This is a genomic window from Burkholderia sp. PU8-34 (genome assembly GCF_053427725.1).
Genome location: NZ_JBSAXC010000019.1, coordinates 1 through 109,504, shown reverse-complemented (window position 1 = coordinate 109,504; position 109,504 = coordinate 1). Strand labels below are relative to the sequence as shown.

96 protein-coding genes and 10 pseudogenes are annotated in these 109,504 nt (G+C 65.2%); 33 read left to right on the top strand and 73 right to left on the bottom strand.

The features are described from left to right. Nucleotides 1–184: 184 nt before the first annotated feature. From ACV22Z_RS30920 to ACV22Z_RS30910, 3 genes are all read right to left on the bottom strand, one after another. Nucleotides 185–4,030 carry a hydantoinase B/oxoprolinase family protein gene (locus ACV22Z_RS30920; RefSeq protein WP_448080041.1) on the bottom strand — a complete coding sequence of 1,282 codons (3,846 nt, stop codon included), beginning with the start codon at nt 4,028–4,030 and terminating at the stop codon, nt 185–187. Nucleotides 4,031–4,309: 279 nt separating this feature from the next. Further along, entirely contained in the window at nt 4,310–5,608 is a 1,299-nt protein-coding gene (locus ACV22Z_RS30915; RefSeq protein WP_448080040.1) for an MFS transporter, read from the bottom strand. A 213-nt stretch (nt 5,609–5,821) separates the two neighbouring features. Beyond that, nucleotides 5,822–6,595 (bottom strand): putative hydro-lyase, encoded by a 774-nt coding sequence (locus ACV22Z_RS30910; protein ID WP_448080039.1) that lies wholly within the window; start codon nt 6,593–6,595, stop codon nt 5,822–5,824. Nucleotides 6,596–6,813: 218 nt separating this feature from the next. Here ACV22Z_RS30910 and ACV22Z_RS30905 point away from each other — a divergent pair, with 218 nt between their 5' ends. After that, nucleotides 6,814–7,746 carry a LysR family transcriptional regulator gene (locus ACV22Z_RS30905; RefSeq protein ID WP_448080038.1) on the top strand — a complete coding sequence of 311 codons (933 nt, stop codon included), beginning with the start codon at nt 6,814–6,816 and terminating at the stop codon, nt 7,744–7,746. 59 nt (nt 7,747–7,805) lie between these two features. On the opposite strand, the pseudogene ACV22Z_RS30900 reads toward ACV22Z_RS30905, so the two are convergent. The 4 genes and pseudogenes from ACV22Z_RS30900 to ACV22Z_RS30885 form a co-directional block, all read right to left on the bottom strand. Continuing rightward, nucleotides 7,806–8,456: pseudogene (locus tag ACV22Z_RS30900) on the bottom strand (LysR substrate-binding domain-containing protein); the annotation flags it as partial. A gap of 7 nt (nt 8,457–8,463) precedes the next feature. After that, entirely contained in the window at nt 8,464–9,654 is a 1,191-nt protein-coding gene (locus tag ACV22Z_RS30895) for a porin (RefSeq protein ID WP_448080037.1), read from the bottom strand. A 163-nt stretch (nt 9,655–9,817) separates the two neighbouring features. Next, on the bottom strand, nt 9,818–10,600 hold the full coding sequence (locus ACV22Z_RS30890) for an ABC transporter substrate-binding protein (RefSeq protein ID WP_448080036.1): 783 nt from the start codon (nt 10,598–10,600) through the stop codon (nt 9,818–9,820). Nucleotides 10,601–10,693: 93 nt separating this feature from the next. Then, nucleotides 10,694–11,863 (bottom strand): M20 aminoacylase family protein, encoded by a 1,170-nt coding sequence (locus ACV22Z_RS30885; protein WP_448080035.1) that lies wholly within the window; start codon nt 11,861–11,863, stop codon nt 10,694–10,696. 136 nt (nt 11,864–11,999) lie between these two features. Here ACV22Z_RS30885 and ACV22Z_RS30880 point away from each other — a divergent pair, with 136 nt between their 5' ends. Then, nucleotides 12,000–12,953 (top strand): LysR substrate-binding domain-containing protein, encoded by a 954-nt coding sequence (locus tag ACV22Z_RS30880; RefSeq protein WP_448080034.1) that lies wholly within the window; start codon nt 12,000–12,002, stop codon nt 12,951–12,953. Nucleotides 12,954–12,975: 22 nt separating this feature from the next. On the opposite strand, the gene ACV22Z_RS30875 is transcribed toward ACV22Z_RS30880, so the two are convergent. From ACV22Z_RS30875 to ACV22Z_RS30855, 5 genes and pseudogenes are all read right to left on the bottom strand, one after another. Further along, complete coding sequence (locus ACV22Z_RS30875; RefSeq protein ID WP_448080033.1) at nt 12,976–13,755, bottom strand: alpha/beta fold hydrolase; 780 nt, start codon at nt 13,753–13,755, stop codon at nt 12,976–12,978. Nucleotides 13,756–13,836: 81 nt separating this feature from the next. Beyond that, nucleotides 13,837–14,163, bottom strand: coding sequence for a DUF4148 domain-containing protein (locus tag ACV22Z_RS30870; RefSeq protein WP_448080032.1), 327 nt, complete (start codon nt 14,161–14,163; stop codon nt 13,837–13,839). A 261-nt stretch (nt 14,164–14,424) separates the two neighbouring features. Further along, nucleotides 14,425–14,508, bottom strand: a pseudogene (locus ACV22Z_RS30865) (cytochrome P460 family protein); the annotation flags it as partial. Next, nucleotides 14,508–15,551: an alpha/beta fold hydrolase gene (locus tag ACV22Z_RS30860; protein ID WP_448080031.1), complete on the bottom strand. Its 1,044-nt coding sequence runs from the start codon at nt 15,549–15,551 to the stop codon at nt 14,508–14,510. The gene ACV22Z_RS30860 and the pseudogene ACV22Z_RS30865, both read right to left, overlap by 1 nt. A 397-nt stretch (nt 15,552–15,948) precedes the next feature. After that, a complete protein-coding gene (locus ACV22Z_RS30855) occupies nt 15,949–16,653 on the bottom strand; it encodes an SDR family oxidoreductase (protein ID WP_448080030.1) in 705 nt (234 codons plus the stop codon). A gap of 134 nt (nt 16,654–16,787) precedes the next feature. On the opposite strand from ACV22Z_RS30855, the gene gcvA reads away from it, so the two are divergent. Continuing rightward, entirely contained in the window at nt 16,788–17,681 is an 894-nt protein-coding gene (gene gcvA / locus ACV22Z_RS30850; RefSeq protein WP_448080029.1) for a transcriptional regulator GcvA, read from the top strand. A 16-nt stretch (nt 17,682–17,697) separates the two neighbouring features. Here the strand turns inward: gcvA and ACV22Z_RS30845 are convergent, their stop codons facing one another. The 5 genes from ACV22Z_RS30845 to ACV22Z_RS30825 all read right to left on the bottom strand — a co-directional run bounded on the left by ACV22Z_RS30845 (nt 17,698) and on the right by ACV22Z_RS30825 (nt 23,207). Beyond that, the gene (locus ACV22Z_RS30845; RefSeq protein ID WP_448080028.1) at nt 17,698–18,294 is read right to left on the bottom strand and encodes a pyridoxamine 5'-phosphate oxidase family protein; all 597 of its coding nucleotides are present in this window, start codon (nt 18,292–18,294) and stop codon (nt 17,698–17,700) included. A 97-nt stretch (nt 18,295–18,391) separates the two neighbouring features. After that, nucleotides 18,392–18,583 (bottom strand): hypothetical protein, encoded by a 192-nt coding sequence (locus ACV22Z_RS30840; RefSeq protein WP_448080027.1) that lies wholly within the window; start codon nt 18,581–18,583, stop codon nt 18,392–18,394. A gap of 11 nt (nt 18,584–18,594) precedes the next feature. Then, the gene (locus tag ACV22Z_RS30835; RefSeq protein ID WP_448080026.1) at nt 18,595–19,794 is read right to left on the bottom strand and encodes an aminotransferase-like domain-containing protein; all 1,200 of its coding nucleotides are present in this window, start codon (nt 19,792–19,794) and stop codon (nt 18,595–18,597) included. A gap of 256 nt (nt 19,795–20,050) precedes the next feature. After that, entirely contained in the window at nt 20,051–20,677 is a 627-nt protein-coding gene (locus ACV22Z_RS30830) for a type VI immunity family protein (RefSeq protein ID WP_448080025.1), read from the bottom strand. A gap of 229 nt (nt 20,678–20,906) precedes the next feature. Then, nucleotides 20,907–23,207: an NADP-dependent malic enzyme gene (locus ACV22Z_RS30825; protein WP_448080024.1), complete on the bottom strand. Its 2,301-nt coding sequence runs from the start codon at nt 23,205–23,207 to the stop codon at nt 20,907–20,909. 134 nt (nt 23,208–23,341) lie between these two features. Between ACV22Z_RS30825 and ACV22Z_RS30820 the strand changes: the two genes are divergently transcribed. Then, on the top strand, nt 23,342–24,313 hold the full coding sequence (locus ACV22Z_RS30820) for a LysR substrate-binding domain-containing protein (protein ID WP_448080023.1): 972 nt from the start codon (nt 23,342–23,344) through the stop codon (nt 24,311–24,313). Between the two features lie 49 nt (nt 24,314–24,362). Here the strand turns inward: ACV22Z_RS30820 and ACV22Z_RS30815 are convergent, their stop codons facing one another. Both ACV22Z_RS30815 and ACV22Z_RS30810 read right to left on the bottom strand, forming a co-directional pair. After that, a complete protein-coding gene (locus ACV22Z_RS30815) occupies nt 24,363–25,013 on the bottom strand; it encodes a hypothetical protein (RefSeq protein WP_448080046.1) in 651 nt (216 codons plus the stop codon). A 90-nt stretch (nt 25,014–25,103) separates the two neighbouring features. Further along, complete coding sequence (locus tag ACV22Z_RS30810) at nt 25,104–25,484, bottom strand: VOC family protein (protein WP_448080022.1); 381 nt, start codon at nt 25,482–25,484, stop codon at nt 25,104–25,106. 347 nt (nt 25,485–25,831) lie between these two features. Between ACV22Z_RS30810 and ACV22Z_RS30805 the strand changes: the two genes are divergently transcribed. Beyond that, nucleotides 25,832–27,013 carry a serine hydrolase domain-containing protein gene (locus tag ACV22Z_RS30805; protein ID WP_448080045.1) on the top strand — a complete coding sequence of 394 codons (1,182 nt, stop codon included), beginning with the start codon at nt 25,832–25,834 and terminating at the stop codon, nt 27,011–27,013. 94 nt (nt 27,014–27,107) lie between these two features. Here the strand turns inward: ACV22Z_RS30805 and ACV22Z_RS30800 are convergent, their stop codons facing one another. The 4 genes from ACV22Z_RS30800 to ACV22Z_RS30785 form a co-directional block, all read right to left on the bottom strand. Next, nucleotides 27,108–28,280 carry an NAD(P)/FAD-dependent oxidoreductase gene (locus ACV22Z_RS30800; protein WP_448080021.1) on the bottom strand — a complete coding sequence of 391 codons (1,173 nt, stop codon included), beginning with the start codon at nt 28,278–28,280 and terminating at the stop codon, nt 27,108–27,110. Nucleotides 28,281–28,472: 192 nt separating this feature from the next. Beyond that, nucleotides 28,473–29,624 (bottom strand): branched-chain amino acid ABC transporter substrate-binding protein, encoded by a 1,152-nt coding sequence (locus ACV22Z_RS30795; protein ID WP_448080020.1) that lies wholly within the window; start codon nt 29,622–29,624, stop codon nt 28,473–28,475. Between the two features lie 278 nt (nt 29,625–29,902). After that, nucleotides 29,903–32,821 carry an FAD-binding and (Fe-S)-binding domain-containing protein gene (locus ACV22Z_RS30790; protein WP_448080019.1) on the bottom strand — a complete coding sequence of 973 codons (2,919 nt, stop codon included), beginning with the start codon at nt 32,819–32,821 and terminating at the stop codon, nt 29,903–29,905. A gap of 2 nt (nt 32,822–32,823) precedes the next feature. Next, a complete protein-coding gene (locus tag ACV22Z_RS30785) occupies nt 32,824–33,852 on the bottom strand; it encodes a 2-oxoadipate dioxygenase/decarboxylase family protein (RefSeq protein WP_448080044.1) in 1,029 nt (342 codons plus the stop codon). A 226-nt stretch (nt 33,853–34,078) separates the two neighbouring features. On the opposite strand from ACV22Z_RS30785, the gene ACV22Z_RS30780 reads away from it, so the two are divergent. Next, nucleotides 34,079–35,020: a LysR family transcriptional regulator gene (locus ACV22Z_RS30780; protein WP_448080018.1), complete on the top strand. Its 942-nt coding sequence runs from the start codon at nt 34,079–34,081 to the stop codon at nt 35,018–35,020. A 577-nt stretch (nt 35,021–35,597) separates the two neighbouring features. On the opposite strand, the gene ACV22Z_RS30775 is transcribed toward ACV22Z_RS30780, so the two are convergent. Next, on the bottom strand, nt 35,598–35,990 hold the full coding sequence (locus ACV22Z_RS30775) for a cytidine deaminase (protein ID WP_448080017.1): 393 nt from the start codon (nt 35,988–35,990) through the stop codon (nt 35,598–35,600). A gap of 392 nt (nt 35,991–36,382) precedes the next feature. Here ACV22Z_RS30775 and ACV22Z_RS30770 point away from each other — a divergent pair, with 392 nt between their 5' ends. After that, nucleotides 36,383–38,011 (top strand): NADP-dependent glyceraldehyde-3-phosphate dehydrogenase, encoded by a 1,629-nt coding sequence (locus tag ACV22Z_RS30770; RefSeq protein WP_448080016.1) that lies wholly within the window; start codon nt 36,383–36,385, stop codon nt 38,009–38,011. 124 nt (nt 38,012–38,135) lie between these two features. On the opposite strand, the gene ACV22Z_RS30765 is transcribed toward ACV22Z_RS30770, so the two are convergent. Continuing rightward, on the bottom strand, nt 38,136–39,026 hold the full coding sequence (locus tag ACV22Z_RS30765) for an endo alpha-1,4 polygalactosaminidase (RefSeq protein WP_448080015.1): 891 nt from the start codon (nt 39,024–39,026) through the stop codon (nt 38,136–38,138). Between the two features lie 707 nt (nt 39,027–39,733). On the opposite strand from ACV22Z_RS30765, the gene ACV22Z_RS30760 reads away from it, so the two are divergent. Beyond that, on the top strand, nt 39,734–41,044 hold the full coding sequence (locus tag ACV22Z_RS30760) for a glycosyltransferase family 87 protein (RefSeq protein WP_448080014.1): 1,311 nt from the start codon (nt 39,734–39,736) through the stop codon (nt 41,042–41,044). 99 nt (nt 41,045–41,143) lie between these two features. Here ACV22Z_RS30760 and ACV22Z_RS30755 read toward each other — a convergent pair whose 3' ends face one another. Continuing rightward, nucleotides 41,144–41,977, bottom strand: coding sequence for an NAD-dependent epimerase/dehydratase family protein (locus ACV22Z_RS30755; RefSeq protein WP_448080013.1), 834 nt, complete (start codon nt 41,975–41,977; stop codon nt 41,144–41,146). Nucleotides 41,978–42,102: 125 nt separating this feature from the next. Between ACV22Z_RS30755 and ACV22Z_RS30750 the strand changes: the two genes are divergently transcribed. After that, nucleotides 42,103–43,152 carry a LacI family DNA-binding transcriptional regulator gene (locus ACV22Z_RS30750; RefSeq protein WP_448080012.1) on the top strand — a complete coding sequence of 350 codons (1,050 nt, stop codon included), beginning with the start codon at nt 42,103–42,105 and terminating at the stop codon, nt 43,150–43,152. A gap of 175 nt (nt 43,153–43,327) precedes the next feature. Here ACV22Z_RS30750 and ACV22Z_RS30745 read toward each other — a convergent pair whose 3' ends face one another. Then, on the bottom strand, nt 43,328–44,617 hold the full coding sequence (locus tag ACV22Z_RS30745) for an MFS transporter (RefSeq protein ID WP_448080011.1): 1,290 nt from the start codon (nt 44,615–44,617) through the stop codon (nt 43,328–43,330). A gap of 402 nt (nt 44,618–45,019) precedes the next feature. On the opposite strand from ACV22Z_RS30745, the gene ACV22Z_RS30740 reads away from it, so the two are divergent. Continuing rightward, nucleotides 45,020–45,547, top strand: coding sequence for a methylated-DNA--[protein]-cysteine S-methyltransferase (locus tag ACV22Z_RS30740; protein WP_448080010.1), 528 nt, complete (start codon nt 45,020–45,022; stop codon nt 45,545–45,547). 60 nt (nt 45,548–45,607) lie between these two features. On the opposite strand, the gene ACV22Z_RS30735 is transcribed toward ACV22Z_RS30740, so the two are convergent. Continuing rightward, entirely contained in the window at nt 45,608–46,099 is a 492-nt protein-coding gene (locus tag ACV22Z_RS30735; RefSeq protein WP_448080009.1) for an Lrp/AsnC family transcriptional regulator, read from the bottom strand. A 155-nt stretch (nt 46,100–46,254) separates the two neighbouring features. On the opposite strand from ACV22Z_RS30735, the gene glmS reads away from it, so the two are divergent. Then, the gene (glmS, locus tag ACV22Z_RS30730) at nt 46,255–48,084 is read left to right on the top strand and encodes a glutamine--fructose-6-phosphate transaminase (isomerizing) (RefSeq protein ID WP_448080008.1); all 1,830 of its coding nucleotides are present in this window, start codon (nt 46,255–46,257) and stop codon (nt 48,082–48,084) included. Between the two features lie 255 nt (nt 48,085–48,339). Here the strand turns inward: glmS and ACV22Z_RS30725 are convergent, their stop codons facing one another. Beyond that, nucleotides 48,340–48,633: a hypothetical protein gene (locus ACV22Z_RS30725; RefSeq protein ID WP_448080007.1), complete on the bottom strand. Its 294-nt coding sequence runs from the start codon at nt 48,631–48,633 to the stop codon at nt 48,340–48,342. 696 nt (nt 48,634–49,329) lie between these two features. Here ACV22Z_RS30725 and ACV22Z_RS30720 point away from each other — a divergent pair. Beyond that, nucleotides 49,330–49,584, top strand: coding sequence for a hypothetical protein (locus ACV22Z_RS30720; protein ID WP_448080006.1), 255 nt, complete (start codon nt 49,330–49,332; stop codon nt 49,582–49,584). A gap of 150 nt (nt 49,585–49,734) precedes the next feature. Here ACV22Z_RS30720 and ACV22Z_RS30715 read toward each other — a convergent pair. The 3 genes and pseudogenes from ACV22Z_RS30715 to ACV22Z_RS30705 all read right to left on the bottom strand — a co-directional run. Beyond that, nucleotides 49,735–50,022, bottom strand: a pseudogene (locus tag ACV22Z_RS30715) (H-NS histone family protein); the annotation flags it as partial. Between the two features lie 182 nt (nt 50,023–50,204). Beyond that, nucleotides 50,205–50,354, bottom strand: a pseudogene (locus ACV22Z_RS30710) (PAAR domain-containing protein); the annotation flags it as partial. Between the two features lie 236 nt (nt 50,355–50,590). Continuing rightward, the gene (locus ACV22Z_RS30705; protein WP_448080005.1) at nt 50,591–51,259 is read right to left on the bottom strand and encodes a hypothetical protein; all 669 of its coding nucleotides are present in this window, start codon (nt 51,257–51,259) and stop codon (nt 50,591–50,593) included. 957 nt (nt 51,260–52,216) lie between these two features. Between ACV22Z_RS30705 and ACV22Z_RS30700 the strand changes: the two genes are divergently transcribed. Next, nucleotides 52,217–52,432 carry a hypothetical protein gene (locus tag ACV22Z_RS30700; RefSeq protein ID WP_448080004.1) on the top strand — a complete coding sequence of 72 codons (216 nt, stop codon included), beginning with the start codon at nt 52,217–52,219 and terminating at the stop codon, nt 52,430–52,432. Nucleotides 52,433–53,146: 714 nt separating this feature from the next. On the opposite strand, the gene ACV22Z_RS30695 is transcribed toward ACV22Z_RS30700, so the two are convergent. Continuing rightward, complete coding sequence (locus ACV22Z_RS30695; RefSeq protein ID WP_448080003.1) at nt 53,147–53,416, bottom strand: hypothetical protein; 270 nt, start codon at nt 53,414–53,416, stop codon at nt 53,147–53,149. A gap of 289 nt (nt 53,417–53,705) precedes the next feature. Between ACV22Z_RS30695 and ACV22Z_RS30690 the strand changes: the two genes are divergently transcribed. After that, nucleotides 53,706–53,960: a hypothetical protein gene (locus ACV22Z_RS30690; RefSeq protein ID WP_448080002.1), complete on the top strand. Its 255-nt coding sequence runs from the start codon at nt 53,706–53,708 to the stop codon at nt 53,958–53,960. Nucleotides 53,961–54,484: 524 nt separating this feature from the next. Here ACV22Z_RS30690 and ACV22Z_RS30685 read toward each other — a convergent pair. Continuing rightward, a complete protein-coding gene (locus ACV22Z_RS30685; RefSeq protein ID WP_448080001.1) occupies nt 54,485–54,910 on the bottom strand; it encodes a hypothetical protein in 426 nt (141 codons plus the stop codon). A 225-nt stretch (nt 54,911–55,135) separates the two neighbouring features. Between ACV22Z_RS30685 and ACV22Z_RS30680 the strand changes: the two genes are divergently transcribed. Then, complete coding sequence (locus ACV22Z_RS30680) at nt 55,136–55,489, top strand: hypothetical protein (RefSeq protein WP_448080000.1); 354 nt, start codon at nt 55,136–55,138, stop codon at nt 55,487–55,489. Nucleotides 55,490–55,786: 297 nt separating this feature from the next. On the opposite strand, the gene ACV22Z_RS30675 is transcribed toward ACV22Z_RS30680, so the two are convergent. The 3 genes and pseudogenes from ACV22Z_RS30675 to ACV22Z_RS30665 all read right to left on the bottom strand — a co-directional run. Further along, on the bottom strand, nt 55,787–56,281 hold the full coding sequence (locus ACV22Z_RS30675; RefSeq protein WP_448079999.1) for a hypothetical protein: 495 nt from the start codon (nt 56,279–56,281) through the stop codon (nt 55,787–55,789). A 213-nt stretch (nt 56,282–56,494) separates the two neighbouring features. After that, entirely contained in the window at nt 56,495–57,124 is a 630-nt protein-coding gene (locus ACV22Z_RS30670; RefSeq protein ID WP_448079998.1) for an MBL fold metallo-hydrolase, read from the bottom strand. 104 nt (nt 57,125–57,228) lie between these two features. Continuing rightward, nucleotides 57,229–57,447, bottom strand: a pseudogene (locus ACV22Z_RS30665) (MBL fold metallo-hydrolase); the annotation flags it as partial. A 284-nt stretch (nt 57,448–57,731) separates the two neighbouring features. Between ACV22Z_RS30665 and ACV22Z_RS30660 the strand changes: the two are divergent. Continuing rightward, nucleotides 57,732–58,886, top strand: a complete 1,155-nt coding sequence (locus tag ACV22Z_RS30660; protein ID WP_448079997.1) for an AraC family transcriptional regulator — start codon at nt 57,732–57,734, stop codon at nt 58,884–58,886. Between the two features lie 376 nt (nt 58,887–59,262). Here the strand turns inward: ACV22Z_RS30660 and ACV22Z_RS30655 are convergent, their stop codons facing one another. From ACV22Z_RS30655 to ACV22Z_RS30615, 9 genes are all read right to left on the bottom strand, one after another. Beyond that, on the bottom strand, nt 59,263–59,535 hold the full coding sequence (locus ACV22Z_RS30655; protein WP_448079996.1) for a DUF4148 domain-containing protein: 273 nt from the start codon (nt 59,533–59,535) through the stop codon (nt 59,263–59,265). 155 nt (nt 59,536–59,690) lie between these two features. After that, entirely contained in the window at nt 59,691–60,815 is a 1,125-nt protein-coding gene (locus tag ACV22Z_RS30650) for a porin (protein WP_448079995.1), read from the bottom strand. A gap of 121 nt (nt 60,816–60,936) precedes the next feature. Next, on the bottom strand, nt 60,937–61,134 hold the full coding sequence (locus tag ACV22Z_RS30645) for a hypothetical protein (RefSeq protein ID WP_448079994.1): 198 nt from the start codon (nt 61,132–61,134) through the stop codon (nt 60,937–60,939). Nucleotides 61,135–61,328: 194 nt separating this feature from the next. Beyond that, a complete protein-coding gene (locus ACV22Z_RS30640; RefSeq protein ID WP_448079993.1) occupies nt 61,329–61,712 on the bottom strand; it encodes a BON domain-containing protein in 384 nt (127 codons plus the stop codon). Nucleotides 61,713–61,839: 127 nt separating this feature from the next. Next, nucleotides 61,840–63,426 carry a class I adenylate-forming enzyme family protein gene (locus ACV22Z_RS30635; protein WP_448080043.1) on the bottom strand — a complete coding sequence of 529 codons (1,587 nt, stop codon included), beginning with the start codon at nt 63,424–63,426 and terminating at the stop codon, nt 61,840–61,842. A gap of 80 nt (nt 63,427–63,506) precedes the next feature. Then, nucleotides 63,507–64,283 (bottom strand): SDR family NAD(P)-dependent oxidoreductase, encoded by a 777-nt coding sequence (locus tag ACV22Z_RS30630; protein ID WP_448079992.1) that lies wholly within the window; start codon nt 64,281–64,283, stop codon nt 63,507–63,509. A gap of 126 nt (nt 64,284–64,409) precedes the next feature. Next, on the bottom strand, nt 64,410–65,567 hold the full coding sequence (locus ACV22Z_RS30625) for an acyl-CoA dehydrogenase family protein (protein ID WP_448079991.1): 1,158 nt from the start codon (nt 65,565–65,567) through the stop codon (nt 64,410–64,412). A 10-nt stretch (nt 65,568–65,577) separates the two neighbouring features. Then, nucleotides 65,578–66,819 (bottom strand): thiolase family protein, encoded by a 1,242-nt coding sequence (locus ACV22Z_RS30620; RefSeq protein ID WP_448079990.1) that lies wholly within the window; start codon nt 66,817–66,819, stop codon nt 65,578–65,580. A gap of 51 nt (nt 66,820–66,870) precedes the next feature. After that, complete coding sequence (locus tag ACV22Z_RS30615) at nt 66,871–67,656, bottom strand: enoyl-CoA hydratase/isomerase family protein (RefSeq protein ID WP_448079989.1); 786 nt, start codon at nt 67,654–67,656, stop codon at nt 66,871–66,873. A 290-nt stretch (nt 67,657–67,946) separates the two neighbouring features. Between ACV22Z_RS30615 and ACV22Z_RS30610 the strand changes: the two genes are divergently transcribed. From ACV22Z_RS30610 to ACV22Z_RS30585, 6 genes are all read left to right on the top strand, one after another. After that, the gene (locus ACV22Z_RS30610) at nt 67,947–69,002 is read left to right on the top strand and encodes an AraC family transcriptional regulator (RefSeq protein ID WP_448079988.1); all 1,056 of its coding nucleotides are present in this window, start codon (nt 67,947–67,949) and stop codon (nt 69,000–69,002) included. Nucleotides 69,003–69,180: 178 nt separating this feature from the next. Further along, complete coding sequence (locus tag ACV22Z_RS30605) at nt 69,181–69,480, top strand: H-NS histone family protein (protein WP_448079987.1); 300 nt, start codon at nt 69,181–69,183, stop codon at nt 69,478–69,480. Between the two features lie 202 nt (nt 69,481–69,682). Then, the gene (locus ACV22Z_RS30600; RefSeq protein WP_448079986.1) at nt 69,683–70,084 is read left to right on the top strand and encodes an FKBP-type peptidyl-prolyl cis-trans isomerase; all 402 of its coding nucleotides are present in this window, start codon (nt 69,683–69,685) and stop codon (nt 70,082–70,084) included. A gap of 388 nt (nt 70,085–70,472) precedes the next feature. Continuing rightward, nucleotides 70,473–70,730, top strand: a complete 258-nt coding sequence (locus ACV22Z_RS30595; RefSeq protein ID WP_448079985.1) for a hypothetical protein — start codon at nt 70,473–70,475, stop codon at nt 70,728–70,730. 326 nt (nt 70,731–71,056) lie between these two features. Beyond that, a complete protein-coding gene (locus ACV22Z_RS30590; protein ID WP_448079984.1) occupies nt 71,057–72,142 on the top strand; it encodes a Vgb family protein in 1,086 nt (361 codons plus the stop codon). A gap of 91 nt (nt 72,143–72,233) precedes the next feature. Continuing rightward, nucleotides 72,234–72,770, top strand: coding sequence for a lipocalin-like domain-containing protein (locus ACV22Z_RS30585; RefSeq protein ID WP_448079983.1), 537 nt, complete (start codon nt 72,234–72,236; stop codon nt 72,768–72,770). Nucleotides 72,771–72,915: 145 nt separating this feature from the next. On the opposite strand, the gene ACV22Z_RS30580 is transcribed toward ACV22Z_RS30585, so the two are convergent. From ACV22Z_RS30580 to ACV22Z_RS30560, 5 genes are all read right to left on the bottom strand, one after another. Next, nucleotides 72,916–73,278, bottom strand: a complete 363-nt coding sequence (locus ACV22Z_RS30580) for a copper-binding protein (RefSeq protein ID WP_448079982.1) — start codon at nt 73,276–73,278, stop codon at nt 72,916–72,918. After that, on the bottom strand, nt 73,275–76,481 hold the full coding sequence (locus tag ACV22Z_RS30575) for an efflux RND transporter permease subunit (RefSeq protein WP_448079981.1): 3,207 nt from the start codon (nt 76,479–76,481) through the stop codon (nt 73,275–73,277). Before ACV22Z_RS30575 ends, ACV22Z_RS30580 begins: the two co-directional genes overlap by 4 nt. Further along, entirely contained in the window at nt 76,478–78,007 is a 1,530-nt protein-coding gene (locus ACV22Z_RS30570; RefSeq protein ID WP_448079980.1) for an efflux RND transporter periplasmic adaptor subunit, read from the bottom strand. Before ACV22Z_RS30570 ends, ACV22Z_RS30575 begins: the two co-directional genes overlap by 4 nt. Nucleotides 78,008–78,018: 11 nt before the next feature. Next, complete coding sequence (locus ACV22Z_RS30565; protein WP_448079979.1) at nt 78,019–79,311, bottom strand: TolC family protein; 1,293 nt, start codon at nt 79,309–79,311, stop codon at nt 78,019–78,021. A 93-nt stretch (nt 79,312–79,404) separates the two neighbouring features. Further along, nucleotides 79,405–79,779, bottom strand: a complete 375-nt coding sequence (locus ACV22Z_RS30560) for a hypothetical protein (protein WP_448079978.1) — start codon at nt 79,777–79,779, stop codon at nt 79,405–79,407. Nucleotides 79,780–79,977: 198 nt separating this feature from the next. Here ACV22Z_RS30560 and ACV22Z_RS30555 point away from each other — a divergent pair, with 198 nt between their 5' ends. The 3 genes and pseudogenes from ACV22Z_RS30555 to ACV22Z_RS30545 all read left to right on the top strand — a co-directional run. Further along, a complete protein-coding gene (locus tag ACV22Z_RS30555; protein ID WP_448079977.1) occupies nt 79,978–80,097 on the top strand; it encodes a helix-turn-helix domain-containing protein in 120 nt (39 codons plus the stop codon). Nucleotides 80,098–80,197: 100 nt separating this feature from the next. Further along, nucleotides 80,198–80,614, top strand: coding sequence for a RidA family protein (locus ACV22Z_RS30550; RefSeq protein WP_448079976.1), 417 nt, complete (start codon nt 80,198–80,200; stop codon nt 80,612–80,614). A 140-nt stretch (nt 80,615–80,754) separates the two neighbouring features. Then, a pseudogene (locus tag ACV22Z_RS30545) lies at nt 80,755–80,874 on the top strand (4-hydroxyphenylpyruvate dioxygenase); the annotation flags it as partial. Nucleotides 80,875–81,029: 155 nt separating this feature from the next. Here ACV22Z_RS30545 and ACV22Z_RS30540 read toward each other — a convergent pair. The 7 genes and pseudogenes from ACV22Z_RS30540 to badH all read right to left on the bottom strand — a co-directional run. Further along, nucleotides 81,030–81,257: pseudogene (locus ACV22Z_RS30540) on the bottom strand (glutathione S-transferase C-terminal domain-containing protein); the annotation flags it as partial. A gap of 30 nt (nt 81,258–81,287) precedes the next feature. Next, a pseudogene (locus ACV22Z_RS30535) lies at nt 81,288–81,386 on the bottom strand (electron transfer flavoprotein subunit alpha/FixB family protein); the annotation flags it as partial. Between the two features lie 2 nt (nt 81,387–81,388). Then, nucleotides 81,389–81,472: pseudogene (locus ACV22Z_RS30530) on the bottom strand (enoyl-CoA hydratase-related protein); the annotation flags it as partial. Further along, nucleotides 81,451–83,121, bottom strand: a complete 1,671-nt coding sequence (gene aliA / locus ACV22Z_RS30525) for a cyclohexanecarboxylate-CoA ligase (protein ID WP_448079975.1) — start codon at nt 83,119–83,121, stop codon at nt 81,451–81,453. The gene aliA and the pseudogene ACV22Z_RS30530, both read right to left, overlap by 22 nt. Nucleotides 83,122–83,164: 43 nt before the next feature. Beyond that, nucleotides 83,165–84,316, bottom strand: a complete 1,152-nt coding sequence (aliB, locus tag ACV22Z_RS30520; protein WP_448079974.1) for a cyclohexanecarboxyl-CoA dehydrogenase — start codon at nt 84,314–84,316, stop codon at nt 83,165–83,167. Between the two features lie 139 nt (nt 84,317–84,455). Then, nucleotides 84,456–85,238: a 2-ketocyclohexanecarboxyl-CoA hydrolase gene (gene badI, locus ACV22Z_RS30515; protein WP_448079973.1), complete on the bottom strand. Its 783-nt coding sequence runs from the start codon at nt 85,236–85,238 to the stop codon at nt 84,456–84,458. A gap of 25 nt (nt 85,239–85,263) precedes the next feature. Next, the gene (gene badH / locus ACV22Z_RS30510; protein ID WP_448079972.1) at nt 85,264–86,031 is read right to left on the bottom strand and encodes a 2-hydroxycyclohexanecarboxyl-CoA dehydrogenase; all 768 of its coding nucleotides are present in this window, start codon (nt 86,029–86,031) and stop codon (nt 85,264–85,266) included. 221 nt (nt 86,032–86,252) lie between these two features. Here badH and ACV22Z_RS30505 point away from each other — a divergent pair, with 221 nt between their 5' ends. Continuing rightward, complete coding sequence (locus ACV22Z_RS30505) at nt 86,253–86,687, top strand: MarR family transcriptional regulator (protein WP_448079971.1); 435 nt, start codon at nt 86,253–86,255, stop codon at nt 86,685–86,687. A 273-nt stretch (nt 86,688–86,960) separates the two neighbouring features. Here ACV22Z_RS30505 and ACV22Z_RS30500 read toward each other — a convergent pair whose 3' ends face one another. The 4 genes from ACV22Z_RS30500 to ACV22Z_RS30485 form a co-directional block, all read right to left on the bottom strand. Beyond that, entirely contained in the window at nt 86,961–88,037 is a 1,077-nt protein-coding gene (locus ACV22Z_RS30500) for a C45 family autoproteolytic acyltransferase/hydolase (protein WP_448079970.1), read from the bottom strand. 184 nt (nt 88,038–88,221) lie between these two features. Beyond that, nucleotides 88,222–89,811: a DUF3138 family protein gene (locus tag ACV22Z_RS30495; RefSeq protein WP_448079969.1), complete on the bottom strand. Its 1,590-nt coding sequence runs from the start codon at nt 89,809–89,811 to the stop codon at nt 88,222–88,224. Nucleotides 89,812–89,898: 87 nt separating this feature from the next. Then, the gene (locus tag ACV22Z_RS30490) at nt 89,899–91,017 is read right to left on the bottom strand and encodes a polyamine ABC transporter substrate-binding protein (RefSeq protein WP_448079968.1); all 1,119 of its coding nucleotides are present in this window, start codon (nt 91,015–91,017) and stop codon (nt 89,899–89,901) included. Between the two features lie 213 nt (nt 91,018–91,230). Next, nucleotides 91,231–92,988: an amidohydrolase gene (locus ACV22Z_RS30485; RefSeq protein ID WP_448079967.1), complete on the bottom strand. Its 1,758-nt coding sequence runs from the start codon at nt 92,986–92,988 to the stop codon at nt 91,231–91,233. A gap of 330 nt (nt 92,989–93,318) precedes the next feature. On the opposite strand from ACV22Z_RS30485, the gene ACV22Z_RS30480 reads away from it, so the two are divergent. Continuing rightward, on the top strand, nt 93,319–94,155 hold the full coding sequence (locus tag ACV22Z_RS30480) for a helix-turn-helix transcriptional regulator (protein WP_448079966.1): 837 nt from the start codon (nt 93,319–93,321) through the stop codon (nt 94,153–94,155). 37 nt (nt 94,156–94,192) lie between these two features. Here ACV22Z_RS30480 and ACV22Z_RS30475 read toward each other — a convergent pair whose 3' ends face one another. The 4 genes from ACV22Z_RS30475 to ACV22Z_RS30460 all read right to left on the bottom strand — a co-directional run bounded on the left by ACV22Z_RS30475 (nt 94,193) and on the right by ACV22Z_RS30460 (nt 97,563). Beyond that, nucleotides 94,193–95,113: a LysR family transcriptional regulator gene (locus ACV22Z_RS30475; protein ID WP_448079965.1), complete on the bottom strand. Its 921-nt coding sequence runs from the start codon at nt 95,111–95,113 to the stop codon at nt 94,193–94,195. A 127-nt stretch (nt 95,114–95,240) separates the two neighbouring features. Beyond that, nucleotides 95,241–95,483 carry a hypothetical protein gene (locus tag ACV22Z_RS30470; RefSeq protein ID WP_448079964.1) on the bottom strand — a complete coding sequence of 81 codons (243 nt, stop codon included), beginning with the start codon at nt 95,481–95,483 and terminating at the stop codon, nt 95,241–95,243. Between the two features lie 79 nt (nt 95,484–95,562). Then, nucleotides 95,563–97,011: an NAD(P)/FAD-dependent oxidoreductase gene (locus ACV22Z_RS30465; RefSeq protein ID WP_448080042.1), complete on the bottom strand. Its 1,449-nt coding sequence runs from the start codon at nt 97,009–97,011 to the stop codon at nt 95,563–95,565. 207 nt (nt 97,012–97,218) lie between these two features. After that, nucleotides 97,219–97,563 carry a cupin domain-containing protein gene (locus ACV22Z_RS30460; protein ID WP_448079963.1) on the bottom strand — a complete coding sequence of 115 codons (345 nt, stop codon included), beginning with the start codon at nt 97,561–97,563 and terminating at the stop codon, nt 97,219–97,221. Between the two features lie 189 nt (nt 97,564–97,752). On the opposite strand from ACV22Z_RS30460, the gene ACV22Z_RS30455 reads away from it, so the two are divergent. The 5 genes from ACV22Z_RS30455 to infA all read left to right on the top strand — a co-directional run bounded on the left by ACV22Z_RS30455 (nt 97,753) and on the right by infA (nt 102,534). Continuing rightward, complete coding sequence (locus tag ACV22Z_RS30455; protein WP_448079962.1) at nt 97,753–98,628, top strand: helix-turn-helix transcriptional regulator; 876 nt, start codon at nt 97,753–97,755, stop codon at nt 98,626–98,628. A 136-nt stretch (nt 98,629–98,764) separates the two neighbouring features. Then, nucleotides 98,765–99,715, top strand: a complete 951-nt coding sequence (gene speB, locus ACV22Z_RS30450) for an agmatinase (protein ID WP_448079961.1) — start codon at nt 98,765–98,767, stop codon at nt 99,713–99,715. A gap of 23 nt (nt 99,716–99,738) precedes the next feature. Then, the gene (locus ACV22Z_RS30445; RefSeq protein ID WP_448079960.1) at nt 99,739–101,223 is read left to right on the top strand and encodes an aldehyde dehydrogenase family protein; all 1,485 of its coding nucleotides are present in this window, start codon (nt 99,739–99,741) and stop codon (nt 101,221–101,223) included. Nucleotides 101,224–101,607: 384 nt separating this feature from the next. After that, complete coding sequence (locus ACV22Z_RS30440; RefSeq protein ID WP_448079959.1) at nt 101,608–101,811, top strand: cold-shock protein; 204 nt, start codon at nt 101,608–101,610, stop codon at nt 101,809–101,811. Nucleotides 101,812–102,267: 456 nt separating this feature from the next. Further along, nucleotides 102,268–102,534, top strand: a complete 267-nt coding sequence (infA, locus tag ACV22Z_RS30435; protein WP_448079958.1) for a translation initiation factor IF-1 — start codon at nt 102,268–102,270, stop codon at nt 102,532–102,534. A 212-nt stretch (nt 102,535–102,746) separates the two neighbouring features. Here infA and ACV22Z_RS30430 read toward each other — a convergent pair whose 3' ends face one another. From ACV22Z_RS30430 to ACV22Z_RS30405, 6 genes are all read right to left on the bottom strand, one after another. Beyond that, a complete protein-coding gene (locus ACV22Z_RS30430) occupies nt 102,747–103,214 on the bottom strand; it encodes a YaiI/YqxD family protein (RefSeq protein WP_448079957.1) in 468 nt (155 codons plus the stop codon). A gap of 145 nt (nt 103,215–103,359) precedes the next feature. Next, nucleotides 103,360–103,794, bottom strand: a complete 435-nt coding sequence (locus ACV22Z_RS30425; protein ID WP_448079956.1) for a GNAT family N-acetyltransferase — start codon at nt 103,792–103,794, stop codon at nt 103,360–103,362. A gap of 82 nt (nt 103,795–103,876) precedes the next feature. Next, a complete protein-coding gene (locus tag ACV22Z_RS30420) occupies nt 103,877–104,908 on the bottom strand; it encodes a porin (RefSeq protein WP_448079955.1) in 1,032 nt (343 codons plus the stop codon). Between the two features lie 210 nt (nt 104,909–105,118). Next, nucleotides 105,119–106,510: a sodium:solute symporter family protein gene (locus tag ACV22Z_RS30415; RefSeq protein WP_448079954.1), complete on the bottom strand. Its 1,392-nt coding sequence runs from the start codon at nt 106,508–106,510 to the stop codon at nt 105,119–105,121. 16 nt (nt 106,511–106,526) lie between these two features. Further along, entirely contained in the window at nt 106,527–106,736 is a 210-nt protein-coding gene (locus tag ACV22Z_RS30410; protein ID WP_448079953.1) for a DUF3311 domain-containing protein, read from the bottom strand. Between the two features lie 4 nt (nt 106,737–106,740). Continuing rightward, on the bottom strand, nt 106,741–108,180 hold the full coding sequence (locus ACV22Z_RS30405) for an amidase family protein (RefSeq protein ID WP_448079952.1): 1,440 nt from the start codon (nt 108,178–108,180) through the stop codon (nt 106,741–106,743). Between the two features lie 245 nt (nt 108,181–108,425). Between ACV22Z_RS30405 and ACV22Z_RS30400 the strand changes: the two genes are divergently transcribed. Beyond that, nucleotides 108,426–109,316: a LysR substrate-binding domain-containing protein gene (locus ACV22Z_RS30400; protein ID WP_448079951.1), complete on the top strand. Its 891-nt coding sequence runs from the start codon at nt 108,426–108,428 to the stop codon at nt 109,314–109,316. 76 nt (nt 109,317–109,392) lie between these two features. Here ACV22Z_RS30400 and ACV22Z_RS30395 read toward each other — a convergent pair. Continuing rightward, nucleotides 109,393–109,504 (bottom strand): annotated as a pseudogene (locus tag ACV22Z_RS30395) (putrescine ABC transporter permease PotI); the annotation flags it as partial.

The following is a 109,504-nucleotide window of genomic DNA, read 5'->3' as shown; positions in this document are numbered from 1 at the left end:
GGTCCGGGTCCGGGTCCGGGTCCGGGTCCGGGTCCGGGTCCGGGTCCGGGTCCGGGTCCGGGTTCGGGTCCAGGGCCGGCGCCGGCGCCGGCGCCCAAGCAGGCGCCGCATCGAAACGCAAACGCGCCCGGCCGCGTCGTTCGCGAGCCGGGCGCGTTCAGCACGCGTGGCGGGCGTCGTCCGTTCAGCCGGCGACTTTCCCGTACCCGCCGCCGCCCGGCGTCTCGACGACGAACACGTCGCCCGGCGCCATCTGCGCGCGGCCGATGTGGTCAAGCGTCACGACGGTGCCGTCCGCGCGCTCGATCGTGTTGCGGCCGAGCGCGCCCGCGTCGCCGCCCGCCGCGCCGAACGGCGCATGGATGCGGTTGTTCGACAGGATCGACGCCGTCATCGGCTCGAGGAAGCGGATCCGGCGGATCGCACCGTTGCCGCCGCGCCACCGCCCGCCGCCGCCCGAGCCCGCGCGGATGCGGTGCGAGTCGAGCCGCACCGGATAGCGCCATTCGAGCACCTCGGGATCGGTCAGCCGCGAGTTCGTCATGTGGGTCTGCACCGCGTCGACGCCGGCGAAGCCTTCGCCGGCGCCGCTGCCGCCCGCGATCGTCTCGTAGTACTGGTATTGCGCGTTGCCGAACGTGAAGTTGTTCATCGTCCCCTGGCTCGACGCGACGCGGCCGAGCGCGCCGTACAGCGCATTGGTGATCGCCGACGACGTCTCGACGTTGCCCGACACGACCGCCGCCGGATACACGGGATTCAGCATCGAGCGCTCGGGCACGATCACCGTCAGCGGCTTCAGGCAGCCTGCGTTCAGCGGGATGTCGTCGCCGACGAGCGTGCGGAACACGTACAGCACCGCCGCCATGCACACGGCCTTCGGCGCATTGAAGTTGTTGTCGAGCTGCGCGGACGTGCCCGTGAAATCGATCGTCGCGCCGCGGGCGGCGCGATCGACGCGGATCGCGACGCGAATCTCGGCGCCGTTGTCGAGCGGATAGCGGTAGTCGCCGTCCTGCAGCGCGCCGATCACGCGACGCACCGCTTCTTCCGCGTTGTCCTGCACGTGCCGCATGAACGCGAGCACGACGTCGCGGCCGAACTGCGCGACCATCCGGCGCAGCTCGTCGACGCCCTTCTGGTTCGCGGCGATCTGCGCGCGCAGGTCGGCCATGTTCTGCTCGACATTGCGCGCCGGATGGCGGCCCGACGCGAGCAACGCGCGCGTGTCGGCATCGCGCAGCACGCCGGCCGACACGAGCTGCCAGTTGTCGATCAGCACGCCCTCCTCGTCGATGTGCGTCGAATCGGGCGGCATCGAGCCCGGCGTGGTGCCGCCGATGTCCGCATGGTGGCCGCGCGAGCCGACGTAGAACAGCGGTTCGTCCGAGCCGTCCGCGAACACCGGCGTGATGACCGTCACGTCCGGCAGGTGCGTGCCGCCGTGGTACGGATCGTTCAGCATGTATACGTCGCCGTCGCGCATCTGCCCGCGGTTGCGTTCGAGCACCGTGCGGATGCTCTCGCCCATCGACCCGAGGTGCACGGGCATGTGCGGCGCGTTCGCGATCAGGTTGCCGTCGCCGTCGAAGATCGCGCACGAGAAGTCGAGCCGCTCCTTGATGTTTACCGAGTACGCGGTGTTCTGCAGCCGCAGGCCCATCTGCTCGGCGATCGACATGAACAGGTTGTTGAAGATCTCGAGCCGCACGGGGTCCGCTTCGGTGCCGAGCGAGCGGCGCGTCGGCAGCGGCGTCGTGCGCGTCATCACGAGGTTGCCCTGCACGGTCATTTCCGCACGCCAGCCGGGCTCGACGACGGTCGTGCCGTTCCTTTCGGCGACGATCGCCGGGCCGTCGATCGTGTCGCCGGCCAGCAGCGCGTCGCGCACGTACAGGGCCGCGTCGTGCCACTTGCCGCCCGAATGGAACCTCACCGTGGTGTCGGCTTGCGGCGTGCCCGTTTTGTCTGTCGCGCTCGTTGCGCTCGTTGCGCTCGTAGCGCTCGTAGCGCTCGTTGCGTCCGTTGCGTCCGTTGCGCCCGTTGCGTCCTTTGCGTCCTTTGCGTCCTTTGCGTCCTTTGCGTCCTTTGCGTCCTTTGCGTCCTTTGCGTCCTTTGCGTCCTTTGCGTCCTTTGCGTCCTTTGCGTCCTTTGCGTCCTTTGCGTCCGTTCCGCGCGGCGCGAGCGGCGCGACGTCGACCGGCGCGTCGGACCGGCCGATCGCCTCGACGGACGCAAGCTCCGCAACGAGCGGCGTGCCGGGCATCAGGAATGCATAGCGCTGGCGGTAGGCGGCCTCGAACGCCTGCTGCATCGCTTCGACGCTGCCGGCCGGCACCGCGAGCGCCGAATCGGTGCCCTGGTAACGCAGGTGCACGCGGCGCTCGGTCGCGATCCGCTCCGGCGGCACCCCCTGTTCGAGCAGCGCGCCGACCGCTTCGTCCGCCAGGCGGTCGAGCGCCGCGTTCAGCGTCGCTAGCGACGCATCGCACAGTACGGCCTCGACCGCGCGCTCGCGCATCGCGGTCTGGTCGGCCAGCCCCATCCCGTACGCGGACAGCACGCCCGCGAGCGGATGCGCGAACACCTGCGTCATCCCCAGCGCGTCCGCAACGCCGCACGCATGCTGGCCGCCCGCGCCGCCGAACGTCGTCAGCACGTACCGCGACACGTCGTGGCCGCGCTGCACCGAAATCTTCTTGATCGCGTTCGCCATGCTGCCGATCGCGATCTCGAGGAAGCCTTCGGCCAGCGCCTCGGGCGTTTCGCGCCGCCCGGTCGCCGCATGGATCTCGTCGGCGAGCGCCTCGAACTTCGCGACGACGCAGTCGCGGTCGAGCGGTTCATCCGCATGCGGGCCGAACACGCGCGGGAAGTAATCGGGCTGGATCTTGCCGAGCATCACGTTGCAGTCGGTCACCGTCAGCGGCCCGCCGCGCCGGTACGCGGCCGGCCCCGGGTTCGCGCCCGCCGACTCCGGCCCGACGCGCAGCCGCGCGCCGTCGAAACTCAGCACCGAGCCGCCTCCCGCGGCGACGGTGTGGATGCTCATCATCGGCGCACGCATCCGCACGCCGGCCACCTGCGTCTCGAACACGCGCTCGAATTCGCCGTTGAAATGGGACACGTCGGTCGACGTGCCGCCCATGTCGAAGCCGATCACGTGATCGAAGCCCGCGGCGCGCGCCGCGCGCACCATCCCGACGATGCCGCCCGCCGGGCCCGACAGGATCGCGTCCTTGCCCTGGAACGTATCGGCGCGCGTCAGCCCGCCGTTGCTCTGCATGAACTGCAGGTTCACGCCCGGCATTTCGCGCGCGACCTGCTCGACGTAGCGGCGCAGGATCGGCGACAGGTATGCGTCGACGACGGTCGTGTCGCCGCGCGACACCATCTTCATCAACGGCGACACCTCGTGCGACACCGATACCTGCGTGAAGCCGATGCGGCGCGCGAGATCGGCGAGCGCGCGTTCGTGCGCGGTGTAGCGGTAGCCATGGATCAGCACGATCGCGAGCGCGCGGATGCCCGCGTCGAACACCTGCCGCAGCGCCGTTTCCGCAGACGAAAGATCGAGCGGCGCGACCACGTCGCCATGCGCGCCGACGCGTTCGTCGATCTCCACGACCGTCTCGTACAGCGCCTCGGGCAGCGCGATGTCGAGATCGAACAGGCGCGGCCGGTTCTGGTATGCGATTCGCAGCACGTCGCGAAAGCCGCGCGTCGTCGCGAGCGCGGTGCGTTCGCCCTTGCGCTCGAGCAGCGCGTTGGTCGCGACTGTCGTGCCCATCTTCACCATCTCGACACGCTCGGGCGTGATCGGCTCGCCGGCCGCGAGGCCGAGCAGGTGGCGGATGCCGGCGACCGCCGCGTCGCGATACTGCTCGGGGTTCTCGGACAGCAGCTTGTGCGTGGTCAGCGAGCCGTCGGGCCGGCGCGCGACGATGTCGGTGAACGTGCCGCCGCGGTCGATCCAGAACTGCCAGCGCTGCGCGTCGGAGGAAACGGAAGGGGTGTGTCGGGTCGTCATGGCGATGGAATCTCTGCGTCGTTGAATCGGAAAGGCGAACGCCGGCCGCGCAGCGCGACCGCCGCGCGGCATCATGCGTATCGAATCGGAAACCGGATTTCGCTCGCGCGGCGCTCGGGCCGCGTTGGATCGCTGCGCCTGGTTGCTGCGCTTGGCTGCTGCGCTTCGCTGCTGCGCCTGGTTGCTGCGCTTCGCTGCTGCGTTCAATCGCTGCGCTTGGCAGCCGCATTCAACCGCCGCGTCGCCGAAGCGGAAATCCGTGAAGGGATCGGCCGGCGCTTACGCCGCGTCGAGTTCTCGGCCGCGCGTCTCGGGCAGCGTCAGCGCCGCGACGATCAACACGCCGTACGCGGCGACCGCGAAGATCCCGATGCTCGCGCCAAGGCCGTAGTGCTTCGACAGCGCGCCGATCAGGAACGGGAACAGCGCACCGACCGCGCGGCCGACGTTGTAGCAAAAGCCCTGGCCGGAGCCGCGCACTCGCGTCGGGAACAGCTCGGTCAGGAACGCGCCCATCCCGGAGAAAATGCCCGACGCGAAGAACCCGAGCGGGAAGCCGAGCCACAGCATCGACGCATTGGTCAGGTTCAGCGACGTGTACGCGAACGCGATCACCATCGAGCCGAGCGCGAACAGGATGAAGTTCGGTTTGCGGCCGAGGCGGTCGGTCAGGTACGCGCTCGTCAGGTAACCGACCCACGAGCCGACGATGATCGTCGCAAGATAGCCGCCGGTGCCCATCACCGTCAGGTGCCGCTCGGTCTTCAGGAAGGTCGGCAGCCACGTCGTGATCGCGTAGTAGCCGCCCTGCGCGCCGGTCGTCAGCAGCGCCGCGCGCAGCGTCGTGGTCAGCAGCTTCGGCGCGAAGATCTCGGTGAGGCGCGGCGTGTCGCTGACATCCGCCTGCACGGCCTTCTCCTTCTCGTAGACGTCCGGCTCCTTCACGTAGCGGCGGATCACGACGACGAGCAGCGCGGGCAGCAGGCCGACGAGGAACAGCCCGCGCCACGCATATTCAGCGGACAGCACCGAGAACAGCAGCGCGTAGAGCAGCGCCGACAGCCCCCAGCCGATCGCCCAGCCCGACTGCACGAGGCCGACCGCCTTGCCTCGGTCGCGCGCGCGGATCACCTCGCCGATCAGCACCGCGCCGGCCGTCCATTCGCCGCCGAAGCCGAAGCCCATCAGCGCGCGGGCGGCGAGCAGCTGGTGATAGTTCTGCGCGAGCCCGCATAGGCCCGTGAACACCGCGAACCACAGCACGGTGAGCTGCAGCGTGCGCACGCGGCCGATCCGGTCCGACAGGATCCCGGCGATCCAGCCGCCGAGCGCGGAAGCGAGCAGCGTCAGCGTGCCGATGAAGCCCGCGTCCGCGAGCGAGATGCCCCACGTCGCGACGAGCGTCGGGATCACGAACGACAGCATCTGCGTGTCCATCCCGTCGAGCATGTAGCCGACCTTGCAGCTCCAGAATGCGCGGCGCTCGCGCGGGCCGGCAACCGCATACCACGAGAAGAGTCCGCCGCGCCCGCCGTCTGCGGGGTCGGCGGCGGATGCCGTCAGGGTCTTGCTGTCCATCATGTCGCTCCTGTCGAAGTGCGCCGGAAGAACCGTCGTGTCGTCATGTGCCGCCGGATGCCGGGACGCGGATGTGCGTCGCCCTCCGGGCGGGCGGATGGTGTACGGTCACGGCGGTCGCGCCGCCGTGACGGAATCGGGATCGCGGCGGCCGCTGCTGTGCGAAGCTGGCCGCCCCGTGGACGGCCACCCTGCCTAGGGCCGCCCCGCCGGTCAAAACACGGCGAGCGATGCGTTCGTGATGTCGGTCATCAGCATGTGGCCCGGCGTATGCGCGATCGCGAGCGGCAGCTTCGCGTCCATCAGCGCGGTTTGCGGCGTGACGCCGCACGCCCAGAACACCGGCAGCTCGCCGTCGCGGATCGTCACCGCGTCGCCGAAATCGGGCGCACCGAGATCGCCGATCCCCAGTTCCTGCGGATGGCCGAGATGGATCGGCGCGCCGTGCACGCCAGGAAAGCGGCTCGTGATCTGCACTGCGCGGATCGCGTCGGCGCCGCGCATCGGTCGCATCGACACGACGAGGTTGCCGCCGAAGATGCCGGCGCGGCGGTTCGGAATCGACGTCCGGTACATCGGCACGTTGCGCCCTTCTTCGACGTGGCGCAGCCCGATGCCCTCGCGCGCCAGCATGTCCTCGAACGAGAACGAACAGCCGATCGCGAATACGACGAAATCGTCCTGCCACAGCGCGTCGAGCGCATCGACGCGCTCGGCGAGCCGGCCGTCGCGATATACGTTGTAGCTCGGCACGTCGGTGCGGATGTCGATGTCGCGGCCGAGCGCGTCGACGCGGAAGTCGCCCGGTTCGCCGACCGCGAGCAGCGGGCACGCCTTCGGATTCGCCTGACAAAAGCGCAGGAAATCGTGCGCGTACGCATCGGGCAGGATCGCGAGGTTCGCTTGCGCGTACGGGCCGCAATGGCCGGCGGTCGGGGCGCGGAATGCGCCGCGGCGCACGGATTGGCGGAATTCGGAAGGCGTCATGGTGGTCGGCGGCGAGTCGGGGTGTCGGGTGCGGGGGTCGTTACGAAGGCGCTGTCGCGTCATCAGATACGCCGAAGGATAGGAAAGAAAAAAAATGACCGCCAACGAGTTTTTTTGCGCTACGTGTATAGAATTCCTTAACAAGAAGCCGGGTTTCCCCCAGTCCCGTTCATTTTTTCAGCGGGGCAAGCTGCGCGCCCATCGCCTTGCCGACCGCCATGAACACGCGCTTTCTCGAGACCTTCGTCACGCTCGCCAAGCTTCGCAACTTCCGCACGACGGCGGCCGCGCTGCACGCGACGCCGGCCGCCATCTCGCAGCGCGTGAAGGCGCTCGAGGACGAATTGCAGACCGTGCTCGTCGATCGTGACAGCCGTGAATTCCGCCTGACGCCGAACGGCGAATACCTGCTCGGCTACGCGAAGGCCGTCGTCGAGGCGACGCAGCAGCTGCAGGCCGCCGCGTCCGGCGAAAGCGCACTGCGCGGCAAGCTGCGGCTCGGGGTGATCGAGACCGTCGTGCATAGCTGGCTGCCGCACTACATGCGGCGCCTCGCGGCCGATTGTCCGCAACTCGAAATCGACCTGACCGTCGATGTCAGCGTCGTGCTGCAGCGGCGGCTGATGGCGGGCGAGCTCGATCTGATCATCCGCGTCGAGGGCAGCGACGAGGCGTCGGTCGTCTGCGATGCGCTCGCGAACTATCCGGTGCGCTGGATCGCGCGCGCGGGCCTGCTGCCGAACACGCGCACGGGGCTCGCGCGGCAGGTGCTGCGGCAGCCGATCCTGACGTTCGGGCGCGGCACCGCACCGCATCGCGCGCTCGAGGACATCGTCCGCACGCTCGCGCACGCGCATGGGGTGCCGCTGTCGGATACGCGCATCACGGGCTCGCCGTCGATCTCGGTGATCGTGCAGCTCGTGCGCGACGGGTTCGGCGTCGCCGCTATTCCACGGCTGTTCGTCGATGCGCTGATCGAAAGCGGCGAAGTCGTCGAACTGCCGCTGCAGCCGTCGCCGCCGTCGATCGTCGTGTCGATGTCGCGGCGGGCCGACGCGCCGCGTTTCGTGCACGGCGCGTCGATCGCGGCGCGCGCCGCGTGTCATGAGTATTGCGAGAAGAGCAACCGGCGGCTCGTCGAGGCGCTGTGAGGGAAGGCAGTTCCTTCCGGCTGCAATTCGTGCGGGATGATCGACGCGCCACCCGGTGTCGCGCACGCCGCGGCGGCGTCTGCGATCGCCTGCAGATCGTCGAAGCGCAGGCGTGCGTTCACGCGAAACTCGCACGTGCGGCCGTCCTCGCCCACGATCGGCCACGGGAACACCTGCCCGCCGCGCGCGTACGCGATGCCGACGTGCGACGCGAGATCCGCGAGCCCCGACGGACGGCCGTGTCGCGCCAGATACGCAGGTGACGCGCAGATCCCCATCCGCTGCACGCCGAGCTGGCGGCCGACCAGCGCGGTCGTGTCGGCGAGCGAACCGATGCACACCGCGATGTCGAAGCCGTCGTTGACGAGATCCGCGACGCGGTCGCTGAATGACATCTCGACTTCGAGCCGCGGATGACGCTCGACCAGCCGCTGCATGACCGGCGCGATGCACTGCCGGCCGAACAGCACCGGTGCGCTGATGCGCAGGCGCCCGGACGGCTCGCGGCTGCCCGCGTCGAGCGCGGCTTCCGTCTCGCCGAGCTCGGCCAGCAGGCGGCGGCATTGCTCGTAGTACACGTGCCCTTCGTCGGTCAGGCTCAGATGGCGCGTCGTGCGCTGCAGCAGCCGCACGCCACTCAATGCGCCGACGGCATCGGCCCCACGCGACACGCAACGCATCACGCGGGGCCGCGCCGCATCGAGCGGCATCGTTCGCTCAGAACTTGTGCCGGATCCCCGCGTGGACCATCAGCTGCTTCGACGTCGACGACAGGTCCGCCGCGCCCGGAATGAGCGCCTGGTCGAGCGACGAGCCGGTCGCGTCTCCCGCGACCTTCTGGTACGCGCCCATCAGGTAGACGTCGGTGCGCTTCGACAGGTTGTAGTCGGCCATCAGCCCGATCGAATGGATCTTCGGCTTCACGTTGCCCGTCGTCGCGTCGTAGTGCGCGAGCGTGTACACGTACTGCGCGCCGACGAAGAACGCGGGCGTGAACTGGTATTTGCCGTTCACCTCGAAGTTCTGGTACTTCAGCGCGGTCACCGTGCCGCCTGCGAGCGGCCCCGTCACCGGCTGGATCGTCTCGTCGCCGAACAGGTAGCCGACGTTCGCGCTCGGGCGGCTGATGTTGCTGTTGGTGTACGCGAACCCGACCGTTGCAGGCCCGGCCGTGTAGTTGACGCCTGCACCGAAGATTCGCAGCCGCGACGACACGAAGTTCGCGTCGGCCCCGACCGAACCCGAGCCCGCGATCGCGCCGCCCGACGTCGCGCCGGGGTTGTTCGCGTTCAGGAACGCGGCGCCGACGAGCAGCCCGCCGTTCTCGTACTGCGCACCGACGCTCCACTGGCGGTTGTTCGCGAAGTTCGTGTCGTTGCTGAAGCTGTACGTGCCGCCGAACGAGAACCCGGAGAAATCCGGGCTCGCATACTTGACCGTGTTGTTTACGCGGAACGTATTGCCGGTGTTGTCGTTGTCGAGCGGATGCGAGAACGGATAGACGCCCCAGCTGCCGTTCGCGGTGGTCGGCGCGAGGTAGTCGACCACCGCATCGTATTGCCGGCCGAGCGTGAGCGTGCCGAAGCGCGTGCTGGCAACGCCCACGTAGGCCTGCCGGCCGAACTCGCGGCCGCCCTGCGCGAGCGTGCCGCTGTTGACGTTGAAGCCGTTCTCGAGCTGGAACACCGCGCTGTAGCCGCCGCCCAGATCCTCGGTGCCCTTCAGCCCCCAGCGGCTGCCCTGCGCGAATCCGCTCGCCATCTGCCACGCGCTGTGGCCGCCGACGTTGTTCGTATAGTCGATGCCCGCGTCGATGAGGCCGTACAGCGTGACGTTGCTCTGCGCGAACGCGAACACGGGCACGGCGCACAGCGCCGGCACGACGAGTCGAATCGATCTCCACTTCATTGTGTAATCCTTATTGATGATGTTGCGCGCCGAACCTTCCCGGCGCGCCGGCCGCCGTTTTCGCGACCGCTGTTCCCCTTGCCGCTTGCGGCGCGCCAGCTGTCACGCGCCTTGTTGCTCCGCGCGCGCCGCAATGGTGCGGCGGCGCCCCGGAACATTCCGCTTACTTCGCGCCGTAGATGTCGAAGTCGAAATACTTGTTGTTGATGCGCGCATACGTGCCGTTCGCGAGGATCGTCGCAAGCGCACGGTTGAACGCTTCGCGCAGGTCGGTATCCTGCTTGCGCAGCCCGAGGCCGTCGCCCTGGCCGAAGTACTTCACGTCGTCGATCGGCGCGCCGGCGAACGTATAGTCCTTGCCCTGCGGCTTCTTCAGGAACCCGTCGCTGGCCGCGATCGACGCCTGGAACGCCGCATCGAGCCGGCCCGTCACGAGATCGGCGTACACCTGGTCCTGGTTCTGGTACGACACGATCTGCACGCCGGCGCGCTGCCAGTTCGCGACCGCGTAGTCGGCCTGCGCGGAGCCCTGCTCGACGCCGACGCGCTTGCCCTTCAGCGATTCGGCGGTCGGCAGCAGCGGCGAGCCCTTGCGCACGACGAGCCGTGCCGGTGCATTCGAGATCCGGTTCGTGAACGCGATCTGCTGCATCCGCTTCGGCGTGATCGTCATCGACGACGCGATCACGTCGAACTTGCGCGCGAGCAGGCCGGGAATCATCCCGTCGAAGCTCGACTCCACCCACACGCAGCGCGCATGCAGCGCCTCGCACAGCGCATTCGTGATGTCGATGCCGAAGCCGGTCAGCGTGCCGTCCGGCAGCTTGTATTCGAGCGGCGGATAGGTCGGGTCGACCGCGAGACGAATCTCCTTGCCCGTCCAGTCACCGGCATGCGCCGCCCCTGCCGCCAGCGCCACCGCGAGCGCAGCCATCCACTGTTTCATCATGTGTCTCCTTGTGTGAACCGAATTGAACCCGTGTAAACCGAAACCGTCGCGGCATCCGGCGCCGCCTCCGTCCGCTGCGCGCGCCGCGCGTCAGCGGAGAAACCGTTCCGCCAGCGCGACCCAATAGCTCGCGCCGATCGGCAGGCACGCGTCGTTGAAGTCGTAGCCGGGGTTGTGCAGCGCGCATCCGGCGGCGCCGTCGCCATTGCCGATCGACAGATAGCTGCCCGGGCACGCATTCAGCATGAACGCGAAGTCCTCGCTCGCGGCGATCGGCTGCAGATGGTCGATGACGGCGTCGCTGCCGCCCCAGTCATGCGCGACCTGCCGCGCGAACGCCGTCTCGGCCGCATGATTGACGAGCACCGGATAGTCGTGGCGATAGTCGATCTCGGCTGTCGCGCCATAGCTCGCCGCCTGCCCCGCGACCGTCTCGCGGATGCGCCGCTCGAGCAGCGCGCGCACGTCGGCCGACAACGCGCGCACGCTGAGTTCGAGGTCCGCGTGCGGCGGAATCACGTTCGACGCGGTGCCCGCATGGATCGACCCGGCCGTGATGATCGCGAGATCCTGCGGGTTCACGTTGCGCGACACGATCGTCTGCAGCGCCATCACGATCGATGCGCAGACGACCACCGGATCGACCGTCGCGTGCGGCACCGCGCCATGCCCGCCACGGCCCGTCACGCGCACGCGCACCTCGTCGGCCGACGCCATGAACGCGCCGTCGCAGAAACCGATCTTGCCGGCCGGCAGGCCCGGCACGTTGTGCATCGCGAACACCGCGTCGCACGGGAATTGCGTGAACAGGCCGTCGTCGATCATCCGCTTCGCGCCGCCGAGCCCTTCCTCGGCCGGCTGGAAGATCAGGTTCAGCGTGCCGCTGAAGCGCGCCCGTTCGGCGATGCAGCGCGCGGCGGCCAGCAGCATCGCCGTATGGCCGTCATGGCCGCAAGCATGCATCACGCCGTCGATCCGGCTCGCGTACGGCAGTCCGGTCGTCTCGCGGATCGGCAGCGCGTCCATGTCCGCGCGCAGGCCGAGCCGGCGCCCGGCGCCGCGCGTCAGCGTGCCGACCACGCCCGTGCCGCCGAGGCCGCGCGTCACCCGATAACCCCATGTTGTCAGGCATTCGACAACGAGCTCGCTCGTCGCATGCTCGTCGAAACCGAGCTCCGGATGCGCGTGCAGCCGGTGGCGCAGCGCGGTCATTTCCGCTGCGATTGCCGCCATTTCAGGATAAATACGTTCCGGACCCAACGCCGCCACTCCTCGCTTCCGTTGCTCTGCCGATCGCCGGGACGGCGAATCGTGGAAGGATCGTATGCGGCGAAAATCCGCTGGAACAGTCCCGGTTTCGTTATGATGACAACCTTTCGTTGTCGGGCTTGTCACCATGAAGCTGCATCAGCTGCAGGCGCTCGTTGCGAGCGCGGAAGCGGGGAGCATTCGCGGCGCGGCGCGCGCGCTCGGGCTGTCGCAGGCGGCCGTCACGCGTGCGCTGCGCGAGCTGGAGGCCAGCGAGCGCCTGCCGCTGCTCGTGCGCGCGCCGGAAGGGATCGGCTTCACCGACTACGGCCGGGCATTGCTCACGCACGCGAAGCTCGTGCTCAAGCAGCTCGAACACGCGCAGAGCGATCTCGCGAAAATGCGCGGCCGCGTCGAGGGGCGCCTGAGCGTCGGCGTCACGCCGTGGCTCACGCTGACGTTTCTTGCCGAGACGGTGCTGCTGTTCCGCGAGCGGATGCCCGACGTGCGCCTCGAACTGTATGAAGGATTGATGGCCGTCACGCAGCCGCTGTTGCGCGACGGCAGCATGGATTTCGCGCTCGGGCAGGTGCAGCCGGGCGCCGCCGCGCAGGAGTTCGCGTGCGAGCCGGTGCTGACCTACGAGACGTCGGTGATGGTGCGCGCCGGCCACCCGCGCGAGCGCGCCCGCTCGGTCCACGACCTGCTCGACCAGGACTGGGTGCTGAACTTCACGGCCGACGGCCAGGCCGCGCTCGTCGATTACCTGTTCACGCAGCACGGCGCGCAGATCGACGAGCGGCGCATCGTCCGCGCGCAGTCGGTCGCGATGCTGCAGACGATGCTCGAACAAGCCGACATGTGTACGTGGTGCCCGTCGATCCTCGCCGCCGTGCCGCCGTTCGGCGAGCGGATGCGCGCGCTCGCGCTGAAGGAAACCTTCGAGCCGCGCGACCTCGGCATCGTCACGCGCCGCAGCAGCACGCTGAGCGACGCGGCGCGCTGCTTCATCGACTGCCTGCTGCTGGTGATCCGGCGGCATGCGCGCTCGGCGCGCAAGGAGGACCTTGCGCTGTTCCGCACGCTGACGCTGCTGATCTGACGCGGCTCACTCACTGCGCGTCCTACTTCGCGCGCTCCGCGGCCGCGATGATCGCGTCGGCCACCGCCTTCGGCTGGCTCAGCATCGCGACGTGGCTGCCGTTCACGCGCGCGACCGTCGCGCCGATGCGCGTCGCCATCGCCTGCTGCAGCTTCGGATCGATCATCCGGTCCTGCGTCGTGACGACAAAGGTGGACGGCTTCGCGTGCCACGCGGCCTGCGCGACCTTGTCCGCGACGCAGCCGCCATACCATGGCCCCTGCGTCGCCGCGACGATGCGCTGCTGCGCAACCGGCAGATCGGGCGCGAAGTCCTCCGCGATGGCCTTGTCCGACAGCCGCGTGAAGCCGCCCGCATCCTTCCGCAGTTCACCCGCCCATGCGGGCGGCGGCAGCCCCTGCGTGACGTCGGCGATCGACTGGCCGTTGTCGGGCGCGAACGCCGCGACATAGACGAGCGACTTCACCTTGTCGTCGTTGCCGGCTTCGCTGATCACGACGCCGGCCCATGAGTGGCCGACCAGCACGACGGGCCCCTGTTGCTGGTCGATCGTGCGCCGCGTGGCGGCCACGTCATCCGCGAGCGAGCTGAGCGGGTTCTGCACGGACACGACGTGCAGCCCGCGCGCCTCGAGCAGCGGAATCACGCGGTTCCAGCTCGAGCCGTCGGCGAACGCGCCATGCACGAGGACGACATTGGTGCCTTTCAGGTCGTCCTTCGGCGCCGCATGCGCAGCGACCGCGCCCATCAGCCCGCCCAGTACCGCCGCGGATACCAGAACCCGTTTCATCAAACGAATCATCTCGATGCTCCTTGGTGTCGTGTTGTTCGAAGCGTGTACCGCGCGGTCGCCGTCCCTACGCGGCGACCGCTCGGCAAAGGATCACGAATGCGCATAGAGGTCGTCGACGCTGCGTGCCGCGCCCGCCGGCATTGCGTCGTGATGCCGGTCCGGCGACGACGTGCTGGCCATGTTGTCGCCGTCCGACTTCGACGGGCCGTTCTGGTCGGAACGTGCGACCCGCTGCTCGGCGGCGACAACGTCGTCCGGGTAGTGTGCTTCGGTGCCGGCCGAGTTGTAGCCGGCCTGCTCCAGTCGGACCAGTTCGGCGCGCACGTCGGCGCGCGTGAGGCCGTGTCCGGCATCGGCGAAGGACAAGGCGGGGGCAATGGCAAGCACGGCTGCGGCGAGGATTCGGGCGGTGTTCATGAGCGTTCTCCTGAAGTGAAAGTCGGCGGATCGATCATTCGGTATCCGATGGAATATTGCATTTCGGATGACGTCCGCACATCGACAGTAGAACCCGCCTGCGTATCCGGGATGTTTCCGCAACAGGGGCCCGGCGCATGCCAGTGTTTCCAGCAAGACCGCAGATACAGTGCGATACAAAATCGCGCGCCGCACCGCAGCCAGACAAAAAAAAGCGTGCCGCATGCGGCACGCCTTTCACTCACGGATCAAGCCATCTCGTCACGGCGCGAGCCGCGTGAACACGTAATCGTGGTTCTTCACACGCGCCCGATGGCACCCGAAGCGGATCTGACGCTGACCGATCACAGATGTTCGACCTGCAGAATCGCCTCCGCAAACGCCTGCGGCGCCTCCTGAGGCAGGTTGTGCCCGATGCCGCCGCTGATCGTGCGGTGCTGGTACTTTCCCGTGAACTTCTTCGCGTACGCAGCCGGCTCAGGATGCGGCGCACCGTTCGCGTCGCCTTCCATCGTGATCGTCGGCACCGTGATCGCCGGCCCGGCCGCGAGGCGCCGCTCGATGTCGTCGTATCGCGCTTCGCCCTTCGCGAGCCCGAGGCGCCAGCGGTAGTTGTGGATCACGACGGCGACGTGGTCGGGGTTCTGGAACGACGCCGCCGTGCGCGCGTAGGTCGCGTCGTCGAACTGCCACTTCGGCGACGCGAGTTGCCAGATGAGCTTGTTGAACGCGTCGCGGTTCGCCGCGTAGCCGAGCGCGCCGCGCTCGGTCGCGAAATAGAACTGATACCACCACTGGAATTCCGCCTGCGGCGGCAGCGGCTTGCGGTTCGCCTCCTGGCTGCCGATCAGGTAGCCGCTCACCGACACGAGCGCCTTCACGCGCTGCGGCCACTGCGCCGCGATGATGTCGGCCGTGCGCGCGCCCCAGTCGTAGCCGCCGAACACCGCGCGGTCGATCTTCAGCGCATCCATCAGCGCGACGATGTCGACGGCCGTCGCGGCCTGCTGGCCGTTGCGCTGCGTGTCGGCCGAGCGGAACGTCGTCGAGCCGTAGCCGCGCAGGTACGGGACGATCACGCGATAGCCGGCGGCCGCGAGCAGCGGCGCGACCTCGGCGTAACTGTGGATGTCGTACGGCCAGCCGTGCAGCAGGAACACGACGGGGCCGTCCTTCGGCCCTACGTCCGCATACCCGACGTTGAGCACGCCCGCGTCGATCTTGTGGATCGCGTCGAACGACGCGCCGCCGGCCGCGCGCTTCGCCGCCGGTGCGTCGGGTGCCGACTGTGCACGCGCAAGGTTGCCGAAGCCGAGGTCGACCACGCTCAGGCCGGCCAGCGTCGTGCCCAGCAGCAGGCGGCGCCGGGTGTTCACGGAATCAGGCATGACTCGTTCTCCATTGTCGACAGGTCAGGTCAGTGCCCGCGGCAACGGCGCGGGCCCCGTGGAATCGCCGCTCGCGAACACGGCCGCCGATGCCCGGGTGCCATTACGCGAAACGCTTCAATGGCTTTATATCCGAATTGATCGGACGATTTGTATCCCAACGTATCTGCGTTCTACAGTGATACACAACGATTCAGAATTCCGCGAGGAACGACCCGCCGCGGCGTTGCGGACGATGCGGAATGCCGTGCGCAACGCCGCGGCGGGAATATGCGCGTTGAAGAGGGGGATGCTCTCGCCGCCGGGCACGGCATGGCGGGCGGCGGGAAGCGGCCCTTGCCCGCCGCCGTGATCAGCGTCACTTTTTCAAGCGGCGCGAACGCGCCCGGAGCGGCGCTCAGAGCGCCTTCACGATCGCGCCGTCGACGCGGATGTTCTGCCCGGTGATGTAGCCGGCGCCGTCGGACAGCAGGAACGCGACCGTCTTCGCGATTTCGCCGGTCTTGCCGAAGCGGCCCGCCGGGATGCGCGCGACGATCTCCGGCGTTTCCGGCCAGCTGTCGATGAAGCCCGGCAGCACCGCGTTCATCCTGATGTTCTCCGCCGCATAGCGTTCCGCATACAGACGCGTCCACGCGCTCAGCGCCGCACGCAGCGCCGAAGACACCGGCATCGGCTGCTCGGGCGCATCCGCCGCGAAGCTCGAGATGTTGACCACCGCGCCGCCGCCCTGCTTCTGGAAGATCGGCGTCACGCGGCGCATCACGCGCACGACGTTCAGCAGGATCAGGTCCAGCGCGCCGTGCCAGCTCTCGTCGGTGATCGACAGCAGGTCGCCCTTCGGCGGGTGGCCCGTATTGTTGACGACGGCGTCGATCCGGCCGTAGCGCGTCATCGTTTCGCTCACCAGGCGCTCGATGTCGGCGTCGTCGGTCACCGAGCCCTGGATGCCGAACCCGCCTAGTTCCTCGCCGAGCGCAACCGCGCTGCCCGACGGCGACATCAGCGCGACGCGATGGCCGGTCGCCGCCAGTTCCCGCGCGATCGCCGCGCCCATTCCCTTGCCCGCCGCCGTGATCAGCGCCACTTTTTCTACAGTCACGATCTGCTCCTCGTTCGAATCCTGCCGCCGCGCAGCCGCCAATCGGCGCGCCGTGGTGGTAATGTAGGCGCATCGATTGCAACTGTCGAACCAGTATTTCTGCCTCCAGCCGATAGTTTTTCTACAGCCTGACGATGCCACCCCGCCCTTCCCGCCTGCCGCCGCTGAATGCGCTTCGCGCGTTCGAAGTGTCCGCGCGGCACCTCAATTTCCGCGCCGCGGCCGACGAGATCGGCGTCACGCAGGGCGCCGTCGCGCAGCAGGTGCGCCACCTCGAGGACGTGCTCGGCCTGAAGCTGTTCGAGCGCCTGCCGCGCGGCCTCGCGCTCACGCACGACGGCGCCGCGTATTTCTCCGACGTGCAGCGCGCGCTGCACGCGATCGCCGACGCGACCGACAAGCTCGTCAAGCGGCGCGCCGCGCTGACGATCAGCACGACACCGTCGTTCGCGTCGAAGTGGCTGATCCCGCGGCTCGCGCAGTTCACCGACGCGCATCCCGACTACGACGTGCGCGTGATCGCCGACCAGCAGCTCGCGACGTTCCGCCACGACGGCGTCGATCTCGCGATCCGCTACGGCAAGCCGCCGTTCGGCAAGCATCTCGCCGCGCATGCGCTGTTCCCGCTCGACGTGTGTGCCGTGTGCAGCCCCGCGCTGCTGGCCGCGCCCGCGTCGCCGCGTGCGCTCGCCGGCCATGTGCTGCTGCACGACGCGCACGACCTGTGGCCCGCGTTCCTCGCTGCGATGCCCGAACCTGTCGACATCGATCCGCACAAGGGGCTGCGCTTCAACCAGACGTCGCTCGCGATCGATGCGGCCGTCGCCGGCCAGGGGATCGCGCTCGCGACCGATCCTTTGGTCGAACGCGACATCGCGGCAGGCCGGCTGTGCAAGCCGTTCGATTTCGCGTTTCCGCTGTCGGTGGGGTTCTATCTCGTGTATCCGGCCGAGCGCCGCGACGACGATGCGATCGCCATGATGCGCGACTGGATGATCGGGCAGGCGGTGGCGGACGGGCGGCCTTGAGCGGCGTTCGTCCGGGTCAGGGGGCGATCCAGCGGCCTTCGTAGCCGCTTTCGTTCAGTTCGAATACCGCCCGGCGATGGCCCGTGCGCGCGAGTTCGAGCCAGTCGATGCGTGTGACCGTCATGTGGATCAGGCAGAAATTTTCGTAGCCGTCGCCGGCGGGCGCGATGCCTTGGCTCGCCGGGACATGCTCTGCTTCCGGCGACGCGACCGGCGTGCCGGGCGGCAACGGTGCGCGATACAGCAGCAGCGTATGCGGACGGCTCGATTGCCAGATCGCGCGCCGCTGCGCTTCGTCGTCGCAGATCGATGCCACGCCTTCCGCGCGAATCTGCACGAGCGCATCGAGATCGTTCGCGACGATCGCGATGCGCGGATCGCGACGCAGCTCCGCGACCTTCTCCGAACGCGCATCGGTATGAAACGACAGCACGCGATCGGCGCGGCTCACCTGACGCAATACGATCGTGCGCACCTTCGGCGCGCCGTCGAGGCCGAGCGTTGCCGCCTGCAGCATCGTGAACGGCGAGCGCTGGACGCTGACGCCGGATTCGAGGCAGGACCAGACGCGGTCGTACGTTTCGGCAAGCGATTCGGAGGTCGAGTCGGACATGAGGCGTGGCGGCGATCGTACGTGTGTCGATCGCGCAAGCTTAACCGTTTGCGTCGACGACGGCTCGCATGCGATGCGGCCGCCGCCCGGGTGCCGTTCAGTTGTAGCCGAGCACGACCGGCGCCGCATCGCCGGCCTCGGTCGTCGGCTCCGCGCCGAAGCGGCCGAGCACGTCGGCGACATACTGCGGACCTGCACTGATCTGCGACGAGCGATGCGCAACCGGCCGGTTATCGCCAGCGCCGGACGCTGCGCCCATCGATACGATGTCGTTGACGACGATATTCATCCTGTGTCTCCTCACGCGGCCAGCGCCGCACCATACGCGCGCACGAGGCGCGCCACGCCTTCCCGGATCGCGTCGACGTCCGGCGCGGCGAACGACAGGCGCAGCGATGCCGCGTCGACGTTGTCCGCGAAGAACGCCTTGCCGGGTACGAACACGATCTTGTTTGCGATCGCCTGTTGCAGCAGCACGTCCGACGACACCGCGCCGATTCGCGCCCACACGAACATCCCGCCTTCGGGACGATGGAATTCGATCGCATCGCCGAAACCGTCGCGCAGCGCGTCGCACATCGCGTCGCATTTGCGCCGGTACGCGGCCGTGATGCGCGGCAGATGGCGTTCGAGCGCGCCGTCGGCCAGATATTCGGCGGCGGCCGCCTGCGTCCACGGCGTGCTGCACAGATCGACCGTCTGCTTCGCGATCACGCAGCGCCGCGCGATCTCGGCCGGCGCGATCGTCCAGCCCACCCGCAGCCCGGGCGCGACGATCTTCGACAGGCTCGCGAAATGCACGATCCAGTCGCGCGCGCCGTCCACTTCGTCGGCGAGCGCGAGCATCGACGGCACGGCTTCGCCCGCGAAGCGCAGGTCGCCGTACGGATCGTCCTCGACGATCAGGAAACGGTATTGCACCGCGAGGCGCAGCAGCTTCAGCCGGCGCTCGCGCGTGAGCGTCGCGCCGGTCGGGTTCGCGAAGGTCGGGACGGTGTAGAGCAGCTTCGGCTGGGCGATTGCGCCGGACGCGAGCTGCGCTGCGAGGCGGTCGACGTCGAGGCCTTCGCCGTCGACCGGGATCGTCACGATGCGCGCCTGCTGCAGACGCATCGCCTGCAGCGTCGCCGGATAGGCCGGTTGCTCGGTCAGCACGACGTCGCCGGGCGACACCATCACGCGCAGCAGCAGGTCGAGACCCTGCTGCGAACCGGTCGTGACGAGCAGTTCGGCCGGCGTGCACGCGACGCCGCGACGCGCCATCAGCGCGATCAGTTGCTGCTTCAGTTCGGCAAGGCCGTCGGTCGGGCCGTATTGCAGGCAGCGGACGGGCTGCGCGTACGCGCGTTCGGCAGCCGCGTTCAGGCCGTCGACGTCGAACAGGTCGCTGGCCGGATAACCGCCCGCGAAGGAAATCATGCCCGGTTCGGACAGGTACTTGAACAACTCGCGGATCGGCGAGCCGGCGGGATTCTGGAATGAGGGAGTGAACGCGTACATGTCGTCGTGAGCTGGACGGCGCGGACGGCCGGGATGGCCGTCCAGTGCCGGCCGTCGCGGTGCTTCTGGCGCCGCGTCGGCAAATTCGAGCCACGATTGTCGATAGTCATTAAGGCCGCGGCAAACGATATCTATGCACTATGTCTTGCGGTTTGGTCATCAAATGGGGGGGTGGCTGGGGGTGTTGCGTTCCTGCAAAGCCTGCAGTCCATCCGCAAGCGCCGCATCACGCGGCCCTTGCTTGTCATGCCAACCATCAAAGTCGTTCAGGCAATGCGGACTCGGGCGTGAGATGCGGCAAGTTCAGCAACTTCGACTTGTACGCGAGCAGTTCCACATCCTCGACGTCGAATCGACGGAGCCATGCATCGCTTTCAGGAATCGTGTCATAGCACGGTGCCGAGCCCCATACGCCACGCTGCAGGCGGGCCACCGTCTCGGCTCGCACGTCCTTCAACGCTGCGTTGAGGACAACATAGTTCGCAGGCGCGAGAGGTTGCCCCTTTCCTTCTGCGTCCGGTGAGTCGCCCGGCAGCGGCTCCGGTCCGGCCTGAATTACCACACCGCCATTGATGTCGTCGAGCGCGAACCAGTTCGGGGGCAGTTCGTTTCGAAGGGTAGCCAAGCCACCGATCTTCTCGAGCATCTGCTTATCGATCGCGGTTAGCCAACTGACCGTCTTGATTTTGTCGCGCAGGTGCATCGCGCTGATCATGGGATCGCCAACATCGAGCGCGACGTTGCGCTTCGAGAGCCAATACTCGGTAGGCTCGTTCTCGTCGCGCTCCGTCAGACTCAGGTTGACCGCATACCCGGCATAACCACTGTAGACGTCAAGGCGACGGGCAAAGTCGACGATGGTTGCCGAGCGGCTCGAGTTCATCCATCGGATTCCACGGAGCGGCTTTGGGCGAGGTTTGGGGGGGCCGCTTCACTCGGTTCGTTTTGTCGCACGAATTTAGCGCCGTTTCGTCGCGACAAGCCACCTCGTGACATCTAACCCACGTTCAAATTCCGCCAGGGAATCGGTTCAGATCCGAAGGGGCTCGCGGTGGACCGGGTCGGCAGCCGATGGACGGGGCGGCCGCAGCCGCCCCGCTCCCGCCAATCAATCAGGCAGAAGCACTCCGATTAGCCTCAATCACCGTCAACGCCGCCATATTCACGATCCGCCGCACGGTCGAGCTCGAAGTGAGGATGTTGACCGGCGCGTTGACGCCGAGCAAGAACGGCCCCACCGCCACATTGCTCCCCGCCTCGGTCTTGAGCAGGTTGTACGCAATATTCCCCGCATCCACGTTCGGACAAACGAGCAGATTGGCGGCACCCTTGAGCGGCGACATCGGAAGAAGCCGCAACCGCAGCCCTTCATCCAGCGCACAGTCGCCATGCATCTCGCCATCCGCCTCGATATCAGGCGCCTGCTCCCGGACAATCTCCAGCGCGCGACGCATCTTCACGCCCGAAGCCGCACTCCCCGACCCAAAATTCGACCGCGAAAGCAACGCAGCCTTCGGCGTCAGATTCAGCCATTCCATCTGCCGGGCCGCCGCAATCGTGAATTCCGCGATCTGCTCGGCATCGGGATTATCGTTGACGTGCGTATCCACCAACGCCACCGTCCGCTGATCGAGCAACAGAATGTTCATCGCCGCATAGGTCGAAGCACCCGGCTTCTTGCCGATCACTTCGTCGACGAACCGCAGGTGATTGTGATACTCGCCAACCGTCCCGCAAATCATCCCGTCCGCATCGCCAAGCCGCACCATCATCGCGCCGATCAGGGTCAGGCGACGCCGCATTTCGACGCGCGCCATCTCCTTCGAGATGCCGTCCCGGCACCGCAGTTCCCAATACGTCGTCCAGTATTGCGGGAACCGCTCGTCATATTCCGGATTGGTCACTTCGACATCCTGACCGAGTCGCAGGCGCAAACCCAGCCGCTCGATCCGCGCAAGCAACACCTCCGGACGCCCGACCAGAATCGGACGCGCCAGCTTCTCGTCGACGATCACCTGCACGGCGCGAAGCACACGCTCGTCTTCGCCTTCGGTGAAGACAATCCGTGCCTTGCCGCCATCACGCACAAGCTGGCGCGCCGTCGCGAACAGCGGCTTCATGAACGCGCCGGAGTGGTAGACGAATTGCTGCAGTTGCTCGACATACGCGTCGAGATCCGTCAGCGGGCGCGTCGCAACGCCGCCCTCCATCGCCGCCTTGGCCACGGCCGGCGCGATCCGAACGATCAGGCGCGGATCGAAAGGCTTCGGAATCAGGTATTGCGGACCAAAGGCCACGTCGTATGCGCCATAGGCCGCCGCGACGACTTCGTTCTGCTCTTCCTCGGCCAGACCCGCGATCGCGTGAACCGCGGCGATTTCCATTTCGCGGGTGATCGTCGTCGCGCCCACGTCCAGTGCGCCGCGGAAAATGTACGGGAAGCAGAGCACGTTGTTGACCTGGTTCGGATAGTCCGAGCGGCCCGTCGCGATCACGACATCGTCGCGCGTCGCATGCGCCAGTTCCGGGAAGATTTCCGGCGTCGGATTGGCCAGCGCGAGAATCAGCGGACGCGCCGCCATCGCCGTCAGCATCTCCGCGCTCAGAATGCCGCCGACCGACAGGCCCAGGAACACGTCCGCGCCACCGATGACTTCGGACAGCTTGCGCGCATCGGTTTCCTGCGCAAAGCGCGACTTTGCCGGGTCCATCAGCGTGGTACGGCCGCGATAGACGACGCCTTCGATATCGGTCACCCAGATGTTCTCAACCGGCAGCCCGAGGTCGACCAGCAGGTCCAGACAGGCCAGCGCGGCCGCACCGGCCCCCGACGTCACGACCTTCACCTCCTTGATCGACTTCCCGACGACCTTCAGCCCGTTGATGAAAGCCGCGGAGACGGTAATGGCGGTGCCGTGCTGATCGTCATGGAAGACGGGAATCTTCATGCGTTCGCGCAGCTTCTGCTCGACCGTGAAGCACTCCGGCGCCTTGATGTCCTCGAGATTGATGCCGCCGAACGTCGGTTCGAGGCCGGCGATGATGTCGACCAGCTTGTCCGGATCGGTCTCGTTGATCTCGATGTCGAAGACGTCGATCCCCGCGAACTTCTTGAACAGGACGGCCTTGCCTTCCATGACCGGCTTCGATGCGAGCGGGCCGATGTTGCCCAGGCCGAGCACCGCGGTGCCGTTCGTGATCACGCCCACCAGGTTGCCGCGGCTCGTGAAGCGGTGCGCCTGCAGCGGATCGGCCGCGATCGACTCGCATACCCCCGCCACGCCCGGCGTATAGGCCAACGCGAGATCGCGCTGGGTCACGAGCGGCTTGCTGGCAACGACCGAGATCTTCCCCGGGGTCGGAAATTCGTGATAGTCGAACGCTGCCTGTTGTTGCGTCTCAGTCTGTTTCATGTCTTCGGTCCGGGCACGGGCGCCAGGCCAGTCCCGGCGCGATCCATGAGGTGATTCTAGGGATCCGCCATAAGCAGATGATTCTGTTTTAATATCGACCCATCACTTTTTTATGATGCATACATGACCAGTCAATGACTTTTGACGCAAACGACGTGGTCAGGCGGCTAGGCGCTCGTCTGAAGATTCGGCATCTGGTGCTGTTGCTGCAGATCCAGCAGCACGGGTCGCTGACGCGCGTCGCGGAACACATGGCCAGCAGCCAGCCCGCCGTGACGAACGCGCTGTCCGAGCTGGAGAGCATGTTCGGCACGCCGCTCTTCGAGCGCTCGTCGCGCGGCATGCGGCCCACCGCGCTCGGCGCGGTCGTGCTCGAACGGGCGAAGGCGATGATCAAGGATCTCGACCACCTCGCCCGCGAGATGGAGGCCGTCGCCGCCGGGCATGCGGCCCACCTGCACATCGGCGTGATTCCGTTCATCTCCGGCCAGATGCTGTCGGCGGCACTCAAGCGGCTGCAATCGAGGATGGAGCGGCGCCTGACCGTGACGATTCACGAAGGCACCAGCGATCAGCTGCTGCTGCAGCTCAAGGATCACACTGTCGACATCGTGATCGGGCGCGCGTCGTCGGCGGTCGATCTGGGCCAGGTCTCGTTCGAGGTGCTGTACCAGCAGCAGCCGCGCATGATCGCGAGCCGGCGGCTTGCCGCGAAACTGGCTCGCACGCAGCTGGACTGGAACAAGCTGCACGCGCTGGACTGGATTCTCGGCGCGCCGCATACGCCGATGCGGGAACAGGTGACCGACCTGTTCCTGTCGGCCGGCATCCCGCCGCCGGTTCCGGTCGTCGAAAGCTACTCGTCCAAGCTGATCGGCGAAATGATTGCGTCGAGCGACGAGGCCGTATCGATCGTGCCGGCCGATATCGCGGAGGAGCTGGTGCGGATTGCCGGCGTGGCGATCGTGCCTTACTCGCTGGTGTGGACGCTTCCGCCGATTGCGCTGTTCACCCGCTCCGCCGATTCGCACTCGCCGGCGCGGGATCTGCTCGTCGAGGCGCTACGCGAGGTGTGTAGAGCGACGTACGGGGAAGCGCAGCGATAAGGCAGCCGGCTCGCCGAAAGCAGTCATGACTCGGTGTATCTGCGGCCGCTTACTTGCTGGCGGCGAGGCGTCGCAGGATTTCCGCACGTTCGGCGCTCAGCACATGATCCGCGCCCTCGCCCCGGTCGTAGCGCTTGGCCGTGCGATACGAGAAACGCTTCTTGTACCGACCGGTTGCAGGATCGAACGCCCACGCGTCGACGTCGAACAAGTGCTTTTCGAAATGACTCTCGTCCTTGCCCCAGACATAGTCCGCCCGAACAAACAGCGGATAGGGCGAGACGTCCGGCACCTGCCACATCGCGCGATCGGCCATCTCCGTTTCGGTGACTTCCGGCATCAGATTCTCGATCTTTCCGTTCGCGCCATAACGCAATACGGCGATGCGCTCGAGCATCCCGCTGCCACCGCCCGAGAACATCCCCGAGAAGAACACCCAGGAACCGCCCGATGCAATCGGCAACCGTTCAGACCGTGGATTCAGTCCGAACTGATATAGCTCCTTTGTGGAACCAGGAACAGGAACCGGTGGCATTTCGAAACACGGCGCACGCTCTGGAAGCACGCAGAGTTTCACCCCGGACAGCGGGAGTCCGTCGGCATCGAGCTTGCCCTCCGCCTGGGTGAAACGCGGGAAAGGAGGTTCGATGGATGCCGCCTGAACATCGGTGATGCCGACGACGGAAATGCTCAAGATCATTCCGAGCGAATTACAGACCCAGCGCATACCCTCTCTCCCTCTTTAATTTGATTAGAGCGAAGGTGGCGTCTCGTGCTTCGGTTCAGCGACTCACCCCTCCGCCCGCTGACAAACCACCTCGATATTGTGCCCGTCCGGCCCGATGACAAACGCCGCATAGTAATTCGCGTTATAACGCGGCCTTAACCCCGGCGCCCCATTGTCTTTCCCGCCCGCCTCCAGCGCCGCGCGATAGAACTCATCGACTTGCCGCCGACTCTCCGCCTTGAATGCGATGTGAAGATGCGCCGGCTTCTCCGTCGTCTGGAACAGACACAACGAAGGCTGCCACGGCCCCGGCGGACAAAGCTCGACGCCGTACGATGGCTCCCCCTCCGACGCAACCACTACGCCGAGCGGCTCGAGTGCCTTGAGGAAAAACGCCTTGCTCGCTGCAAAGTCGCTGACTCCGAATTTGACGTGGTCAAACATGAGTTCCCCTCGGTTGGTTGGGCCTGCCCGCGCCCGGACGTGATGTACAGCACACCGCGATGTTGCCACAGGCGGCCATCGACGGCAGCCCCTTCCGCGAGCAAACAAGAAGGCCCGACAAAGTCGGGCCAAAGAGCGAGACACAACGAGAATCCCGCTGAGCCCAAGAAGAATTCATTTCGGATTACAGGTATTGCTTCCGATGACGAAGCATCGGCCGCTGTCGTTCGGCAAGGGGTGACGCATCGTTCGTCAGCGCGCGTAGCCCTCATCCGAGTATGGGTTAACAGCGCCACCGGCGAGCACCGCCTAACATGTCGACTGCCTCCATCACGACAGAGCCTATGATGATCTCCTCCCCAGCATCGTCACAGCATTCGTCAACCGATCCGGCGCTCGTCGAGCGCATCGACGCGGTACTGTCTCGCCAACTCGAAGCACAACGCCTGGTGGGTGCGGTCGTACTGGTCGCACGCAACGGCGAACTCGTCTATCGCCGCGCGGCCGGGTTCGCCGACCGCGAATCGCACACGCCGATGCGTGAAGACACGCTGTTCAGACTCGCGTCGGTGACGAAGCCGATCGTCTCGACGGCTGCCATGGCGCTCGTGGCACAACACAAGCTGTCGCTCGACGACGACGTCACCCGCTGGCTGCCCGATTTTCGTCCGGCCCTGCCTGACGGCCACGTGCCGGCGATCACGGTGCGCCAACTGCTCACGCATACGGCCGGCCTCGCCTATCGCTTTGCGGAAGCCGACGCGCATGGCGCCTATGCGCGCGCGGGCGTCTCCGACGGGCTCGATGGCGCGTCGATCACGCTCGCCGAAAACGTACGCAGGATCGCGAGTGCGCCGCTGCTGTACGCGCCCGGAACAAACTGGAACTATTCGGTCGCCCTCGACGTTGTCGGCGCGCTGATCGAAGCCGTCTGCGGGTCGTCTCTATCCGACGCCATCGATGCGCTCGTGCTCCGTCCACTCGGTACGCGCGACACGGCATTCGTCGCAATCGATCCCGCACGGCTCGCGACACCCTACGTCAATGGCACGCCGCAGCCGCATCGGCTTGCCGAAGACGAAACCGTACCCAACGTCGACGGATCCGTCGGCGTGACCTACTCGCCGTCGCGCGCGCTCAACGCGCAGGCCTTCGCGTCGGGCGGTGCCGGGATGGTCGGCACCGCGGGCGACGTGCTGACCGTGCTGGACACGCTACGGGCGGGCGGCGGCACACTGCTGCCTGCTGCCCTCGTCGACGAGATGGGACGCTTACAGACCGGCGACCGTGACTTGCCGGATCGGCCCGGCGTGGGTTTCGGGATCGGTTTTTCGGTGCTGCGCGACCCGCGCGCGGCAGCTTCGCCGGAGTCGCCGGGCACGTGGCGCTGGGGAGGGGTTTATGGTCACTCGTGGTTCGTCGACCGCGCACGCGGGCTGACCGTCGTGTCGCTCTCGAACACGCTGTACGAAGGCATGAACGGCCAGTACACGGTCGATCTGCGCGACGCAGTCTATGGCACCAGGTAGCACGCGGAACAAAAAAAGGCCCGACGAAGTCGGGCCAATAAGTTTGAGACACAAGGAGAATCCCGCCCACTCCACACCGGGCGGTCACGCCGCGCTACACGACGTTCTTTTCGACGATCGGCCGGTTTTCCAGCACACGCGCCCAGCCGAGCGACGACAGGTCGAGCGTTTCAAAACGCCCGCCCAGAATGAGTTCACTGACGCCACGCCCTGTCGCCGGCCCTTGCTGCAGCCCGTGGCCGCTATAGCCGTTCGCGAACACGACGTTATCGAGTTCCGGGTGATACCCGATGATCGCGTTGTGGTCGAACACGTTGTACTCGTAGTACCCGGACCAGCAGTTCTCCACGCGCAGTGCCTCGAACTCCGGCACGCGATGCGCGAGCGTCGGCCAGATCACCTCGTCGAACAGGTCGTGATCGACCTCGTCGAGCGGCAGATCGTCCGGGTCGCGATCCGGGCTCGGCGACGTCCCGCAGATATACGTGCGCCCTTCCGGCCGGAAATACACGCCCGTCGGATCGATCAGCAGCGGGCAATCCGTGAGCTTCGCCGGCGACGACACGTTGAAGATGCTGCGGCGCCGCGCATACACGGGAATGTCGATGCCCATCATCGACGACAGCGTGCGCGTCCACGCACCGGCCGCGTTGACGAGCGTGTCGCATGCATAGCGCTCGCCGTCGCCCGTCACGACGTGCGTAACCTTGCGGCCGTCGCGTCCGACCTCCTTCACATTGGCCGCCACATAGCGCGCACCGAGCGCCTGCGCTTTCTTGCGTAGCGCCTGCACGAGCCCGTAGCCGTCGAACCAGCCTTCGCCGCTCACGCCGTACGCACCCGACACGAGATCGTCGACGTTCAGCCACGGAAACTTTGCGCGCAGCGCATCGCGATCCATCAACCGGATATCGGCGCCGAGGCTGATCTGCAGTGCGTGGTTCTCGCGCAGCGTCGCATCGCCGGCCGGCGTCGCGAGGAACAGGTAGCCACCTTCGTGCAAATCGACCGACGGCCGGTTGCCGTCCACTTCGAGCCGTTCGCCGATCGTGCGCAGGAAGTCGATGCCGAACAGCGACATCTCGATCGACAGCGGCGTCGAGAACTGCTGGCGGATCGACGCGGCCGACAGCGCCGACGACGATCGCGCATAGGTTGGGTCGCGTTCGATGACGGTCACGGCGACCGTCGGATCGGTGGCGCGCAAAAAGTAGGCGATCGAGCTGCCGATCACACCACCGCCGACGATGACGACTTGAGAACTCACGACTGACTCCAGTTGCACGTAGAAGGCGCGGCCAGCCGGCCGCGCCCGAAGGTTGTTCGTGCCGCGTCGCGCGCGGCGCCGCGCGGGCAGGCTTTCCGGGCAACTGGCCCGGCGTGCGCCGCGATCGCAACCGATCGCTCACGGTATTTCAGCACGTCCGGCATCGCCGCGAAAGTCCGCGCGCGCTTGCGTTCAATCCGCCGATTTCGTCGTGACGGGCTGCCACGCGGCGTTCTTCACTTCATACAGCGTCGAACTCGGGTTCTTCAGGTCGCCCGTGCTCGTGAACGCGATCGTGCCCGTGATGCCGTCGTAGCGTGTGCTCTTCAGCGCGCCGTTGAAGTCCGCGGGCTTCGCCGAGTTCACCTTCTGCATCGCGTTGATCGCGATCCACGTCGCGTCGTACGCGAACGGCGCATACGCGAGCATGTCGACGCCGTACTTCTGCCTGAACTTCGTCTCGAACAGCTTGCCCTTGTCGAGGCGAGACAGCGGCATCCCGTATTCCCACACCGACGCGCCGTCAGCCGCGTTGCCGGCGAGCTTGATGAAGTTCGCGTTCATCACGCCGCCGCCGGCCAGGAACTGCGCGCGGATGCCGAGCTGGCGCATCCGCTTGACGAGCATCGCGGCCTGCGCATCGAGGCCGCCGAAGAACACGAGATCGGCGTTCACGCTCTTGATCTTCGTGAGCTGCGCGCTGAAGTCCACCGCCTTGTCGTTCGTGAATTCGCGCGCGACGATCGTGCCGCCGTTCGCCTTCACGGCCTTCTCGAATTCGTCGGCTTCGCCCTGGCCGAAGGCGGTGCGGTCGTCGATGATCGCGATCCGCTTCGCCTTCGTGACGGTCGCCGCATACGTGCCCGCGTTGCCGGCGTTCTGCGTATCGGTCGCGATCACGCGATACACGGTGCCGAGGCCCGCGCGCGTGATGTCGGGATTGGTCGCGGACGGCGTGATCATCGGAATGCCCGCCTTCGCGTAGATCTTCGACGCCGGCAGCGTCGTGCCCGAATTGAAGTGGCCGATCACGACCGCGACCTGCGCGTCCGTCAGCTGCTGCGCGGCCTGCACGCCCGCGCGCGGATCGCTCTGGTCGTCCTGCGACGCGACGACGAACTTCACCGCCTTGCCGCCGATCGTCGGATGCGTCGCGTTCGCCTCGTCGACCGCCATCCGCACGCCGTTCTCGATGTCCTTGCCGTAGGCGGCGCCGCTACCGGTCAGCGGGCCGGCGACGCCGACCTTGACGACGGTCTCCTGCGCAAGGGCCGCGCTCGTCGGGAGCGCGAGAATCGCTGCGGCCAGCGCCGCGCCGGACAGCGCGCGAATTCGGAATTTCATCGGGCATTCCTTCGTTCTGTGGGTCGGGATGCGGCACGCGGATCGCGCACCGGCAACCTCCGTCGCGCCGGCCTGCACACGCACCGCCCGACGCATCGGAGCGGCCGCGGCGGCCAGGGTTCCGTCTCCGAAGAACCTTTCACCGCGAAAGAGGTGAAAGGATTGTGGGTAGCCAATACCCGCGCAGCAAACGAATTATCGGAACAATGTTGTGAGCAATAGTCATCAACTCCCGGCAGGCGAACAGACCGGCGCATGCGCGCGCCGGCCCGCCCCCGTCACACGCCGAGCGCCCGCTTCGCAAGCTGCGCGATATGCAGCGGCGTGCGGCCCGCGCCCTGCTCGATCTGCTCGCGGCAGCTGAAGCCGTTGGTGACGACGATCGCGTCCTTGCTCGCCTGCCGCACGAGCGGCAGCAGCTTGCCTTCGCCGATCTTCATCGACAGGTCGTAGTGTTCGTCATTGAACCCGAACGACCCGGCCATCCCGCAGCAGCCCGTGTCGAGCAGCTTCCAGCGCACACCGAGCTTGTCGAGCAGCGCGGTCTCGCCCTTCATCCCGAACAGCGATTTCTGGTGGCAATGCCCGTGGACGATCACGTCCGCATCGAGCTTCGGCCACGCGAAATCCGCCTGCGCGACGAAATCGGAGAACAGGAACGTCTGCGCGGCGAGGCGCTTCGCGAGCGGCTCGTCGGGCAGCTGCTTCAGCAGCTCGTCCTTGAACACCGACAGGCAGCCCGGCTCCAGCCCGACGACCGGCACGCCCGCGCCGATCTCGCCGGCAAGTTCGTCGACCGCCGTGCGCAGCAGCGCGCGCGCCTCGTCGAGCAGCCCGTAGTCGTAAAGCGGCCGGCCGCAGCACAGGCGCTTCTTCGGCAACGTCACGTCGAAGCCGAGCGCGGTCAGCACGTCGACCGCCGCCGCCGCGATGTCGGGCGAGAAATGCTCGTTGAACGTGTCAACCCACAGAATGACCTTCTTGCGGGCCGGCGCCGCGCCCGTGCGCTGCCCGATCCCGCGCCGCTTCGCCATCGCGCGGAACGGGCGCGGCGCGAACGTCGGCAGCGCCCGCTGCGGCGCGACGCCCGCGATCCACTTGCCGATACGCGCCAAGGGCGGGGTCGAGGTCATAAAATTCATAAGCCGAGGAAAACGGCTCGCCAGCGGTGCCCATTGTCCGATCCTCCCCATGAACATCGCCTGCCGCGGCCGGCGATGGGTTTCGTAGTAGTGCGACAGGAATTCCGCCTTGTACGACGCCATGTCGGTATGCGTCGGGCAATCGGACTTGCAGCCCTTGCATGCGAGACACGCATCGAGCGCTTCCTTGACCTCGGGGCTGTTCCAGCCGTCCTTGATCACGTCGCCCTGCAGCATCTCCCAGAACAGGTGCGCACGGCCGCGCGTCGAGAACTTCTCCTCGCGTGTCGCGCGATAGCTCGGGCACATCGTGCCGCCGTCGAGCGAACGGCACTTGCCCATGCCGATGCAGCGCTCGATCGCGCGCTGCATCCCGTCGCCTTCGGGGCTCGCGAACGTCAGCTTCGTCTGCAGCGTCACGGGCCTGTACCCGGGACCGAGGCGCAGGTTCTCGTCGGCGCGGTACGCGTTGATCACCTTGCCCGGGTTCAGCCGGTTCGCCGGATCCCAGATCGCCTTGAACTCGGCCATTGCCTGCATCAGCTCGGGGCCGTACATGATCGGCAGGAACTCGGCCTTTGCCTGACCGTCGCCGTGCTCGCCGGACAGCGAGCCGCCGAAGTCGACCACGAGTTGCGCCGCTTCGCGCAGGAAACCGCGCCAGATTTGCACGCCCGTCGCGCTGCGCAGGTCGAACGTGATGCGCGCATGCACGCAGCCGTCGCCGAAATGGCCGTACAGGCAGGTCTCGTAGCCGTAGCGGTCGACGAGCGCCTGGAATGCGCGCAGGTAATCGCCGAGCCGCAGCGGATCGACGGCCGCGTCTTCCCAGCCCGCGATCGGATCGGGTTTCGACGGATCGACCGACAGCGCGACGGCCGACGCGCCGGTTTCGCGGATCGACCAGATCTTCTGCTGCTTCGCGTTGTCGGCAACGACGAAACCGCTCACGTCCGGCCCCGCGCCGCCGCCGTTGAAATGCGCTTCAGCTTCGCGCGCCTGCACGAGCGCCGCGTCGACGGTGTCCGCGCCGAACTCCAGCACGACCCACGCGTCGCCCGGCGGCAGCAGCGCGATTTCGTCCGCCTTCAACCCGCGTGCCTGCAGGCCGCGGATGATCGCGCGGTCGAGGCCCTCGATCGCGATCGGCGAGAAACGGTTGTAATGCGGCACCGCGTCCGCCGCGGTGAAGATGTCGGTGAAGCCGAGCACGAGCAGCACGCGGCACGACGGGCTGTGCACGAGCCGCACCTTCGCTTGCAGCGTGACCGCGCACGTGCCTTCGGTGCCGACCAGCGCACGCGCGACGTTGAAGCCGTTCTCCGGCAGCAGCTGGTCGAGGTTGAAGCCGGACACGCGCCGCTTGATCTGCGGAAACTCGTTGCGGATGCGATCCGCGTAGCGGTCGCGCAGGTCGCGCAGCTGGCGGTAGATCTCGCCGCGCCGGCCGCCCGCCGCGACGATCGCGTCGAGCTCGTGCTCGGGCGTCGGGCCGACCCAGAAGCGCGCGCCGTCGTACGTGAGGACTTCGAGCGCCTCGACGTTCTCGACCGTCTTGCCGGCCATCACCGAATGCGCGCCGCACGAGTTGTTCGCGATCATCCCGCCGAGCGTGCAGCGGCTGTGCGTCGCCGGATCCGGCGCAAACGTCAGCCCGTGCACCTCGGCCGCGTCGCGCAGCGTGTCGCAGACGACGCCCGGCTCGACGATCGCGACCTTCGAGTCCGGATCGACCGATACGACGCGGTTGAAATACTTGCTCGTATCGGCGACGACCGCGACGTTCACGCACTGGCCGTTCTGCGACGTGCCGCCGCCGCGCGTGAGGAACGGCACGTCGTAGCGCCGGCACACGCCGAGCGCCGCGGCGAGATCGTCCGCACCGGCCGGCACCACGACGCCGAGCGGCACCTGCCGGTAGTTCGACGCGTCGGACGCATAGAGCGCCTTCGAGCCGGCATCGAAACGCACCTCGCCGCGCACGGCGGTGCGCAGGTCGGCGGCAAGCGTGTCGAGCAGTTCCTGCCCGACTTCGATCGGAGTCGCGCGCTTCACGATTACTTCGCGGCGTTCGCGGTCATCTTGAAGATGCCCTGCGCGTTGCCGGCATCGAAGCGCAGGTCGGTCACCCAGCGGCGCTGCGCCTGGTCGAACGTGCGCTTGCGCGTGATGAACTCGTAGAACGAGCCGGGCACGTTGCGCTTCGCGATGCCGCCGTCGCGCATGCGGAACTCGCGCTCGACGGTATCAGCGCGATACGCGGTCTGGAACACGCGGCCCGAGCGCGAGCGCTCGACTTCCGGCTTCATCGGCCGGCCCTTCGCCTTCTCGTCGTCGGACAGCTTGAACACGTCGGCGACGCGGTCGGTCGCGTGATTGAACGCGTTGCCTTCGGTCGCGATCCACGCCATTTCCGCCGATTCGAGCAGCAGCGTCTCGTAGTCGAGTTCGCCCGGCACGTCGTGCTGGCGCGCGAACGCACCGACGATCTCCGGCAGCAGCGCGTGCGCGGCGTCGAGCGACAGCCAGCCTTCCCGTTCGATCTCCCACAGCAGCGCGACGGCGGCCGGGCTCAGCGGATCGCGCGACGAGCTCACGACGTTCGTCACCGCCTGCTGGAATTCCTTCGAGAAGCGTTCCGGATGCAGCTCGCTGACGAAGAACTGCGCGATCTCGTCGGGCGCGTCCTCATGCGCGTACGCGCGGCCCGTCATGCCGAGCTTGTCGAGCGGATAGCGGCCGTTCAGGCGGAAGCCGAGCGGACGCAGGATGCGCGTGAACGCGGCCTCGCCCGGCGGCAGCGCGCCGGTGTGCGGCCAGCGCACCGTGCGCAGCGCGCCGTGATCGAAATACACCGAGCCGCCGTTGCCGATCGCGTCGGCCGTATACGCGCGGCCGTTCTCCGAGCGTTCGAGCAGCCCTTCGAACAGCGCCATGTTCATCGCCTGCGCGATTTCCGCGCGCGTCACGACACCGTCTTCCCACTCGTCGAGGATGGCCGGCATGTTCAGGGTGGCGAACAGGGCGTCGGTTTTCGCCTGTCCCAGCAGCTTCGTCAGCAAGCTCTCGATATTCGGATTGCGCATCATGGGTTCTCGTCGGGGGGACCGGCCGGCAACGATGCCGGCAACTCGTCGGCCAGCCGCCCGAGGGACGCCTGACCTTGCGTGGGATGCATTATTCAAAGGGTTGCAGGCGGGCGTAAAGCGAGATTAAATTGATACGTAATGAGTTTTTGGAACTATCGACGATGCCTGGCCCGGTGCACCGCCCCGTCCGGCGCCGGCCCGTTCGTCTGACGAATCGACCCTCATGCGTAAATTCAAGATCCCGAACATGGGCGCGCTCGTGGCCTTCGAAGCCGCGTCGCGCCACGAGAGCTTCACGCACGCGGCCAAGGAGCTGTTCCTGACCGAAAGCGCGGTGTCGCGGCAGATCGCGACGCTCGAAGCGAGCCTCGGCGTGCGGCTGTTCGCCCGCGTCAAGCAGCGCGTGGTGCTGACCCGCGCCGGCAAGCTGTACGGCACGCAGGTGCGGCGCGCGCTCGAGACGCTCGACCGCGACACGCTGTCGATCATCGCGCACGGCAGCGGCGGCGGCTATCTGGAGCTCGCGGTGCTGCCGACCTTCGCGTCGCACTGGCTGATCCCGCGCATCAAGAGCTTCTACGACCGCACGCCCGACGTGCGCGTCAACATGGGCAGCCGCACCGACCTGTTCTCGTTCGAGGGCACCCATTTCGAAGCGGCGATCCACTACGGCAAGCCGACCTGGCCCGGCACGTCGTCCGATTACCTGTTCGGCGAGGAAGTCGTGCCGATCTGCTCGCCGACGCTGCTCGACGGGCCGGTGAAGGCGCCGCAGGACCTGCTCGCGTACCCGCTGCTGCACTCGACGACGCGGCCGGGCGCATGGGCGCAGTGGTTCGAGGCGCTCGGCGTCGAGGACACCCGCACGATGCAGGGCGTGCGCTACGAGCTGCACACGATGCTGATCAGCGCGGCCGCAGCCGGGCTCGGCATCGCGCTCGTGCCGAAGTTCTTCGTCGAGGAGCAGTTGCAGCAGCTCGGCCTGATCGTGCCGTTCGACGCGGCGACGGTCGAGGATTCCGCGTACTACCTCGTGTATCCGACGGAATTCAGCCACAGCAAGCCGCTGGAGCTGTTTCGCGCGTGGCTGCTCGAGCAGGCGAGCGCGTATGCGTCGCCGGGGCATGATGAAGACTTCGACGAGGACGACGAAGACGTCGAATGACGCGCGGCGGCTCGATCGGCGTGCCGGGCTTGTGCTGGATCGCGAAGCGCGTGCATGTGTCGAATCGCGCGCCGGAAGCACGATGAACACGTCGAACGATGCAGGGAAGTGTGGAAACGGCCGCGCGCCCGGCGCGCGCCGGACCGGACAACTCCGGCCCGGCGCACCGGCAGCCAGGACCCGTGCCGGCGTCGTGGCATGTTTTATTTCTACTGCGCCTCGTAATCTCTCAGGCTCTGTTGGTTTTTTTGAACGCTTTCGCGTGCCGCCATTATCTGCGCAATTCGGCGCAAGTGAAACGTTTGCGCGCAGTTTCATCGAAACATATCCGGTGCAATTCCGCCAACGCCGGCGCAACCTTCGATCCGCTCTCGGGTGCTACCAGACGCCGGCCTCGCATCGGCGCTGCGCGTTCGTGTCGTTGCAATTTCACCATTGCAGTGCACAACGCATCGCATGCCGCGCCGGATGGGGATCAGCAACGCGTTCGTGTCGGCTGGCGGCGTCGACGGCGACGTCGCGCACCTGACGCGACAGGGCATGCGGCACCGGGTACCGCACCGGCGCTCGCTTTGGCTTATTCCAGATAGAACGCGTCCGGCAGCAGCGCATCCGCACGCGTCACGCGCACGTCGCCCTTCAGGTTCGCCAGCACCACGTCGAGCGACGGCGTGCCGAGTTCGATCATCACCTGCCGGCACGCGCCGCATGGCGCGATCGGGCCTTCGCTCTCCCCTACGACCGCGATCGCCGAAAAATCGCCGGGGCGATACCCGGCCGCAATGGCCGCGAACAACGCCGTGCGCTCCGCGCAATTGCAGAGGCCGTACGACGCGTTCTCGACATTGCAGCCGTGAAAGACCTTGCCGTCCTTCGTGCGCAGCGCCGCGCCGACCTTGAAGCGCGAATACGGCGCATAGGCCTTTTCGCGCGCGGCTTTCGCCGCATCGATCAATGCCAGTGTTTCCATGTTGTCATCCTGTTGTCACGAAGGCTGCCGGCGCGCGTTCGTCGCGCGGCACGCGCGTCGAGAAGCGCGGTGCCGTCTGCAAACGCGTCCAACCCGAACCGGTTCGCAAGACTCTGCCCGAGATCCGCGAACGATGCACGACACCGCGGCTCCCCGGCGCGACCCGCAGGCCGCACGCGAGCAGCGGCCCGTGTTTCGATTTTGTCATTCCAGTCTTGCTTTCATCACGGCGTTGCCTTTTAATGGAACTGGTTCCATTCGCCGTTTCGCTGATGCCGCGGCGTGACGCATCGTCGCGTGCGCGTCATCATGACGATTCAGGATCGAGGATCGCCCCGCCGAGGATTCCGCATCGCCCGTCCATTCAGGACACCCCGTCAAACGAGACCGTCATGCCCGATTCCGCCGCCCTGCAGCAGCTCTTTCCCGCCCTCGAAGACATTCCCGCCGACGTCCGGCTGAAGGCGCCGATCCACCAGCGCGTGTCGCTCGTGGACGGCGAGCTGAAACCGTGGGACGGCGCGACCAAGACGGTGCTGTCGCCCGTCTGCGTGCGGCAGCCCGACGGCAGCGTCGAGCAGCTCGAGATCGGCAGCTACCCGGTGATGGGCGAGCCGGAAAGCGACGCGGCGCTCGACGCCGCGGTGCGCGCGTACGATGCGGGCCGCGGCGAATGGCCGACGATGAAGGTCGAGCAGCGCATCGCGTACATGCTGGATTTCATCAAGCGGATGGTCGCGCAGCGCGAGCTGGTCGTGAACCTGATCATGTGGGAGATCGGCAAGAGCCTCGCGGATTCGCAGAAGGAGTTCGACCGCACCGTCACCTACATGCTGCAGACGATCGACGCGCTGAAGGAGCTCGACAACGCGAACTCGCGCTTCGTGATTGCCGAAGGCACGATCGGCCAGATCCGCCGCACGCCGCTCGGCGTCGTGCTGTGCATGGGGCCGTACAACTATCCGCTGAACGAAACGTTTGCGACGCTGATCCCCGCGCTGCTGATGGGCAACACCGTCGTGTTCAAGCCGCCTCAATACGGCACGCTGCTGTTCGAACCGCTGCTCGAAGCATTCCGCGACGCATTCCCGAAGGGCGTGATCAACACGATCTACGCGCCGGGCGCGGTGGTCGTGCCGCACATGCTCGCGTCGGGCAAGATCAACGTGCTCGCGCTGATCGGGTCGAGCAAGGTCGCCGATCACCTGAAGAAGCAGCACCCGAAGTCGCACCGGCTGCGCGCGATTCTCGGCCTCGACGCGAAGAACGCGGCGATCGTGCTGCCCGACGCCGATCTCGACCTGACCGTGAAGGAGTGCCTGCTCGGCGCGCTGTCGTTCAACGGCCAGCGCTGCACCGCGCTGAAGATGCTGCTCGTGCACCGGTCGATCGTCGATGCCTTCCTGAAGCGCTTCACGGAAGAACTCGCGAAGATGAAGATCGGCATGCCGTGGGAGAAAGGCGTCGGCATCACGCCGCTGCCCGGCATGCATCGCACCGCGTACATGACCGACGCGATCGACGACGCGAAGGCGCACGGCGCGCAGGTCGTCAACGAATCGGGCGGCGTGTTCAGCAAGACGCTGTTCTATCCGGCGGTCGTCTACCCGGTGACGGAAGGGATGAAGCTGTATCGCGAGGAACAGTTCGGGCCGATCATTCCGGTCGCGCCGTTCGATGACGTCGAGAGCGCGCTCGATTACGTGACGACGTCCGACCACGGGCAGCAGGTCAGCATTTTCGGCTCGGACCCGGCGCAGATCGGCGCGCTCGTCGATCCGCTCGTGAACCAGGTGTGCCGCGTGAACATCAACTGCCAGTGCCAGCGCGGGCCCGACGTGTTCCCGTTCGCCGGCCGCAAGGATTCGGCGGAGGGCACGCTGTCGGTCAGCGACGCGCTGCGCGCGTTCTCGATCCGCTCGATGGTGGCCGCGAAGCAGACCGACAGCAGCAAGCACCTGCTCGACGCGATCGTGTCCGATCACCATTCGAAGTTCGTGAACACCGGCTTCATTTTCTGAGGCGGTGGCCGGCGCGTGCGGCCGCGCCGGCACGCGCGGCGAACCGTGTCGTCAGTCATGCAATCCGCTGCACTCGCGTGCAGCGGATTTTTTTCGCCATCGCGGCGGCCCCGAACGCGAGTGGCTAGTGGTAGTACGCGCTGCAATCCTGCCGTACTGCGTCGAGCGAATCGTTCTTCTTGATCGCGCTGATCCTGCTCGCCTTGGCAGCGGGGCAGAACTGCGTCAGCGCGAGCTCGTATTCCGCCTCGAACACGGGCTTGTTCAGCGCGAGGAATTTGGAGAAGAAACCGCATTCGCCATACTGGAAGCACTGCTCGCTGACCACGAAATTGAATGCGTTGTAGATCTGCGAGTCCTGCGCCTGGTTGATGTCGTTCTTGAGTCCGACCAGCATGCCACGTCTTTGCGCCTCGCCGGCAACCCACAGGTTGAAATAGAGCTGATCCGCGTAAGTGAGCGGGAAGCCGCTCGATTCGTGCGCGGTGGTGTCGTAGCCGTCGACGTTGTCCGGTTCGATCGCGTCACACCCCATATTTTTTGCCCGATCGAAGCGGGCGTTGAGAATCGTCGCGAGCGCCATGCCCGTCTGCGATTTCGCCGGATTGACGTCGCGCACGTCGAGCCACCGCTCGTCCGGGAAGCCCGAATACGATGCGCCGAGAATGCTGGCCGGGAACTGGCCGGCGTCGTCGCGCCAGTTCTCCCACGAGCCGACATCCACGTAGCAGATCACCTTGTACCCTTTGCCATGCAAAGCCTGCGCGGCGCCGCTCTGCTCGTTGTCGAACATGTCGATGTCGTAGATCCGGATCGTCGTATCGGGATTGATCGTGATCGGCGTCGAGAGCTGCCAATCCCATTTCGGCGGTTGTACGGCCGGGTTCGGATCAAGAATGGGCGGCCAGCCGGCGCCCGCTGCCGGGTATGACGCCAGACCCAACGCCAACGCCAACGCCGCGCCGGACATCATGGCGACGGACTGGAACTTCGCAACTGCGGGTTTCATGTTCATGGGCTTCCCCTGTCTCAATGCGCTTGAGTCAATGCACGTGATTCAATGCGGATGGCACAGGAAGCCTTGTTCAGCCGATTCGGAACGGGCGCGCGCGCATCCACACCAGGATGGTTGGTGACGCCCCCGGAGATCGTCGATACGGTAATCATGCAGCGCGCGACGCAACCGAACAGGCACGATTCGGCCACGGGCAACGCAAGGAAGGAAAGGTCCGTCGCGCAGGTCAGGCGACGGGTCGCACGTCAAGCTCATGTGCTTGACGTGCGTGCGATGACGCCGTGATCGGCAACGTCAACGCTTGATTGGAATTTGATGCGTTTATCCTAGGTGGCGCATCGTTGAATGACAAGCCGATTTTCGATGCTGCCGGCTGGCTTTCGGTCGCCTTGTCCGACCGTCATCCGACCGTCATTCATGTGACGACGTCAGACCAAACGCAGCACCTCGGCATCTTCGGTTCGGACCGGGCACGGATCCGCGCGCGTTCTCGATCCGCTCGATGGTGGCCGCGAAGCAGACCGACAGCGGCAAGCGCCTGCTCGACGCGATCGTGTCCGATCACCATTCGAAGTTCGTGAACACCGGCTTCATTTTTTGAAACGGACGACAGGCGCGCGAACCACGCTTGACAACGCACAATCCGTTGCACTCGCATGCAGCGGATTTTTTCGCCTTCCCGCTCCCGGCTTACGCCTTCCCGACGCGTGCGGTCGTTTCTGTCTATCGTCTGCCGTCGGCCTGAATTAAGATGCCTGTCATCAGCCGCGCGCGACGACGCCGGCGCAGACCGGGACACGGGGGACTCCATGAAATCCGGCGAACACTGGCTGAATGCGGAGCGCGTCAAGGTTTATCCGCGCATCGCCCTGTTGATGCTCGCACTCTTCTGCGCTACGTGGTTTTCGGTGTCGAAGCATCTCGTCGACCCGAACGGCAAGCCACTCGGCTACGACTTCATCGCGTTCTGGGCAGCATCGCGCCTCGCGCTCGCCGGCCATGCGCTGGACGCATACGACATCCGGCTGCTGGTCGAGTCCGCGAAGGTCGCCGTACCGGGCACCAGCAGCGTTTTCGCGTGGTTCTACCCTCCCGCGTTCTACCTGGTCGTCCTGCCGCTGGCGCTGATGCCGTATCTGGTCTCCTACTGCGTGTTCATCGGCACGACGCTGGCAGCGTATGTGTTCGTGCTGCTGCGCGTGATCGGCCGGAATCGCACGGCGCTCTGGTGCGTCGCGGCCTTTCCCGGGCTATGGTCCAACCTGCTCCACGGCCAGAATGCACTCCTCACCGCCGCGCTGGCCGGCGCCGCGCTGCTGTCCGTCGAGCGCCGCCCGATTGTCGCGGGCGTGTTCGTCGGGCTGCTCGCGATCAAGCCTCACCTGGCCCTGTTGTTTCCTGTCGCGTTGCTCGCCAGGCGCGCATGGCCGACCATCGCCGCCGCCGCGGCAACCGCCGTCGCCGTCACCACAGCCGGCACCGTCGCGCTCGGAATCGGCACGTTGAAAGCGTTCTTCGCGAGCGTCCGGCAGGCCCGCATCTTCGTTGAAACGGGTGCGCTGCCGTGGGCCAAGATGCCGACCGTGTTTGCGCTCGCCCGCATGGCCGGCGTGCCGGTCACCGGTGCATACGTCGTGCACGCCGTCGTCGCGCTCGGCGCAACGGGCGTCGTCTGGCGCGTGTGGCAGCGCTCCGCCGATCCGGGGCTGCGCGGTGCATCGCTGATGACGGCCACGTTCCTGATCAGCCCGTACGTCTACGACTACGACCTCGCGTGGCTTGCGTTTCCGATCGCGTGGCTGGCATTGGCCGGATTGCGCGATGGCTGGCAGCGCGGCGAACGCGAGACGCTCCTGGCCGCGTGGGCGCTGCCGATGGTGATGGCGCCGATCGGCAACCTGCTGCCGATCCAGATCGGACCTCCGGTGCTGATCGCGTTGCTGTGGTTCATCGTGCGCCGCGCGGAGGCCGGCACGCCGGCCGACATTGAAGTGCGTCGCGCAACGTCTGCGTCGTAGCGATTGCCCGGCACCCCGGGAACATCACCGTCAACGACACGACTTCGCCACCCGCGAACGTTTCCCCGCACCCCGAATCTTCCACCGCGCGCCACCCGCCTACTCGCGGCGCTCCATCGGCTCCCCGACGACGAATCCCCCACCCTGGAAACGTTGTGCCGGATCGTCGTAGTCGGCGGTCGGTGCGGAAGCCGGGAACTGCTCGGCGAACTGCTCGGAGCTGTCCTTCGGGCGGAAGCCGAGGAAGCCGGCCTTCGTGTTGTCCCACCACTTCACCGGGTTGTCCGACACGCCATACGCGATCGCGTGCCCGACCCGGTTCGTGAACAGCGAGCAGCGCACCAGCTCGATGAAGTCGCGATAGCTGAGATAGGTGACGAGCATGCGCGGATTCTTCGGCGCGTCGAACGACGAGCCGATCCGCAGACACACCGTCTCGATCCCGAAGCGGTCGTAGTAGTAGCGCGACAGCGCCTCGCCGAAACACTTCGTCACGCCGTACAGGCTGTCCGGACGCTGCGGCGAATCGGCATCGAGCACTTCCGTCACCGGATGAAAGCCGATCGCGTGATTCGAACTCGCGAACACGACCCGCTTGACGCCGTGCTTGCGCGCCGCCTCGTACAGGTTGTACGTGCCGCGAATGTTCGCTTCGAGCAGGTCGTCGAACGGCGCGTCGACCGAGATGCCGCCGAGATGCACGATCGCGTCGACGCCTTCGACCAGTTCCATCACCGCCTGCCGGTCCGCGAGATCGACGACGCGGGTTTCCTCGTGCGCGGCCGCAACGCCCACCGCCTCGATATCGCTGACGCGCACGACATCGGCCCAGTTCGCGAGCGCGCCGCGCACCTGGCGGCCGAGATTGCCGGCCGCGCCCGTCAGCAGCAGGCGCCCGAAAGGCTTGCGCGCTCCAGTAGTTGACGCGTTCATTGAGTCTCCTTGATGCTTACCTGAATTGGAAAACGTTTTCCAACTATAGCGTCGACGCCGATGCGGCGTCAATCAGACGCGGCGCTGACCGTCCCCGGTGTTTCCCTAACCCGGCGCCGCGCCGCATGCCAACCTTTTTCTGCCACAATCCGGAGCTACCGGAAGAAAACGTTAACCTCCGAATGAAAAAAGTTTCCACGACGATCCGCGACGTCGCCGCCGAAGCCGGCGTGTCGGTCGCGACGGTGTCGAAATATGTGAACGGCGCGCAGCGCTTTTCGCCGTCGGTCGAGGCGCGGCTCAAGGCCGCGATCGACAAGCTCGGCTACCGGTCGAACCCGCTCGCGCGTTCGATGATCACGGGGCGCACGCGCACCATCGGCCTCGTGATCCTCGACATCAGCAACCCGCACTTCACGAACATCGTGAAAGGCGCGAACCGCATCGCGCTGCAGCACGACTACACGCTGCTGCTCGTCGACACCGGCGAGAACCAGGCGCGCGAGCGCACGCTGATCGAGGCGCTCGCACCGCGCGTCGACGGGCTGATCGTCAGCTCCCGCCTGCCCGACGACGAGGTGCGGTGGATGCTGGACCTCAACAAGCCGCTCGTGCTGCTGCGGCACAGTCCGGACCTGCCGATTCCCGGCGTCGGCATCGACAGCCGGATGGCCACCTACATGCTCGCGCGCCACCTGCTCAATCTCGGCCACCGGCGCATCGCGTATCTCGGCTTCGGGCAGGCGCGCATCAACGACGAACGCATCCAGGGCGCGCGCGACTGCCTCGCCGAAGCGGGGCTCACGCTCGACGTGCACGATGCGCACGCGCCGACCGCGGAAGCCGGCGAGCGCGCATGTTCGCGCGTGATGCTCGGGCCGCAGCGCCCGCAGGCGGTGATCTGCTACAACGACCTGATCGCGCTCGGCTTCATGAAGGAGGCCGCGTCGCTCGGCTTCAGGCTGCCGCAGGACGTATCGGTCGCGGGCATCGACAACGTGCCGTACGGCGAATACGCGGCGCCGGCGCTGACCACCGTCGACATCCAGAGCGAGAAGATGGGCGAGCTCGCGATGCAGAAGCTGATCGATTCGCTCGCGGGCCACACCGATGCCAGCTATTCGACGTTCGAACCGCGGCTGATCGTCCGCGCATCGACGGCCGCCTGCGCGTGAGCGCGGCGGGCGGCACCCTCGCCGCCCGCTCGGATGCGCGCCGCCGCAGGCGGCGCGGCCGCAGTGGCCGCAGTGGCCGCAGTGACTGCAGTGACCCCAGTGACCCCAGTGACCGCAGTGACCCCAGTGGCCGTAGTGGCCGGTACGGCTGGCGCGGCCACTGCGGCTGATGCAATCACGCATCGAGCTTCGCCGGCTTCATGCGCGGCGTGAGCACGTGCATGACCGCGAGCGCGAGCAGGTACGCGAGCGCACCGATCGCGAACAGCACCCAGTAGTGGCCCGTGCGCTGCAGCACCTGCCCGATCACTTCGGAGAACAGCACGCCGCCGATCGAGCCGGCCATCCCGCCGATGCCGACCACCGCCCCCACCGCGCGGCGCGGAAACAGGTCCGACGCGGTCGTGAACAGGTTCGCCGACCAGCCCTGGTGCGCGGCGGCCGCGAGACCGACGATCAGCACCGCGACCCACAGGTTCTGGACCTGCGACACGAACGCGATCGGCAGCACGCAGCATGCGCAGATCAGCATCGCGGTCTTGCGCGCGGCATTCAGGCTCCAGCCGGCACGCAGCATCGTCGACGAGAGCCAGCCGCCGCCGATGCTGCCGACTGTCGTCAGCGCATAGATGGCGACGAGCGGCGTGCCGATGTGCTGCATGTCCATCCCGCGCGATTCGTTCAGCCACTTCGGCAGCCAGAACAGGTAGAACCACCAGACCGGGTCCGTCAGGAACTTGCCGATCAGGAACGCCCACGTTTCGCGCTTGCGGATCAGCATGCCCCAGCCCGGCGAACCCGCGTTCGCGTTGGCGGCGTCGAGCGCTTCGACTTCGTCGCGCGGTTCGTCGAATTCCTGCGCGAGCGCCTGCGGATCTGCGGGCTTGTAGAACACGAGCCACACGGCGAGCCAGACGAAGCCGACCGCGCCGATGATCACGAATGCCGCGCGCCAGCCGTACGCGACCGCAATGGCCGGAATGATCGCCGGCGCGAACACCGCGCCGATGTTCGAGCCCGAATTGAAGATGCCGGTCGCGAGCGCGCGCTCGCGGCGCGGGAACCACTCGGCCGTCGTCTTGATCGCGGCCGGGAAATTGCCGCCCTCGCCGATGCCGAGCAGCGCGCGCACGACCGCGAAGCCCATCACCGACCCGACCACCGCATGCAGCATCGCGGCGATGCTCCAGAACAGCATCGCGAGCGCATACGACACGCGCGAGCCGAGCCAGTCCACCACGCGGCCGAAGCACAGCAGGCCGATCGCATAGAACGCGGAAAACGCCATCACGATGCGGCCGTACTGGATCTGGTTCCAGCCGATGTCGTGCTGGAGCATCGGCGCGAGCAGGCCGAGAATCTGCCGGTCCATGTAGTTGATGACGGTCGCAAAGAACAGCAGCCCACAAACGGCCCAGCGGTAGCGGCTCGCGACGCGCACGACGCCGACGACGGCAGATTGCATGAATGTCTCCGTTGCGCGGCGTCGCTCGTCGCACCGCACGCTGTGTGTCGCCGGCGACGAGCACCGGGGCGGGAGGCGCCGCCGCGCGTTGCCTGCCGCGCCGCATCCCGCCATTTGGTTTGGAAAACGTTTTTCAAAGAATAGGGAGTTTTCGGACGTCTGACCAGTGCGGGATTTCGATGAGTCGTCTCTGAAAGGACAGGAAAAAGAGATGACCTATTCGAATAGCGGGGTTAATCGTTTTTTACCGCCTGCGCGGGGACGAAGCTGTCGGCACCGGCGAATCTGCGCAAGCGGCGCACCGCCGCCAGCGGCCGATGCGGGGACTCATGTCCGAATCCGGCCGGAATCCGCCGCCGCGATGGTTTACATTCGCGGCATGAACCTCGGAGATCCCCTGCAATGACACCCGGCCACCTGATTGCGAGCCCGCTGGGCGACATCGTGATGCGCATCGAAGACGAATGCGTGACCGGCCTGTTCTTCGTCGGGCAGAAGTATTTCCCGTCGATCAGCATCGCGACCGGCGATCGGCCGGCGTCACCGGTTGCGCGCAAGACGCAGGAGCAGATCGCCGAATATTTCGCCGGCGCGCGCACGACGTTCTCGGTGCCGCGGCATCTGCGCGGCACCGGATTCCAGCGGCGCGTGTGGAAGGAACTGCTGTCGATTCCGTTCGGCACGCTCGTGTCGTACGGCGAGCTGACGCAGCGCATCGGCCTGCCCGTGAGCGCCGCGCGCGCGGTCGGCGGAGCGGTCGGCCGGAATCCGGTGTCGATCATGGTGCCGTGTCATCGCATCGTCGGCGCGACGGGAAGCCTCACGGGCTATGCGGGCGGGATCGACAGGAAGCGTGCGCTGCTCGCGCTCGAAGGGGCGGGACGTGCCTGCGGCCGCCACGATTCCGCGCAGCACACGCTGGCGCTGTGACGCGCGGGCATTCGCGCGCGCATTCCCGCTGTACCGCGTGACCGTCGCCGAAGATAGATGTCACGCCCGCTTGCGCAGCGCATGCGCAACCGGCGCGTTCGCCTCGAACTTCGCGCGGTGCGTCGAGAAGAACGTCCGCACGTTGCGCACGTTCGATGCGCCGGTGAAGAGCCGTCGCGCGAACGCGTCGTATTCGGCAACGTCCGCGAGATCGGCCAGCACGACGAAGTCCGGCCCCGGCGACACGCGATAGCACTGCGTGACCGCCGGTTCGGCGCACACATACGCTTCGAACGCGTCGTAGTCTTCGGCGGTCTGGCGGTCGAGGCTGATCTCGATGATCGCCGTGACGGCCGAGCCGATCATCTGCTGATCGAGGATCGCGACCTGCCGGCGGATCACGCCCGCCTCCCGAAGCCGGCGCACGCGGCGCATGCAGGTCGGCGGCGACGACAGCGCGCGCTCCGCGAGTTCCAGGTTCGACACCGACGCGTCCGCTTGCAGGATCGCGAGGATGCGCAGGTCGAGATCGTCGAGGGTCACGCTCGCCAAGGGCGCCTCCGTCAGCCGCATGTGAAATTTAATTTCAGCATGATACGCCGACACGAATCCATTTCAATATTCGTGTATTTTTGAAATTTAATTCCATCGCACCGCCCCTACCATCGCTGTCATTGATCGAAACAGCACCTTCTACGGAGCGCGATATGTGTGGAATTGTCGGGGCGGTTGCCCAGCGGGACATCCTGCCGAACCTCGTCGACGGCCTGAAGCGGCTCGAATACCGCGGCTACGACTCGTGCGGCGTCGTCGTGTACCGCGACCGGGCGCTTGCGCGGGCGCGCAGCGTCGACCGCGTCGCGAACCTGCAGCGCGAGATCGCCGAGCGCGCGCTGTCGGGCTACACGGGCATCGCCCACACGCGCTGGGCGACGCACGGCGCACCGGTCACGCTCAATGCGCATCCGCACTTCTCGCCCGGCGACGACAACGCGCGCATCGCGCTGTCGCACAACGGCATCATCGAGAATTGCGACGCGCTGCGCGCGGAGCTCGAGGCACACGGCTACGTGTTCGCGAGCCAGACCGACAGCGAGGCGATCGCGCACCTGATCGATCACCTGTACGACGGCGACCTGTTCGACGCGGTCCGGCACGCGGTCGCGCGACTGCGCGGCAGCTACGCGATTGCGGTGATGTGCCGCGACGAGCCGCACCGCATCGTCGGCGCGCGCGACGGCATGCCGCTCGTCGTCGGCATCGGCGACGGCGAGAACTTCCTCGCATCCGACGCGATCGCGCTGTCGGGCATCACCGACCGGATCGCATATCTGGAGAACGGCGACGTCGCCGACATCCAGCTGCATCGCTTCTGGATCGTCGACGCCGACGGCCGGCGCATCGAGCGCCCCGTGCAGCGTGTCGCCGCGCACAGCGGCGCGGCCGATCTCGGGTCGTACCGCTACTACATGCAGAAGGAGATCTTCGAGCAGCCGCAGGCGGTAGCCGATACGCTGCTCGACGTCACGTCGATCATGCCGGAGCTGTTCGGCGACGCCGCGTGGCGCGTGTTCAACGACGTCGACTCGGTGCTGCTGCTCGCTTGCGGCGGCAGCTATCACGCGGCGCTGACCGCGAAGTACTGGATCGAAAGCCTCGCGCGGCTCCCGGTGAGCGTCGAGATCGCCAGCGAGTTCCGCTATCGCGACAGCGTGCCGAATCCGAACACGCTCGTCGTCGCGGTGTCGCAAAGCGGCGAGACGGCCGACGTGCTCGGCGCCGTGCATGTCGCCAAACAGCTCGGCATGCGTCACACGCTCGCGGTCTGCAACGTCGCGACGAGCGCGCTGATGCGCGAATGCGCGCTGCAGTTCGTCACGCGCGCGGGCATCGAGATCGGCGTCGCGTCGACGAAGGCGTTCACCACGCAACTGGTCGCGCTGTTCCTGCTGACGCTCGCGCTCGCGCAAGTGCGCGGCCGGCTCGGCGACGACGACGAGAAGCATCACCTTCGCGCGCTGCGTCACCTGCCGGATGCGATGTCGAAGGTGCTCGCGCTCGAGCCGCAGATCATCGCGTGGTCGGAGCAGCTCGCGCGCCGCGAGAACATGCTGTTCCTCGGGCGCGGGATGCATTACCCGATCGCGCTCGAAGGCGCGCTGAAGATGAAGGAGATTTCGTACATCCACGCCGAGGCGTATCCGGCCGGCGAGCTGAAGCATGGGCCGCTCGCGCTCGTGAGCAACGAGATGCCCGTCATTGCGGTGGCGCCGAACGATGCGCTGCTCGAGAAGCTGCGGTCGAACATGCACGAGGTCAGTGCGCGAAATGGCAGGCTGTTCGTGTTTGCGGATGTCGATTGCGGGCTGTCGCCGGGTGCGGGGATCGATGTGATTCGGCTCAATGAGTACTACGGACCGTTGTCGCCGATTCTGCATACGATCCCGATGCAGTTGCTGGCGTATCACGCGGCGATTGCGCGGGGGACGGATATTGACAAGCCGAGGAATCTGGCGAAATCGGTGACGGTGGAGTAGTGAATTTCCGAAATCGTCAAAGCGATGGCAAAGTGAATTAGAAGTGTTTACGCTAAACGCTTCTAGGCGCTTTCGTGTGACCTTCCACCACTAACGTCTTGTTTTAACAGCGTAATCGCTTCTAATTCCAGGGGGAGATTTCGGCCCATTTTCCAGCAGATTTGCGGAAAACTACCATCTGAATAACACCCGCGAACGGCAGCTTCGGCTGAAATATGCGTCCCAACCGTACGAGTTCGCTCCCGGTTTGCCGTCTCATCTTTCGGCGAGGAGCCACTCGACCGCCCCGGCCGGGTAGTCGTCCGGCCACTCCCTTGCCAGCAATTCCACCGCCTCCCGCATCGCCGCAGCGATTGCTTTCTTCTGTCCGTCGCTTTCGGCGTAGTCGTCCGGCCGCGACCGTCCCGCCGCTCGGCGGGTCACCGCCATAGCTGTTTGTTCCAGTAACCACTGCACACAAACCAAGCGGTCCCGCGCCCGCTGCAGTCGTACGACGCTGGCATCGGCAATTCCAAGGTCGCGCAAAACGATGCCGATATCGGTCTCCACTCTCGGCAATTATGGCGCACCGCACGCCGCAGCACGGCACGTGCTCATACACGTTGCCGCGAACATTCCCACAGCGAGACTATGGCAACTCATCCTACGTAGAATCAGAGCTGCATAAGCTCAACGGGCTGGGCTCGGCCTCGCGCGCAGAATTTTCCGAACGTGCTTTGCCCCAAACATCGCGACGTAGTCTGAATGTCGGCGGCCCCATTTGACAGTTCTATGACAATAACAATTGCCGCGTTTCTCAGGGCAATGCAGGCTTGCTGTAGTTACGCGAGGGCGCGCGCCGCATTGAGCACGACATACGCCCCGTGCATCGGGACGCACATGCGCTGCTCGATGGGCGAGTTGGCGCGCACCGCAGACGGCGCCTTCGTATTTCCGCATGACGCATATGGCCGCGTGGCGCTGAACAGTTTCAGGCTCTCCGCCTAACGAAAACAAATGTGTGATGCGGCGCACTAACCATCGTCGCCCAGAGCTGGCGAACATGCACTTTCCGACCACACTTTTTCTTGTGGCTATTTTGCTGAAGCACACGCGTTTGCTGTGTTATAGCTCTACAGTTAAAGTGGTTTCTGAACTTCTAGATGCGGCGCAGGAAACTGCGTCGGGGGGGCCGCTTCGTGTGCAGCGCTTTCCCTGTATCTGGCGAATGGGCTGCGAACAAGAACCGGTGCAAGGGAGCAGCAAATGAAAAACACGAAGGTGCAATCCCTGCGGTACCAAGTGGAAAAATGGCTCACTCCGACGATGCAGGTCCATGTGACCGCCTTTGGCCGGACCCATCCGGGCAGAGAGCGCTACGTGTGCGTTGAAACCACGCAAGCGGCCGGTTTGCGCGCACTCTTCTTCTTTCGGCACGACGAGGGTTGCTGGCACGTGTTTCCACCCTTGGCCGACACGCCGCTGAGACGCGTGTCTTGCAACGGCACTCGCGGCAGTTAGGCCAGGTGCCCCGCTGCCGGGCGGTCAGGCCGTCGCTTGCCGTGCGGATTGACGTTTGGCGCGGCCACCGGTCGCCGTCTTTTTCCGGGTAGCCGTGCTGCCAGCGGCCTTCCTGCTTGTATGCTTTAGCGTTCCCTCGGCTGGACCGGCAATCTGGAACTTGCTACGGTCCTTCGCGTCCTTAATCCAGGCCGGAGCGCGGCCATGGCCCGTCCACTCGGCGCCGGTCTTCGGGTCGCGATACCTGGGCATGCCCTTCGAGGCTCTCTTTGCCCGGGCATGGCGCCGGCGCCCGAAGACGTCCTCTGCCGTGAGGCCGTATTCCGCGACTTTCGCCCGAACATCGTCAATGACGGACTGAACTTCGACCGCCTTTGCTTCCTCTCCTTGACGGGTTAGGTCTGCCAGTTGTGCCTTCAGCTCGCGATACGTAGCCATTTGGCGGCTCCCGATTTTCGTCAAGGTCTATTTGCATCACAGTGCGGTAATTTATGACCGCAAGGGGCGTCATGCACATGACGGCGACGCCAACCGTGAGGAGTCCAGTTCGTTCAGTGGCAAACATATCCCGAGTCGAATGACTGGCTGATGCTCATGCCAGCACACCGACTTTCAATCGGTCAGGCCACAATCGACCCGAGGTCCGGCGACTCCACCAGCTTTGGCAGCGGCTCGCATTTGCACTGGCACAAATCGTTCTCTAACGCGACCTGCTTGCCCATCACGGTCATCGTTCGAGGAGAGCCATCGCTGATGATGACGCCCTCCGTGGCGTATTGGCTCGAGGATGATGGCATCGACCAGGCGGCCCGCGACCTGGAGGAAGCCTGGTGGAACCAGGCATGGCAACACATGTTCACGTCACCTCCCCGGTTGCGAGCAACGACGCGTGGATGCGTGAGCGTCATCGCGCCGCGATAACCCCGACGGCTGCCTTGTCCTTCGCGACGTGCTTAGGGAGCACATCGCGAAGAACCCTGCTGCTAGCCTAATGCACCGACTTTGGCTAGTGCGTAATGTCTACTTGGTGGAATCTGCTCGAATATGTGAAGCCGTAGGGGTTCGGTAGGGACAGGGCCCCAAAGCTTTGGGTTGACACGTATAGCGATGCGTTGGCAGGGCTTTGGCTGTAATCGTCATGCTCGTGTACCGTAACCGACGAAGTCGACGAAGTCGGATACGTTATCTGGCTGTCTCCTTTGAAATCGTAGGGAATGCCAATCGCCCTTAATGTCATTTGAAAGGTCACATTATCATTCCCGCCAGTATAGTAATTATACAGCTGAATTTGGCCAGACGCGGTAACCGATTTCGGCAGCTGGTTGCCATTTCCGGCATCGGAAGAGAATTGAATCGCAGCACCTTGCCCATAGCCGAATTCGTATACGAATGTGTTAGTGCACGAGTTATAACCATAAATGAATCCGGTGGCAAAAGGGGTAGCCTGCGCTTGGAGATTATTCGTGCCAGTCGCTCCTGCGTGAACCTCCACGTACGCTGAGGTGCAACTGTCCGAAAAGTAGCCGTATGCGCTCCCCTCGGCGCCGCTAAACCAGATATGGTCGGTGGTGGCCGCGTGGGCTAACACCGACACGGCAGCGAACAGGACGACTGCGGCGGTACGGACTGTCGTCCTGAGGGGACGTTGGGGACCAAAAAAACGATGTTTGCTCATTTCATATCTCCAGTGGCGAGCAACAACGCACGGGCGTCGTTACCCCGTGAGCCCCCGGCTACCAAGATGGTGAAAGCAGTGCCAGCCCGGCCAAGATTAAGCGGGGCCTTTCTTTGTCTTAAACAACGTAGATGGGCGACATCGGTGTCGCCGGGGACCGCCAGAGAGAGAGCGAGAGAGGAGCGGCCAAATGTTTTCGTTCTATGGTCGGTTTATTTGGCTTCCCGGCATGATGAGGTGCCAATGCCGGAGTGATGGGCGACGCAAGAACCGTACTAACTTAACCAATGTGCGGCAGATTTTACTTCTAAGCATGCCTAAATTATTTTAGTCACGTGTTGGTGGAAACCCTGCTGCTTCGTAGCGTAGTCCATCTGGAGTCAACCGCAACATCTTTTTCGCCCCCCGGGGCGGGCAATCGTCACAGGCTGACTATCCTTGCGGCCCGCGAGAAACGCGTCGTCGGAAAAGGTGGCGACCACTTGCCACGAATTGACGCTGACACGCGCCGAGTTCGCGCCTCGCTACGGCGTCGTGCTCGCGCTCGTGCTGCTCGGCCCCAGCGTGACAAAAATTGACTGCTATGTGGACGAATTGATGAGTGACAGCGGGCTTCGCACGGTGCGCTGCTATGCCACGTCCATCTCCGGATGGACCGAGAGGCCAGCGAACGCAATGAACCAGCCTCCCTGCTTCATAAGCATGCGAGACAAACGCGTACGTACGCCGGAGAGGGCGCGCTAGGGTGCTATTGATGGGGTATCGAGAGTGGGTGCTGGAAGCAAGTGTCCATAGTTCGCCGATTCGTCTTGATTTACTACACCGCCCCGGGACACACAATTTGGCTCACGAACAATGCGGCTCACGACGAGGTGAGCGATATTAAGTTGTGAATTAATCCTAGGGCAGCAATTGACGGAATTCAACCCACGATGAATATAAATTGGGCGACCACGTATGGCTGAAATCGTTACCGAATACCGATGTCACATCAACGACGCCGAGATTACAAAATCTTTAATACGCAGATTTCAAAGACTCACAGAGTCGGTCGGCGGACAAGTTCACCGGGACGCCTATATCACGCAGGACAGCAAAGCCGGACACATGATTCGTACGGGCGCGGCCAGCCTTTCCGCGCTGATGCAAGCACACACGGCATGGGCACTCTGAGTTCTCCACCAACTGGATAACGGGCGGCGTTCTCAGCCACGGCTGCTTGAATCGTGACGAGTGCCTCGGGCGTCTGCGCGTTCAGGATGACGGCCGTGCGCACCGTACAGTGCTTCAGCAGGTGAAAGGGTGTCTCGGGCAAGGGAATATGCGGAGCAGCGAGGTATCCGCCTGGGCGGTCAGTCGTTCAAAGTCGTCCTGATATCGCAGGACGACATGCTCCCAGCCCGCGTGCTCAAACGCCGTGAATTCGTCTTGGTCCAGGATGGCCTCCGAGATTCTGACACCCGTCACACGACGGTTGCGACCACAAGCCGTCGTTCGACGGCGTTGTCAAGGCACCGACGTACAGACGCAGGCGCGACCGCCTCCTCAAAGGTGCCCGCCCCAAGCCGTCGCGCGAACCTGCGACCTCCTCGGATATTCGCGCCGCGTTCTTTAAATGTTACGGCTCGCTCGTCTCGCCCTCCAAAATCCATTGGCGCTCGCTTTCGGAAAGCCGCTCAATTCGAAGGGTGCCAGCGCCGTGCAGCCCTTTGAATTTACCAGTCCCCGCACTGACTTCCCAGAGACCATTGAAGACAGAGCGCGGCTCACCGCCCTTGCCTGGCACGGTTATTTGTCGGAGTTCTGTCTTGAGATACAGGACGTCGCCGGGACCACGAGTAATCACTAGATAGCCGATTCCTCGCCCGTTCGTGTTCGGGCCCAATGTCACTTCGTGGAATCCCCAGTCCTGCACCGTCGCGCCGCGAAGCCCCCCTCGCTTACGACCTTGCCCGAGCGACGCACCAGCGCGACATAGCGATTGCTGCCATCCACAAATTCCAGCTTTGTGTACTCGTTCGGCAGGCCGGGCTCGCCCTTTTTGATATCAAACCGGAGTTCGGCCGAAAACGGCTTCGCCTGCACTGACGGGTTCGCCGATAACCAATATGCTGCCGCCAGGCCGAACACCACCGCCCACTTTCGAAAATGTCCCATTCCCCCCTCCTCGGAAACGTGTCCGCCTCGTACAAAAGCATGAAGTGTCCCGGCTTCCCAACGGGGGCGCGTGGCAACACGTGCGGAACTTAGGTGTTGGGTTCGGGCGGAGCGGATACGGTGAAGTGTTCGTCTGAATCCAACATCGCGTCGCTCTTTCGCCCACCGCACGCTGGGCGCAACTGAGGCAACCCCGTGCGCAGCCCCTAGCCACATGGCAGAGGGAAAGGTCTATCGCCATCGGCACGGTCGTTGCAGCTGATAGCTGCGACAACCGGAGGTTACCGTCATGAGCATCTTGCTGGGCGTGGCCAAATCAAAACCAACTCGTTATTCACTCGTCGCCGTCGCTGCTATCTCTCTTGCGGCCGTGTGCGGGACCGGCATTGCAGCATTTGCTGGTCTTCTGCCCGCCTCAGATAGCGTAGCCGACGCAGTGACTGCGACACCGTTAATCGACATGCAGGTTGACGCTTCGGTGAACGCGGGTCGCAACCACGGATTGAGCTCCTGCTGCGACGCGCCGCGACATGAGGCACCCTGACGGTTCCTTGCGCGAGCTGCTTGGCCTGCCTGATGCTCCTTCTCGATTCTATTCTTGCGACGCCGCCATCGCGGCGACAACGTGGTCACGCTCGCGTACAGGGTCGAAGTGTGAATCGCGCGGAACACCCGGTTTGTTATCGTCGCGGTAGCACTATTTCAGGAATCTCGCTCGACGCGGCGTAAGCCGGCGGGTGTCCGCACGGGGCAACGGAAATGCATGCCGATTGCCGTCGTCGTAAGCAAAAAGCTCGCACACGGCGAGCTAAAAAAATGGAGGAGACAAGGTAACTTTAGGCAATTATGGCGCACCGCACGCCACGGCACGGCACGGCACGGCAAGTGCAGATACACGGCGCCGCGAACGTTGCCGCAGCGAGCCTGTGGCAAGTCACCCTACGTAGTATCAGAGCTGCATAAGCTCAACAGGCTGGGCTCGACCTCGCGCGCAGAATTTCCCGAACGCGCTTTGTCGCAAAGATTGAGTTTCAACACAACCGATGTTAACTATGAGCGTCGCCAGCATCATGTCGGTGTGAAGACTGTCGCCGGAGTCTCTTCCATTTGTGCGAAGGTGCGCATGAACCGATATGGCTGACCACCAACGACAAACTGATTCCAGCCAGGGCTTGTCTGCTCCAGAATCGCGAGTGCTGTTGCAGCCGCAATTTTTCCGCGTGGCCTAATATCACTCAGCGAATCCGTTACATTGGCGACATATACGGCAAAAGACTGCTCACTGGTTCGCGCAAGAATCACCAGCCCGCCTTCGTCGAGCGACAACTCGAGATACTCTGCAAGAGTCAGCAAGGGCTCGGACTGGTTGTTTACGTTTTCCATATGTTCATGCCCGCATCTGCTGCGTTGCGTTGAGTGCAAGGGCGGCTGCTCCATTGCACGCGGCGTTGCGACATTCCGCTTGCAAGAGATACCTTCCTCGAAGAGTTCCATTCGCCATCGGAAGCAGCGATGCTGGACGTGCTTTCCAAACCGCAGACACCCTGCTCCGACACTTGAGGGTAGTCTACCTCTTGACCTCCGCATCGGTCAGCACCTTGCTAGACTACACCGTCGTGGCCGAATGGAGACGAGATGTGAACGTGTCTCGTCGCCCCGCACAGCCGGCACCGCGCCAATAATGTCACCTTGCACTACGCTCCTCTACCCGAAACAACGATGGACAATCGCCATATAACCCGAATGCCTGATGGGCGCGCTGACTTGCTCTGCTTTCTCGTCGCGACGGCGGCAGCGTCTTACGCACTGACCCAGGAGTGGCGAGTGGACCACGTGGTAGCAAATTGCCGCGCGTGGCTCGCGCGGCATCTGGTGTCTATAGATTGGCTTGAGCGCGTGGAAATCGGACAACTTGCGCTGAAAATCGCCGAAAGTGAGCTCCTGAAAGCAGGCATCGCTGTGCGCCTGTCGAGCGTTCAGGCGCTCTTCACTGACGAAATGGGGCTCAATTACTCCAGCACCATGATTCAGAGAATGCTCAACCTTTGCAGGGAACGCGCTGACTCTCTGTAACCAGGGGGCTACAACAAGGCACGAATGTGCTACTCAGCGCAAATCGAGGCGGACTACAGGACATTCCGGCGTGAATATAAACCGACGGGCCGTATACGCTTCTAATTCCAACACATGCTAAATTGGGCGCGGCGTCATTTCTGTGGCGATTTGACTCCGCCTCATGCCGCCATAATTGTTTACGCGTTGCCTAGGTTCTTGAATTGGCGAGGAAATCGCGACGTCATCCTGGCCGGACCGTTGTGTAAACGGTTCTAATTTCGCTCGGCAGCGACAGCGAAGCCACTCCCCGCAAATTCATGTACGGCTGCGGCACGAACGAAGCCAAAAAAACTGCAACATCGATCCCAGCACGAAAATACCTAGCCACGCGGCGAGTGATCCGCGCACGATTGGGGATTCGGGGCCATTCGCGAGGGGATGGCTAACCGGCAGTCGTGTCAGCGTTTCGTTGATCCCGGGGACCAACAGCAGAAAGAAGCTGAACGTGAATGCGGCCTGGGATAGGTACAGCCGCGCACGCCCCAGGACTTCGATTCGCGGGACGAGTAGTCCGCCCAATGTTGCGAGCAGCGCCAGGATGCCGAGTGCGTGCCCGACATTGAAGCCGCCGGTACTGGACAAACCAAACGATGTGAACACGGACACCACCATCCCTGCCAGGTAAATCCTGGCGGACCGGGTAGTGCTATCGATCTTTTGATATCGGGCGAAGCTATAGAGACCTGCGGCGACCGTCACCAAGCTGACAATGGTGTGACCCGCGCCCAAAGTGGAAATGGGATGAGGCATAGGACGATGACTCCTTCTGAAGGTGTGGCCCCGGATCGCCGTGGCGCTGACGACACGGGAGAACGCAAGGGGTCGATCAATACGCACAACGTAACCAACTAGTTGGTCGATTTATTCGTGTAGGCCATGCCTGTGTCGCCATTCAGGCGCAAGGCGGGTGTCTCGCCGGACTGGCGCAAATCTCGCGGCTCATCAACGTGGCATGCGTCCGCTTCAAGCTTGCAGGGAATACCAGGCGACGTCGTTGTCGTCCACCACACACTTCACAACGCGCCTGGCAATGAGGTAGTTCATACAGGCCACCGCTTCGCCGGTCGCAAGACTCAGTTGCTGCGCATCCTGTTCCCCGATGGGACGGCCGAACAGCGGGGCAAACGCGTCGACGATCCGTTGGGGCCCGTTCGCCAACGATTGGCGCAGTCGATCCAGGGCGCGGTCCTGACCGGATTTGAGCGAGGCCAGGCGTTCATGCAAACCGTAGAAGGGCTCGTTGTGAGAAGGAAGCACAAGCACATCATTGGGCACGCCGTTCATCAGCTTGCCGAGCGACTCGTACCACTCCTGCAGCGGGTTGGCTTGCGGCTCGCTGGCGAACACCGACACATTCGACGAAATCTTCGGTAGCACCGGGTCGCCGGAGATCAGCAGATTCAGATCGGGGCAGTACAGGCAGACATGCTCGGGCGAGTGGCCACCGGTTGTGATGATCCGCCAGTCGTGCTCACCCAGCCGAACCTGGTGGCCGTCCTGCAGTCGCTGATAGCTGTCGGGCAGCGCGTGAATATGCTTGCCGAAGCTGCCGAAGCGGCTGCGATAGCCCTCGATGGCGGACTCTGACCACACCCCGCGCGCCGATGAAACAGCACCCCGTCGCGAGGGGCCTCGCGGTTCGTATCGGCATGCAGGACCCGGCAGGACAGGTATTCAACGCGGCTCATGTGCAGCGGTGCGCCGGTGCGACGCGTGAACCAGCCGGCCAGGCCGATATGATCCGGATGCATGTGCGTGGCGTACACCCCTTGGAGCGGCCGTGCCAGTGGCCCCTGCACCATTAACGCCAACCAGTCGCCCACGGTGTCAGGGGAGTTCAGGCCGGTGTCCACCAGCACCCAGCCATCGGGGGTGTCTATCGCCCATACGTTGATGTGATCGAGCTTGAACGGCATGGACAGCCGGATCCAGCGCACACCGGTGGCAACCTCGACTGTGTGGCGCGGCAAAGGAGGGTCGAATGGGTACAGAAGTGCCATGGCGTCGATCGAGGGAGTCAAATTCCCATGAGTCCACCCGTCCGGAGTGTGGCTTGACCACTCACGTAGCCGGACTCACGAGTTCAGAGCAGAGAGACCGCACCAACGCTGTTCGGCGCGCCCGGTGCGTCCCCAGGGGATCGTCATGCAAGGTATCAAGAGGGCGTCATGCAACTTGGTTCGATACTAGGCAGAAAGTCGTGCGCACACTGGTCCGTGGAGCCAATTCGCCGGTCCGCGCAGCATCCGGGATTTCCCTCTGGACGGCGCTGCGGCGCACGCCTAAGATTGCCCGCAGCATGCATGGCCCTCCTTTTTTGCCTTCCTCCGTCGTCGCCCCCGATCAGCCGAGCGTCATCGCCGGCTACGCGCTGGCGATTGCGCGCGCGCTCGAGCACAAGGGCGTGGACGCGCGCCGTGTGCTGTGTGCGGTCGGGCTCACGGAAGCCGTCAGCAACGACCCTTTGCAGCGCCTTTCGTCGGGCCAGGTCACCGCGCTCTACCGAGCCTGCGTCGAGGTCACACACGACCCGTACTTCGGCCTGACCGTCGGGCGCTTCATCCACGTGTCGAACATCCACGCGGTCGGCTATGCGCTGATGGCCAGTCGCACCCTGCTGGACTTTTGCCTGCGGCTGGAGCGCTACTTCGCGATCGTCTCGCAGTCGGCTGCAGTGCGTGTCGAGCGCAACGCGCAGGAGGTTGCGCTGCGCTTTGGCCATCAGACGAACCTGTGCGGCGAGACCGAAGACGCCTTCAGCGCGTTTCTGCTGCGCTTCATGCGCCTGTTGTACCGGCAGGATTTTTCGCCGCTGCACGTGGAACTGCACCACGCGTGCCCGAGCGAGGGGCCGAAGCCGTACGCCCAGGCCTTCGGCGTGGCACCGACTTTTGGTCATGACGAATCCGCGCTCATCTTCACGGCTGCGGCGATGGAAGATCCGTTGTCGGGCGCCTGCGCCGAGCTCGCTCAGTACAACGACAAGATCGCCGCCGAATACCTTGCCAGGCTGGACCACGCGGACGTGACCGCGCGCGTGCGCGCACGGATCATCAAGATGCTGCCCGCGGGCGACTGCACGCGCCGCAAGCTCGCACAGGAGATGTGCATGAGTCAGGCGACGCTGCAACTGAAGCTCGCGCAGCGCGGCACGAGCTTCCAGGACCTGCTCGGCGAGACGCGCCGCGAGCTGGCGCTGGGCTACCTCGCGCAGCGCAGCCTGTCGGTGACCGAAATCACCTTCCTGCTCGGCTTCACGGACACGAGCAATTTCGCGCGCGCCTTCAAGCGCTGGACGGGCACGTCGCCAACGCTCTACCGGGCGAAGCTGCTACGGGGCGGCGCGGCGGATTAGCGAGTACGCGCCATCCAGTCGAGCACGCGCGCGGCGCCGCACGGCGGCCTCGGCAGCGCGAGCAAATCTGCGGATAAATCGACACTGATGGAAACCTTGCGGGACGACCTGTCCGGCAATGCTTCAGAACTGCCTTCCCCGAATGAAAGAACTCCGCGTCCTGGACCTTGCCGGTCAGGACTTGGAGCGCGTCCGGTGTGGAGTTGAAGAATTCCCATCGACATGGGAATGACGAGGGGTGCGTATGCTTTGCACGACACCCCGTGGCCCGCAGAGGTGACCGCATCCGACGAGTGCGGCCATTCGAGACACAAAGCGCTAACGACAACCAAGCCGAGACAGGCTCGCTGTACCGGCTACCAGCCCATTGCCGCGGCTATTGGCGAATGTTCGTTGCGCCACCGGCCCCCGCGGCCTGCGCGCGTCGCTCCGCCACGATCCGGGCAGCGCGCAGCGCATTTTCGGGATAATTGATCCAGTCGTTCGGATCATAGCCGGCAGCCAGCCAGGCGCGCAGATCCGCCATGACCTCGGCACGCGTCTTCGGGGTCGATTGATCATAGGGATGCGACGCTACCTCCGCGAAAGCGGAGGCTGCACAGGTTGCACCAAGAAGCACACCCAGACCGATGCGAGAGATTTGGTTCATGACAGGGCCCTCCTTTAACAAGGCGGCCCTTTCATTCTAGGCGGCATCGTGCCGCCCATCCCCCTCATTCAGCAAGCGCCCAATCGAAGTTCATCACGTGAATCTGTTCCACGCCACGATGTACCCATTCGTCGAACATGGCGATGACGAAGTCGCTAGAAAGTGTGACGGATGCCCAGCATGGCCGCTGTCGTGCTCATGCCCGGCGCCACGGGCTGGCCAAACGTTATTGGCTGGGTCATCGTTCCCCGGTTGTTCACGTGCCCCACCTGGCCGTAGACGAGCGTCGCCTTCGACAGGTAGTACTCCGCGCCGACTGCAACTTCGGTCGACTTGTTGGTCGAGTTGTTGCGGTCCTTCAGGTAGTACACGCCACTGGTCACCTTGAAGGCAGGTGAGAACTGGTAGCCGAGGCCGGCCGAATACAGGTCGAGGTTGACCAGGTCGGAATGCGCCGGATTCCTGCCGTTCGAATACGATGCGGAAACCGAGAATGCGTGGTACGTGTATAGGGCGCCCACGTAGATGAGGCGGTTATTGGCAAGTCCGGTTGGCACCGTCATCGGGCCGGGATTCGTATCGTGGCCAATGTAGTAGCCAGCCGCAAGACGAAGGCCATAGTTCGAATATTTCAGTACGGCGGACTCTCGCGTACCTCCCTGGAAGCTGCCCGGCACACCTCCGGGGGCATACTCGAGTGCCGCGGACAGGCCGGCGAACTTCGGCGATTCATAGACAATCGCATTGCTGTCGTACAACGCGCCGATTGGCGCATTGGTGCTGATGCCCTGCCAGCCGGCAGCCTGGTTCATGCCGAGCCACGCAGTCAGCGTGCTGCCGAAATAGTGAGCCCCCCGTACGTCTGTCTCGGCCATGGCATAGGCAATCGGCACGATCTGTCGACCGAAGTTTAGTGTACCGAACGGTCCCGACACGCCTACGGTCGCGATCTGGTTGAACTGTGCCACCGCGCCCGGCGTATCGGCCAGGTTGAACTTGCCGGTGCCGCTGTCGAACTCACCTTGCAGTTTGAAATTGACGTGATACCCGCCACCGATGTCCTCTGATCCCTTGAGTCCCCAGGCGCTCGCATAGATGCCGCCATCCTTGTAGCGATAGACCTTGCCAAGGTTCCGCGCCGTCGGGCTCAACGTGGCCGCCGACGTGCTTTGATACAACATCCCGGAATCGATGACACCATACAGCGTCACTGAAGACTGTGCGTGTACTGCACTACCTGTTGCCGCCAGAACGGCCGCAGCGATCCATTTCAATTTCATTCCGTCTCCGGTTTTTTGCTTTAAAGCGGCCTGTTGCGACCGCAGTACGTACTGAACACGTCGGATGTTTCGCCTCAACGCCAACTGCGCTTGTCGAAGGCTTCCTAGTCGCGTTTTGCTACTAGCTAGCTGTCTCCGCCGCCAGAACAACAAGCCATGCGGCGACGGCAGCGCCATGCAGTTCGTGCAAATTCATGTTCCATCCTTCAAGGTGGGCATGCGTACGCAGCGGTTGGTGCATGCCGCCAATGCAATGCAGTCCGTTGGACAAAACACTATTCCTGCGCGGCAGCAGTCGCCGGTCATTTGCGATCAACATTCGGTCTTCCGGATGGAACGAGCCCGGACGCGAAAAAATCTGTCGCGGACAAGCGCACCGGTCGAGAAAAGACGCGAGCAAAAAAGGCCGAGGAGTATGGGTTTCTGACCGGGTGGCCCTGGCGGGTCAACTTCGACGCCAGAACCCGCAAGCTCTTGCACCCTCGCGCCTGCTTCCCCCGATGTGCGAGCTTTTTACGAACCGCCAAACGGCTTTTGCACGCTCAGCTTGTTGGTCACGGAGGTCACCCCCGGAACCCCCTTCGCGATCTCCGCAACCTCATTGATCTGCGAAGCGTCGGTGACTGTGCCGTTCAGCGTCACCGCGCCGCCTCTTGCGACGATGCTGATATTGCCGGCGCTGATCTTCTTGTGCTTGCCGATGGCGGCATACACCTGCCGGCGCAGCGCGCGATTGGCTTTTCTTGCGCTGACGGGAGCCGCCGCGCTTTCCGCAGCGGATGCAGCCGGCATACCGGCAGGTGCACTGGCCGTCTGGCCCGGCTGCGACCATGCGTTGCTGGACGCGGCCAGAATCAATGTGGCAATCGCCAACGCACGTGCCTGAATACTTTTCATCGAGTGCTCCGGTTGTTATGAACGACGAGATCAGAAGATGTGGCGGATGCCGGCAATTAGAGGTTCTTGTCGACGGCGGATGGCATGGCCATGAGTCGACTCCTGCCTGCATCTCAAATGGAACTGTCTAGCTGACCTTGCGCTGCATGTTTTGCCAGTACTTTTCCTTGACCGCGCGCCGCAACACCTTGCCGACCACCGAGGTTGGCAATTGTTCGACAAACACAATCGACTTCGGCGCCTTGTAGCTCCCGAGCTTTTCCTTGACGTGCGCGATAAGTTCGGCGGCGTCGACCGAGGCGTCGGGGCGCAGCATCACTTCCGCGTGCACGGCCTCGCCCCACTCAGGATGGGGAATGCCGACCACAGCGGACATCATGACGGCCGGATGGGAGGCCAGCGCCGCTTCGACTTCGATCGCATAGACGTTGAAGCCGCCGCTGATGATCATGTCTTTCAAGCGGTCGACGATGTGCAGGTAGCCGCCCTCGTCGATGTAGCCGAGGTCGCCCGACTTCCAGGCCCCGTCGGCAAACTCGGCGGCCGTGGTTGCGGAATTGTTGTAATACCCCTTGATGACGGCTCGGCTGCGGATGCGGATTTCGCCGGGTTGGCCGGTTGGCAGCGGTTTGCCCTGCTCATCGGTCACATAAACTTCGACGCCCGGCGTCGGCCGGCCGGCCGAAGACAGATGTTCGCTGCCGCCCTCGGTCTCCTGCCCGATCTCGTGCTCGGCCTTGTCGAGCGTCGACACGAACATCGGGACTTCAGTGGCGGCGTAGACTTGCGCGAAGATGGGGCCGAAGCACGCGATCAGTTCTTCGAGCTTGGCGGGACTCATCGGTGCGGCGCCGTAGATCAGGGTGTTCAGCGAGGAGAAATCGCGTGGGTTGGCGCGCTGCAATTCGAGCAGACGGTACAGCACGGTCGGCACCAGGAACGAATGTGTCACGCGCTGCTGTTCGACCGTTTGCCGCCATTGCTCGAGATCGAGCTGATTGAGCGTCAAATTGGCGCCGCCGGCATAGAAAGTCGGCACGAAACCGACCAGCGTGCCATGCGAGAGTGGCGCCACGTGCAACATGCGTGTGCGGTCGTTGAAGCCGAAATCCGGATTGCCGAAGCCGCCGTCGCGGCAAGCCATCAGATTGTCGATCGAGTACATCGCGCATTTTCCCTGGCCAGTCGTGCCGCCGGTGAAGCGCAACATGAAGATGTGCTCGTCGTCGTCAAGCTCCACGTCGGCGTCGAGTTCGGAGGCGGCGTCGACCAGGCTCCAGAACGCGTGCACGCCGGGGCGCGTGGCCTGTTCCGGTGTCGGATCGTCCATGACGACGATCTCGCAACCGGCTGCGCGCAGCATGGCGTAGTAGCCGTCGAGCAGCCTCGTTTCAATAAAGACGACCTTCGGCCTGACCAGTTCGATCTGGCGCGCATGCTCTTCCGGCGCGTCGCGCAGGTTGGTCATGACCACCGTGCCTTCCTGCTTGAGGACGGTCGGCAGCATGAGCAGGCTCAGGTTGTCGTTTTCCAGGATAAGCAGGAACTTGTCGCCTTTGCCGATCCCGAGCGCATTGCGCAGCGCATCGGCGATGCGGTTGGTCAACAGGTGGTATTCGCGGTAGCTGTAACCGCGGCCGCGCTCCACATTGACGATCGCTTGCCGGTCGCGAAAGCGCAGCGTCATCAGGCGCATGATGCGGCAAAAGTTCATCTTCACGGATGTGTCTCCTTTGTGCTTTTGCCCTCCCTCTTCTTTGGAGGAAGGGCGGCCCTGTCGCCGGTGCAGCGCGTTCAGCGCGCGCGCAGGCGTGACGCAGCGTCCAGGCGGATCGTGTGCGCGTTGAGGTAGGCGTTTTCGATGATGAAAGCGCAGCAGTGCGCGAACTCGCGTATGTCGCCGAGGCGCCTCGGCGCTTCGATCTGCGTCTTCAATGCAGCGACGATCTTTTCGTCGAGCGTCTGCACCATCGGCGTCAGGAACAGGCCGGGCGCAATGGCGTTGACACGGATGCCGACGTCACCGAGTTCCCGCGCCGCCGGCATGTTCATCCCGAGCAGCGCCGCCTTGGAGGCGGCATAGGCGACTTGACCGATCTGCGCCTCGTACGCGGCACCCGACGAGATGTTGATGACCACGCCGCGCTCCTCGCCGGCTTCCGGTTCGTTCCTGACCATCTGCTCGGCGCATTTCGACATGACGTTGAACACGCCGTTGACGTTGACCGCCGTCACCTGCGCGAACTTGGCCAGCGGCGTGGCCTTGCCTTCCTTGCCCAGCACCTTGCACGGTGTGGGCAGCGCCGCGCAATTGATGCAGACGTGAACCGTGCCGAAGCGGGCAGTCACGGCGGCCACCGCGTTCTGCACCGATTCCTCGCTGGCGACGTCGGTTTGCACGAACATCGCGTGTTCGGCGCCGACCTCCTCGACTGCCTTGGCGCCGGCCTCGGCGTTCAGATCGAAGATGGCGACGCGCGCGCCTTTTTCCTGTACCAGATAGCGCGCCGTGGCGAGTCCGAGGCCCGAAGCGCCGCCGGTAATGACGATGACTTTTCCTTCAATGCGCATGATGTGTCCTGTGGATAGGGTTTAGAGGCTGCTGAGAAATTGCCGTGACGTCGCAGTGGCGCCTTGCCGTACTACCCGCACGGGTTTCATCGCCACACCTGGTCACGCTGAATTCGCGTCAGCCCGTTAGAACGCCGGCACGCCGGTCAAGGCGCGGCCGATAATGAGTTGCTGGATCTGGGTCGTGCCTTCCGGAATCGGCGCGATGATCGCCTCGCGCGCGAGCTTCTCGACGAGGAATTCGGTCGTGACGCCGTTGCCCCCATGGATCTGCACGGCCTCGCGGGCGATTTTCACGGCTGCTTCGCAGGCGAAATACTTGGCCATCGCCGCTTCCATCTCGGCCGGCACGCCGGCTTCGATCATCGACGCTGCGCGGTAGGTCAAGAGGCGCGCAGCGTCCACTTTGGTCGCCATCTCGGCCAGCATCGCCGCGATCAACTGGTGACCCGCGATGACCTTGCCGTGCTGACGGCGCTCCTTTGCATAACGAATCGCTTCTTCAAGCGCGCGGCGAGCGATGCCCAGTCCCTGGGCGGCGACGAATACGCGCGACCTTTCGAACAGCGACAGCGTATTGCGCAGCCCCTCGCCTTCGTTGCCGATCATGTTGGAGGCCGGCACGCGCACATCAGTCAGGAAGATCTGCGCGGTGGACTGGCTGTTGAAGCCGATCTTATGGATGCCGCGAACTTCGTACGGGTGTTCCTTGCGGTCGAGCAGAAAATGGGTCAGCCCCTTGCGTGGGTCGTCACTGGTTCGGCAGGTGCAGATCAGGAAGTCCGAGTACTCGCCATTGCTGATCCAGGTCTTTTCGCCGTTGATGATGAAATGGTCGCCGTCGCGGCGCGCGCGCGTCCTGATCTCCAGCACGTTGGAGCCGACATCGGGTTCGGAAATGCCCATCGAGACGAAACTGTCTCCGCTCAACAGGCCGGGCAGATAGCGTTCACGCAAATGCGGGGGCGCGACCTTCTCGAGCAGCACGACGCCAAACGAGTTGATCAGCACCGGCACCGACAGGTCGGCCGAGGTGGTAGCCACTTCCTCGAACAGCATCAGCGACGTCAGCCAATCGAGGCCCATGCCGCCGTTGGCTTCGCTCGCGATGCCCGACACCAGCCCGAATTCCGTCAGCCGGCGCATGATGTCGGCCATCTTGTCGCGTGGCACGAACTTGTCGCGGTATTGCTTGCTGAAGATCGGATCGATCTCGGCGTCGAGGAAGCGCTTCAGTCCATCGACGGCAGCCTGCTGCTCTTCAGTGCGGAATACGTGTCCCATAGCGGACTCCTTATTGTTTCGCCAGAATGTTGACGCCGACCACGGCCTCTTCGATGCCGTACAGGCCGCCGCCGTTTTCCTGGATTGCGATGCGTGCGTCTCGAACCTGACGCTGTCCTGCTTCGCCGCGCAACTGCGTCACCAGTTCGTGAATCTGGCCGAGACCGGTAGCGCCAATCGGATGGCCCTTCGATTCGAGGCCGCCGGACGGGTTGATCGGGATGCGTCCGCCGACCGTAAAGTCGCCGCGCTCGGCCGCGGGGCCGCCTTCGCCGAACGGCACCAGCATCAGCGATTCGGCGTTGAGGATCTCTCCGATCGCCGACGCATCGTGCACTTCGGCAACGTCAACGTCCTGAGGCGCGACGCCGGCCTGTTCGTAGGCCTTCTTCGCCGCGAGGTGCGCGATGATCTTTTGCGGCTCGTCGACACTGCGCGTCGTACCGGTCTGAATGACGCTGGCCAGCACGCGCACTGCGCGGCCAGCCTCGCCCTGCAGGCGCTTCAGGCCGGCGGCGGTGCACAGCACGGCGGCGGCGGCGCCGTCGCTGATCGGCGAGCACATGGTCGTCGTCAGCGGGTAGGTGATCGGCGGCGAAGCCAGCACCTGCTCGATCGTCATTGGCTGCTGGAATTGCGCCAGTGGGTTATGCACCGAGTGCTGGTGGTTCTTGGCCGCGACTGCAGCGATCTGATGCTGCGTGGTGCCATAGCGCTTCATATGGTTGCGAGCGATGGCCGCATAGACATCCATGAACACGCTGTACGGACGGTCGGACATGGTGCCGGGCGGAGGCTCGACGCCTTCGCCCAATGCCAGCAGCGTCTTCTTGTTTTCCTCGACAGTCGAGACGTCCCAGCCGCCGTCGAACGCAGCAAACATCTTGGCCTTGTCGGCGATGTTCATCTTTTCCGCGCCGACGGCCAGCGCCACGTCGCAGGTCCCGGCCCGCAGCGCCTGCACCGCCAGGTTGAATGCCGACGATCCGGAGGCACAGGCGTTTTCGACGGTGAACACCGGAATGCCTGTAATGCCGATGCGGCGCATGGCGATCGGCCCAGGAATCGCGGTCTGCCCCTGGAACTGACCATTGGTCAGCGTCGCATAGAATGCCGAGCCGATGTCGGCTGCTTCTGCGCCGGCATCTTTCAACGCCAGCGTGACGGCCTCGCCGACCATGTCGTATACGCTGCGCTCCAGCAAGCGGCCGAACGGCGTCATGCCGACACCGGCAACATAGATATCGTTCATGTAATTCCCGAAAGAGGAATGAAAAATGCGGTATGAAGAAATCGGGGCGGCTTAACGGCCCTGGAATCGCGGCGCGCGCTTTTCGGCGAATGCCTGCAAGCCCTCCTGCAGGTCGAAGCTGCGCAGATGGCGGCGCAACATGACCTGCTCATGCAGCAAGGCGTCGTCCCGCCCCTTGTCGGCGGAGGTGCGCGCGACTTCCTTCATGCGCCGCAACACGACAGGGCTCTTTCCGGCAATCTGGCCGGCCAGCTTCATCGCTGCGTCGGCCAGTTCGGCGTCGGGATGCACTTCAGATACGAAACCGTAAGCCCTCATCTCAGCCGCCGAAAGCGTCTTGCCGGTCAACAGCAGATACATGGCGATGTTCTGAGGAATCAGGCGCGGCAAAACCGCTGCGCCGCCGGCGCCGGGATAGACGCCAAAGTTGGCATGGGCGTCCCCGATGGCAGCACTTTCAGCAGCGATGACGATGTCGGCGCACATGGCCAGCTCCAGGCCCCCGGCCATGGTTACGCCGTTGAGTGCGGCGATCACCGGTTTGGGGAAATTGCGCAGGCGCGCAAGCGTTGCGCTGGCACGATCGAGGAAATCTGCTTCGCCGGCCTCTGCCTTCTGACTTGCCAGCACCTCCTTCAAGTCCGCGCCGGCGCAGAATGCGGGGCCAGCGCCGGTCAAGACCAGCACGCGACTGTCATCGGCGGCGGCGATCTGCGCCAGCCGGCGGTCCAGCTCGTCCAGCAGCGCAATATTCATCGCATTCATCGCCTTGGGGCGATTCAGCGTCAAGCGCGCGACCGCGCCAGTTGTTTCAAACAGCAATGCTTCTTCGGTCATGACGTCTCCGGGTTATCTGGGAATGTTGTCGTGGCGGAGAGGCGCAGACCTGTCCGCGATAGGAAGCGATCATAGGCAGGGGGAAACAACCGCGCGGCTCTTTGGAGCGAAAAGTGCATTCCGCAAAGCGATCCGCGGTGATCATTCGTGGAACGTGCCGGTGACCAGTGACTGTGGAGGGATGGTCATCGTTCCAGCACGGACGAATGGCGGCCGCGGGGAGCGTGCCTTGACCGGTTCAGCGGCGGTGTAGAATCGACAGCACCACCGCCTGTCGACACCGCCGCGCCTTGAAATCCGTCCGCCAACCCGCCCTCGTCACAACGCAGGAAGCGACGACCATCGGGGGATACTGCACGGCAATCGCCAAGACCCTGGAAGCCAGCGGAATGGACAGCGAGCGCATTTTTCGCTCCGTCGGCGTGCAACCCCACCTGGTGAACGGCCCTATGGTCCGGCTGCCTGTCGCCACCCTGACCCGGCTATACCGAGCCTGCGTGGAGGCCACCAACAATCCGTATTTCGGCCTGTCGGTCGCCCGGCACATCCATATCTCCAATTTGCATGCGCTCGGCTACGCGCTCGCCGCCAGCAGCACGCTGCTCGACTTCTGTCGCCGGCTGGAGCGGCACTTCCGGCTGGTGTCGCAGGCGGCGACCGTTCGTGTCATTGAAGAAGGCGACACAATCGCCTTGCGCGCCACCGATTTCAAGATCGAGGTCTGCGGCGAAACTGAAGACGCATTCGTCGGTTTCCTGGTGCAAACGATGCGCATGTTGTACAAACCGGGGTTCAACCCGCTGTCCGTGGAATTCCATCGTTCAATGCCGCGTGAAGGCGACGAGCCATACCGCGCGCTGATGCGCGCACCGGTCAGTTTTTCGAATCAGGCCACGACGCTGACTTTCGACAGGCATGAGTTGATGCAGCCGCTCGGCGGGGCCTGCCCGGAATTGGCGCAAGTCAACGACAATATCGCGAATCAATATCTTGCACGGCTGGACAAGAGCGACGTGGTGACCGGCGTCACGCAGAAAATCATCGAATTGCTGCCCTCCGGCGACTGCAGCAGGGAGAAGGTAGCCGAAGCGTTATGCGTGAGCCCGGCTACTTTGCAGGTGCGGTTGGCGCAGCGCGGCACCCATTTCCTGCAGATCATGGACGACACGCGCCGGGAACTGGCTTGCAATTACATCCAGCAGCGAACAGGCTCCGTAACCGAAATCGCTTTCTTGCTCGGATTCACCAGCACCAGCAATTTCGCCCGCGCATTCAAGCGATGGACCGGCATATCACCTACGCAATTCCGGGATGATCCACCTGAGTCGGAGGTTTTGTCGCAGTAACACCGATCAAGGGTTCTGTCGCCGGAGAAGCGTCCCTGGAAACGCAATCATTTCCTGTGGACATTTTGCTGGTTTCCAATAGATTCTTTTACGGAGGCCTGGAAAGTTCTGCTTACGGGGCTCCTTCCGTCAACTCAATCCCGCTATCATGTGCGCAACACAACCAGAGGAGGAGCATATGGCCACTTACAAGGAACTGAAAGCTCAAGTGGAAGCATTGACGGAGAAAGCCGAAGCCGCCCGCGTAGCCGAATTCCAAGCCATCGTCGACGACATTCGCGCAAAGGTCGCAGAATACGGCATTACCGAGAAGGACATCTTCGGCGCGCGCCGCGGCCAGTCGGCGAAACAAGCGAAGGCGCCTGCCGAGGCGAAGTATCGCGATCCCAAGACCGGCGCGACCTGGTCGGGCCGAGGTCGTGCGCCTGCGTGGATCAAGGATGCCAAGAACCGTAATCGATTCCTGATTCAGGAGTAACGTTCGGCCGGCCGCGAAAACTAGCAACGATTTGCGTGCGCTTCACGGCATACTGATGCCAGCGAACCCGTGCGTGGGGCTCATCCGACGAAGGAGGTTGTCAGCTCCGCGTCATAGGGTGGCCCTTTGTCACCAGAGGGAAGACGACCTCGACTGACGACCGCGCAAGGCGTTTATTTCCATTGTCAAAGAGGGAGAAGATATGAAAAAGCCGTTGCTTGCAGTCGGTATCCTGGCAATTTTCGCGTCGGCAACACATGCTGCCGGGACCGTCGAAACTCTGCCGTCGGGCATCAAAGTGGAAATCACGCAGCAGGGAACCGGCCCACACCCAACCGCGACCGACGTGGTCAAGGTCCGCTATCGAGGCACGCTTTCCGACGGAACGGAATTCGACAACTCCGCCAAGCACGGTGACGTCGCCACGTTCCCGCTCAATCGAGTCATTCCGTGCTGGACCCAAGGCGTGCAAAAGCTGAGCGTCGGCGGAAAGGCCAAACTCACTTGCCCGCCGGATACGGCATACGGCAATCGCGCCATCGGCCCGATTCCACCGAACAGCACGCTGAACTTCGAGGTGGAACTGGTCGATATCGTCAAGTAGGGCTGCCCCCTCCGAATACTCAACGATTCGATGGTGAATTTTCGGGAACGCACTCGTGCCCACGAGCGCGTCCCTGCATCTGCCGCACCTGATTTCACGGACAGCTTCACCTCACGCACAAGGCGGTGACCAGGGCCTCTTCCAGGGGCCTTGCTACCATCCTCCGATGCGCCCAAAGGTGCGTATCGAGAATGAATCGGTTTGTTACAGCACATTACCGCGCATTACCGCGCGATGCGGCGAGCCGTCTCGATGCAGAGGCCTGCCCCGGGCTTACGCAACCCGTCAGGACCGCGACTGCATGGGCTCTTTGCTTTCAGCCGCCATGCATGCCTTCGCATAGCGCGTCGCTTGAGCGCACAGCGGACGGCCTGCGCAAAGGCTCTGCATGCGCGATGTGCCGCTGAACTGCCGCCACGTATCGGGGATGCAACGTTTTTTGCCCGCTTTTATGCGGCGCGCCCTGCCCAAAGCAAGCGTGCGCGAGGCCACTGAAGCTGCCACACGTCTCGGCACGGTCTTCGCATGCTCTGACATGCTGTCCATGCGCCGGGGGACGTCGTTCGTCCTCCGCGTGCACGCGCGCTATTCCGACAGCCACGTGACCTATACATGTTCGCGCTTCGTCCCGGCTTCGGGTGCGTGAACCGACGGACTGCTCACACGAAAGAACTTCAAACCCCAGTCCATCATTTCGCCGGTTTTCGGTTGTACGGGGTCACCTCAATGCCATCGACCTATGAGGCACGGCGGTTCGTTTCTGTTCGACGCCGAGGGCCTCGACTTCTGCGAAGGAGCGTTGTTGCAGGCAACCGGGATGCATGGCTTTGATCGCAACGACTCGTCTGGCTCGGCAAATTCATTTCGTCAATTTGCGAACAACGGGTCCAACACGCAGTTGGCACACCACGCTGACAACGCGGTGATTTGATTGACGCGTGTCGCGTTGCTGTCCCAAACCAGGAGAGTCTGATGAGAAATTATCGGAGTGCATTGCGCGTCATCCTGCTGTCCGCCGCGCTAGGCGTCGGCGCGTTGACATTGGGTCATTCGGCAAGCGCGCAGGAGTTGTTCATTAGTGATGGACTGAACAATTCCGTCAAGCAGTTCAACGCGTCGAGCGCGACCTATCTTGGCGCCTTCATCGCATCCGGCGCTGACGGGTTAAGCGGGCCGAGGGGAATGATTTTTACCGATGGACAGCTCGTGGTCGTCAACCAGAATCTGCAAAATCCGATCAGCAAAAAGAACCTGCCCGGCGAGATTCTGCGCTTTGACGCCGCGACCGGTACATTCCTCGGCAAACTTGTCGCCTCGAGCGACATGAACGCGCCCTTCGCACCACGCGGCATCGTGCGCGGCGGGCCGGACAACTTCTTCTATGTAGCCGATGACGGTACCAGCGATGACAATTGCGTCAACCAGGGCGATGTGAAGACCTATGACGAGAACGGCGCCTTTCGCGGCAATCTCTACAGGGCAACGTTCGACGCAGCGTTTTACCCGCGTGGCATAGTTTTCGGACCCGACGGTCTGCTGTATGTCTCTGCAAGAGGCTGCCCGCTCTCGAAAGACCCGAGCGTCCCACTCCTTGGCTACGTCTTGCGTTTTGACCCAAGCACCAAAGCATTCATTGACGTGTTCGCATCCGACAAGACCGTCCCCCACCTGCATCGCCCTGAGGGCTTGGTCTTCGACAGCGCAGGCAACCTGTGGGTCACGAGCTTCCGTGCCAGCGCAGGCGACAGTGACAGAATTCTCAAGCTCAACGGCAAGACTGGCGCCGTTCTAGATGAACTCGCGCTGGACGTACCCGGCGGACCCAGAGCCTATGCGCAAGCAATCATCTTCGGGCCGGATGGCAATCTGTTCATTCCCATCACCGGCGGCGACCCCACGAATTCAACGACGGCTGGTCAGGTACTGCGTTACAACACCACGACAAAAGCACTGCCCGTGATCGTTCCTGCGAATTCGGCTGGCGGTCCGCTGCAGCAACCGTGGTACCCAATCTTCAGGAACAGCGATCCCGCGACGCTCAACTACAAGGAAAACTGAAGACTGCGCTCGGACAGCTCGGGTTGGGCCTGGCAACTCAACGGGCCCAACGTTGCCTGTGTCGAAGCTTTTCAGACCAAGGAGGTGTGTCATGAGAATTCCAACTGGCAAGACAGTGCATATAGGGTCGACGATTACGCTGCTCGTCTGTTTGACGCTGCTCGCCGCATCGACGGGTCGGGCGCAGCAAACAGGGCAGTCGATGAAACAGCAACTCGTCGGAACCTGGACATTCGTCTCCGCGAACGAGACGCGAAAAGACGGGACCAAAGTAAACCGCTGGGGCGCAAACCCCAAGGGCAGCCTGATGTTCGATGCCAACGGCCGCTATATCTTCGTCATTGCGCGGTCGGACATTCCCAGGTTCGTGGTCAATTCCGCTATCGAAGGCACCGCGGAGGAAAACAAAGCCGTAGTACAGGGAATGCTTGTCTATTTCGGCACGTATTCCGTGAACGAAGCCGACAAGACGCTCATTACGCATATCGAAGGAAGTTCCTTTCCGAATCTTGTCGGGACCGACCAGAAGCGCGTCATCACATCGCTCACGGCTGACGAACTTAGATACGTCAATCCCGTTTCGTCGATTTCCGGGCAGGCGCATGTCGTCTGGAAGCGGGTGAAGTAGGCGTTCGCGCAAAACGAAGTCATTCGCGCCCCGCCCGACATCAAGCCTCGCGGGGCGCTCGCTCACGGCCAGCGCGCCCGCTCTTCGAAACGCCCCCCGAGCGAGCCGATCACCCAAACCGGCTCGCCCATCGCTCAATCCCCCATCAAGACTGCTTCACCAGCTTCACGATCGTGAGCGTGCCGTTCACGCGCTCGATCCTGACCTTGACCTTGTCGCCCTCGTGAACCTGCTTGACCATCGCCGCGTCCCCGGCCTTGAACGCCATCGTCATCGGCGGCATGCCGACGTTCCCGAGCGCACCGTGCTTCAGCGTGACCATGCCGTTCGCGGTGTCGATCTTCTTCACCTCGGCATCGGTCAGCGCCGAATTCGACGTTGCCGACGACATGCCCGACATCTTCATGCCGGACATGTCCATGCCGGCCATGTCGTCGCCGGCGAATGCGGGTGCGGCGAGCACACCCATCGTGCAAACGGCGGCGGCCATAACAAAAAGCTTCTTCATTGAAATTCTCCAGGTTGGGTTGAAGGCACTTTCATGCCGGAAGGAACTGCATCGATCGTCCGCACGTGGCGTGCCCGTCGCGCACGACGGCGCTGGAGCAGCAGCCACGCTGCGGGGATCACGAACATCGACAGGAGCGGCGCCGTCACCATTCCGCCGACCATCGGCGCGGCGATGCGCTGCATGACCTCGGAACCGGCGCCATGCCCGACCATGATGGGGACGAGGCCGGCGAGCACGACGGCCACCGTCATCGCCTTCGGCCGGACGCGCAGCACGGCGCCTTCGCGAATCGCGTCGAGCAGCAACGCTTCCGTGAGCGGTTCGCCGGCAGCGAGCCTGCGGTTCAGCGCGCCCTTCAGATACAGCAGCATCACGACGCCGAATTCGGCCGCGACGCCGGCAAGCGCAATGAAGCCGACCGACGTCGCGACGGAGACCGCGTGGCCGAGCATCCAGATGAGCCAGAAGCCGCCGACGAGCGCGAACGGCACCGTCGACATCAGCAGCAGCGCATCGGCCGCCGAATCGAAGGTCAGGAACAGCAGCACGAAGATGACGACGAGCGTCACGGGCACGACCGCGCGCAGCTTGGCCGCCGCGCGCTCCAGGTACTCGAACTGCCCGGACCACGCAATCGAATATCCGGGCGGCAGCGCGACCTGCTGCGCAACGGCCTTCTGCATCGCGCGGACAGCCGATTGAAGGTCCGTGTCGCGGATATCGACGTACACGTAACCGGCCAGCCGCGCGTTCTCGCTGCGTATCATCGGCGGGCCGTCGGCGATCGCGATGTGCGCGACGTCGCCGAGCCGGATCTGCGCGCCACGGTCCGTCACGACCGGCAGCTGCCGCAGTTTCTCGAGCGAATCGCGCACGTCGCGCGGGTAGCGGATGTTGATCGGGAAACGCTCGCGTCCCGCGATCACCTCCCCGACGTTCTCGCCGCCTACGGCCGACGTGACGACCGACTGGATGTCGGCAACCGACAGGCCATACCGCGAAGCCGCGAGCCGGTCGATATCGACGTCGATGTAGCGGCCGCCGTTCAGCCGCTCCGCCAGCGCCGACGTCACGCCGGGTACACGTTTCACCGCCGCTTCGACCTGCGTCGCGATGCGGTCGATCTGCGTCAGGTCGGGCCCGGAAATCTTGACCCCGACCGGCGTCTTGATGCCGGTGGACAGCATGTCGAGTCGGTTGCGGATCGGCGGCACCCACACATTCGACAGGCCCGGCACCTTCACGGTCCGGTCGAGCTCATCGACGAGCTTCTCCGGGGTCATGCCCGGCCGCCACTGGCTGCGCGGCTTGAACCGGATCGTGGTCTCGAACATCTCGAGCGGTGCCGGGTCCGTCGCCGTATCCGCGCGCCCCGATTTGCCGAATACCGTCGCCACTTCCGGCACCGTCTTGATGAGCCGGTCGGTCTGCTGCAGCAGTTCCGATGCCTTCTCGGCCGAGATGCCCGGCAGCGCGGTCGGCATGTACAGCAGGTCGCCCTCGTCGAGCGGCGGCATGAACTCGCCGCCGAGCCGGGACAACGGCACGAGCGTCAGCACGAGCGCCACGGCGGCGACGCCGATCGCGGCCCACGGGCGTTCGAGCGTTGCGTCGAGCAGCGGCCGGTACGCGCGAATCAGCACGCGGTTGATGGGGTTCGCATCCTCGTGCGGAATGCGGCCACGCACGAGATACCCCATCAGCACCGGCACGAGCGTCACCGACAGGCCGGCCGCGGCAGCGATCGTGTACGTCTTCGTGAACGCGAGCGGCGAGAACAGCTTGCCTTCCTGTCCTTCGAGCGAGAACACCGGAACGAACGACAGCGTGATGATCAGCAGCGAGAAGAACAACGCCGGGCCGACCTCCGCCGCCGACGTGGCGATGAGTTCCCACCTTTGCGCACCGGTCATCGGCACGCCCGGGTGCGCGTGCTCGTATGCCTCCAGGTGCTTGTGCGCGTTCTCGATCATCACGATGGCCGCGTCGATCATTGCGCCGATCGCGATCGCGATGCCGCCCAGCGACATCAGGTTCGCGTTCACGCCCTGGTAGCGCATCACGATGAACGCGGCCAGCACGCCGAGCGGCAGCGACAGGATCGCGACGAATGCACTGCGCAAGTGGAACAGGAACACCGCGCAGACGAGCCCCACGATGATGAACTCCTCGATGAGCTTGTCCTTCAGGTTGTCCACCGCGCGCTCGATGAGCTGCGAACGGTCGTAGGTCGTGACGACCTCGACACCGGGCGGCAGCGAGCGCTTCAGGTCGGCGAGCTTCGCCTTCACCGCGTCGATCGTGGACAGCGCGTTCTTGCCCGAACGCATGACGACGACGCCACCCGCCACTTCACCCTGCCCGTTCAGCTCCGCAATGCCGCGCCGCATCTCGGGGCCGATCTGGATGCGCGCGACATCGCCGAGCAGCACCGGCGTGCCGGCATCGTTCGTGCGCAGCACGATGTTCCGGAAGTCGTCGAGCGAGCGCAGATAGCCGGACGATCGCACCATGTACTCGGACTCCGCCAGCTCGACCACCGAGCCGCCGGATGCCTGGTTGGCCTTGCCGATCGCATCGGCCACCGTCGCCTGCGTGACGCCGTACGCGCGCAGTTTGTCCGGATCCAGCACCACCTGGTACTGGCGAACCATGCCGCCGATGCTCGCGACTTCCGACACGTCCGGCACGGACTTCAGCTCGAATTTCAGAAACCAGTCGTTCAGCGCGCGCAGTTGCCCGAGGTCGTGCCGACCGGTGCGATCGACGAGCGCATACTCGTACACCCATCCCACACCGGTGGCGTCCGGCCCGAGCGACACCGTCGCACCTTGCGGAAGCCGGCTCTGCACCTGGTTCAGGTATTCGAGCACCCGCGAGCGCGCCCAGTATTGATCGGTCCTGTCGTCGAACAGCACGTACACGAACGCATCGCCGAACGACGAATACGCGCGGATGGTCTTCGCGCCCGGCACGCCGAGCAGCGTGGTCGTCAGCGGGTACGTCACCTGATCCTCGATGACCTGCGGCGCCTTGCCCGAATACGACGCCTTGATGATCACCTGCGTATCCGACAGGTCGGGCAACGCATCGAGCGGCGTCTCCCTGAGCGAATGGACGCCCCAGGCCGTGACCAGCACGGTCGCGAGCAGCACCAGGAACCGGTTGTGAATGGACCAGCGTATGAGACGCGCGATCATTTGGCGCCTCCGAGCGGTTCGACCTTCGTCAGCCGGTAGCCGTCGTCCGCTTGCGTGAACGCGAAGCGCACCGTCTGTCCGGCCTTCACGTCCGGGAACGCACCTGCCGATGGCCTGTTGAACGCCATCGTCATCGCGCCCCAGCCGAGCGCCGGAACGGGCTGATGGGAAAACGTGATGTCGGTGGCGCTCACCTGCTCGACCTTGCCGGTGGTTTCGTAAATTTGCGCAGCGGCGGCCGGGGCCGATGCCGTCTTCCCGGTGCTCGCGCGCGCGCTGTCCTCCAGCCGGGGCAGAACCGATTTGAGGCTGGCCTCGGAGTCGATCAGGAACTGGCCGGATGCGACCACCGTGTCGCCTTCGCTCAGCCCGCCGAGCACCTCGGTTTCGTCGCCGACGTCGTGACCGACCGTCACCGGCACGGGCTGGAGCCGGCCGTCGCCATTCCTGACGATGACGACCGAACGCTTGCCGGTGGCGATGACGGCTTCGGACGGCACGAGCAGGCGTGACTCCGGTGTCCGGCCCGCGACACGAACGCGCATCAACATGCCGGGTGTCAGCCTGAACGCGGGGTTGTCGAGTTCCAGACGCGCCTGCAGCGTGCGGCTGGTGGTGCTGATGCCCGGCAGGATTTCGCGGATACGTCCCGTGAAGTGCCGGGTCGGGTCGCCCGCAAACGTCGCGTCGACCGTCATCCCGGGTTGCGCGTTCAGCGCGAGCGCCTCCGGAATCTCGACGACGAGCCAGAGCGTCGACAGGCCGGAGATCTTCGCGAGTGTCTGGCCGGGCGCGACCATCGCGCCGTCCCGGACATTCAGTTCGCTGACGACGCCGGTTTCGGGCGCGGTCAGCACGACGTGCGTCTGCGCGTGACCGGTCCGGTCGAGGCTCGCGATGATGCTGTCGGGAATCGACATCGCACGCATTCGCGCGCGGGACGCATCGAGCAGGCTGCCGTCCATCCCGCCACGCTTGAGCGCGAGGTACTCCTCCTGCGGCGCCAGCCAGTCCGGCACGAACAGCGACGCAATCGGCGCGCCCTTCGCGACACGCTGCATCGGCGCGCTCGCGTACAGGCGGTCGATGTATCCGGTGACGCGCGACTGCACGACGTCCGTACGCGACTCGTCGAACTGCGTGGTGCCGATCGCATCGAATCCGTCTGCCGTCAGTTGACGGCGAACGGTTGCGTAGCGGATGCCGAGGTTCTGCTGCAGGCCCGGGTCGATCCGGATGCCGGCGGCGCTACCGCCTTCATCCGCATAGGCGGGCTCGAGCTGCATATCCATGAAGGGCGACTTGCCGGGCTTGTCGAAGTGCTGGTTCGGCACCATCGGGTCGTGCCAGTACAGCACTTTCCTGGCGGTCTTGGGGTCGAGCTTGTCGCCTGACGAGGCAGCGACCGTTGCAGCTGACGCAGCGGAGGTTGCCGCGTGGCGTGTGCCCGCAAAGTAGCCAGCCCCGAGCAAGGCTGCGCCGGCGAATACGGTCAACACCGCGCGCGCCAGTGGTTTCCTGATCATGTCGTTCTCCTTCACTGAGCTGCGGCCATCGTGGACGGCACCACTTGATATTCGAGCTGGGCCCACGTCTGCGACACTTCGCGTTTGAGGTCGAGCACCTGTAGTTCGGCCTCCAGTTGTGCGCGGCGGGCTGCGAACGTGTCCGCGAGCGAGCCGCTACCGGCGCGATAGGCGGCATTGGCGAGTTGCACGCGCTGGTCCGCCGCAGGCAGCAACGACTGACTCAGATTGGCAATGCGTTCGCGCCCGCTCGCCAGCGTCGCGGATTGCGTGCGGATGTCGGCCTGCACCTGTCGCAGCGCGTCTTCGTACATCAGCCGCGCCTTCGTGGCGAGTTCGGCTTTCTCCGCGACGTCGCGGTTCTGGCGGTCTTTCCGGTTCAGCGGCAAAGGAATGGTGACGCCGACCGACACCATGTTCGAGTACGCACCGCCGCGTTGCTGGTACGCGACCTCCCAGGTCCAGTTCGGGCTGCGCTCGCTGTTGGCGACTGCGGTATCGGCTTCGGCCACCGCAATGTCGTCCGTAGCCGCCACGAGCGTTGGCTGCGACACGCGCAGTTCGTCCGGCGGGAGCGACGACACGAACGACTCGGGCGCCGGCGGTTCGCCAGTCACATCGGAAACGGGAACGGCCGTCCAGCGTGACAACCCGATGAGCGCAGTCTGATAGGTCTGTTCCGCCTTGAGCACCTGGTCCTGAGTCTGCGCGAGCATCGCCTGCGCCTGCACCACGTCGGCAGCGCTCGCCTTGGCGCCGCGATACGACGCCTTCGTCGCCGCCAGCTCGTGGCGCATGTGGTCGAGCAGCGCCTGCTGCAGCGAAAGCGCCTGTTTCGCGTAGACGGCGTTCAGCCAGGCCGTGGCGGTTTGCTGTCGAACGTTGGCGAGCTGCACGAGATAGCCGGCGCGCTCGCGCCCGACCCTCTCACTGGCCAACGCCGAACGCAGCCTCCGCTTGTCGCCGGATACCCATTCCTGTTCGACGCCGATGCGCCGCATCGTCATGAAGTCCTGGCCGATCGTGAGCCGCTGCTGCCCGTTCACCGGCAGGTTGTCGATGCCGGCCTTGAGCATCGGGTCAGGCAGCTGTCCCGCCTTGACCGCGGCCTCCGAGCTGGCTCGCACGGACGCTTGCGCCGCCTGCATCGACGCGGAGCGGTCGCTCGCGGACTGCAGCGCGGCGTCGAGCGTCAAGGGGGCTTGCTGGGCGCGAGCGGCGCCCGCGAATACGAGCGCGGCGAAAAGCGTACGCGCGCGCCAACGTGCGCGCCGGTCACGCGGCGCGCAAAAAGTGAATGACATGGTCTAACCCCAACGTCGGAACCCCATAGGGATTCCACGTCCCGGCAAAAGGACGAATCTCACCGCGGCAGCGGTGAACCTGTCGGATCGGGGTTAGATAAGGCGCGGAGGTCGCCACAACCCGTTCGGCTCGCGCACCGGAACGGACTGGACGTAATGGAAGACGACGGGTCGAGCGAGCGCCAGCGGGCGGCTGACGTCGGCCCTGGCGGCCGGATGGTAAAGACTGCCGAACTGGCATTGGGCCGTTACCTTGCAGAACGCACCCTTGCCCTTGGCTTTATCGACGGATGTCGACTTCATCGAATCGCAGCCTGTCATGTCGGCTGACATGCCGGCGTCTGCGTTCGTGGTCATGCCCATGGTCTGCTGCATCGGACATTCACCGGTCAGGCCGCTGGCTGCCAGCCCGCTGAGGGGCAGCACCGCGCAAAGCAGCAACACGAAGATGGTCCGGAGCAGTTTCATCGGCGGGATTATAGCGCGGCTGTTTGCGTCGTTGCGTTGCGTCTGCGGTGTTCTAAGGGCTGGCACGCGTGGATCTCACGATTGCAATCGGATTGGCGAACGCTTACAACCGTATGGCAATCCGCTTCCGGAACATCGGCTGGTTTGCGCGGGCCGGCTCGAGCCATGCTCCGACGCAAAGGAACGACATTCGCGGCGATGACCGGAGCGACGCGCGTCACCGTCACACGCGCGCTGAAACGGTTGACGGACGTCGGCGCGATCGAAATCAGGCAGCGCCGCATCTGGGTGATCGACCCCTCGAAACTTCTCGGCTGACTTGGTAAACGCATATACAGACTTCCGTCGTAGCGTTCAGTAGAGTCCGGTACATCGGCAATCCCGCCGCGAACCGACTACGTCACGACAAGGAAAAGTCATGAGCAACATCGAACGGTTGCGTCTGCCCGAAGACGACCCGACGTTTGGCAGCAACCGCGTTTTCGACCTGTTCCAGTATTCGCCGGCCGTCACCGCCAACGGCCTCGCGTTCATTGCCGGACAGGTCGGCCTGCGCGCCGACGGCACGATTCCCGAATCGCCGAGCGAGCAGATCGACATGGCTTTCAAGCGGATCGAAGCCATCCTCGCGCATCTGAATCTGGATTTCTCGGACGTTGTCGACCTCGTGTCCTATCACGTCGACGTCGGCGCGCAGCTTGCGGATTTCCGCGCGGTGAAGGCGCAGTACATCCGCTCGGACTTTCCTGCTTGGACGATACTCGGCGTGGCGGCATTGGCTCGCCCCGAGTTCGTCGTCGAAATCAAGGTCGTCGCGGCGACGCGCAACACGTAGACGCGCCCCGCTTCAATACCGCCTCCCAGGCCGGCGACGGCGCTCCGCCGATCTGACGTGCGCAGAAACGAGTTCTCTCTTTCATGCAGCGTAACGCCGATATTTAGGAGTCTGATCTGAATACGACAGTCAAAACGGATGGATTCGCGTTCGTCGAGATCATCGAACGCCGCGGCGAAGACGGATTCGGCAAAGGCAATTTCAAGGCGCTGTTCGAATCGCAGGAGAAGGATCAACAGGAACGCGGAGCCGTGCGGTAGCAGCCGACGGCTACGGTGCGTGTCCCCGCGTTGTGCCCGCGTTGTGCCCGCGTTGCGCCCGCGTTGTGCCCCCGTTGTGCCTGCCCGCATCGGATCGCTTCCGGCCGGCCCGATCGCGGATGCAGGCGGTCGTGCGGGTGCGGGAGCGGCAGGCGCTACCCTGGCAACCCGTCCGCGGCGAGCACATGCTGAACCGACGGCCTCGATCGGACGCGTTCGTACCATCCCCTCAGATGCTCGTACGCGCCGAGATCGATGTCCGCGTGGTAGACCGATCGCATCCACGCCGCCTTTCCCCATCCCGTCAGTGCGAACAGGTAGGCATCCGCGATGCTGAAGGCGTCGCCCGTCACGAACGTCCGCCCGGCCAGTTGCCGGTCGATTCATGCAATGCTCTCTGACTTCGGAATCGTTCAGAGCAGTGCGTCCAGCTCCGGCACGAGCGTGAACAGATCGCCGACGAGACCGTAGTCTGCGGCGCTGAAGATCGGTGCTTCGGGGTCCTTGTTGATCCGATGTCGCACGCGAGCGCCAGCGCGCAGCCGCCGCCCATCGAATAACCTGCAACCGCCGCGATCACCGGCTCGCGGACGCGCCGGGTTCGCAAAGCATGTCGCGCAGCCTGAATTTCTGAATCTTCCCGGCGGGCGTCGTCGGCATCGCGTCAACCACCAGCAGGCGCTCCGGCAGATACTGGATCGCGACCTTGTGCGACTTCAGAAACGCGACCAGCTCCGGCAGATCGACCTGCTCGCCGGGCTTCGTCACGACCACCGCACAGGCGCGTTCTCCAAGCCGCGGGTCGGGATACGCAACGACCGCGACTTGCGCGATGGCCGGATGCCGATAGAGCAGCGCCTCGATCTCGACGACCGGAATGTTCTCGCCGCCGCGGATGATCACGTCCTTGCTGCGGCCGCTGATGCGGATGTAGCCGCGCGGATCCTGGTACGCGAGATCACCCGTATCGAACCAGCCGTCGTCGTCGGTTGCGTTCAGGTGCGCGCGCTTCAGGTAGCCGGCAAAGCCGGAGCACGCGCGCACCATCAGCTGCCCGGTCTCGCCGGCGGGCAATGTGCTGCCCAGCCCGTCGACGATCTTCACGTCGACGCCGGGCAGCGGCCGGCCGTCGGTCGAGACGGCGCGTTCGTCATCGTCGTCGAGGCCCGTCAACGTCACCGCGCCCAACTCCGTCATCCCCCACGCCGACACGATCTTCGCGCCGAGCGTGCGGCCCGCGCGTTCGACCAGCGCACCGGGGATCGGCGCGCCCGCGCACAGGAACGTGCGCAACGACGACGACGTGCCGCCCGTTGCGGCCTGCGCGTCGGCGAGGTCGCCGAGGAACGCGGTCGACGCCATCGTGAACGTCACGCCTTCCGCATCGACCAGGCCGAGCGCCGCGCGCGGCTGCCAGGTGTCCTGAAGCACGACGCCCGCGCGCAGCAGGATCGGCATCATCAGGCCGTACATGAAACCGGTCTGGTGCGCCATCGGCGACGCCATCAGCACGACGTCGCGGTGGCCGAGCCGCATCGCAGCCGCGTACGGCAGGATGTTGGACAGCAGCGTGTTGGCCGTATGCATCACGCCCTTCGGCTCGCCCGTCGTGCCCGACGTGTACAGAAGCTGCGTGACGTCGTCGGGCGCCGGGCGATTGCGAGCGAGGATGTCGCGCGCATCGGCCGCAGCCTCCCAGCGCGGTTCGGACAACAGCGCCTCGAAGCTGTTCGCGGCCGGCCGCCCGTCCGCCTGCGCACCGACGACCACGACGTGCCGCAGATCCGGCAGGTCCGGCGCGAGCCCGGCCATCATCGCTTCGTAATCGAAGCCGCGATACCGCTTCGGCACGATCATCACCTTGCTGCCACCGTGCCGCAACATGAACGACAGCTCGCGCTCGCGGAAGATCGGCATCAGCGGGTTGAGCACCGCACCGATCCGCGAACACGCGAGATACATCAGCGTGAACTGCCACGAATTCGGCAGCTGGATCGACACCACGTCGTTGCGTCCTACCCCGAGGCGGGCCAGCCCGACCGCGATCCGGTCCGCCATCGACGCCATCTCCCGATACGTGAAGCGCGTCGTGATGCCCGCATCGATCTGCACGGCGGTCAGCGCGAGCCGGTCCGGGCACTCGGCAACGCAAGCGTCCAGCGCATCGTTGATCGTGCGATCGGGCCACCAGCCGTTCGCGATGCTCGGCGCACGCCGCGGTGCGATCAAAACGGCGTCGAACTCCATGTCGTGTCTCCGGTTTAGGGTGTTCTTCAGGAGTCCGCTGCGCTCAGGCCGGCACCGCGTCGCGGCCCGCGTTCGCACGGGCGATGATGGTCTTCATGATCTGCGCGGTGCCGTCGCCGATCTGGAAGCCGAGCACGTCGCGCAGGCGCTGCTCGAGCGGCCCGCGATCGTAGCCGCCGTGGCCGAACGACAGCAGGCACTGGTGCACGACGTCATATGCGAGCTTCGGCCCCCACCACTTGCACATCGCGGCTTCGGCCGTGTGCGGCAGCCCGCGATCCTTCAGCCACAGCGTCTGCAGGCACAGCAGGCGCGCGGCGGCGACCTGGGTCTCGTATTCTGCAAGCGGATGCGACACGCCCTGGAACGCCGACAGCGGCTTGCCGAACGCTTCGCGCTGCGCGACGTATTCCCACGTTTCGTCGAGGCTGACCTGCGCGACCGCCAGCACCTGCAGACCGATCAGCGCGCGAGAGAAATCGAAGCCCTGCATCACCTGGACGAAACCCTTGCCTTCGTCGCCGAGCAGATGATCGGCCGGCACGCGCACGTTCTCGAAGAAGATCGAGCCGCGCCCGATCGCGCGCTGGCCGTGGCAGTCGAATCGGCTGCGCGTGATGCCCGGCAGGTCCATCGGCACCAGCATCGCGGACACGCCGCGCGCGCCCGCCTCGACCGTGCCGGTGCGCGCGAACACCACCGCCGCATCCGCCTGGTCCGCGGCCGAAATCGACGTCTTCTCGCCGTTCAGCACGTAGTGATCGCCGACCCGCTCCATCTTCAGGCGCAGGTTCGCCGCATCGGAGCCGCCGCGCGGCTCGGTCAGTGCGATCGCGAAGAGTGCGTCGCCGCGCGTCAGGCGCTCGAGCCACGGCCGCGCGATCTCGGGCGCCGCGTGATGCGCGAGGATCTGGCCGTTCAGCGAGGCCAGCAGGTTGATGTACGACAGGCTCAGATCCGCGCGTGCGATCTCTTCGTGGATGACACCCGCGGCGAGGCAGCCGAGGCCCTGGCCGCCGACCTGCTCGGGCAGCTCGGGCGCGATGAAGCCCATCTCGCCCATCTCGCGCATCAGCGCGCGATCGAGTACGCGGGTCCGGTCGCGCTCCTGGAAGCCGGGCGCGACGCGTTCCTGCGCGAAACGCCGGGCGTGATGGCCGAGGGCGACGAGGTCTTCGTCCAGATACGGGTTCATGAGATCTCCTGAAGGGGGCGGCCCGCGCGTTCGTGCGTTCGTGCGTTCGTGCGCGAGCCGCGTCGGGTCGGGTCGGGTCGGGTCCGGTCGGGTCCGGTCGGGTCCGGTCGGGTCCGGTCGGGTCCGGTCGGCAGCGGGCTTACTTCGCGTACTTGCGGAACTCGGGCTTGCGCTTTTCCTGGAAGGCCTTGACGCCCTCGCGGGACTCTTCCGTGTCGTAGTAGAGCTTCAGCGCGTACATGCCCATCCCCGCGATGCCGGCCTGATGCGCGGTGTCCATGTTGAACGAGCGCTTCGCGATCGCGATCGCGGTCGGGCTCTTCTCCATGATCTCGTCGCACCACTTCTGCACTTCCGCGTCGAGCTGGTCGTGCGGCACGACCGCGTTCACGAGGCCCATCGCGAGCGCGTCGGCGGCCGGATAGCGGCGGCACAGGTACCAGATCTCGCGCGCCTTTTTCTCGCCGACCACCCGCGCGAGGAACGCCGTGCCGTACCCGGGGTCGACCGACCCGACCTTCGGCCCCGCCTGCGCGAAGATCGCCTTCTCGGACGCAATCGTGAAATCGCAGATCGTGCACAGCACGTTGCCGCCGCCGACCGCATAGCCCTGCACGCGCGCGATCACCGGCTTGGGCACGTCGCGGATCGCGTTGTGCAGTTCCTCCATCGGCAGGCCGATCGTGCCGCGGCCATCGTACTGGCCTTCGTGGGCGGACTGGTCGCCGCCCGTGCAGAACGCCTTGTCGCCGGCCCCGGCCAGCACGATCACGCCGATCTCGCGCGAATAGCCGGCCTTGTTGATCGCACGGATCAGCTCGTCGCACGTGCGGCCGCGAAATGCGTTCATCTTCTCCGGCCGGTTGATCGTGATCCACGCGGCGCCGTTGCGGACTTCGTAGAGGATGTCTTCGTAGTTCATCGTCGATTCCTTGCAGAGAATGGGATCAGCCTGCCATCGTCAGGCCGCCGGACACGCTCAACACCTGTCCGGTAATGAAGCCGGCGTCGTCGCTGGCGAAGAACACGATCGCGCCCGGGAGATCCTCGGGCTGGCCGATCCGCCCGAGCGGAATGGAACGCTGGAACGCCTCCATCAGTTTTTCCGGATTGCCCGCGCCTTCCTTGTATTCGGCGAACAGCGCGGTGTCGGTCGGGCCCGGACAGACGACGTTGACCGTGATGCCGTGGCGCGCATGTTCGCGGGCGATCGTCTTCGAGAACGACACGAGCCCGCCCTTGCACGCGGCGTACACGGCCTCGCCCGACGAACCGACGCGCGCCGCGTCGGACGCGATGTTGACGATCCGCCCGCGCTTGCGTTCGGCCATCCGCGGCAGCACCGCGTGATGCAGGTGCAGCGCGCCCGTCAGGTTGACCGCGATGAGCCGCTCCCATTGCGCGGGCTCCGTCTTCGTGAACGGGCGGAACACGTCCCAGCCCGCGTTGTTGACGAGGACGTCCACGGGCCCGAGGCTCGCTTCGGTCTGCGCCACCGCCGCGTCCACGTCCGCCCGGTTCGTGATGTCGCAGCGGATCGCCTCCGCGACGCCGCCAGCCGCGCGGATGCCGTCGCGCACCTTCTGCGCGGCGTCGACGGACAGGTCCAGCACCGCCACGCGCGCGCCTTCCTGCGCGAAGCGGCGGCACGTCGCGCCGCCGATACCGCCGCCACCACCGGTCACGATGACCGTCTTGCCTTCGAGTTTTCGCACAGTGCTTCTCCGTTCGTTGCCAGGGGGTACCATTGGGACCACTCGCGATCAATCCGCATCGCATATATGTCAATATGTTTACCTATACTAGGTGTCACGGGTAGCCATGACAAGCACCGCCGCATTGGGAGAAACCCTTGTCAAAAACACGTAATAGTGGTGAATCAACACGGTTCGAACTCGCGAACAGGCTGTTCTTCCGCCTCTACCAATGTGCAAATATGTTGCATAAAACGGGGACGCGTGCGGTCGAAGAGGAAGGCTTGACCACGCAGCAATGGGCTGTGCTGGGCGCGTTGTCTCGTGAAGGGCTGGAGCACGGGATGAGTGTCGGCGACCTGGCCCGCTACCTGATGGTGAGCCGGCAGAACCTGTCCGGGCTGATCAGCCGGATGGAACGCGACGGGCACCTGACGACCGACGCCGACCCGCGCGACCGGCGGTCGCGGCTGATCCGGATGAGCGAATCGGGGCGCAAGCTGTGGCTGTACCAGGCCACGCCGAAGATCGAGGCGTATTACGACGACGTGCTGGGCAATTTCTCGACCGACGACGTCACGCATACGCTGCACTACCTGCTGAAGCTGCTCGACAACATGCAGCGCGTCGACGAGGCCGATCGCGCGCCTGACGCCGACGAAGCCGCGGGCGATTGAACGGCTGGGTTGCGGCGACGGTGCCACACGAGCAGTCTCAAATTGGCACACGCCGGCAGCCCGTTGTACGTGCTGCTCGCCGGCAAGGTCGAGCGCATCGACGCGTAAGCGGCGCGGGCGACGCGCGCCTCGCCGCCTCGTAGCCGCTCGTAGCCGCGCCGCCTCATAGCCGCCTCATAGCCGCCTCATAGCCGTCTCGTTGCCGCGTCGCCGCCGCGTCGTCATCTCCTCATCCCGATGTGCCGCCGCATTGCCTGCGGCGGCACACCAGCGTCAGAACCGCCGGAAACCGTCGCGCGCGAGATCGTGCGGATTGCCCGCGATGTAGTCGAGCGCGCAGCCATCGGTATCGATGCCGACCGTCAGCAGCGTTTCCCAGCGCTCGGTATCGGGCATCGTCATGTCCGGGTGGAAGCACACCGCCGCCTGGTCGCCGGCCGCGCCGCACATCGCTTCGGCTCGCGCGCGCACGTCGGCGCCCGTCATCTCCGTCACCACGTCGTTCAGATGCGCGAAGCGTTCGCGTGTCGTCGAGCTGTCGGGCATGCATTCGCCGCCGCTCAGCGCGCGGTCGAGGAAGTGGTTCGTATGCAGCAGCCAGCCGTCCGGGCGCGGCACGACGATGCCGATGCCGGCCGGGCTCATCTCGATGCTCGCCGCGCGCGGATTCGCGTCGTGTCGCGAGAACACCGTCAGCACCGTCGACGCGCTCACGCGCGCGCTGCGCGCGAGTTCGATCGCTTCGTGCACCGTGGTCGCTTCGTCGAGAATCCGTCGCGCGATCGCATGCACCGGCACACCGGCGCTGTCGTTGTCGCTGGCGTGATGCAGGATGTTGAAGTGCAGCCCGAGCCCCGCGCTGTTCACGCCGAGCTTCGCGAGCATCCCGAATTCGGAGAACAGCTTGACGGTATGCCCGCGCCGCGTCGCGAGCTTCAGCAGCAGCCCCTGCGGCGCGAGGCTGTCGTGCCAGTCCCAGGTCTGCAGCGTGCGCGGCGCCTGCGGGCCGGCCGGCGCGTAGACGGTCGTCGAGCATTCGCCTTCGGCGGACGCGGGCGCGGTCGCGAGAATCTCGGTGCGCGCGTTCAGGCTCGCGAGCTGCCAGTGCGGCAGCGCGGCGCCGTCCGCGATCGCGTGGACTTCGTCGGCAAGGTCCGGGCACCACGCATCGAGCGACGCGAGGCTGCCTTCCCCGATCGTGCGCACGCGCTGCGGATCGATGCCGAGCTTCGGGAAAAAGTCGAGATAGAGCGCGACCGTCTGCCTGATCTCGTCCGCAAAGCGTTCGCCGATCTGGCGGCCGCGCGCGCGTGGATCGGTGGTGTCGGTCACGAAGGTGTGCAACTTCACTGTTGAAACTCCTGTATTGAATGACGGTCGGGGTTGACGCCGATTCGTACCCGACCGGAACATGCCGCGCGGCGCGGCGGTACGCGCGGCGGTACGCGCCGTGGCCGGACGCCGGCCGGACGCCGGCCGGATGCAGGCCGGCATGCCGCTGCCGGCCGCGCCCGCACACCGACCGGCAACGGCGTCAGAACGAGTAGATGAACTGCATGCCGGCGAGATCGTTGCTGCGCGAATAGTCGCCGTTGCTCTTCAGGAACACCGGATGATTGGCCGCGTCGTGGCGATACTCGAGCTTCACGGTGATCTGCTGCGTCGGATAGAACAGCAGGTCCGCCGTGATCGCGTAGCGCTGCGCGCCCTTGCACTCGGTGCCGTTGGTCGCCGAGGTCCGGAAGCAGGCCGGATCGATGCCGAAGCCGCTCGTGCCGTTCACCGACGGGTTGCCGCCCGCGAGCCCGTACTGGATGTTGGTCCCGCCGCCGCCGTTCGCGGCGTCGTTCAGGTAGTCGAAGCGCAGCGTCGCGCCCATCCGGCCGACCCACGACGACGTCCACTTCGTGTGCCCGAGCAGCGACATCCCGTACCACCGCGCGGTGCCGCCGTTCCAGGCGCCCTTCTGCAGCTCGCCGTAGTCGACCTGCGCGTTGATCTGCGTCTTGTCGTGCGTGTACGTCACGTCGGCCTCGACGTACTTGTAGAGGCCGAACGGCGACGACGCATTGCACTGGTAGCCGTAGCCGCCCGCCTGCGAGCACGGCGAGAACAGCGTCTGCCGGCCGAGCATGCCGGAGATGCCGAAGTCGTACGCGGTCGACGTCGCGTTGTCGAAGCGCGCGGTGATCGTCGGCGTCCAGTTGGTCTTCGTCGTGTTGTTCGCCGCATTCGCGATCGCGCCGGCGGTGCGCAGCACTTCGTTGCCGACGACCACCTGCCAGAAGCGCGTCTGCGCCGCGTTCGAACCCTTGAGGCCGACACCGATCAGGTTGCCGGGCTCGCTGAAGTCGTACAGCAGCCCGTGCGTGAGCGTCAGCATCTGGTTCGACGGCTGCACCTCGTAGCCGGCGAGGCTCGGCATCATCCCGACTTCGAACGTCTTCGTCGTGCTGAGCGGCACCGTCACCTGCGCCTGCGTGACGATGTTGTTGCCGACGCCGCCGTGCGCGTTGCTGAACACGTTGCCGAAGCCGCGGTTCGGCTGGATCACGATCTCGGCCGACGGCGCCATCGGCCCGACGCCGAAGGTCTTCTTGATGTCGAGATAGACGTCGCCGATCGTGCTGTTGTAGTAGTCGTACGCGCCCGGGTCATGGTTCAGGAACTGGAACCCGGACGTGTGCTGCGCGCGGTTGTACAGGTACAGCGGATCGACGTAGCCCGTGATGCTCAGGCCCGCGAGCGGGCCGGTCGTCGCCGCTTCCTGCAGCGTGTCGACCTTCAGCGACGCGTTCGCGATCTGCTCGCGCATCTGCTGCAGGTCGTCGTTCGTGAACGCGGGCGCGGAATCGGACGCAGACGCGAAAGCGCTGCCCGCAGCGGTGCTCACGGAGCCGATCTGCGCCGTGCCTGAAGCGGCAGCAGCAATCGTGCCCGCCGCCGGCGCCTTCGACGCGACGATGCTCGCGCGCAATTCGTTCACCTGCTGCTGCAGCGCGGCGATCTGCGCCTGCATCGCCTTCATCCTGCTCGCGTCCGTGGTCTGCCGGGGTTCGTGCGCGAATGCCGACGCGGCTTCGAACGCGAGCACGCACAGCGCCGTCATGTGTCTGATTTTCATGTCGAGGGGGTCGTAGGGACGAGCGCGCCCCTGCCCGCCGCCAGGGGCGGCGGGGCACGCAAAGGGAGTTCGGGGAATCGGGCGGGCTTAGTCGCTCTTCAGCTTGGTCCAGAGACGGTTCTGGAGCCGCATCAGATCGGGGGGAACCGGCTTGCTGAGGCTCAGCTTGCGGATCACGTCGGCGGGCGGGAACACGGCCGGATCGCTCGTCACTTCGGCCCGCACGAGGCGCTTCGACGACGGCACCGCGGACGCATACGACGTGTCGTTGGTCAGGTTCGCGCTCTCCTTCTCGGACAGCACGAAGTTGACGAACTTGAGCGCGGCGTCAGGATGCGGCGCGTCCTTCGGGATCGCCATCATGTCGAACCACAGCGCGCTGCCTTCGCTCGGAATCACGTACTTGATGTGATACGGCTTGTGCGCACCGGCCGCCGCGATGCGTGCCGAGTTCACGTCGCCCGACCAGCCGAGCGCGAGGCACACGTCGCCGCCCGCGAGGTCGTTGATGTAGCTGCTCGAGTTGAACTGCGTGATGTACGGCCGCACGGTCTTCAGCAGCTCATACGCGGCCTGGTAGTCGGCCGGGTTCGTCGTGTTCGGATCCTTCTTCATGTAGACGAACGCCATCCCGAACACGTCGACCGGCGAATCGAGCACCGAGATCCCGCAGTGCTTGAGCTTCTGCGCGTACTTCGGGTCGAACAGCAGCGACCAGCTGTCGGTCGGCGCGTCGTTGCCGAGCGCCGCCTTGACCTTCTCGACGTTCAGCCCGAGCCCGTCGGTGCCCCACGTCCACGGAATGCCGAACTGGTTGCCCGGATCGTCCTTCGCGAGCGCCTTCATGATCTCCGGGTCGAGCAGCGCGTAGTTCGGCACCTGGCTCTTCTCGATCTTGCGGAAGATGCCCGCCTGCAGCTGGCGCGCCCAGAAGATGTCGGACGGCACGACGACGTCGTAGCCCGACGTGCCCGACAGCAGCTTCGCCTGCAACGTCTCGTTCGAGTCGAACTCCTGGTAGACGACCTTGATGCCCGTCGCCTTCTCGAAGTTCGCGACCGTGTCCTTGCCGATCGAGTTGCCCCAGTTGTACACGTTGACGACCTGGTCGCCCGCCCGCGCGGCCGGTGCGCCGAATGCCGCGACCCCGCCGAGCGCAAGCGCCGCGCATGCGGTCTTCAGATGCTTCTTCCAATCCCCTGCCATTTCCGGTTTCCTCCGTGGATGTCATCGGCCGCTCGTGGCGAGCAGCTCGTCGTTTCGGTCTGGAAAATTTAGCCAGAGGAAATGGGCCGGTCTGCCCTGCCAATAGGGGGACACGCCGCATAATCGGCGCCGCGTGCCCCTGCCCATGCGAGATACGCGGGCACGGGCACGCGGCAGACCGGAAGGAAACCGAAAGAATTCGTCATGATGTCGTCAGGCTGACACGGGTGCATCCGCCACGATATCGGCAATAGCGACAATGGCGGCCTGTTCGGCAAAGGCCGCACCGACGTGCGTGACGCCGCCGTCCATCATCGTCAGCGCGACGTCGATGCGGCCGATGTCGTATTGGCCGACTTCGAACAGGTCGTTCTCGAGCACGACGAGGTCCGCACGCTTGCCGACCGTCAGCGAGCCGATTTCGTGCTCCATCCCGAGCTGGTACGCCCCGTGGATCGTATATGCGGCGATCAGCTGCGGAATGCTGAGACGCTCGGCGATGTCCGGGAACACCGGCGCGTGCGGCTCGCCCGCGAGCTGCCGCGTGTGGCCCGACTCGATGTGCTCGAGCGGCTTGTGCTGGCAGCGGCACTGGCACGCGAGGCCGTCCATGCCGATCGACACCGTCACGCCTTCGTCGAGGAACGTGCTGAACTTGTACATGTTGCTCCAGCGTTCGTGGCCGTAATGGTCGCGCAGCTGCTCCGTGTACGCGTCGACCACGCCCCACTGGAGCTGCGTGTTCGCCATCACGCCCGCGCGGCGGAAACGCGGAATGTCGTCCGGATGCGTGAGGAACGCGTGCGTGATTACGTGACGGCGATCGCGCGGCGGGTTCGCGCGGTTGACCTGCTCGAAGCCGTCGAGCGCCATCCGCACGGCCGCGTCGCCGACGCAATGCACCATCACGTTTGCGTTCGCACGATCGGCCTCGACGAGATAGCGGTTGAACGTGGCAGCCGGCATCGTCGGCGCGCCGCAGGTGTCGGGGCGGTCCGCGTACGGTTCGAGCAGGTACGCGGTGTGGTTCGCCTCGGTGCCGTCGAGGAACAGCTTCAGCGCGCGCGCCTTCACGAGCGGCGAGTCGTATTGCGCACGATACCTGACGAGCGTGCCGACCGGATCGTCGATCTCGCCGATCACCGCGACGCTGCCGACCACGCGCAGCTTCAGGTCGCCCGCGCGCTCCATCGTCTGCAGCGTCTCGAACAGCAGCGACTGGTCGCCGCTCGCGTCGAAGAAGCCGGCGTCGAACACCGTCGTCACGCCCGCCGCGCAGAGCTTCTTCTGCCACGGCGGAATCGATCTCAAATACAGGTCGATGCCGGTCGGCAGCAACCCGGCCGCGCTCAGGCGCTGCATCAGCAGCGAATACGCGGCGCCGTCGACCACGAGGCCGGTCGGCTCGCCCGTGACGGGATCCTTCTCGAACCAGCTCGCGCCCTCCTGCACGGGCGGCGTCGACGCATCGATGCCGGCAATCTCCAGCGCCTTCGAGTTCACCCACATCGAATGGAAATCGGTGGACAGCAGGCATACGGGGCGATCCGCGCAAATCGCATCGAGCGTCTCCTTGCGCAGCATCGCGGGCGGAATCGTCGCCTGGATCCAGCCCATCCCGGTGATCGCCGGCTCGTCCGGATGCGACGCGACGTAGTCGCGCAGCGCGGCGAGCACCTGTTGCGGATCCGCGTAGTTCACGAACGCCTGGTACGCGAACGCGGTCGTCTCGAAGTGCCAGTGCGACTCGACGAAGCCCGGCAGCACGAGCCGGCCGCCCGCGTCGACGACTTTCGTATGCGCGCCGACGTGCGCCTGCACGGCCGCCGTATCGCCGACGAACACGATCCGCCCGTCGCGCACGGCGATCGCCTGCGCCCACGGCCGGTGCGCATCGACGGTGTAGATCTTCGCATTGGTCAGCACGACATCCGCGTGCGCCGCGGTGCCGCCGGTGGATTGAATCTGCATGCCGGGTCCTTTTTCGTACTGAGGTGTCGAGGTATCGAGAGGTCGAAATTTCGAAGTGCTTTCAACTATAGACAGATGATTGCGACGGGTCTGCCCCCCCAAAGCAGGGGCTTGCCGCGAATTCATGCGTCCCCGTCCGCCAGCGGCGACAAGCGTATTCGCAACGTCGCGCGCGTCGCGAGCGGCCGTTCTCTCGTGGCATCGCATGCGCGTTCCATAGGTAAACAAGCGCTGGCCGCCATCGCGCGCGCGTATCCGGTAAATTCCCGGCTGACGCGCACGCGCGACTCGCGTAACGTCACCCCGTTTTCCGTCCGTCTGCCCTCGACCATGCGACTCCTCCAACCCGACCCGGCCGGCTCCGGCCAGTACCTGATCGGCATTCGTCCCGACATGCTCGGCGCCACGATCCAGGCGGTCGGCACGACCGGCTTCGTCGGCGCGGTCGCCGCGTTCGTCAACGACAGCATCGCCGCGGACGCCGTGCATCTCGAGCGCTGGCGCGCAAGCACGGACAGCGCATCGGGCTTTCTCGTCGAATGGCTCGGCAGCGGCAGCGGCAGTACCCGCTACGTGGCGGACACGCTGCGCGTGATGGACCTTTACTACCAGGACTACTGCCACGCCGATCCGCTGTTCGCGCCGCTGCGCGGCAAGGCCGGCACGCTGCTCGTGCAGCGCCATATCGACGGCCTCGCGGAAAGCGATTTCCGCCGCCGGATCTTCGACGAACCGGGTATCGCGCAGGAATGCGTGCTCGTGCACGGCAACGCGCACGTCCAGTACGCGCTCGGGCTCGCGCGCGTCGGCGGGCAGGCCGCGTTCAGCACCGACGAGCTGTTTCACCTCCGGCAGATGGTCGGCCTGCTGTTCCCGATGTTCGAGCTGCACGCGCGCACGTGCGCGGCACGCCGGATCGCGTCGGTGTCGACGAATGCCACGTCGCATGCGGGCTTCGATGCACGGCTCGAGCGGCAGGGCGTGCGGCTGTCGCGCCGCGAACACGACATCTGCCAGCTGCTGCTGTGCGGGCGCTCGGTGCCCGAAGCGGCGCAGCAGCTCGACGTGAAGCTGTCGACGGCAGAGTCGTATGTGAAGCGCGCGTTCGCGAAGCTCGGCGTGCGCACGCGCCGGGAACTGTTCGACTGGGTGCTGGTCGACGGCTGACGGGCGACGGGCGCACGCGCCGCCCTCCGTTGCCACACTACGCGGCCCGCAACGCCTCCTTGATGTTGAACGCCCGCAGCAGATCCTCGCAGAACGCATCGACGATCGGCTTGTCGGTCGCACTGCGCTTCATCGCGAGATGCAGCGGCACGTCGAAGCCGAACGTGTCGCGGCCGACCGCCCGCACGAGGCCGCGCTGCTCGAACGGCTCCGCATGATGCGCGGGCAGGTAGCCGAGATGCCCGCCCGACAGGATCAGGATCGTCGCCGCCTCGATGCTGTCCGCGCTTGCGGTCACGTGCCGCTCGGGCAGCGGGCATTGCTCCTCCGGCACCGGGTAGGTGCGCCACACCCAGTCGTACGCCTGCAGGTCGTCTGCCGTGACCGGACGCGACGCGTGAAACAGCGGATGCCCGCGCCCGCAGTAGATCACCTGCCGCTCGGTGAACAGCGGCGTGTACAGCAGCCCCGGCACGCGATGCCAGAAATAGCCGATCGCGAGATCGAGCTGGTTGTTGACGAGGCTTTCCTCGAGCTCCTGCGGCGACGCGACCTTCATCGCAAAGCACACGGCCTGGTCGCGCTTGCGGAACGCGCCGATCGCCTCCGCGACGCGCGCGTTCTCGACGAGCGGTGCCTGGCCGATCAGCCCGATCGACAACGTGCCGACCAGCTTGCGGTCGATGTCGCGCACGCGCGCGACGAACTCGGACGTCGCCGTCACGAGCGTGCGCGCGGTGGCCGCGAAGCGCTCGCCCTTCGACGTCAGGCGAAAGCCGCCGCGTCCGCGCTCGCAGAGCTTGAAGCCGACGCGCGCCTCGAGCGCGGAGAGCTGCGTGCTGATTGTCGACTGCCGCACGCCGAGCGACGCTTCGGCAGCGGTGATGCCGCGTGCGTCGACGACGGCGAGAAACACCCGGATCAGCCGGAGATCAAGATCGGTGGTATTCGAGAACATGCTGACTGCCACTGCGCATCCGCGCGTTTGCGAGCCCGGCGCACTTGCTTCGCGCGCCGCCGGCCGCCGTCGCCGATGAAAGCGTTCGGCCGCGCGCCGCCATCGGCATCGGCGCGCGCCGCATCCGTCATTCAGGTGTCGCCGCGAGCACGAACGCGACGAGCAGCGTGCCCGTCGATTCGCCGAGCACCTCGACGAACGTGGAGACGCCGAGCGCCGCTTCGCCGAAGCCCCAATGGCGCTCGACCTGCCCGACGATTGCCCGCAGACCGAGAAACACGGTCGGCCCGAGCACGCCGAGCAACAGCATCACGACGACGAACAGAGCGCTTTCCTGTCGCGCTTCATCTTGTGGGTTCACTGCATTCATTTGTGTCTCTCGCTGCCCGTCGTGCGGGCAGTCTCCTCCATCTGCTCTCGCGGCAGCCCGGCCCAGGCTGCCGCGCCTCTTACATCGGGAAACCCATCCCCTTGATGCCGTTGATCCACGCGCGCTTCCAGCCGCCCTCCTCATCCGCGCCGTCGAACGCATGGAACGTGATCTTCGCGGCGACCCAGCGCATCGGCTCGGGCGGGATGTAGCTCGGGCTCTGGTTCGCGATATCGAGCTTGCGTTCGGGGCTGTCGCGATCGAACAGGATGTTGAGTCCCATGAATGCGCCGAACCGGCTCGCCGCGACGCCGAACCCCGTGTAGCCGGCAACGAACACTGCCTTGCCGCCGAGATAGCGCTTCGCGAACACCGAGCCGCGCGAGCAGTAGTCGATCGGGCCGCCCCACGCGTGCGAGAAGCGCACGTCGCACAATTGCGGGAACGTGCGGTAGAACGCCTGCGCGAGCCGGTGATAGGTGTCGCGCTGGCCGTCCTGGTGCGGATCCGGATGACCGTCGAAGTGATAGCTGACGAGACCGCCGAAGATGATGTTGTTGTTCTTGGTCAGGCGGAAATAGTTGAGCTGCGTGCGCGTGTCGTAGATGCCCTGGCGGTTCTTCCAGCCGATCCGTGCAAGCTGCTCGTCGGTGAGCGGCTCGGTCGCGAGCACGTGGTCGCGCACCTGCATCACGCGGCGGTTGATGTCGGGAATCCCGACCTTCGCGGTGCCGCTGCCGAACACGACGCGTGGCGCGCGCACGCTGCCCTTCGGCGTCGTCACGCGCACGGTGCTGCCTTCGTCGGTCACGGTCGTGAGCGGCGTGTGCTCGTAGAGCCGCACGCCGAGCGACAGCGCCGCGCGCTTCAGCCCCCACGCGAGCTTCGCCGGATGCACGATGCCGCTGCGGTTGCGCGACCACAGCGCGCCCGCGAACAGCGGCGAATCGAGCTGTGCGCGCGTGTCGTCGCCGTTCAGCAGCACGACGTCGTGTCCGTATTTGCGGTGCAGGTCGTAGTCGCCGCGCAGGTGTGCGACGTGGTCGGGATCGACCGCGACCGTCATCTCGCCGTTCCATTCGATGTCGGCGTCGATGCCGTAGCGCTTCAGCGTCTCCTCGAAGCCGTCGAGGTTGTGATGGCCGAATTCCTCGAGCTGCGCGATGTCGTTCGGAAACACGCGCACCGCGTTCGGCAGGCCGTGCATCACCGACGTCGAGATGATGCCGCCCGCGCGGCCCGACGCGCCGTGCGCGACCTTGCCCGCTTCGATCAGCACCACGTCCAGGTGCGGCATCTGCTCCTTCGCCTGCACCGCCGACCACAGCCCCGTGAAGCCGCCGCCAATGATCAGCAGATCGGCCGTCGTGTCGCCGACGAGTTCCGGCTCGGCCGCCGGCGCGGCCGGGTTGTCGAGCCAGTACGGGAACAGCTTCGTGTTGGCGAGCGCCTCTTCGACGCTCAATGCGACCGGCGCGCCACGCGTCGCGCGGGCCGGAGCGGTCTGTTTCGCTTCCTTCACTTCCATTTTTATGATCTCAGCCATCACACATTGCATCCCGGCGCATGCGGTGCGGGATGCGCCGATACTCGGCATCGATGCATCCCGCACCGCATGAACGGGCGAGTCCTGCCGAGCGCGGCACGACAGACTTCGCTTGCGAAGCATCGAAAGCGCAACCGCCACCGGGCGCGCGTCGCACGGACGACATCACCACGGCGACGGTCGCTCGCATCACGCCTTTTCGAGCAGCACGTAGAACTTCTTCGCGTCCTCGATCGTTTCCCAGCGGCCCGCGAAGCCGGCCGGCAGCAGGTAGCCCTGGCCCGGTGTGAATTCCTTGCGGTTGCCTTCGACGTCGGTCAGCGCGATCCGGCCCTCGACGAGCCACACGGCTTCGTCGGCGGCGGTTTCCGGGAAGTCGACCGAGCCGGCCTTGCCTTCCCACCAGCCGATGATGTAGTTGCCGCTCTTGCCTTCGGCCGCGCGCCAGTCGCTTTCGTCCATGCCGAAATCCAGCTTCGTGAACTCGCCGACGTTGGCGCCGAGCGGCAGGATGTCCTTGATCAATTTAGTCATCTGAATCTTTCGTCTCGTGATTGAAAAAAGCAGAGACAAAGTTACGCATTTACGTTGTCCCGGTATGCCCCCCTCCGGGGGGGACAAACTACGTTTTCCCGATCCGCGCACGCATGGCCGTATTTCCCCTTACAGACGTTCTTCGCAACGGACGCTACAATCCGCCGGCTTTCACCCCGGGGAACCCGCATGCTGCTCAACGTGAACCCCTTCCATCGCGACAACGCGTCCTGGAACGTGTCGTTCAAGACGTTGGGCGACCTCATCGAAACCGTCGGCACGCCGCATTTCGTGCCGCGGCTGACCCAGTTGCTGAACCAGGTGATTCCGCTCGCCGTCGCGCACGTCGAGCGCTCGCGCGTCGACGTGTCGATGCCGACCGGCTACCGCTGCGAATGGATCGGCAGCAGCGGCATCGGCACCGAGTCGGCGGAGATCTCGGACGTGATGACGCTCTACTACGAGCGCTTCCTCGACAGCGACCCGCTGTTCGCAGGCCTGCGCGGCAAGACGGGCACGCTGCTCGTGGTGCGCGACATCGCGGCGATCCCGCCCGGCGAATTCCGCCAGCGCCTGTTCGACGACGTGCGGATCGCGCACGAATGCGTGCTTGCGCGCGGCACCCGTTACTCGCAGCATTCGATCGCGATCGAGCGCGGACGCGACCAGCCGCCGTTCACGCTGGACGAGATGAACCGCTTTCGCAGCGTCAGCGATTTCCTGTTCCCGCTGCTCGAGCTGCATGCGTCGACCACCGCCGCGCGGCGCGTCGCCCATCCGATGCCGGACACGCATCCGCTCGCGCTGTTCGACGCGCGGCTCGCGGCCGACGGGGTCCACCTGTCGAAGCGCGAATACGAAACCTGCAAGCACCTGCTGTCCGGCAAGACCGTGCCCGAGACGGCCGACATCCTCGGCGTGCGCGTCGCGTCGGCCGAGTCGTACGTGAAGCGCGCGTTCGCGAAGCTCGGCGTGCGCACGAAGCGCGAACTCGCCGCGTGGGGCAGCGCCGCGCCGGGCGCGGGCGCAGTCGACTCAGTCGTAGGCGCGTCGATCACGGGGTGAGCTGAGCCGCCGGCCGCAACGCATCGCTTTGCATCGAGACCTGTCGATGTAAACGTTGCGACTTCAAAATCTTCGCGCGCGGGTTCTCCTCTACCATCGGCCGATCGTTTTTAACCAGACAGAGGAGACGGCCCCGATGCACCGCGAATTCAATCAACCGATGGGCGGCAACGAGATGCCGCGCTTCGGGGGCATCGCCACGATGATGCGCCTGCCGCAGGCGACGACGACCGACGGACTCGACGTCTGCTTCGTCGGCGTGCCGCTCGATCTCGGCACGTCGAACCGCTCCGGCTCGCGCTTCGGTCCGCGCCAGATCCGTTCCGAATCCGTGCTGCTGCGCCCGTACAACATGGCGACGCGCGCCGCGCCGTTCGATTCGCTGCAGGTGGCAGACATCGGCGATGTCGCGACCAACCCGTACGACCTGAAGGACTCGGTGCGCCGCATCGAGGAGGCCTACGACGCGATCGTCGCGAACGGCTGCCGGCCGATCACGCTCGGCGGCGACCACACGATCGCGTGGCCGATCCTGCGCGCGCTGCACCGGAAGTACGGCAAGGTCGCTGTCGTGCACGTCGATGCGCACGCGGACGTGAACGACACGATGTTCGGCGAGAAGATCGCGCACGGCACGCCGTTCCGCCGCGCGGTCGAGGACGGCCTCCTGCAATGCGACAAGGTCACGCAGATCGGCCTGCGCGGCACCGGCTATCACGCGGACGATTTCGACTGGTGCCGGCAGCAGGGCTTCACCGTCGTGCAGGCGGAAGAATGCTGGAACACGTCGCTCGCGCCGCTGATGGCGCAGGTGCGCGAGCGCGTCGGCAATACGCCCGTCTACCTGAGCTTCGACATCGACGGCCTCGATCCGTCGTTCGCGCCGGGCACCGGCACGCCGGAAGTCGGCGGGCTGACCGTGCAGCAGGGCCTCGAGATCGTGCGCGGGATGAAGGGCCTCAATATCGTCGGCGCGGATCTCGTCGAAGTGTCGCCGCCTTACGACCCGGTCGGCACGACCGCGCTCGTCGGCGCGAACCTCGCATTCGAGATGCTCTGCGTGATGCCGGGCGTCGCCTACCGTTGAACCCGACCGACAGGATCACCCTCATGTCCACCGCACCGCTTTCATACGCCGCCGACACGACGCTCGTGCTGCCGGCCGCCCGTATCGCCGGCCAGCCCGTGCATGCGCACGCCGGCCACGTCGGCGCGCCGCTTCACGATGCCTCGACGGGCGCCACGATCGGCTGGCAGGAATTCGCTTCTGTCGCGCAGGTCGACAGCGCGGTACGCGCCGCGTGCGACGCGTTCGCCGGCTGGCGCGACACGCCGCCCGCCGCGCGCGGCGAGATCCTCGCGAGGATCGCCGAGCGGGTCGAGGCCGACCGCACGCGTCTCGCGGCGCTGCAGATGCAGGTCAGCGGCAAGCCGCCGTTCGAGGCCGACGCCGACGTCGGCGATGTCGCCGCTACGTTCGCGTATTACGCGGCGCTATGCAACGACCCGGCGGCGTTTGCCGCCGAAGCCGTCGCGCTGCCGAGCGACACCGTCACGGCCGAGCGCTTCCACGATCCGGTCGGCGTCGCCGCGCTGATCGTGCCGTGGAATTTCCCGATGGTCACGACCGCGTGGAAGCTCGCGCCCGCGCTCGCGGCCGGCTGCACGGTCGTGCTCAAGCCGTCGGAACTGACGTCGCCCGCCGAGCATGCGCTGATCGACATCGTCGCCGAGGCCGGCGCGCCGGATGGCGTCGTGAACATCGTGAACGGCGGCGCCGACGTCGGCGCGGCGCTGACCGCGCATCCGCTGATCGACAAGATCTCGTTTACCGGCAGCACGGCCGCCGGCAAGAAGGTGATGCACACCGCGGCCGACGAGATGAAACGCATGACGCTCGAACTCGGCGGCAAGTCGGCGCTGATCGTGCGCGACGACGCCGACCTCGATGTCGCCGTCCCGCTCGCCGTGGCCGGCGCGTTCACGAACGCGGGCCAGATGTGTTCGGCAACCGCGCGGATTCTCGTGCACGACAGCCTGTATCGCAGCTTCATGGCCGCGTTCGAGAAGGCAGTCCGCGCGCTCGTCGTCGCGCCGCCGGACGCGGCGCAGGTCGCGATGGGGCCGCTGATCTCGGCCGCGCAACGCACGCGCGTCGAGGCGCTGCTGCAGCAAGGCATCGACAGCGGTGCGCAGGTCGCGTTCAGCGGCCGTGTCGCGGATGCGGGTGGCAGCGGCTACTTCATGGCCCCCGTCGTGATCGCGGAGCCGGCCGCCGACAACGTGCTGTGGACCGATGAAGTGTTCGGCCCGGTCGCGTGCGTGAAATCGTTCCGCACCGACGACGAGGCGATCGCGCTCGCGAACGACACGCGCTACGGGCTCGTCGCGACCGTCGTCACGCGCGATGCGGAGGTCGCGAAGCACTACCAGGCGCAAGTACGCGCGGGGCTCGTGTGGATCAACGCGCCGCAACTCATCTATCCGCACGTGTGCTGGGGCGGGTTCGGGCTCAGCGGGATCGGGCGCGAGCTCGGCTTGGCCGGGCTGCGCAGCTATCAGGAGCTGCGCCACGCGATGCGGGCGATCGGTTGATGATTGAACGACGGCATGGCGGCGCAAGCCGCTTGCGGCGCCGCGCGGGATCGCGTGGCGCCTTGTCGTTCGGCTCACTCACCGTCATGCCGCCTCCACGGGCGTGGTGCCTCCCGGCGCCAAAGCTCGTTACGCTGACAGGGTACGAACACATTAACGAAGAAGCAGAAAGAGCATGGAGACAGCCCGTCCGGGCCCGTTCTTCCGATCGATTTCTTGACAAAACGCTGCACATCGCGTAGTGTCGGCAACCAAAGCATCCAAGACGCACGATTGCTCATCTTTTGCCGCTACTCGCGGCTCTCGTTGGTCTCTCCCTCTTGATTCTTCATTCGCCCTTTTCTCGAGGGCGTGTCTCTTATTTGTCTGTTTAAGGAATATCTAGTGGAAACCGGTACCGTCAAGTGGTTCAACGACACCAAGGGCTTTGGCTTCATCACCCCGGACAAGGGCGGTGACGACCTGTTCGCACACTTCTCCGAAGTGCGCGGCACGGGCTTCAAGACCCTCGCCGAAGGCCAGAAGGTCAGCTACGAAACGAAGCGCGGCCCGAAGGGTCTCCAGGCTTCGAACATCACGCCGCTGTAACGCTTCCGGATCGCGTCGCCCGTTGGGGGGCGCGATCCTCTCGCCTCGAACCGTGGCCGTCATAGGCCGCGCGTGCCCGCTTTCTTTTCTTGCATCCATGCTTTCCCTGCCCCCGCAGGCTGAAGGTGTGGTGTCACTGGCTCAGCCGGTGTTCGTTGCTCATTCGACATGAGGTTCCCGCCGACAGGCCGCGAACCAGGCGCACTCATCGAGCGCGTCGATCGAGCACGTTTCCCGGGAAGTCTGAAGCCGTTTCGGATCGCCAGGTTACGGTGCGCTGAATGCGTCGTTGCTTGCCGGCCCAGGTTGTTCGCGCAGATCCACTTGCGTCGCATGTGTGAAATGCGCCGGACATCCACACGTTGCAACATCACCCGCGTGGAAGCGATGCAGTGATCGGCGGCATGTGCCGACAGCCTGCATTGACGCGGCATTACGCTCACTGGAGGAATTGATTTGGCAAAGGAAGAGCTGCTGGAACTCGACGGGGTCGTCGACGAAGTGCTGCCGGACAGCAAATACCGCGTCACGCTCGAAAACGGCGTGGTGGTGAACGCCTATGCATCGGGCCGCATGCGCAAGAATCACATTCGCATTCTTGCCGGCGACCGCGTCACGCTGGAGTTGTCGGTCTACGATCTGTCGAAAGGACGAATCAACTTCCGGCACAAGGATGAGCGTGCGACCGGCGGGATGCCGCGACCCGCGATGCGTCGCCGGTAAGCGTACGCCGATCGTGCGATGAAAGGCCGTCGCCCGCGATGACCGCAGACGGCGCCTGTGCGACGAGCGCGGGCGGCCACTCGATCCGTCCTCGCGGCTTTGGCGGCTTTGGCGGCTTTGGCGGCTTTGGCGGCTTTGGCGGCTTTGGCGGCTTTGGCGGCGCAAGTTACTGCATCGGGTAGCGCGCCGACGCGTACGAACATCTACGAATATCAATCCGCCCCGCGACGCGGCGTGCCGTGACGCGCGAGGAATCGATCGAGCTGCCCCGCAAATGTCTTGCCGTCACGCGCGCTGAACGGCGGCGGGCCGCCCGTATCGATGCCGGCACTACGCAGTTGATCCATCATGTCGCGCACCGACAGGCGCTCCTTGATGTTCTCTCGTGAAAACCAGCTTCCGCGCGGATCCAGCGCATGGGCGCCCTTGTCGAGTACCGCGGCGGCGAGCGGTATGTCTGCGGTAATCACCAGATCGCCTGACGTGACCAGTTCGACGATGCGCGCATCGGCCGCGTCGAAACCCGCCGGCACCTGGATCGACCTGATGAACGGGGACGGCGGCGTACGCAAATATTGGTTCGCAACCAGCGTCACCTGAATTTCGGCACGACGTGCGGCCCGAAACAGGATGTCCTTGATGACGGCGGGACAGGCGTCCGCGTCGACCAGTACTTGCATGAAGGCAGTTCCGCTCCGTTAAAAGGCGATCATATATCAGAGTCGGTGGCGGTCTTGCCGTGGCGTGGGATGACGCGATCGAAGCCGCCACACGGATTCGTATGCGAAGGTCCGCCATTGCACGTCATCCCGCATTCGCCAGCACTCAGAGTTCCTTCACCATGAACACGCGCGCGGCCCCCGCGGGTTCGCACGGCACTTCGCCGAACACGCGATAGCCATGCTTCTCGTAGAACGCGGGCGCCTGGAACGAGATCGTGTAGAGCACGGCGCGCGCGCAGCCGCGCTGCTTCGCTTCCGCTTCGGCCGCCTGCAGCAACCGGCTGCCGAGGCCGTCCTTGCGCAGCGATTCGGGCACGTACAGCAGATCCACGAAGAACAGCCCCAGCGACGTGCGACCGACCAGCCCGCCCAGCACTTCCCCGGTCTTCGGGTCGGTCACGTAGACGTCGAGCGCCGTGTTGTCGGGCTGATTCGTAATCGCGTTGTTGTACTCGTTGAGCTTGCTGCTGATGAGGTCTCGTGCGGTCGGCTGTCCGACCGCGGTCAAGCGGATCTCGATGTCTGTATGAGCGGTCATGTAAGTGCGCGAGTAAGCGACAGAATGCCGGGCCGTCGGGCCCGCCTTTGTTCAGCCCGGCTATTCTGCCACGCCAGCCCGCTCAGAACTTTTGATCGATACCGACCGAGACACCGAGCTGACTGTGGCCAGGCTGGCCGACGGACGCGTAACTGTTCACGCCAAGCGAACTGCTTCCCTCGTTCCGCGCAGTGCCGACGTTCGCATAAAGCAATGTGCGCTTGGACAGCGCGTAGAGCGTTCCCGCCACGAAGATCATCGGGTGCTCCGCACGGCCCTGATAATCGTAGCGGCCACCGATCGCATACAACTGAACCACCGGCGTGACGAACACGTTGCCGGCCAGCCAATACACGGTGCCGCGCGGCGTCAGTTGCAGGTCCCCCGTGACCCGGGTGACGTTGGCCATCACGGCCCAATTCGGCGCGTTGTACCGCGCGGCGAATTCGTAGCGCTGGTCGACGCGCGACGAAAGATCGCTCGCCGCCGCGACCGTGCCACGCGTCTGTTCGACCGTCGCGGTCGCCGTGAAGCGATTGGCCGAATATTCGAGCGCGGCGCCGATATACCGCCCGGCCAGCGTGTTGCCCGGCACCTGCTGGCCGAAGCCGTACATCGCTTCGGTCGTGAAGCCCGCAAACCGATGCGACGTGAACTTCACCGAGTTGTTCACGCGGATCGTCGCCAGCGGGATCGCATTGAGCGCGAGAGCGGAGTAAGCCGCGAAGTAGGTCGGATCGTAGTAAATCGCCCTGTCGAACTGCACGCTGTACTGGCGTCCGAATGTCATCTTCCCGATGCTGCCGTCAACGCCGACCCACGCCTGACGATTGAAGAGCGTGTCGGGCACCACCATTGCGCCGGTCGTCGAGTTGAAGCCGTTCTCCAGCTGGAACATGGCCTTCAGGCCGCTGCCCAGGTCTTCCACGCCCCTGAGGCCGAAGCGGGACGGCAGATATGCGCTCTGCGCCATCCCGATCGATCGATGTCCGGCGCTGTCGGCGTTGGTCAGATACTGCAACCCCGTATCGACAATCCCGTACAGGGTCACGGAACTTTGCGCCATCGCCAATCCGGGGATCGACAATAAAAGTAGGTATGCGAAGCGTTTCATCTGGTAATTGATCGAAGCGTGAACGAGCACGAGCTCGTTGGATTTCAAGCCGACTGATTCAGGCCGGCAGAGCCGGCCGCTGTCGGTGTCCGGCCCGGCGGATTGACGGACCGGACACCGTCCGTGGCTACGGAGGGCAACGGAGGCCTTTAGCGCGCCGTCGACCGGGTGACAACCGCCGGTCGATCGGACACGCCGCGGCCGGCAAGCTTACCGCGACACCAAAGCGCGGGGCGTGGCTGCGCCGAGCAGGTAATGGATCACGGCAACGGTGGCGACGTTGGCGGCCAGGCAGGGCAGCCCCAGATTGATGCCACCGAGCTGGAGCTTTCCGACATACAACGTCAGCGCGAGGCCTTGTCCGACGAGCATGCCGGCCGTCACCGCCAGCGGCCGGATGCGCAGCGAGAACAGCACCGCGATCAGGCCCGGGAAGAACTGGGCGACGCCGTAGTACGTGACGTTGATCAGCGTGAGCATCAGAGTGGGCGTCGCCGACGTCATCACGATGGACACCGCGAGATAGACGAAGATGACGATCTTCGCCGCGCCGGTCTGCCGCTGTGCCGGAAGCGAAGGCAGCAGGTTGCGGCTCACGATCGGCCCGATCGCGAGACACATGCTGGTCAGCACGAGCAAACCGGAAAGCGCAGCGGCAGCCGCGACGAGCCCGATAAGCCACGACGGCAGCAGCGCATTCGCCGCGACGAAGAATGCCTCGTTCGGCGTGCGCAGGTGGACGTTCTGACTGATCGCGTAATACGCGGCGATGACGAGGAACGGATACATCAGCATGTAGAGCGGCATCGCGATCTGCGAGCGCCGGATCGTGTCGGCGCTTTTCGCGGTGAAGAACATCTGCACGCCGAATGGCATCGCGAGGAAGCCAAGCGACTGCAGCAGGATCGTGCTCATCGCGAAGCGCAGCTGTTCCGCGTTCATCTGGTTGCCGACGCGCAGGCTTGCCGCGTGGAAAACCTCCTTCACGCCGACATGTCCGGCCACGGCCAGGCCCGTTGCCACGATCGCCAGGACCATCAGGATGTCCTTCAGCACCGCCACATAGGCCGACGAACGGATCCCGGCAATCATGATGTAGGCGAACGCGAGCACACCGGCGATCAGCACCATGTGCAGCGGTTCGAATTGCCAGCCGATCCCGCGAAATGCGGCAACGAGGCCCGTGAACTGCAACTGGGCCATCGGCAGCAGAAACACGATCGACGACAGCGCGACGACGAGCTCGGTCGAGCGGCTGCGGAAATAGCCGCCGAACAGGTCCGCGAGCGTAATCGCGTTGTAGCGCTGCCCCGCTTCCCAGATCTTCGGCCCCAGAAAGTAGCCGAGCGGATACGCGAGCAGGATGTAGCCGAGGAACCAGATCCCGTAGGTCGGCCCTTTCGCATAGATGCCGCCCGCGAAGCCGACCATCGTTGCGACGCTGTAGATCTCGCCCGCCGCCAGGAAGAAGACGAGAAACGCGCCGAACTGCCGCGATGCGACGAAGAAGTCGTGCACGCTCTGCTTGCCCACACCCCGGCGCGAGTAAAGCGCGAGGCAGAACGACAGGATGACGAACCCCGTGAATACAACTGTCGACATGTGTGCCTCCGCGAAATCAGACTTCGAGCCGGGCCGCATCGGCCGCCGGCTTGTCGAAGCAGCGCCAGCAGACGAACAGGCACGCGGACGTCAGGACGAACCACGCGAACATCCACGCATAGACGAACGGCACGCCGAACACGTAGGCATCGACGGACGAGACCCAGGGCAGCAAGCCCAATACGCCGAAATAAGGCACGGCGAGGCCGATCAGGAACTTGACCATGGGCTTATCGCGCCTCCTGCGCCGCCGCGTCGATCACGCCGGCCGGATCGATCGGCGTGCAGATGCCCGCGCGCGCTTCGATCGCTTCGCCGGCCGCGAGACACAGCGCCTCCTGGAACCGGCCTGCGACGATCTGAACACCGGTCGGCACACCATCGCGGATGCCGGTCGGCACGGAGAGCCCCGGCAGGCCGAGGAGCGCCGTCGCGAGCAACGGGCCTTGCGCGTCGAGGATGCGCCGGAACGCGCCGTCCCCTTGCTGATCCTCGTCGATTGCAAACGGACGCTGGCACGAAACGGGCATCAGCAGCAACGGATACTGCTGGAAAAAGGCCTGCCATTCGCGCAGCAGCCCCGTGCGTTGCGCGAGGCCGTTGATGTAGCCGGCCATGTCGAGCGGTGCCGCGAGGCGGCGCTGGCTCGCGAACGCGGTGCGAATCGCCGGGTCGCCGTGCGTTTCGATCGTCTTGCCCAATCCGCCCGCCGCCTCGGCGGTGACGAGGGCGAGCCACAGTTTGCGCGCCTCGTTCAGCCTCGGCGGCATGACCTCCTCTACCTTGCATCCGGCGTCTTCGAGCCAGCGCGCGGCCTGGCGCACCGCGTCGGTCACTGCGCCGTCGGTCGGCACGCCCGGAAGCGATGCGCATACGGCAACGCGCGCCGGAAACGGCGCGGCGCCGCCGGCCGGTGCGACGGGCATCCACCACGCGTCGCGCGGATCATCGGCGGCCATCGCCGACAACGCGAGACGCAGGTCGCCGACCGTGCGCGCGAGCGGCCCCTGAACCGACGCCAGTTGGACGGCGAGCGTCCGGTCATGCGACTGCGTCGGGTTGTACGCCGGCACGCGTCCGGTCGTCGGTCGCAGCCCGGCGACGCCGCACGCGTAGGCCGGATAGCGGATCGATCCGCCGAGATCGTTGCCGTGCGCGATCGGCCCGATGCCAGCCGCAACGGCCGCAGCGGCGCCGCCGCTGGAGCCGCCCGGCGTCAGCGCCGGATGCCACGGGTTCAATGTGCGGCCATACAGGTCGTTGTCGGTGAACCAGCGATACGAGAACGCCGGTGCGTTGTTGCGTCCGATGATGATGGCGCCGGCCTTGCGCAGATTCGACACCACGGGGCTGTCCTCGCGCGCGACGAGATCCCCGAAGGCTTTCACGCCATTTGTGGTTGCGAAACCCGCCATGTCAACGTTGACCTTTACGGTGACCGGCACACCATGCAGCGGGCCGACCGGCTCGCGTCGCGCAATCGCATCGTCGGCTGCCGCGGCTGCCGACAACGCGCTGTCGGCGAGCACATCGACGATGGCGTTGATCCGCGGATTGACTTCCTCGAGCCGCTGCAGGCAGCTCTGCACGAGTTCCTTCGAAGACACGTCGCGGCGCGCGACGAGCGCCGTCATGTCGGTTGCGCTCAGGCGCCACAATTGCTGTTCCACGTTTGACTCCTCCTTGTTCTTCATCGCACTGGATTGCCGCGCATACCCAGCCGGGTTCGCGTTGAAGGAAGCCTAACCGGACAGTTTCGATCGCATAAGACGAACGCTTTTCGGCGAAGACAACCAGTAGTTGTCAGCGCCGCCGGGTCGGACATGCGGATAGAATCGGGGGCAAACGACAGAGCGTCCGGTCGGCGGCCATGCCATGCGGTTGCGCGCCGGCATTCAGACGCGTGGAAGGAGACATGAAGGATCACCATTTGAAGGCGTGGCTTGCGCTGGTTGAAACCGGCAGCATTCGCGGCGCCGCGCGTCATCTTCATTTGAGCCAGGCGGCTGTCACCAAGGCAATTCGCGAGCTGGAGCAGGACCTGGAAGCGCCGCTGATATCGCGCAGCACGCGTGGCGTCACCCTGACGGAGTGCGGTCAGCAGCTTACCGTGCGTGCACGGCTCGCCCATGCGCAGCTGGCGCTTGCTCGCCAGGATATCCGGCAGATTCTCGGCGGCAAGCATGGACATGTATCGGTCGCCGTGACGCCGATCGTGTTCATCGGCGTGCTGCCCGCCGTGATCGAGCGCTTTCGCAAGCGCATGCCGCTCGCGAGGCTCACGGTCGACGACGGGATGATGCCGCATATCCTGCACGCGGTGCGCGATGGCTCGATCGACTTTGCAGTGGCCGCGCTGGCGGAAAGTGAAATCGGCAGCGAGTTCCATTTCGAACCGCTGAAGAATGTGGAGATCGTGGTGGCATGCCGTCGAGGGCATCCGTTGGAAACGGCCACCGAATGGGATCAACTCGTCGACTGTACGTGGGCGATGAACCTGTCGCCAGGCAGCCAGCACAGCAACCTGCTCGAGCATCTGCAGAAAACCCGGCATGCGCTGCCGTCGTCCGTCGTCAGGGTCAATACGTTTGGCGTCAGCTGGAACCTGATGTCCCGGAGCGATGCGCTGCTGGCGTGCCCGGCCGACATGCTCGAGATCGAGCCGTATGCATCGCAGGCGTGCCGGATACCGCTGCGCATGGCGCTACCGTCGCTGACGCTCGGCATTCTCAGGCTGCGCGATGCGCCGCTGTCGATCGCCGCGGAAACGCTGGTCGAGATGTTCAGGCAGGAATTCCGGAGCTGAAGCGGCGTGAGCGGCGAGCGCCCTGCACGCCCGCCGCCCTGCTCACGCCGCCTCATCCCGCGTGTCCGCCACGCGCTCAGGCCGCCGCGAACGCCGCCTTCATGTCCGCCACGCGCCGGCGTTCGCGCGCGAGCATCATCTGGTTGACGACGATCACGCCGATCGTCACCGCGGTGATGAACAGCGTC

What these genes read in the sequence shown, in the direction of transcription:
- ACV22Z_RS30920 (WP_448080041.1), bottom strand. Translation starts at nt 4,030, where the DNA reads ATGACGACCCGACACACCCCTTCCGTTTCCTCCGACGCGCAGCGCTGG.
- ACV22Z_RS30915 (WP_448080040.1), bottom strand. Translation starts at nt 5,608, where the DNA reads ATGGACAGCAAGACCCTGACGGCATCCGCCGCCGACCCCGCAGACGGC.
- ACV22Z_RS30910 (WP_448080039.1), bottom strand. Translation starts at nt 6,595, where the DNA reads ATGACGCCTTCCGAATTCCGCCAATCCGTGCGCCGCGGCGCATTCCGC.
- ACV22Z_RS30905 (WP_448080038.1), top strand. Translation starts at nt 6,814, where the DNA reads ATGAACACGCGCTTTCTCGAGACCTTCGTCACGCTCGCCAAGCTTCGC.
- ACV22Z_RS30895 (WP_448080037.1), bottom strand. Translation starts at nt 9,654, where the DNA reads ATGAAGTGGAGATCGATTCGACTCGTCGTGCCGGCGCTGTGCGCCGTG.
- ACV22Z_RS30890 (WP_448080036.1), bottom strand. Translation starts at nt 10,600, where the DNA reads ATGAAACAGTGGATGGCTGCGCTCGCGGTGGCGCTGGCGGCAGGGGCG.
- ACV22Z_RS30880 (WP_448080034.1), top strand. Translation starts at nt 12,000, where the DNA reads ATGAAGCTGCATCAGCTGCAGGCGCTCGTTGCGAGCGCGGAAGCGGGG.
- ACV22Z_RS30875 (WP_448080033.1), bottom strand. Translation starts at nt 13,755, where the DNA reads ATGATTCGTTTGATGAAACGGGTTCTGGTATCCGCGGCGGTACTGGGC.
- ACV22Z_RS30870 (WP_448080032.1), bottom strand. Translation starts at nt 14,163, where the DNA reads ATGAACACCGCCCGAATCCTCGCCGCAGCCGTGCTTGCCATTGCCCCC.
- ACV22Z_RS30860 (WP_448080031.1), bottom strand. Translation starts at nt 15,551, where the DNA reads ATGCCTGATTCCGTGAACACCCGGCGCCGCCTGCTGCTGGGCACGACG.
- gcvA (WP_448080029.1), top strand. Translation starts at nt 16,788, where the DNA reads ATGCCACCCCGCCCTTCCCGCCTGCCGCCGCTGAATGCGCTTCGCGCG.
- ACV22Z_RS30845 (WP_448080028.1), bottom strand. Translation starts at nt 18,294, where the DNA reads ATGTCCGACTCGACCTCCGAATCGCTTGCCGAAACGTACGACCGCGTC.
- ACV22Z_RS30840 (WP_448080027.1), bottom strand. Translation starts at nt 18,583, where the DNA reads ATGAATATCGTCGTCAACGACATCGTATCGATGGGCGCAGCGTCCGGC.
- ACV22Z_RS30835 (WP_448080026.1), bottom strand. Translation starts at nt 19,794, where the DNA reads ATGTACGCGTTCACTCCCTCATTCCAGAATCCCGCCGGCTCGCCGATC.
- ACV22Z_RS30830 (WP_448080025.1), bottom strand. Translation starts at nt 20,677, where the DNA reads ATGAACTCGAGCCGCTCGGCAACCATCGTCGACTTTGCCCGTCGCCTT.
- ACV22Z_RS30825 (WP_448080024.1), bottom strand. Translation starts at nt 23,207, where the DNA reads ATGAAACAGACTGAGACGCAACAACAGGCAGCGTTCGACTATCACGAA.
- ACV22Z_RS30820 (WP_448080023.1), top strand. Translation starts at nt 23,342, where the DNA reads ATGACTTTTGACGCAAACGACGTGGTCAGGCGGCTAGGCGCTCGTCTG.
- ACV22Z_RS30815 (WP_448080046.1), bottom strand. Translation starts at nt 25,013, where the DNA reads ATGATCTTGAGCATTTCCGTCGTCGGCATCACCGATGTTCAGGCGGCA.
- ACV22Z_RS30810 (WP_448080022.1), bottom strand. Translation starts at nt 25,484, where the DNA reads ATGTTTGACCACGTCAAATTCGGAGTCAGCGACTTTGCAGCGAGCAAG.
- ACV22Z_RS30805 (WP_448080045.1), top strand. Translation starts at nt 25,832, where the DNA reads ATGATCTCCTCCCCAGCATCGTCACAGCATTCGTCAACCGATCCGGCG.
- ACV22Z_RS30795 (WP_448080020.1), bottom strand. Translation starts at nt 29,624, where the DNA reads ATGAAATTCCGAATTCGCGCGCTGTCCGGCGCGGCGCTGGCCGCAGCG.
- ACV22Z_RS30785 (WP_448080044.1), bottom strand. Translation starts at nt 33,852, where the DNA reads ATGCGCAATCCGAATATCGAGAGCTTGCTGACGAAGCTGCTGGGACAG.
- ACV22Z_RS30780 (WP_448080018.1), top strand. Translation starts at nt 34,079, where the DNA reads ATGCGTAAATTCAAGATCCCGAACATGGGCGCGCTCGTGGCCTTCGAA.
- ACV22Z_RS30775 (WP_448080017.1), bottom strand. Translation starts at nt 35,990, where the DNA reads ATGGAAACACTGGCATTGATCGATGCGGCGAAAGCCGCGCGCGAAAAG.
- ACV22Z_RS30770 (WP_448080016.1), top strand. Translation starts at nt 36,383, where the DNA reads ATGCCCGATTCCGCCGCCCTGCAGCAGCTCTTTCCCGCCCTCGAAGAC.
- ACV22Z_RS30765 (WP_448080015.1), bottom strand. Translation starts at nt 39,026, where the DNA reads ATGAACATGAAACCCGCAGTTGCGAAGTTCCAGTCCGTCGCCATGATG.
- ACV22Z_RS30755 (WP_448080013.1), bottom strand. Translation starts at nt 41,977, where the DNA reads ATGAACGCGTCAACTACTGGAGCGCGCAAGCCTTTCGGGCGCCTGCTG.
- ACV22Z_RS30750 (WP_448080012.1), top strand. Translation starts at nt 42,103, where the DNA reads ATGCCAACCTTTTTCTGCCACAATCCGGAGCTACCGGAAGAAAACGTT.
- ACV22Z_RS30745 (WP_448080011.1), bottom strand. Translation starts at nt 44,617, where the DNA reads ATGCAATCTGCCGTCGTCGGCGTCGTGCGCGTCGCGAGCCGCTACCGC.
- ACV22Z_RS30740 (WP_448080010.1), top strand. Translation starts at nt 45,020, where the DNA reads ATGACACCCGGCCACCTGATTGCGAGCCCGCTGGGCGACATCGTGATG.
- glmS (WP_448080008.1), top strand. Translation starts at nt 46,255, where the DNA reads ATGTGTGGAATTGTCGGGGCGGTTGCCCAGCGGGACATCCTGCCGAAC.
- ACV22Z_RS30720 (WP_448080006.1), top strand. Translation starts at nt 49,330, where the DNA reads ATGAAAAACACGAAGGTGCAATCCCTGCGGTACCAAGTGGAAAAATGG.
- ACV22Z_RS30705 (WP_448080005.1), bottom strand. Translation starts at nt 51,259, where the DNA reads ATGAGCAAACATCGTTTTTTTGGTCCCCAACGTCCCCTCAGGACGACA.
- ACV22Z_RS30700 (WP_448080004.1), top strand. Translation starts at nt 52,217, where the DNA reads ATGGCTGAAATCGTTACCGAATACCGATGTCACATCAACGACGCCGAG.
- ACV22Z_RS30695 (WP_448080003.1), bottom strand. Translation starts at nt 53,416, where the DNA reads ATGGGACATTTTCGAAAGTGGGCGGTGGTGTTCGGCCTGGCGGCAGCA.
- ACV22Z_RS30690 (WP_448080002.1), top strand. Translation starts at nt 53,706, where the DNA reads ATGAGCATCTTGCTGGGCGTGGCCAAATCAAAACCAACTCGTTATTCA.
- ACV22Z_RS30685 (WP_448080001.1), bottom strand. Translation starts at nt 54,910, where the DNA reads ATGGAACTCTTCGAGGAAGGTATCTCTTGCAAGCGGAATGTCGCAACG.
- ACV22Z_RS30680 (WP_448080000.1), top strand. Translation starts at nt 55,136, where the DNA reads ATGGACAATCGCCATATAACCCGAATGCCTGATGGGCGCGCTGACTTG.
- ACV22Z_RS30675 (WP_448079999.1), bottom strand. Translation starts at nt 56,281, where the DNA reads ATGCCTCATCCCATTTCCACTTTGGGCGCGGGTCACACCATTGTCAGC.
- ACV22Z_RS30655 (WP_448079996.1), bottom strand. Translation starts at nt 59,535, where the DNA reads ATGAACCAAATCTCTCGCATCGGTCTGGGTGTGCTTCTTGGTGCAACC.
- ACV22Z_RS30650 (WP_448079995.1), bottom strand. Translation starts at nt 60,815, where the DNA reads ATGAAATTGAAATGGATCGCTGCGGCCGTTCTGGCGGCAACAGGTAGT.
- ACV22Z_RS30645 (WP_448079994.1), bottom strand. Translation starts at nt 61,134, where the DNA reads ATGTTGATCGCAAATGACCGGCGACTGCTGCCGCGCAGGAATAGTGTT.
- ACV22Z_RS30640 (WP_448079993.1), bottom strand. Translation starts at nt 61,712, where the DNA reads ATGAAAAGTATTCAGGCACGTGCGTTGGCGATTGCCACATTGATTCTG.
- ACV22Z_RS30635 (WP_448080043.1), bottom strand. Translation starts at nt 63,426, where the DNA reads ATGAACTTTTGCCGCATCATGCGCCTGATGACGCTGCGCTTTCGCGAC.
- ACV22Z_RS30630 (WP_448079992.1), bottom strand. Translation starts at nt 64,283, where the DNA reads ATGCGCATTGAAGGAAAAGTCATCGTCATTACCGGCGGCGCTTCGGGC.
- ACV22Z_RS30625 (WP_448079991.1), bottom strand. Translation starts at nt 65,567, where the DNA reads ATGGGACACGTATTCCGCACTGAAGAGCAGCAGGCTGCCGTCGATGGA.
- ACV22Z_RS30620 (WP_448079990.1), bottom strand. Translation starts at nt 66,819, where the DNA reads ATGAACGATATCTATGTTGCCGGTGTCGGCATGACGCCGTTCGGCCGC.
- ACV22Z_RS30615 (WP_448079989.1), bottom strand. Translation starts at nt 67,656, where the DNA reads ATGACCGAAGAAGCATTGCTGTTTGAAACAACTGGCGCGGTCGCGCGC.
- ACV22Z_RS30605 (WP_448079987.1), top strand. Translation starts at nt 69,181, where the DNA reads ATGGCCACTTACAAGGAACTGAAAGCTCAAGTGGAAGCATTGACGGAG.
- ACV22Z_RS30600 (WP_448079986.1), top strand. Translation starts at nt 69,683, where the DNA reads ATGAAAAAGCCGTTGCTTGCAGTCGGTATCCTGGCAATTTTCGCGTCG.
- ACV22Z_RS30595 (WP_448079985.1), top strand. Translation starts at nt 70,473, where the DNA reads ATGCGCGATGTGCCGCTGAACTGCCGCCACGTATCGGGGATGCAACGT.
- ACV22Z_RS30590 (WP_448079984.1), top strand. Translation starts at nt 71,057, where the DNA reads ATGAGAAATTATCGGAGTGCATTGCGCGTCATCCTGCTGTCCGCCGCG.
- ACV22Z_RS30585 (WP_448079983.1), top strand. Translation starts at nt 72,234, where the DNA reads ATGAGAATTCCAACTGGCAAGACAGTGCATATAGGGTCGACGATTACG.
- ACV22Z_RS30580 (WP_448079982.1), bottom strand. Translation starts at nt 73,278, where the DNA reads ATGAAGAAGCTTTTTGTTATGGCCGCCGCCGTTTGCACGATGGGTGTG.
- ACV22Z_RS30575 (WP_448079981.1), bottom strand. Translation starts at nt 76,481, where the DNA reads ATGATCGCGCGTCTCATACGCTGGTCCATTCACAACCGGTTCCTGGTG.
- ACV22Z_RS30570 (WP_448079980.1), bottom strand. Translation starts at nt 78,007, where the DNA reads ATGATCAGGAAACCACTGGCGCGCGCGGTGTTGACCGTATTCGCCGGC.
- ACV22Z_RS30565 (WP_448079979.1), bottom strand. Translation starts at nt 79,311, where the DNA reads ATGTCATTCACTTTTTGCGCGCCGCGTGACCGGCGCGCACGTTGGCGC.
- ACV22Z_RS30560 (WP_448079978.1), bottom strand. Translation starts at nt 79,779, where the DNA reads ATGAAACTGCTCCGGACCATCTTCGTGTTGCTGCTTTGCGCGGTGCTG.
- ACV22Z_RS30555 (WP_448079977.1), top strand. Translation starts at nt 79,978, where the DNA reads ATGACCGGAGCGACGCGCGTCACCGTCACACGCGCGCTGAAACGGTTG.
- ACV22Z_RS30550 (WP_448079976.1), top strand. Translation starts at nt 80,198, where the DNA reads ATGAGCAACATCGAACGGTTGCGTCTGCCCGAAGACGACCCGACGTTT.
- aliA (WP_448079975.1), bottom strand. Translation starts at nt 83,121, where the DNA reads ATGGAGTTCGACGCCGTTTTGATCGCACCGCGGCGTGCGCCGAGCATC.
- aliB (WP_448079974.1), bottom strand. Translation starts at nt 84,316, where the DNA reads ATGAACCCGTATCTGGACGAAGACCTCGTCGCCCTCGGCCATCACGCC.
- badI (WP_448079973.1), bottom strand. Translation starts at nt 85,238, where the DNA reads ATGAACTACGAAGACATCCTCTACGAAGTCCGCAACGGCGCCGCGTGG.
- ACV22Z_RS30505 (WP_448079971.1), top strand. Translation starts at nt 86,253, where the DNA reads ATGTTGCATAAAACGGGGACGCGTGCGGTCGAAGAGGAAGGCTTGACC.
- ACV22Z_RS30495 (WP_448079969.1), bottom strand. Translation starts at nt 89,811, where the DNA reads ATGAAAATCAGACACATGACGGCGCTGTGCGTGCTCGCGTTCGAAGCC.
- ACV22Z_RS30490 (WP_448079968.1), bottom strand. Translation starts at nt 91,017, where the DNA reads ATGGCAGGGGATTGGAAGAAGCATCTGAAGACCGCATGCGCGGCGCTT.
- ACV22Z_RS30485 (WP_448079967.1), bottom strand. Translation starts at nt 92,988, where the DNA reads ATGCAGATTCAATCCACCGGCGGCACCGCGGCGCACGCGGATGTCGTG.
- ACV22Z_RS30480 (WP_448079966.1), top strand. Translation starts at nt 93,319, where the DNA reads ATGCGACTCCTCCAACCCGACCCGGCCGGCTCCGGCCAGTACCTGATC.
- ACV22Z_RS30475 (WP_448079965.1), bottom strand. Translation starts at nt 95,113, where the DNA reads ATGTTCTCGAATACCACCGATCTTGATCTCCGGCTGATCCGGGTGTTT.
- ACV22Z_RS30470 (WP_448079964.1), bottom strand. Translation starts at nt 95,483, where the DNA reads ATGAATGCAGTGAACCCACAAGATGAAGCGCGACAGGAAAGCGCTCTG.
- ACV22Z_RS30465 (WP_448080042.1), bottom strand. Translation starts at nt 97,011, where the DNA reads ATGGAAGTGAAGGAAGCGAAACAGACCGCTCCGGCCCGCGCGACGCGT.
- ACV22Z_RS30460 (WP_448079963.1), bottom strand. Translation starts at nt 97,563, where the DNA reads ATGACTAAATTGATCAAGGACATCCTGCCGCTCGGCGCCAACGTCGGC.
- ACV22Z_RS30455 (WP_448079962.1), top strand. Translation starts at nt 97,753, where the DNA reads ATGCTGCTCAACGTGAACCCCTTCCATCGCGACAACGCGTCCTGGAAC.
- speB (WP_448079961.1), top strand. Translation starts at nt 98,765, where the DNA reads ATGCACCGCGAATTCAATCAACCGATGGGCGGCAACGAGATGCCGCGC.
- ACV22Z_RS30445 (WP_448079960.1), top strand. Translation starts at nt 99,739, where the DNA reads ATGTCCACCGCACCGCTTTCATACGCCGCCGACACGACGCTCGTGCTG.
- ACV22Z_RS30430 (WP_448079957.1), bottom strand. Translation starts at nt 103,214, where the DNA reads ATGCAAGTACTGGTCGACGCGGACGCCTGTCCCGCCGTCATCAAGGAC.
- ACV22Z_RS30425 (WP_448079956.1), bottom strand. Translation starts at nt 103,794, where the DNA reads ATGACCGCTCATACAGACATCGAGATCCGCTTGACCGCGGTCGGACAG.
- ACV22Z_RS30420 (WP_448079955.1), bottom strand. Translation starts at nt 104,908, where the DNA reads ATGAAACGCTTCGCATACCTACTTTTATTGTCGATCCCCGGATTGGCG.
- ACV22Z_RS30415 (WP_448079954.1), bottom strand. Translation starts at nt 106,510, where the DNA reads ATGTCGACAGTTGTATTCACGGGGTTCGTCATCCTGTCGTTCTGCCTC.
- ACV22Z_RS30410 (WP_448079953.1), bottom strand. Translation starts at nt 106,736, where the DNA reads ATGGTCAAGTTCCTGATCGGCCTCGCCGTGCCTTATTTCGGCGTATTG.
- ACV22Z_RS30400 (WP_448079951.1), top strand. Translation starts at nt 108,426, where the DNA reads ATGAAGGATCACCATTTGAAGGCGTGGCTTGCGCTGGTTGAAACCGGC.